Origin of the sequence: Streptomyces catenulae (assembly GCF_000718015.1) — a bacterium.
GTDB lineage: Bacteria > Actinomycetota > Actinomycetes > Streptomycetales > Streptomycetaceae > Streptomyces > Streptomyces catenulae.
Genome location: NZ_JODY01000005.1, coordinates 1 through 112118 on the forward strand (window position 1 = coordinate 1; position 112118 = coordinate 112118).

General features: G+C 73.6%; 103 protein-coding genes and 2 pseudogenes (1 of these 105 running past the window's edge). 46 read left to right on the forward strand and 59 right to left on the reverse strand.

Going from position 1 to position 112118, the window contains the following annotated elements:
• From IF23_RS0107085 to IF23_RS0107110, 6 genes and pseudogenes are all read right to left on the reverse strand, one after another.
• Window positions 1-417 (reverse strand): annotated as a pseudogene (locus tag IF23_RS0107085) (transglycosylase SLT domain-containing protein); the annotation flags it as partial.
• Window positions 418-788: 371 nt separating this feature from the next.
• A complete protein-coding gene (locus IF23_RS0107090; RefSeq protein WP_051739335.1) occupies window positions 789-1520 on the reverse strand; it encodes an HAD family hydrolase in 732 nt (243 codons plus the stop codon).
• Window positions 1521-1597: 77 nt separating this feature from the next.
• Window positions 1598-2500: an alpha/beta fold hydrolase gene (locus tag IF23_RS0107095; RefSeq protein ID WP_030280981.1), complete on the reverse strand. Its 903-nt coding sequence runs from the start codon at window positions 2498-2500 to the stop codon at window positions 1598-1600.
• Between the two features lie 41 nt (window positions 2501-2541).
• The gene (locus tag IF23_RS0107100; RefSeq protein ID WP_030280983.1) at window positions 2542-3780 is read right to left on the reverse strand and encodes a beta-ketoacyl-[acyl-carrier-protein] synthase family protein; all 1239 of its coding nucleotides are present in this window, start codon (window positions 3778-3780) and stop codon (window positions 2542-2544) included.
• Entirely contained in the window at window positions 3777-4010 is a 234-nt protein-coding gene (locus IF23_RS0107105) for an acyl carrier protein (RefSeq protein WP_030280985.1), read from the reverse strand. Before IF23_RS0107105 ends, IF23_RS0107100 begins: the two co-directional genes overlap by 4 nt.
• Window positions 4011-4292: 282 nt before the next feature.
• Complete coding sequence (locus IF23_RS0107110; RefSeq protein WP_030280986.1) at window positions 4293-4772, reverse strand: MarR family winged helix-turn-helix transcriptional regulator; 480 nt, start codon at window positions 4770-4772, stop codon at window positions 4293-4295.
• 119 nt (window positions 4773-4891) lie between these two features.
• On the opposite strand from IF23_RS0107110, the gene IF23_RS0107115 reads away from it, so the two are divergent.
• Complete coding sequence (locus IF23_RS0107115; RefSeq protein WP_030280988.1) at window positions 4892-5302, forward strand: organic hydroperoxide resistance protein; 411 nt, start codon at window positions 4892-4894, stop codon at window positions 5300-5302.
• 44 nt (window positions 5303-5346) lie between these two features.
• On the opposite strand, the gene IF23_RS0107120 is transcribed toward IF23_RS0107115, so the two are convergent.
• A complete protein-coding gene (locus IF23_RS0107120; protein ID WP_037677602.1) occupies window positions 5347-7416 on the reverse strand; it encodes a S9 family peptidase in 2070 nt (689 codons plus the stop codon).
• A gap of 171 nt (window positions 7417-7587) precedes the next feature.
• Here IF23_RS0107120 and IF23_RS0107125 point away from each other — a divergent pair, with 171 nt between their 5' ends.
• The 9 genes from IF23_RS0107125 to IF23_RS0107160 all read left to right on the forward strand — a co-directional run bounded on the left by IF23_RS0107125 (window position 7588) and on the right by IF23_RS0107160 (window position 15635).
• The gene (locus tag IF23_RS0107125) at window positions 7588-8580 is read left to right on the forward strand and encodes a winged helix-turn-helix domain-containing protein (RefSeq protein WP_030281254.1); all 993 of its coding nucleotides are present in this window, start codon (window positions 7588-7590) and stop codon (window positions 8578-8580) included.
• Between the two features lie 188 nt (window positions 8581-8768).
• Window positions 8769-8990, forward strand: a complete 222-nt coding sequence (locus IF23_RS0107130) for a hypothetical protein (protein WP_030280992.1) — start codon at window positions 8769-8771, stop codon at window positions 8988-8990.
• 162 nt (window positions 8991-9152) lie between these two features.
• Window positions 9153-10784 carry an APC family permease gene (locus IF23_RS0107135; RefSeq protein WP_030280993.1) on the forward strand — a complete coding sequence of 544 codons (1632 nt, stop codon included), beginning with the start codon at window positions 9153-9155 and terminating at the stop codon, window positions 10782-10784.
• A gap of 175 nt (window positions 10785-10959) precedes the next feature.
• Entirely contained in the window at window positions 10960-11796 is an 837-nt protein-coding gene (locus IF23_RS0107140) for a PP2C family protein-serine/threonine phosphatase (RefSeq protein ID WP_030280995.1), read from the forward strand.
• Between the two features lie 64 nt (window positions 11797-11860).
• A complete protein-coding gene (locus IF23_RS0107145) occupies window positions 11861-12865 on the forward strand; it encodes an MASE1 domain-containing protein (protein ID WP_051739337.1) in 1005 nt (334 codons plus the stop codon).
• A 511-nt stretch (window positions 12866-13376) separates the two neighbouring features.
• Complete coding sequence (locus IF23_RS31915; protein ID WP_051739339.1) at window positions 13377-13580, forward strand: hypothetical protein; 204 nt, start codon at window positions 13377-13379, stop codon at window positions 13578-13580.
• The gene (locus IF23_RS0107150) at window positions 13577-14146 is read left to right on the forward strand and encodes a sigma-70 family RNA polymerase sigma factor (RefSeq protein ID WP_051739341.1); all 570 of its coding nucleotides are present in this window, start codon (window positions 13577-13579) and stop codon (window positions 14144-14146) included. Before IF23_RS31915 ends, IF23_RS0107150 begins: the two co-directional genes overlap by 4 nt.
• Window positions 14143-14817 (forward strand): hypothetical protein, encoded by a 675-nt coding sequence (locus IF23_RS34590; RefSeq protein ID WP_051739343.1) that lies wholly within the window; start codon window positions 14143-14145, stop codon window positions 14815-14817. The genes IF23_RS0107150 and IF23_RS34590 overlap by 4 nt, the downstream gene beginning before the upstream one ends.
• Before the next feature lie 83 nt (window positions 14818-14900).
• Window positions 14901-15635: a Mut7-C RNAse domain-containing protein gene (locus tag IF23_RS0107160; RefSeq protein ID WP_030281004.1), complete on the forward strand. Its 735-nt coding sequence runs from the start codon at window positions 14901-14903 to the stop codon at window positions 15633-15635.
• Window positions 15636-15691: 56 nt separating this feature from the next.
• Here IF23_RS0107160 and IF23_RS0107165 read toward each other — a convergent pair whose 3' ends face one another.
• From IF23_RS0107165 to IF23_RS0107175, 3 genes are all read right to left on the reverse strand, one after another.
• Window positions 15692-16147 carry a cyclic nucleotide-binding domain-containing protein gene (locus tag IF23_RS0107165; RefSeq protein ID WP_030281006.1) on the reverse strand — a complete coding sequence of 152 codons (456 nt, stop codon included), beginning with the start codon at window positions 16145-16147 and terminating at the stop codon, window positions 15692-15694.
• 173 nt (window positions 16148-16320) lie between these two features.
• Window positions 16321-17514, reverse strand: a complete 1194-nt coding sequence (locus IF23_RS0107170; RefSeq protein WP_030281008.1) for an MFS transporter — start codon at window positions 17512-17514, stop codon at window positions 16321-16323.
• Window positions 17515-17573: 59 nt separating this feature from the next.
• On the reverse strand, window positions 17574-18077 hold the full coding sequence (locus IF23_RS0107175; protein WP_030281009.1) for a hypothetical protein: 504 nt from the start codon (window positions 18075-18077) through the stop codon (window positions 17574-17576).
• A gap of 209 nt (window positions 18078-18286) precedes the next feature.
• Between IF23_RS0107175 and IF23_RS0107180 the strand changes: the two genes are divergently transcribed.
• A complete protein-coding gene (locus IF23_RS0107180; protein WP_245654917.1) occupies window positions 18287-19123 on the forward strand; it encodes an N-acetylmuramoyl-L-alanine amidase in 837 nt (278 codons plus the stop codon).
• Between the two features lie 13 nt (window positions 19124-19136).
• On the opposite strand, the gene IF23_RS0107185 is transcribed toward IF23_RS0107180, so the two are convergent.
• Entirely contained in the window at window positions 19137-20249 is a 1113-nt protein-coding gene (locus IF23_RS0107185; RefSeq protein ID WP_030281013.1) for an LCP family protein, read from the reverse strand.
• An 888-nt stretch (window positions 20250-21137) separates the two neighbouring features.
• On the opposite strand from IF23_RS0107185, the gene IF23_RS0107190 reads away from it, so the two are divergent.
• Together IF23_RS0107190 and IF23_RS0107195 are read left to right on the forward strand one after the other, a co-directional pair.
• Window positions 21138-22541 carry a family 2B encapsulin nanocompartment shell protein gene (locus IF23_RS0107190; RefSeq protein WP_030281014.1) on the forward strand — a complete coding sequence of 468 codons (1404 nt, stop codon included), beginning with the start codon at window positions 21138-21140 and terminating at the stop codon, window positions 22539-22541.
• 42 nt (window positions 22542-22583) lie between these two features.
• Window positions 22584-24833, forward strand: a complete 2250-nt coding sequence (locus IF23_RS0107195; RefSeq protein ID WP_030281016.1) for a family 2 encapsulin nanocompartment cargo protein terpene cyclase — start codon at window positions 22584-22586, stop codon at window positions 24831-24833.
• Here IF23_RS0107195 and IF23_RS0107200 read toward each other — a convergent pair.
• From IF23_RS0107200 to IF23_RS0107220, 5 genes are all read right to left on the reverse strand, one after another.
• On the reverse strand, window positions 24823-24966 hold the full coding sequence (locus IF23_RS0107200; RefSeq protein ID WP_245654918.1) for a hypothetical protein: 144 nt from the start codon (window positions 24964-24966) through the stop codon (window positions 24823-24825). The two genes, IF23_RS0107195 and IF23_RS0107200, sit on opposite strands and share 11 nt — an antisense overlap.
• A 250-nt stretch (window positions 24967-25216) precedes the next feature.
• A complete protein-coding gene (locus tag IF23_RS0107205) occupies window positions 25217-26122 on the reverse strand; it encodes a nitroreductase/quinone reductase family protein (protein ID WP_030281020.1) in 906 nt (301 codons plus the stop codon).
• 459 nt (window positions 26123-26581) lie between these two features.
• A complete protein-coding gene (locus tag IF23_RS0107210) occupies window positions 26582-27460 on the reverse strand; it encodes an SAM-dependent methyltransferase (RefSeq protein ID WP_030281021.1) in 879 nt (292 codons plus the stop codon).
• A 128-nt stretch (window positions 27461-27588) separates the two neighbouring features.
• Window positions 27589-28941 carry a protoporphyrinogen/coproporphyrinogen oxidase gene (locus IF23_RS0107215; RefSeq protein WP_030281022.1) on the reverse strand — a complete coding sequence of 451 codons (1353 nt, stop codon included), beginning with the start codon at window positions 28939-28941 and terminating at the stop codon, window positions 27589-27591.
• On the reverse strand, window positions 28938-29915 hold the full coding sequence (locus IF23_RS0107220) for a UbiA family prenyltransferase (RefSeq protein ID WP_030281024.1): 978 nt from the start codon (window positions 29913-29915) through the stop codon (window positions 28938-28940). The genes IF23_RS0107215 and IF23_RS0107220 overlap by 4 nt, the downstream gene beginning before the upstream one ends.
• 506 nt (window positions 29916-30421) lie before the next feature.
• Between IF23_RS0107220 and IF23_RS0107225 the strand changes: the two genes are divergently transcribed.
• The 7 genes and pseudogenes from IF23_RS0107225 to IF23_RS0107255 all read left to right on the forward strand — a co-directional run.
• Window positions 30422-30952 (forward strand): EF-hand domain-containing protein, encoded by a 531-nt coding sequence (locus IF23_RS0107225; protein WP_030281025.1) that lies wholly within the window; start codon window positions 30422-30424, stop codon window positions 30950-30952.
• An 83-nt stretch (window positions 30953-31035) separates the two neighbouring features.
• Window positions 31036-31470: a hypothetical protein gene (locus IF23_RS33415; RefSeq protein ID WP_051739346.1), complete on the forward strand. Its 435-nt coding sequence runs from the start codon at window positions 31036-31038 to the stop codon at window positions 31468-31470.
• 24 nt (window positions 31471-31494) lie between these two features.
• A complete protein-coding gene (locus IF23_RS0107235; RefSeq protein ID WP_030281028.1) occupies window positions 31495-32025 on the forward strand; it encodes an EF-hand domain-containing protein in 531 nt (176 codons plus the stop codon).
• 92 nt (window positions 32026-32117) lie between these two features.
• A complete protein-coding gene (locus IF23_RS0107240; RefSeq protein WP_037677607.1) occupies window positions 32118-33317 on the forward strand; it encodes a DegT/DnrJ/EryC1/StrS family aminotransferase in 1200 nt (399 codons plus the stop codon).
• A complete protein-coding gene (locus IF23_RS0107245; protein ID WP_030281031.1) occupies window positions 33314-34438 on the forward strand; it encodes a DegT/DnrJ/EryC1/StrS family aminotransferase in 1125 nt (374 codons plus the stop codon). The genes IF23_RS0107240 and IF23_RS0107245 overlap by 4 nt, the downstream gene beginning before the upstream one ends.
• On the forward strand, window positions 34435-35259 hold the full coding sequence (locus tag IF23_RS0107250) for a methyltransferase domain-containing protein (protein ID WP_051739348.1): 825 nt from the start codon (window positions 34435-34437) through the stop codon (window positions 35257-35259). Before IF23_RS0107245 ends, IF23_RS0107250 begins: the two co-directional genes overlap by 4 nt.
• Window positions 35260-35318: 59 nt before the next feature.
• Window positions 35319-36431: pseudogene (locus tag IF23_RS0107255) on the forward strand (AMP-binding protein); the annotation flags it as partial.
• Between the two features lie 413 nt (window positions 36432-36844).
• Here IF23_RS0107255 and IF23_RS32460 read toward each other — a convergent pair.
• Window positions 36845-38104: a nucleotide sugar dehydrogenase gene (locus IF23_RS32460; RefSeq protein WP_078653836.1), complete on the reverse strand. Its 1260-nt coding sequence runs from the start codon at window positions 38102-38104 to the stop codon at window positions 36845-36847.
• 482 nt (window positions 38105-38586) lie between these two features.
• On the opposite strand from IF23_RS32460, the gene IF23_RS34805 reads away from it, so the two are divergent.
• The 7 genes from IF23_RS34805 to IF23_RS0107295 all read left to right on the forward strand — a co-directional run bounded on the left by IF23_RS34805 (window position 38587) and on the right by IF23_RS0107295 (window position 45808).
• Window positions 38587-39663 (forward strand): Gfo/Idh/MocA family oxidoreductase, encoded by a 1077-nt coding sequence (locus tag IF23_RS34805; RefSeq protein ID WP_078653837.1) that lies wholly within the window; start codon window positions 38587-38589, stop codon window positions 39661-39663.
• Window positions 39653-40597: a sugar phosphate isomerase/epimerase family protein gene (locus IF23_RS33420; protein WP_051739350.1), complete on the forward strand. Its 945-nt coding sequence runs from the start codon at window positions 39653-39655 to the stop codon at window positions 40595-40597. The genes IF23_RS34805 and IF23_RS33420 overlap by 11 nt, the downstream gene beginning before the upstream one ends.
• Window positions 40594-41907, forward strand: a complete 1314-nt coding sequence (locus IF23_RS33425) for a M20/M25/M40 family metallo-hydrolase (RefSeq protein ID WP_037677610.1) — start codon at window positions 40594-40596, stop codon at window positions 41905-41907. Before IF23_RS33420 ends, IF23_RS33425 begins: the two co-directional genes overlap by 4 nt.
• Before the next feature lie 33 nt (window positions 41908-41940).
• Window positions 41941-43098 carry an Ldh family oxidoreductase gene (locus IF23_RS0107280; protein WP_030281043.1) on the forward strand — a complete coding sequence of 386 codons (1158 nt, stop codon included), beginning with the start codon at window positions 41941-41943 and terminating at the stop codon, window positions 43096-43098.
• On the forward strand, window positions 43095-44027 hold the full coding sequence (locus IF23_RS0107285; RefSeq protein WP_037677612.1) for a Gfo/Idh/MocA family protein: 933 nt from the start codon (window positions 43095-43097) through the stop codon (window positions 44025-44027). The genes IF23_RS0107280 and IF23_RS0107285 overlap by 4 nt, the downstream gene beginning before the upstream one ends.
• Complete coding sequence (locus tag IF23_RS0107290; RefSeq protein WP_030281046.1) at window positions 44024-44425, forward strand: DUF6917 domain-containing protein; 402 nt, start codon at window positions 44024-44026, stop codon at window positions 44423-44425. The genes IF23_RS0107285 and IF23_RS0107290 overlap by 4 nt, the downstream gene beginning before the upstream one ends.
• A 96-nt stretch (window positions 44426-44521) precedes the next feature.
• Window positions 44522-45808, forward strand: a complete 1287-nt coding sequence (locus IF23_RS0107295; RefSeq protein ID WP_051739352.1) for a lanthionine synthetase LanC family protein — start codon at window positions 44522-44524, stop codon at window positions 45806-45808.
• 18 nt (window positions 45809-45826) lie between these two features.
• On the opposite strand, the gene IF23_RS0107300 is transcribed toward IF23_RS0107295, so the two are convergent.
• Genes IF23_RS0107300 through IF23_RS0107315 form a run of 4 tightly spaced genes read right to left on the reverse strand, consistent with a single transcriptional unit; the run spans window position 45827 to window position 50847 of the window.
• Entirely contained in the window at window positions 45827-46444 is a 618-nt protein-coding gene (locus tag IF23_RS0107300; protein WP_030281049.1) for a sarcosine oxidase subunit gamma, read from the reverse strand.
• Window positions 46437-49316 carry a 2Fe-2S iron-sulfur cluster-binding protein gene (locus tag IF23_RS0107305; RefSeq protein WP_030281051.1) on the reverse strand — a complete coding sequence of 960 codons (2880 nt, stop codon included), beginning with the start codon at window positions 49314-49316 and terminating at the stop codon, window positions 46437-46439. The genes IF23_RS0107300 and IF23_RS0107305 overlap by 8 nt, the downstream gene beginning before the upstream one ends.
• The gene (locus IF23_RS0107310; RefSeq protein WP_030281053.1) at window positions 49313-49618 is read right to left on the reverse strand and encodes a sarcosine oxidase subunit delta; all 306 of its coding nucleotides are present in this window, start codon (window positions 49616-49618) and stop codon (window positions 49313-49315) included. The genes IF23_RS0107305 and IF23_RS0107310 overlap by 4 nt, the downstream gene beginning before the upstream one ends.
• Window positions 49619-49629: 11 nt before the next feature.
• Window positions 49630-50847 carry a sarcosine oxidase subunit beta family protein gene (locus IF23_RS0107315; RefSeq protein WP_030281055.1) on the reverse strand — a complete coding sequence of 406 codons (1218 nt, stop codon included), beginning with the start codon at window positions 50845-50847 and terminating at the stop codon, window positions 49630-49632.
• 194 nt (window positions 50848-51041) lie between these two features.
• Between IF23_RS0107315 and IF23_RS0107320 the strand changes: the two genes are divergently transcribed.
• On the forward strand, window positions 51042-51716 hold the full coding sequence (locus IF23_RS0107320; protein WP_051739354.1) for a GntR family transcriptional regulator: 675 nt from the start codon (window positions 51042-51044) through the stop codon (window positions 51714-51716).
• Window positions 51717-51748: 32 nt separating this feature from the next.
• On the opposite strand, the gene IF23_RS0107325 is transcribed toward IF23_RS0107320, so the two are convergent.
• The 6 genes from IF23_RS0107325 to IF23_RS0107350 form a co-directional block, all read right to left on the reverse strand.
• Complete coding sequence (locus IF23_RS0107325) at window positions 51749-52603, reverse strand: MIP/aquaporin family protein (RefSeq protein WP_030281059.1); 855 nt, start codon at window positions 52601-52603, stop codon at window positions 51749-51751.
• A 275-nt stretch (window positions 52604-52878) separates the two neighbouring features.
• On the reverse strand, window positions 52879-54321 hold the full coding sequence (locus tag IF23_RS31920) for a prealbumin-like fold domain-containing protein (RefSeq protein ID WP_051739356.1): 1443 nt from the start codon (window positions 54319-54321) through the stop codon (window positions 52879-52881).
• 467 nt (window positions 54322-54788) lie between these two features.
• Window positions 54789-55106, reverse strand: a complete 318-nt coding sequence (locus IF23_RS0107335) for a hypothetical protein (protein WP_051739358.1) — start codon at window positions 55104-55106, stop codon at window positions 54789-54791.
• Window positions 55107-55157: 51 nt separating this feature from the next.
• The gene (locus IF23_RS34345; RefSeq protein WP_169749988.1) at window positions 55158-55316 is read right to left on the reverse strand and encodes a hypothetical protein; all 159 of its coding nucleotides are present in this window, start codon (window positions 55314-55316) and stop codon (window positions 55158-55160) included.
• Window positions 55317-55466: 150 nt separating this feature from the next.
• Entirely contained in the window at window positions 55467-58097 is a 2631-nt protein-coding gene (locus IF23_RS0107345; RefSeq protein WP_078653838.1) for an ATP-dependent Clp protease ATP-binding subunit, read from the reverse strand.
• A 168-nt stretch (window positions 58098-58265) separates the two neighbouring features.
• Complete coding sequence (locus tag IF23_RS0107350; protein ID WP_030281066.1) at window positions 58266-59018, reverse strand: uracil-DNA glycosylase; 753 nt, start codon at window positions 59016-59018, stop codon at window positions 58266-58268.
• A 119-nt stretch (window positions 59019-59137) separates the two neighbouring features.
• Between IF23_RS0107350 and IF23_RS0107355 the strand changes: the two genes are divergently transcribed.
• From IF23_RS0107355 to IF23_RS0107365, 3 genes are all read left to right on the forward strand, one after another.
• Window positions 59138-59464, forward strand: a complete 327-nt coding sequence (locus tag IF23_RS0107355; protein WP_030281068.1) for a hypothetical protein — start codon at window positions 59138-59140, stop codon at window positions 59462-59464.
• A gap of 118 nt (window positions 59465-59582) precedes the next feature.
• Window positions 59583-60203, forward strand: coding sequence for an L-threonylcarbamoyladenylate synthase (locus tag IF23_RS0107360; protein WP_030281070.1), 621 nt, complete (start codon window positions 59583-59585; stop codon window positions 60201-60203).
• Between the two features lie 226 nt (window positions 60204-60429).
• The gene (locus IF23_RS0107365; RefSeq protein ID WP_211266128.1) at window positions 60430-61857 is read left to right on the forward strand and encodes an MATE family efflux transporter; all 1428 of its coding nucleotides are present in this window, start codon (window positions 60430-60432) and stop codon (window positions 61855-61857) included.
• Between the two features lie 41 nt (window positions 61858-61898).
• Here IF23_RS0107365 and IF23_RS0107370 read toward each other — a convergent pair whose 3' ends face one another.
• From IF23_RS0107370 to IF23_RS0107470, 21 genes are all read right to left on the reverse strand, one after another.
• Window positions 61899-62555 carry a TetR/AcrR family transcriptional regulator gene (locus IF23_RS0107370; RefSeq protein WP_245654919.1) on the reverse strand — a complete coding sequence of 219 codons (657 nt, stop codon included), beginning with the start codon at window positions 62553-62555 and terminating at the stop codon, window positions 61899-61901.
• A 155-nt stretch (window positions 62556-62710) separates the two neighbouring features.
• Window positions 62711-64468, reverse strand: a complete 1758-nt coding sequence (locus IF23_RS0107375; RefSeq protein WP_078653839.1) for an enoyl-CoA hydratase-related protein — start codon at window positions 64466-64468, stop codon at window positions 62711-62713.
• Window positions 64469-64656: 188 nt separating this feature from the next.
• Window positions 64657-65211 carry a hypothetical protein gene (locus IF23_RS0107380; RefSeq protein WP_030281076.1) on the reverse strand — a complete coding sequence of 185 codons (555 nt, stop codon included), beginning with the start codon at window positions 65209-65211 and terminating at the stop codon, window positions 64657-64659.
• A 288-nt stretch (window positions 65212-65499) separates the two neighbouring features.
• Entirely contained in the window at window positions 65500-66117 is a 618-nt protein-coding gene (locus IF23_RS0107385; RefSeq protein WP_037677615.1) for a cysteine hydrolase family protein, read from the reverse strand.
• A 118-nt stretch (window positions 66118-66235) separates the two neighbouring features.
• Complete coding sequence (locus IF23_RS0107390) at window positions 66236-67636, reverse strand: MFS transporter (protein WP_245654920.1); 1401 nt, start codon at window positions 67634-67636, stop codon at window positions 66236-66238.
• Complete coding sequence (locus IF23_RS0107395; RefSeq protein WP_030281079.1) at window positions 67633-68115, reverse strand: MarR family winged helix-turn-helix transcriptional regulator; 483 nt, start codon at window positions 68113-68115, stop codon at window positions 67633-67635. Before IF23_RS0107395 ends, IF23_RS0107390 begins: the two co-directional genes overlap by 4 nt.
• Window positions 68116-68237: 122 nt before the next feature.
• Entirely contained in the window at window positions 68238-68996 is a 759-nt protein-coding gene (locus tag IF23_RS0107400; RefSeq protein ID WP_030281080.1) for an SDR family NAD(P)-dependent oxidoreductase, read from the reverse strand.
• 60 nt (window positions 68997-69056) lie between these two features.
• A complete protein-coding gene (locus IF23_RS0107405) occupies window positions 69057-69830 on the reverse strand; it encodes an SDR family NAD(P)-dependent oxidoreductase (RefSeq protein ID WP_030281082.1) in 774 nt (257 codons plus the stop codon).
• A 59-nt stretch (window positions 69831-69889) separates the two neighbouring features.
• Window positions 69890-70648, reverse strand: a complete 759-nt coding sequence (locus tag IF23_RS0107410) for an SDR family NAD(P)-dependent oxidoreductase (protein ID WP_030281083.1) — start codon at window positions 70646-70648, stop codon at window positions 69890-69892.
• Window positions 70645-71628 (reverse strand): beta-ketoacyl-ACP synthase III, encoded by a 984-nt coding sequence (locus IF23_RS0107415; protein WP_051739360.1) that lies wholly within the window; start codon window positions 71626-71628, stop codon window positions 70645-70647. Before IF23_RS0107415 ends, IF23_RS0107410 begins: the two co-directional genes overlap by 4 nt.
• 12 nt (window positions 71629-71640) lie before the next feature.
• The gene (locus tag IF23_RS0107420; protein ID WP_051739362.1) at window positions 71641-71895 is read right to left on the reverse strand and encodes an acyl carrier protein; all 255 of its coding nucleotides are present in this window, start codon (window positions 71893-71895) and stop codon (window positions 71641-71643) included.
• A 258-nt stretch (window positions 71896-72153) separates the two neighbouring features.
• Window positions 72154-73116, reverse strand: a complete 963-nt coding sequence (locus IF23_RS0107425) for a zinc-binding dehydrogenase (protein WP_030281087.1) — start codon at window positions 73114-73116, stop codon at window positions 72154-72156.
• 2 nt (window positions 73117-73118) lie between these two features.
• Window positions 73119-74189, reverse strand: coding sequence for a 3-oxoacyl-ACP synthase III family protein (locus IF23_RS0107430; RefSeq protein WP_037677617.1), 1071 nt, complete (start codon window positions 74187-74189; stop codon window positions 73119-73121).
• A gap of 291 nt (window positions 74190-74480) precedes the next feature.
• Window positions 74481-75329: a hypothetical protein gene (locus IF23_RS0107435; RefSeq protein ID WP_030281090.1), complete on the reverse strand. Its 849-nt coding sequence runs from the start codon at window positions 75327-75329 to the stop codon at window positions 74481-74483.
• Window positions 75326-75955: a hypothetical protein gene (locus IF23_RS0107440; RefSeq protein ID WP_030281092.1), complete on the reverse strand. Its 630-nt coding sequence runs from the start codon at window positions 75953-75955 to the stop codon at window positions 75326-75328. The genes IF23_RS0107435 and IF23_RS0107440 overlap by 4 nt, the downstream gene beginning before the upstream one ends.
• A 59-nt stretch (window positions 75956-76014) precedes the next feature.
• Window positions 76015-76803: an AfsA-related hotdog domain-containing protein gene (locus IF23_RS31925; RefSeq protein ID WP_051739364.1), complete on the reverse strand. Its 789-nt coding sequence runs from the start codon at window positions 76801-76803 to the stop codon at window positions 76015-76017.
• A 338-nt stretch (window positions 76804-77141) separates the two neighbouring features.
• Entirely contained in the window at window positions 77142-77915 is a 774-nt protein-coding gene (locus tag IF23_RS32470) for an HAD family hydrolase (protein ID WP_425423810.1), read from the reverse strand.
• A gap of 432 nt (window positions 77916-78347) precedes the next feature.
• Window positions 78348-79343 (reverse strand): acyl-CoA dehydrogenase family protein, encoded by a 996-nt coding sequence (locus tag IF23_RS0107455; protein ID WP_051739366.1) that lies wholly within the window; start codon window positions 79341-79343, stop codon window positions 78348-78350.
• Window positions 79340-80506 carry an acyl-CoA dehydrogenase family protein gene (locus IF23_RS0107460; RefSeq protein WP_030281098.1) on the reverse strand — a complete coding sequence of 389 codons (1167 nt, stop codon included), beginning with the start codon at window positions 80504-80506 and terminating at the stop codon, window positions 79340-79342. Before IF23_RS0107460 ends, IF23_RS0107455 begins: the two co-directional genes overlap by 4 nt.
• 28 nt (window positions 80507-80534) lie before the next feature.
• Complete coding sequence (locus tag IF23_RS0107465; RefSeq protein ID WP_051739369.1) at window positions 80535-81362, reverse strand: enoyl-CoA hydratase/isomerase family protein; 828 nt, start codon at window positions 81360-81362, stop codon at window positions 80535-80537.
• A 43-nt stretch (window positions 81363-81405) separates the two neighbouring features.
• Window positions 81406-82587: a CaiB/BaiF CoA transferase family protein gene (locus tag IF23_RS0107470; RefSeq protein WP_030281101.1), complete on the reverse strand. Its 1182-nt coding sequence runs from the start codon at window positions 82585-82587 to the stop codon at window positions 81406-81408.
• A 121-nt stretch (window positions 82588-82708) separates the two neighbouring features.
• Between IF23_RS0107470 and IF23_RS0107475 the strand changes: the two genes are divergently transcribed.
• Window positions 82709-83629 carry a LysR family transcriptional regulator gene (locus IF23_RS0107475; RefSeq protein ID WP_030281103.1) on the forward strand — a complete coding sequence of 307 codons (921 nt, stop codon included), beginning with the start codon at window positions 82709-82711 and terminating at the stop codon, window positions 83627-83629.
• 2 nt (window positions 83630-83631) lie between these two features.
• Here the strand turns inward: IF23_RS0107475 and IF23_RS0107480 are convergent, their stop codons facing one another.
• Window positions 83632-84621 (reverse strand): LysR substrate-binding domain-containing protein, encoded by a 990-nt coding sequence (locus tag IF23_RS0107480; RefSeq protein WP_078653841.1) that lies wholly within the window; start codon window positions 84619-84621, stop codon window positions 83632-83634.
• Between the two features lie 185 nt (window positions 84622-84806).
• Between IF23_RS0107480 and phnA the strand changes: the two genes are divergently transcribed.
• The 3 genes from phnA (at window position 84807) to IF23_RS0107495 (ending at window position 88785) form a co-directional block, all read left to right on the forward strand.
• On the forward strand, window positions 84807-86087 hold the full coding sequence (gene phnA / locus IF23_RS0107485; protein ID WP_051739371.1) for a phosphonoacetate hydrolase: 1281 nt from the start codon (window positions 84807-84809) through the stop codon (window positions 86085-86087).
• Window positions 86088-86288: 201 nt separating this feature from the next.
• The gene (locus tag IF23_RS0107490; RefSeq protein WP_078653842.1) at window positions 86289-87599 is read left to right on the forward strand and encodes an MFS transporter; all 1311 of its coding nucleotides are present in this window, start codon (window positions 86289-86291) and stop codon (window positions 87597-87599) included.
• Window positions 87600-87645: 46 nt separating this feature from the next.
• The gene (locus IF23_RS0107495; protein WP_030281109.1) at window positions 87646-88785 is read left to right on the forward strand and encodes a TIGR03364 family FAD-dependent oxidoreductase; all 1140 of its coding nucleotides are present in this window, start codon (window positions 87646-87648) and stop codon (window positions 88783-88785) included.
• A 61-nt stretch (window positions 88786-88846) separates the two neighbouring features.
• Here the strand turns inward: IF23_RS0107495 and IF23_RS0107500 are convergent, their stop codons facing one another.
• Window positions 88847-90331, reverse strand: a complete 1485-nt coding sequence (locus tag IF23_RS0107500; protein WP_051739373.1) for an aldehyde dehydrogenase family protein — start codon at window positions 90329-90331, stop codon at window positions 88847-88849.
• Between the two features lie 141 nt (window positions 90332-90472).
• Window positions 90473-92359 (reverse strand): FG-GAP-like repeat-containing protein, encoded by a 1887-nt coding sequence (locus IF23_RS35350; protein WP_281179957.1) that lies wholly within the window; start codon window positions 92357-92359, stop codon window positions 90473-90475.
• Between the two features lie 270 nt (window positions 92360-92629).
• Here IF23_RS35350 and IF23_RS0107510 point away from each other — a divergent pair, with 270 nt between their 5' ends.
• Window positions 92630-93187: a carboxymuconolactone decarboxylase family protein gene (locus IF23_RS0107510; RefSeq protein WP_030281112.1), complete on the forward strand. Its 558-nt coding sequence runs from the start codon at window positions 92630-92632 to the stop codon at window positions 93185-93187.
• Window positions 93184-94050 (forward strand): RNA polymerase sigma-70 factor, encoded by an 867-nt coding sequence (locus IF23_RS0107515; RefSeq protein WP_030281113.1) that lies wholly within the window; start codon window positions 93184-93186, stop codon window positions 94048-94050. The genes IF23_RS0107510 and IF23_RS0107515 overlap by 4 nt, the downstream gene beginning before the upstream one ends.
• Window positions 94051-94059: 9 nt before the next feature.
• Here IF23_RS0107515 and IF23_RS0107520 read toward each other — a convergent pair whose 3' ends face one another.
• Window positions 94060-95577, reverse strand: a complete 1518-nt coding sequence (locus IF23_RS0107520) for a cellulase family glycosylhydrolase (protein ID WP_037677619.1) — start codon at window positions 95575-95577, stop codon at window positions 94060-94062.
• Window positions 95578-95811: 234 nt separating this feature from the next.
• On the opposite strand from IF23_RS0107520, the gene IF23_RS0107525 reads away from it, so the two are divergent.
• Complete coding sequence (locus IF23_RS0107525; RefSeq protein ID WP_030281117.1) at window positions 95812-96246, forward strand: cupin domain-containing protein; 435 nt, start codon at window positions 95812-95814, stop codon at window positions 96244-96246.
• A 73-nt stretch (window positions 96247-96319) separates the two neighbouring features.
• Here IF23_RS0107525 and IF23_RS0107530 read toward each other — a convergent pair whose 3' ends face one another.
• The 3 genes from IF23_RS0107530 to IF23_RS0107540 are packed head-to-tail and all read right to left on the reverse strand — an operon-like array spanning window position 96320 to window position 99644.
• Window positions 96320-97165, reverse strand: coding sequence for an alpha/beta fold hydrolase (locus tag IF23_RS0107530; protein ID WP_030281119.1), 846 nt, complete (start codon window positions 97163-97165; stop codon window positions 96320-96322).
• A complete protein-coding gene (locus tag IF23_RS0107535; RefSeq protein ID WP_030281121.1) occupies window positions 97162-98097 on the reverse strand; it encodes a VOC family protein in 936 nt (311 codons plus the stop codon). The genes IF23_RS0107530 and IF23_RS0107535 overlap by 4 nt, the downstream gene beginning before the upstream one ends.
• A gap of 50 nt (window positions 98098-98147) precedes the next feature.
• On the reverse strand, window positions 98148-99644 hold the full coding sequence (locus tag IF23_RS0107540) for a bifunctional 3-(3-hydroxy-phenyl)propionate/3-hydroxycinnamic acid hydroxylase (protein ID WP_030281124.1): 1497 nt from the start codon (window positions 99642-99644) through the stop codon (window positions 98148-98150).
• Between the two features lie 207 nt (window positions 99645-99851).
• Here IF23_RS0107540 and IF23_RS0107545 point away from each other — a divergent pair, with 207 nt between their 5' ends.
• Window positions 99852-100502 carry a TetR/AcrR family transcriptional regulator gene (locus IF23_RS0107545; RefSeq protein WP_030281126.1) on the forward strand — a complete coding sequence of 217 codons (651 nt, stop codon included), beginning with the start codon at window positions 99852-99854 and terminating at the stop codon, window positions 100500-100502.
• 39 nt (window positions 100503-100541) lie between these two features.
• Here the strand turns inward: IF23_RS0107545 and dmpG are convergent, their stop codons facing one another.
• The 3 genes from dmpG to IF23_RS0107560 are packed head-to-tail and all read right to left on the reverse strand — an operon-like array spanning window position 100542 to window position 103335.
• The gene (gene dmpG, locus IF23_RS0107550) at window positions 100542-101567 is read right to left on the reverse strand and encodes a 4-hydroxy-2-oxovalerate aldolase (protein ID WP_030281129.1); all 1026 of its coding nucleotides are present in this window, start codon (window positions 101565-101567) and stop codon (window positions 100542-100544) included.
• Complete coding sequence (locus IF23_RS0107555) at window positions 101567-102514, reverse strand: acetaldehyde dehydrogenase (acetylating) (RefSeq protein ID WP_030281131.1); 948 nt, start codon at window positions 102512-102514, stop codon at window positions 101567-101569. Before IF23_RS0107555 ends, dmpG begins: the two co-directional genes overlap by 1 nt.
• On the reverse strand, window positions 102511-103335 hold the full coding sequence (locus tag IF23_RS0107560; RefSeq protein WP_030281133.1) for a 2-keto-4-pentenoate hydratase: 825 nt from the start codon (window positions 103333-103335) through the stop codon (window positions 102511-102513). The genes IF23_RS0107555 and IF23_RS0107560 overlap by 4 nt, the downstream gene beginning before the upstream one ends.
• An 80-nt stretch (window positions 103336-103415) precedes the next feature.
• Between IF23_RS0107560 and IF23_RS0107565 the strand changes: the two genes are divergently transcribed.
• Window positions 103416-104195 (forward strand): IclR family transcriptional regulator, encoded by a 780-nt coding sequence (locus tag IF23_RS0107565; RefSeq protein WP_030281135.1) that lies wholly within the window; start codon window positions 103416-103418, stop codon window positions 104193-104195.
• 30 nt (window positions 104196-104225) lie between these two features.
• On the opposite strand, the gene IF23_RS0107570 is transcribed toward IF23_RS0107565, so the two are convergent.
• Entirely contained in the window at window positions 104226-104987 is a 762-nt protein-coding gene (locus IF23_RS0107570; protein WP_030281137.1) for an IclR family transcriptional regulator, read from the reverse strand.
• Window positions 104988-105065: 78 nt separating this feature from the next.
• Here IF23_RS0107570 and IF23_RS0107575 point away from each other — a divergent pair, with 78 nt between their 5' ends.
• The 6 genes from IF23_RS0107575 to IF23_RS0107600 all read left to right on the forward strand — a co-directional run.
• Window positions 105066-106274: a cupin domain-containing protein gene (locus IF23_RS0107575; RefSeq protein ID WP_030281139.1), complete on the forward strand. Its 1209-nt coding sequence runs from the start codon at window positions 105066-105068 to the stop codon at window positions 106272-106274.
• On the forward strand, window positions 106271-107104 hold the full coding sequence (locus tag IF23_RS0107580) for a fumarylacetoacetate hydrolase family protein (protein WP_030281141.1): 834 nt from the start codon (window positions 106271-106273) through the stop codon (window positions 107102-107104). The genes IF23_RS0107575 and IF23_RS0107580 overlap by 4 nt, the downstream gene beginning before the upstream one ends.
• Window positions 107104-107751, forward strand: coding sequence for a maleylpyruvate isomerase family mycothiol-dependent enzyme (locus tag IF23_RS0107585; protein WP_030281143.1), 648 nt, complete (start codon window positions 107104-107106; stop codon window positions 107749-107751). Before IF23_RS0107580 ends, IF23_RS0107585 begins: the two co-directional genes overlap by 1 nt.
• 34 nt (window positions 107752-107785) lie before the next feature.
• Window positions 107786-109021: an FAD-dependent monooxygenase gene (locus tag IF23_RS0107590; protein ID WP_037677666.1), complete on the forward strand. Its 1236-nt coding sequence runs from the start codon at window positions 107786-107788 to the stop codon at window positions 109019-109021.
• A gap of 93 nt (window positions 109022-109114) precedes the next feature.
• A complete protein-coding gene (locus IF23_RS30990; RefSeq protein WP_030281147.1) occupies window positions 109115-110281 on the forward strand; it encodes an MBL fold metallo-hydrolase in 1167 nt (388 codons plus the stop codon).
• 153 nt (window positions 110282-110434) lie between these two features.
• Window positions 110435-112118 carry the 5' portion of a glycoside hydrolase family 5 protein gene (locus tag IF23_RS0107600; RefSeq protein ID WP_030281148.1) on the forward strand. The gene runs 257 nt beyond the window's last position, so only the first 1684 of its 1941 coding nucleotides appear in the window; the start codon lies at window positions 110435-110437; the stop codon falls past the right edge of the window.

Here is a 112118-nt window from a genome sequence, read left to right on the forward strand (position 1 = left end):
GTGCAGGCCCTCGTAGGAGCCGGGTATGCCCTTGTTCTTCATGATGTCGAGCGACTGACGGATCCAGCCGTCCAGGTTGTTCGCATACGACTTCGGGGCCTGGCGCTCGGCGGAGCGGTTGGCGGCCTGCTTGGCGGCGTGGCCCTGCTTCTCGACCGCGGTGACCTTCAGGTGGCCCGCGGCGGACACCGTGGCGGAGTTGGCCTCGGCGCTCTTCGCGGCACCGGTCTGGGGCAGACCGTTGGCGCTCACGGGCTTGACCGCGGCCGGGGCGTGCGCCGAGGCGGTGGGCGCCGCCTGGCTCGGGGCGGCCGTCACGGCCAGGGCGGTGGTGGCACCGGCAGCGGCCAGCACGGCGGTGGCGACCTTCTGGGTGCGGGTGATGCGGGCGTTACGGAGCAGGGCGAAACGGGACATGCGGTGGTGACCTCTTCTCAGGGGCTGGTGCGGGATACGGCCTTCGGCGGCGCGGGGAACCGAGGGTCAGGCCGCGCTCACTCAGCAGGGCGAGGAGCTCACCGGCACGTTCTCGGTGCTTGCTGGATCCATGGTTAGCGCGGCCCCGAATCGGTGGCAATGATGTGACGTACTACCGTCGATAGGGAGATGCCGCTAAATGTCCGGAATCATCCGCGTTTTCCGGTGCCCCTACGGGTTCCCGCGCGACTAAGCGCCCTCGTACGTGACGTACGCCCTGTGCCTGCCCTCACTCCGCGGCGGCCGAAGAACGGGGTGCGGAGCGGCGCCGAAGTGGCCTGCGCCACAGGGGAAGGAGAGGGCGGCGCGGCTCAGACGGCCGGGTCCGGCGCCACCAGGCGCAGCACCGCGTCCAGCCCGCGGACACCGCCCGGCGCCGCACCGCTCGGCAGAACGTAGGAGCGCAGCCCGGCGAGTGCGCCGCCGCCGTCCTTGGCGGGGTGGTCGCCGACCATCAGCGCCTGCGCGGGAGCCAGCCCCAGCAGCGCGCAGGCGTGGCGGAAGAGGGCCGGACCGGGCTTCTCGGTGCGGTGCTCGAAGGAGTGCACCCAGGCCCCGACATGCTCCGCGAGCCCGTGGTGGGCGAAGGTCGGCCGCAGATCCCAGCCCACATCGCTCACCACCCCGACCGCGATCCCGCGCTCCGCCAGCGCCGCGAGGGTCCGCGCGCTGTCCGCGTACGGCAACCAGTGCTCCGGCGTCCGCAGCTGCTCGTACAGCGCCGCCGCGTACGGCGCGAGCGCGGGCACCGACGCGTACCGGGTGGTGAAGGCGTGCCGGTGGGCCCGGGCGGAGGTGTCGCGGGCGTGCTGGGCGGCACGCACCCCGGGGGCGGTCAGCCCCGTGGCCAGCGCGGTCAGCCAGGCGTCCATCGTGGTGTCGTCGACGGCGAAGGGGACGGCCGCCCGGATGCGGTCGGCGTACGGCGCGATCTGGAAGAGCGTCCCGGAGAAGTCGAAGAGCACCCCGGCCACCGGGACCGGCGGCTGCGCCGCCACCGCGCGGATCGGGCCTTCGGGTCCGTACTCCGGGGGAGAAGCCATGGGCTTCTTCCTACCGGGCGCGGGACCGGCGGCGGGCGCGTTCGGCCGAATTTGCCCGCCGCCGGTCCCGCACCGGCTCAGACGTACGCCACCGCGCCGTCCGTCGGCTCGTCGTCGCGGGTGACCGGTGCCAGTGCCGGGGCGGAGGAGAGCGGACGGTCGGTGAAGAAGCGGGCGGCGAGGTCGGCGACGGCCTGCGGGCGCTCCAGGACGACCCAGTGGTCGGCGTCCGGGATCACCAGGAACCGGCTGCCGTCGACGGTGGCGGCGAAGCGCCGCTGCCGGGCCGGAGCGGTCACGGTGTCGTGGGCGCCGCTGAACACCAGGGTCGGCACGCCGCTCAGCCCGCCGGAGAAGTCCGGCCGGTCGGTCACCGCCCGCACCAGCGAGTCGAGCGCATGCGGGGAGGTACGGGCCGCCTGCAGCATCGACCGGCGTACATAGCGGTAGGCCAGCCGCCGCCGGGTCACGTACCGGCCCTCGTCCAGACAGAGCAGACCGTCCGTGGCGAGCGTCGCGAAGCTGTCCACCGCGCCCCGCCGCAGCTCCTCGGCGGCCCGCTCCCAGTGGGCGCACTGCTCGTCGCTGATGTGGGACGGGACCCCGCCGAGCGCCAGCCGTGCGATCCGGGCGGGGAAGCGCCGGGCGCAGCCGAAGGCGAGACCGGCGCCGTAGGAGAAGCCGAAGAGGTTGATCCGCGCCACACCGAGGTCGTCGAGGATGTGCTCGATCGCCCGGCACAGCAGCTCGGTGCTGGGTCCCGGCGGCAGCGGTTCGGCGGTGCCCATACCGGGCAGGTCGGCGGTGATCACATCGGCCACGGGCCGGAGCCGCTCCTCCATCTGCGGCCACCCGAACATGCCCTGCAGGGCACCGCCCAGCACCAGGACGGGTTCGGTGACGCCGTCCGGATGGCGCAGCAGCCGGTACGCGTAGGACACCCCGCCCACCGACAGGGAGCGGATCGTTTCCTCGGACATGACGGTTCCTTCTCGGGGGAGATCCGCGGGGGCGGGGCGCGTCAGGCGCGGGTCAGGACGAGTGCGGCGTTGTGGCCGCCGAAGCCGAGCGACGTCTTCGCCGCCCAGTCGAAGGGCGCGGACCGGGCCGCGCCGCGCACGATCTCCAGGGGGATCCGGGGATCGGGCGTGTCGAGATTGGCGGTCGGCGGGACCAGCTGGGACTCCAGCGCGAGGACGGTGAGCGCGGTCTCGATACCTCCCGCCGCCCCCAGGGTGTGCCCGGTCATCGCCTTGGTGGAGGTGACCAGCGCGTCCTCGCCCAGGACCCGGCGGAGCATCGCCGCCTCGATCCGGTCGTTGACGACGGTGGAGGTGCCGTGCGCGTTGACATGGCCGATGTCGCGCGGGCCGATCCCGGCGTCCGCGAGCGCGGTGCGCAGGGCGCGTTCGATGCCGCGGCCCTCGGGGTCGGGGGCGACCGCGGCGTAGGCGTCGCTGGAGGCGCCGTACCCCGCGATGCGGGCACGGACCGCCGCGCCGCGGGCCCGGGCGTGCTCGGGGCGCTCCAGGACGAGGAGTCCGGCGCCCTCGCCGATGACGAATCCGTCCCGGTCGGCGTCGAACGGGCGGCAGGCGGCCGCCGGGTCGTCGCGGCGGGTGGAGACGGCCTTCATCTGGCAGGCGCTGGCGATCAGCAGCCGGGAGCAGACCGATTCGGCGCCGCCCGCGACGGCGATGTCGCAGGCGCCCGAGCGGAGCAGCTGATGGGCGGTGCCCAGCGCGACGGTGCCCGACGAGCAGGCGGTGGCCACGCCCAGGCTGGGGCCCTGTGCGCCGAGGTCCATCGCGACGCTGCTGGCCGCGCTGTTGACGACGGCGAGCGGGGCGAGCTTGGGGGAGACCCGGCGGGCGCCGCGCTCCAGCAGCGCGGTGTGCTGCTCGTCGTAGAACGGCAGCCCGCCGTGGGCCGAGCCGATGACGACGGCGACGCGGCTGCCGTCCCAGCTCTCCGGGTCGAGACCGGCGTCGGCCATCGCTTCCCGGGCGGCGATCACCGCGAGTTGGGCGAAGCGGTCCATCAGCCGCTGGGTGGCGACGCCCAGCACCTCGGTGGTGTCCAGCTCGTCGACGCCGTAGGTGAAGTCGCAGGGCAGATCGGTGAGTTCGGGGCGGTGGCGGACGCCGACGGGGGTGGTCTCGCCGGTGACGGTGTGCCAGGTGGCCTTGGCCCCGACGCCCGCGGCGGTGATCAGCCCCACGCCCGTCACGGCCGCGGCGAACGGCGTGCGGGCCGTCACGCGGCGACTTTGCCGTCGACGGCCGCCACCAGCGCTCCCACGGTGTCCCGGGAGGTGAGCGCGACCTCGTCGAGATCGACGTCGAGGCGGTCCTCGATGAGCAGCCGCAACTCCTCCAGGGCGAGCGAGTCCATCCGCAGATGCTGTAGCGAGGTCTCGGCGCTGACGTCGACCGGATCGACCCCGAATCGCTGGACCAGCAGGGTGTTGACGACTTCTGCCGCGTTCACGTGGCACTCCTCCGCTTTCGTAGGCGCTGTTGCCCACCGCGTTCTGGCGGGGCTCGCCGGAGGCTCCGGCTGATTCGGCGGCACCCTTTATACGTCTTCGTCCGGAAGACTCCCCAACGCCGTTCGCTCGATGGGGTGAGGGGTGACGCAGGGGGCGCACGCGCGGTGCGCGCCCCTGCCCGCACGGCGCGGAAGGCACTCGCCCCGTCTAACGGCGCGGGGCGACGGGAGGGTACGGGGCGTGGCCGGATCGGGAGGTGTGCGGCGGCCGGGCCGGACGGGTCACGCCTCGTCGAGGGTCCGGGTCACCCGGCTCAACAGGGCGCGCAGCGTGCGCAGTTCCGACAGCTCCAGGCCGGTGGCGGCGAGCATCCGGCGGGGTACCGGCAGCGCCCGCTCGCGCAGCGCGGCGCCCGCGTCGGTGAGGTGGACGCCGACCGACCGCTCGTCCTCCGCGCTGCGCACCCGGCGCACCAGACCCGCCGCCTCCAGGCGCTTGAGGAGCGGGGAGAGGGTGCCGGAGTCGAGGCGCAGCCGCTCGCCGATGGACTTGACGGGGAGCGGGCCGTCCTCCCACAGCACGAGCATCACCAGGTACTGCGGATAGGTCAGCCCGAGGTCCTTGAGGGCGTCCCGGTAGACCGCGCCGAAGGCGCGCGAGGCGGCGTGCAGCGAGAAGCAGACCTGGTGGTCGAGGCGGAGCAGGTCGGCGTCGGCGAGCGGCGAGTCGGGGGAGCCGGAGGGGCTGGGGGAGTCGGCCATGCCCCCAGGTTAGTCGCCGCGGCATTCAATGGCGCGGCAATGAGTTGTGTGCAACTTAGTTGTGTGTCATCGTTCTTTCCGGTGGCCGGGACGCGGCCACCGGAACCGGAGGGACTTCCATGGACGCGCTCTACACCGCCGCCGCCACCGCCAACGGCCGGGACGGCCGCGCCGTCAGCTCCGACGGCCGGCTCGACCTCGCGCTAGCCATGCCGCCCGCGCTCGGCGGCAGCGGCGCGGGCACCAACCCCGAGCAGCTCTTCGCCGCCGGGTACGCCGCCTGCTTCGCCAGCGCGATGGCGCAGGTCGGCCGGGGGCTGAAGATCGACACCGCGGAGGTGTCGGTCACCGCCGAGGTCTCCCTCGGCAAGGACGACACCGGCTTCGGCCTCGCCGTCGTGATGCGCGTCGAGCTGCCGGACGCCCTCGCGGGCGAGCGCGGTCGGGAACTGGTCGAGGCCACCCACCGCTTCTGCCCGTACTCCAAGGCCACCCGCGGCAACATCGACGTCGAGTTGGTCATCGAGTGAGACGCCGGGGCGGGCGGCGCCGACGCCCGCCCCCGCGCGCACCGTCACACCCCGCTGTCCTCCCGCCCCAGGTGCCGCCACAGGAACTCCACCTGATGCCGCAGCAGATTGGTGAAGAGCGCCGGGTCGGTCGGGGTGTGGCCGGTGCCGGGCAGCGGCAGCACCTCGTGCGGGCGTCCGGCGGCCAGCAGCGCGGCGGAGAGCCGCAGGGTGTGGGCGGCGTGGACGTTGCCGTCCGCCAGCCCGTGCATCAGCAGCAGCGGCCGGGTCAGCCCGGACGCCTCCCGCGTCAGGGAGCAGGCGTCGTACCGCTCGGGGTGCGTGTCCGGACGGCCGAGGAACCGCTCCCGCCAGTGGGTGTCGTAGAGGCGCGGGTCGTAGGGGCCCGCGCCCGCGACCGCCGCGTGGAAGAGGTCGGGGCGGCGCACCACCGCCGCCACGGCGAGCATCCCGGAGAACGACCAGCCGCGGACCGCGACCCGGCCCGGATCCAGCTCAGGGAACCGCCCCAGCACCTCCGTCACCGCCGCCGCCTGATCCTCCAGCGCCGCCGAGACGACATCGCCGTGGACCGTGCGCTCCCACTGCGGGGAGCGGCCCGGCGTGCCGCGGCCGTCGGTCACCAGCACCGCGAAGCCCTGCTCGGCGAACCACTGCGAGACGAACATCATCGGCGGCTGCGCGTCGGTCACCCGCTGGAGCGCCGGGCCCGCGTACGGATCGACCAGCACCGGCAGCCGTCCGCCGCCCGGCCGGTGCCACGACGGCAGCAGCAACCGGCTGTGCAGCGCCCGCTCCGTCACCGTCAGCCGCCGCTCGCACAGCGCCAGCACCGGCCGCTCGGCGTACGAGGCCACCGTCAGGTCCGGGCGCCCGGGGCGCGTCACCACCGCCGTGGCGCCGGGCCGGTCCGGCGCCCGGCCGAACCGGACCAGCGTGGGGCCGCCGCGCACCCCGGTGTGCACGCCCGGGCCGGTGGTCAGCGGCCGGGCGCCGCTCTCCGGACGCCAGGACCACAGCGCCTGCCCGACCACGTCCGCGGACGCCGTGAACAGCACCTCCTCGCCGTCGACCCCGAGCACCTCCCGCAACTGGAGCCCCTCGGGGGTGACGGGCGTGCCGCCGACCGTCAGCCGCCGGGTGCCGTCGGCGCCCCCGGTGTCCCGGTGCGCCACCCACGCGCCGGACGCGGTGCGCGCCGGGGTGCCCGGCACCAGCGTCACCCAGCACCGGTCGCGCCGCTCGGCCAGGAGCGTCGGCCGTCCGTCGGCCGGATCGACCGCGTACGTCCGCACCCGCCGCTGGTCCCGGCTCTGCACCGCGGCGAACGGGCCGTGGGCGTCCCAGCCCGCCGCCGTCAGATACGGGAACCGGGCCCGGTCCCAGGCCACTTCGGTACGGGCGCCGCCGTCGGCCGGTACCAGCCACAGCGTCACCCCCGCGTTGGCGGTGCCCGCCGCCGGGTAGCGCACCGTGCGCGGCGGCGTCGCGGGATGCGCCGGATCGGCGAGGTACCAGCGGGCGACGGCGCTCTCGTCGACCCGCGCCACCAGGAGACGGGAGCCGTCCGGCGCCCACCAGTAGCCGCGGGCGCGCCCCATCGAGGCGGTCGCCGCGTACTCGGCCGCGCCGAAGCGGACGTCGGGCCCGTCCGGCGCGGCGATCTCGCGGTCCCCGGTGCCGTCCGCGCCGATCGCCCGCAGCGCGCCGTCCGTGCGGTAGGCGACGCGGCGGCCCGTCGGATCGGGCCGCGGATCGGCCGGGCGCCCGGTGACCGGCAGCGCGCGCACCCGGCCCGTCGCCACCTCCACCGCCCACAGCGCCCCGCCGCACAGACAGGCGGCGAGGGTGCCCGCGGCGTCGGTGGCGTACCCGGTGACGCCGTCGCCGCCCGGGTCGGCGCCGGACGCCGGATCGGCCGGGTCGAGGAGGAGCCGTTCGCGGCCCGAGGCGGTGTCCAGCGCCCACAGGCGGTGCACCGGGGCGTCGCCCGAGGCACTGCGCAGGAACAGGACGGTGGCGCCGTCGGGGGAGACGGTGAACCGGTCGGGGGCGCCCAGCGCGAAGCGGCGGGTGCGCAGGAACTGGTGCGGAAGGCTCTCGGAAGGCGGCATGGCGGACAGGGTGGAGCGCCCCGCCCCCGGCGTCCTACTGTTTCGTCCCGGTACGAAAGGTGCGCGGGCGGGCGCGGTCTCCGGTACGGCGGTGACCTGCGCGGACGGCGGGCCGGGGCGCAGATCGGCACGCGGCCCCGCCCGGGCGGCGGCAAGGGAAGAGGGGCCCGCATGGGGGAGTGGCTGGTCGATGCCGAGGTGTTGGCGCGGAGCCGGTTCGTGCTCTCGCCGCTGATCGAGACGGTCGCCACACTGCGGCTGCTGACCGCGTCCCCGGCCCCCGCCCGGCGCGACGGGCGCCCGTCGCCCGCGGCGGCGTTCCGCGCGCGGCTGACCGCCGATCCGTTCGTCCGCGCCTGGGCGGCGGCCGGGGTAGGGGTGCGCTGGACGCCCGACTTCCTCTCCCGGCCGCCGCGCCACGCCACCCCCACCTTCGCCGGGGAACTGGCCCGGGTCCGCGCCACCCCCGCACCCGAGGCCCGCGCCGATCTCGCCACGGCCTGCGGCGGACGGCTGCCCCGCGCGCTGGACGTCCCGGACCCGGCGGGCCGCGCCGCCGATCTGCTCGACCGGGTGTGGCAGGGCGTCGTCCGCCCCGACTGGCCGCGCCGCAGCCGGGTGCTGGAGGCCGATGTCGTCGGGCGGGTGCACCGGCTGAGCCGCCACGGCTGGGCCGCCGCCGTCGCCGACCTCGGCCCGCGCACCCGCTGGCTCGGCAACGGCCGCCTCCGCGTCAACGGCGCCGACCGCCCCGCCCGCGACCTCACCGGCGCCGACCTCCTCTTCGTCCCCGTCGGCGGGCCGAACGGCTGGGTCGCGTGGGAGCTGCCCGACCGCTACGCGATGATCTACCCGGCGTCCGGCACCGCCCTCACGGACGGACCGGGCCCCGCCGCGCCGCCATCCGCCCCGGACCCGCTCGCCCGCCTCCTCGGCAGCAACCGCGCCGCCCTCCTCACCCTCCTCGACGCGCCCAGGAGCACCAGCCACCTCGCCGCCCTGACCGGGCTGGGGCTGGGCTCCGTCGGCGGCCATCTGAAGGTCCTGCTCGACGCCGGGCTGGTGACCCGCCGCCGGGCCGGGGCCTCGGTCCTCTACCGCCGTACCCCGGCCGCCGAGGCGCTGCTGGGCGCCGGGGGCACGCCGCGCACGGCCGACGGCTGACCGCCCCCGCGGCCCGCGCCGCGTCCTTCCGTACGCCTCGCCCGATCGGTCCGCACGGACGCGACAGCCCCCACCGCCGCTCCTAGTGTCGGCCGTGTGACCGCGCCGACCAGCACCGGAGCCCAGGCCCCGCCGAACCGCCCGTCCCGGGCCGCCCGGCCGGGGCCCCGTACCCGCGGGGCGCGGCCGTGACCGCCCCGCCGGACACACCGCGCGACATCGGCCTGCGCATCGAGGGCGGGGTGGCCGAACCGGAGGAGCTGGCGGCGATCACCGTCCTCCTCTACGCCCGCCTCGCCGTCGCCGTCACCGCCGACGGCACCGACTGGGTGGTGCCCCCGGACGACTCCGAGTTCCACCGGCACCCGCCGCGCTCCGCCTGCTGGTCCGGCTGCTGGTGCTGCGGCTGACCCGCCGCCCCGGAAGAAACGCCGCATCCGCTGACGAACCCGCCGCGCCCGGCATCCCGTTCGCCCGGCACCCGGTGCATTCCGGCCGGTGACCGGCAGAATCCCCACCGGGCCCCGTGAGCGCGGCGCCGTACAGCCGGAAGCGGAGCGGGAGGCCGGAGCGTGGCGGAGCATCAGGTGACGGGCGGGGGGCCGGGGACACCGGCGGCGGTGGCGCAGGAGCGGCGGCTCCGCAAGGACCTGGGGTTCTGGGCCCTGACCGCGATCGGCTTCTCCAACATCGTCGGCTCCGGCTGGCTCTTCGCCGCCCTCTACGCCGCGCAGACCGCGGGACCGGCCTCCCTGCTCTCCTGGCTCGGCGCCGGGCTGCTCTGCGCGCTGGTCGCCCTCGTCATGATCGAACTGGGCGCCTCCCGGCCCGAGGGCGGCGGCACCGTCCGCTGGCCGCTGCACTCCGGCGGCCCGCTCGTCGGCACCCTCGTCGGCTGGTCGGTGCTGCTCTCCGTCGGCGGCACCGCGGCCGAGATCAGCGCCATCATGCAGTACGCCGCGCACTATCTGCCCGACCTCTACAACGGCCGGACGCTCTCCGCCTCCGGCGTCGCGCTCGCCGCCGGGCTCAGCGTGGTGCTGACCGCCCTGAACTGGTTCGCGGTGCGGATGTTCGCCCGGCTCAACAACCTCATCTCGATCTTCAAGATCGTGGTGCCGGTGCTCACCGTGGCCGCCCTCATCGCCTCCGGCTGGCACTCCGGCCGCCTCACCGACCACGGCGGCTTCGCCCCGTACGGCTACGCCGCCTGCCTGACCGCCCTCGCCGGGGGCGGCATCGTCTACTCCGTCAACGGCTTCCAGGCGCCGCTGGACTTCTCCGGCGAGACCCGCAACCCGCGCCGCACCCTGCCCGCCGCCGTCCTCGCCGGGATCGGGCTGGCGGTGCTGATGTACCTCGCGCTCCAGGTGGCGTTCCTCTTCACCGTCCCCGAGTCGCTGCTCGGCGGCGGCTGGCACGGCGTCTCCTTCGAATCGCCCTTCGGTCAGCTCGCCCTCATCCTCAATCTGCACTGGCTCTCCAGCCTGCTCTACGCCGACGCCGTCCTCTCACCCGGCGGCTCCGCGTACGTCGGCGTCGCCCTCGACGCCCGCCACACCTACGCCCTCGCCAAGAACGGCACCCTTCCGCGCTACTTCATGAAGGTCGACGCCCGCTCCGGTGTGCCCCGCCGGGCCCTGGTCGTCAACCTCGCCGTGATCGTCCTCTTCCTCCTGCCGATCGGCGGCTGGCAGCAGATCGTCAGCGTGATGGGCGACATGTACCTGTTGATCTACGCGGCGTCGGCGGTGGCCGCCGCCGTCTTCCGCGCCGACCCCGCCACCACCACCGCCGGGTGGATCCCGGGGCTGCGCTGGCTGACACCGCTGAGCTTCGTGGTGGCGAGCGAGTTCGTGTACTGGTCGGGCTGGGCGGTGCTGCGGCTGGCGCTGCCGATGGTCCTCGGCGGGCTGCTGCTCTTCCTCCTCATGCGGCGCCCCGGCACCACCCCCGCCCCGGGCGAGCCGCCCCGCCGCCCGCTCGCCGCCGAACTGCGCACCGGCGCCTGGCTGGTGTGCTACCTCGCCGCGCTGACCGTCCTCTCGCAGCTCGGCTCCTTCGGCGGCACCGGCTTGCTGCCCGCCCCGTACGACTCCCTCACCGTCGCCGCGCTGGCCCTGGCGCTGTTCTTCTGGGCGGTACGGTCCGGAACCCGGTACCTGAAGGTGGTCCCGGCCCCGGCTCCGGTGGCGGCGGAGTGAGGGCCGGGCCCGGGGGCCGGGCCCACCCCGCTCACCGGGCGGCGTCGCCCGCACCGGCCTATCCTGGCGGAAGCCTGTGCGTCGGCCCGTCCGGTCGGCGACGGCACCAGGAGGCGGCCACCACACGCCGCGCGCGCCTCCCGCGGCGGACACCAACCGCACCACGGAGGCGTCCATGTTCCGGCGGCGTCCCGCGCGGGAGTTGAGCGCCGACGATCTGCTGACGACGCTCGGCCGGCTCACCGCCCAGGCCCGGGCCGGCGCCGAACTCCAACGCGCCCGCGTCGAACTGGCCGAGGCGCTCCAGCGGGAGATGCTCCCCGCCGCCCTGCCCGGCGTCCCCGGCGTCCGGGCCGCCGCCGCGTACGCCCCGGCCCGTAACGGCCTCGACATCGGCGGCGACTGGTACGACGGGTTCCCGCTGCCCGGCGGGCGGCTGGCGTTCTGCATCGGGGACGTCCAGGGCCACGATGTCGAGGCGGCGGCGTTCATGGGGCAGATCCGGATGGGGCTGCGTGCCGTGGCGGGCGGCGGCGCCGACCCGGGCGTGGTCCTCGCCCGCGCCAACGAACTGCTGCTCTCCGTGGACAGCCCGCTCTTCGCCACCTGCACCTTCCTCACCTTCGACCCGGTCGCCTGGGAGGTGGTCGCCGCCCGCGCCGGGCATCCGCCGGGCGTGTGGGCCACCGCCGACGGCCGGTGCGGTATCGCCGAGGAGAACGGCGGCGCGCCGCTGGGCGTGCTGCCCGGCGAGACGTACCCGGTCACGTACTGGCGGCTCGCCCCGCGCGGCGCGTTCGCGCTGCTGACCGACGGCGTGGTCGAGGGGCCGTCGTTCCCGATCGAGGCGGGGCTGGCGGAGGCGGCGAAGCGGGTGCGGGACCGCGCCCCGACCGGCGACCCGGCGGATGTCGCCGCGGCGGTGATGGACGTCGCGGAGTTCACCGGCCACACCGACGACGCCGCGGTCGTCGTCCTCTGCTACGACCGGGCGGACCGCGACAACGGGTGAACGCGGTGCCGCCGTCCGTGGTGGTGGCCGCGCGGGTCCCGGGCCGTTGCCCGATGCTGGGGGGATGCGCACCGGGAAAGTGCCCCCTCTCGCTGCCGACGCCCTGAAGATCCTCGCCCTGGCCGTCGCCTACTTCGCGGGCGCCCGGATCGGTCTGCTGGAGCAGGTGGTGATCGACGGGACGGTGGTCACACCGATGTGGCCGCCCACCGGCATCGCGCTGAGCTGCCTGCTCGTCTTCGGGCTGCGCACCTGGCCGGGCATCCTGCTCGGCACCTTCTTCGTCATCGCGGGCATCGGCCCGGTGGACGCCGGGATCCTCGGCAACCTCGCGGGCAACACCCTCGCCCCGGTCTGCGCCGCGCTGCTGCTGCGCCGGGCCGGGTTCCGTACCGAGCTGGACCGGCTGCGCGACGGGGTGGCGCTGGTGGTGCTCGGCGCGCTGGCCGGGATGCTGGTCAGCGCGACGTTCGGGGCCGGGAACCAGGTGCTGATCGGCCATCTCCCGGCCGCGCAGTTCTGGCCCGCGTGGGCCGCCTGGTGGGCGGGGGACGCGATGGGCGTCCTGATCGTCACCCCGCTGCTGCTGGTGGCCTGGCACGCCCGCCTGCCGCGGGCGATCCGCCCGGCGCGCGCCGTGGAGGCGGCGGCGCTGCTGCTCGCCGCCGTCGGCGTCGCGCTGCTGTGCACCCGCAGCTCGCTGTCGCTGCTGTTCCTGGTCTTCCCGCTGATCGTGTGGGCGGCGGTACGGTTCCAGCTGGTCGGTGCCGCGCCCGTCGCGCTGATCGTCTCCGTGCTGGCCATCGCGGCGGCCAACGACCGGGCGGGCCCGTTCGCCGGGCACAGCTTTCTGCTGGTGATGGTCAACCTTCAGGCCCTGAACGGCGCGGCGGCGCTCACCGCGCTGCTGCTCGCCGCGCTCGTCGCCGAGCAGAACGCCGTCCGGGAGAAGATCGAGGACGCCTGCCGGGAACTGGCCGAGGTCGTCGACCGCCTCGCCCCCGGCGAGGCCGCCCACCGCTGGCCACCGGGCGCCACGGCGCCCCGCAGACGGAAGCGGGAGCGGTGACCGCCCGGGTCGGCCACCCTGCCCGGGGGACGCGTTCCCGGCCGGAAGCTCCGCGCCCGTCGGCGGCGGGCGCACCGCCGGATACCGGACCCCCGACCGCGGCCCGCCGAGCGCCGCGTCACGGGCGGTGCCGGCGGTAGCGGGCGGCCCCGTATTCCGACACCCGCCGGAATCATGCCGCGACGATCAGTGATCTGCCTCACACGGGGTTCGACGGGTAGATGTCCTTGTCATTTGCCCGGCGCGTAGTCAACGGCCGCCCAGCAAACGGTAGTTGAAAGGCCACCCCAGGTCGGCGGGGTGGTGGCCGTCCTTCCTGGTACGGCGGGGGAGCGGGCGCCGGGCGGCGCGGAGGAGACCGCTCCGCGTCACCGGATGATCGCTTTCCGTATTTCCTTCCGCACCGCGTTGCACGTTTGCCCACCCGCTTCGGAAATCTTGCGGAGAGGACAGCGAAACCTCCGGCGCCCGCCCACCACGGCGGGCGCCGGGCCGGAAGGAGGACACAGACGTGACTCTCAACGATGCGCTCGCCCCGCTGGTGCTGCTCACCACGGTGCGTGTCTTCGCCCCGGACCTGCGCCACCTGACGCGGCGTCTGCTGCGGGCGGGCGTCCGGGTGGGCGCGGCGGCACTGGTCGAGGAACGCCCGCCCGCCCCCGCCTGGCAGGCCGGGCACGTATCTGCCGCCCAGGACGAGGAGGTCTCCCCGTGAACTCCGACCTACCGCCGGTGCAGTACACCCTGCCGACGGCCCTGGAAGCCTTCCACGACCTGTACGTCAAGGCGTACCTGAACTACGCCCACACCATGCTCGGCGACAAGGACGCGGCCCAGGCCGTGGTCCGCCGCTGCTTCTCCCACCTCGCCCTCAACTGGGCGCACGTCATCCAGGAGGAGAGCCCCGAGGCGTACGCCTGGGCGCTGCTGAAGGTCCGCGTCGACACCCATCTGCGGCTCACCGGAGCGCCCTCGCGCATGGTGGAGACCGCGGCCTTCCAGCGCGCCGCGCGCGCCACCCTCGAATCGGTCCGCTGCCAGTTCGAGGTGATGGAGACCTCCCTCGGCCTCTACACCGCCATCGCCTCCCTCCCCGAGCGGCAGTACGACGTGATCGTGCTGCTCCACGTCCTCGGCTACCCCTCGGACCGGGTCGCCGACATCATGGGCGTCACCCGCGACACCGTCCGCTCCCACCGGTGCCTCGCCCGGCGCCGGATCGCCAGAAAGCTCGGGCTGCCGCTCACCGCGGCGACCGGTGACGAGAAGGAAGAGGAGTGACCGTGCGGTCCTCGCGCAGCATCCACGAAGTCCTCGACGACGCCACGGTCCCCGACGTCTTCGCCGACTTCGACCTCGCCGCCTCCAAGCGGCACATGGCGTACGACCTCGCCGCCGCCGACGCGGTGCGCCGGGACGCCGCCGCTCTGCGCCCCGCCCCCGGCCGCCGCCCGGCGCTGGTGCTGCGCACGGCCCACGACCGGGCCGGTGCAGATCTGCGCGCCCTGTGCGCGCAGGCGCTGCACCGCGGCGACGCCGCCGAACTCCTCGCCAAACTCGCCAACAGCCGCCGTATCGACCCCGACGGCGCCCTCCACTTCGGCAGCCTCCTGCACCTCGCCGGATGCACCGAAGGCGCCCAGTTCTGGTGGCAGTTCGCCGCCGGGGCGGGCAGCGCCGCGGCCGCGCACTGCCTGCACCTGCTCCATCTCGGCCGCGGCGAACTCCGCGACGCCGAGCACTGGGCGGACCAGGCGGCCGCACTCGCGGGTGGCCCGACCGTCCTCAGCCGTACGGACCCCGCACCGCCCCCCGGCGCCAGACAGCCCCGCGCCGCGCTGCGCGCCGTGATCGGTCTGCTCACCGTCGACGAGGACGACGAGTTCGGCCGCGTACCGCACCCCGACCCCTGCCTCGCCGACCGGCTCGGAGAACTGGCCGACGCGCTCTGAGCCGATCGGCGACCCGGCCGCACCCGCTCCCACCAGGGGAAATTCCCTGGCAGGCGGGGTGCGGCCGGTGCCATGCTGGAGGGGTGAACGGACCCGAGATCTCCCTCAGCTTCGCGCCCGCGCTCCACCTCTTCCTCCCGGCGGGACGCTCCGGCGACCACACCCGCGCGGTCACCGACGGCGCCGCCTCGCTCGGCCATGTCGTCGAATCGCTGGGGGTGCCGCTCACCGAGGTGGGGGAGTTGCAGGTGGACGGCGAGCCGGTCGCCCCGGCGCATGTGCCGCACGCCGGGGAGAGCGTCACGGTGGGTGCCGTCGCCCGCCCGCAGACCGTCCCCGGCGCCCCGCTCCGCTTCCTGCTCGACGTCCACCTCGGCACCCTGGCCCGCCGGATGCGGCTGCTGGGCATCGACGCCGCGTACACCGCGAAGGACCCGGGCGACGCGGCGCTGGCGGCCCGGTCGGCGGCCGAGCGGCGGGTCCTGCTCACCCGCGACCGCGGTCTGCTCCACCGCCGCGAACTGTGGGCCGGTGCCTATGTCTACAGCGACCGCCCCGACGACCAACTCACCGACATCCTCGGCCGGTTCGTGCCCGAGGCCGCGCCCTGGACCCGCTGCACCGCCTGCAACGGCCCGCTCACCGACGCCGGGAAGGACACCGTCGTCGAACGGCTCCACCACGGCACCCGCCGCACCTACGGCATCTTCGCCCGCTGCACGGAGTGCGACCGCGTCTACTGGCGCGGCGCCCACCACGCCCGCCTCCAGGCCCTCGTCGAGCGGGCACAGGGCACCCTCGCGGCCGCCCGGAGCTGAGCCGGACGGCCACGGTCGGCGGGGCGTCTCCCCGGTCCGGGAGGCGTCCCCGGCGGTCAGGTGGTGACCGCGTGCGGGACCGCGTACTGGTCGATCAGCTTCGTCCGGGTCGCCTCCAGCCGGTGCGCCAGGACCTGGGTGATGGTGCTGACCAGCGTCAGCCCCAGCGCCGGATCGGCGTCGCAGAGCGCGCGGACGCTGCGGGCGTCGAACTCATGGGCGCGCACCGGGCTGAACGCCTCGGCGCCGAAGTCCCACTCGTGCGGCGGGAACAGCCAGGACCAGCCCAGCAGATCCCCGGGGCCGAGGGTGGCCACCGTGACCCGGCGGCGGCCCGGGACACGCAGGTCGAGCGTCACCGATCCCGAGCGCAACACCCAGAACCGGTCCGCGCGGCCCCGCTCCTCGAAGATCCGGGTGTCCTGCTCGAACGACACCTCGCGCGCCAGCGTCATCAGCCGGTCACGGTACGCGGTCGGAAGCGCGGTCAGCAGCCGCGTCGCGGTGGTCATCTCCGGTGCCCTCCTCGCCGTAGGCGGGTGCCCGCCCCCGCAGCGGCGCGGGCGTTACGGCCGTTCTCCTTCCATTGGAACCGCGCCGGGCGTCCGCGGCACCCTGGGAGGGAGGGACGACCGCCACGGAGCGGGCCGCCCCGGGGGCGCGGCGGTACCTCCGCGCCCCGCCCTCACCCCTCGCTCGGCGGTCGCCGCAGCACATACACCCCCACCAGCACCGCGACGACGATCACGCACCCGGCGAACGTCAGCCCCGCGCCGCGCAGCCCCAGGGGAAGGGTGAGCGCCCCGACGCCCACCACCGGCAGCGAGATGCCCACGTACGCGGCGAGGAAGAACGCCGAGATGGTGCCGCCCCGGTGGGTGGGCGGAGCCGCCGCGCCCACCGCCGTCAGCCCGGCGCGGAACGCGAGCCCCTGCCCGAACCCGCCGCACAGCGCCCCGGCCACCAGCAGCGGCAGCGACCGCACCGCCAGCGACGCGCCCACCAGCAGCAACCCGGCGACGAGCACCAGGCACCCGCCGGGCAGCGCCCGCCGCACCCCCAGCCGACCGGACAGCGCCTGCCCGGTCGTCGAGCCGAGGAAGACTGTGAAGACCACCGCGCCCGAGACCGCGAGGTTGTGCACGCCCAGCGTCTGGCCGACGAAGCTCGGCGCCACCGCCGTGAACAGCCCCAGCAGCGAGAACCCGGCGAACGCCGCGACCGCCGACGGCACGAACACGCCCCGCACCTCCGGCGGCGGCACCAACCGCCGGGGGCGCGGCGGCGACGGCCGCCCCGGCTCCGCCACCGTCTCCGGCAGCACCCGGATCACCAGCACCGCCGCCACCGCCAGCAACACCAGATGGACCAGGAACGGCAGCTTCAGCGGCCACGGCGCGTACTGCGCCAGCACCCCGGCCAGCAGCGGACCGCAGCCGAGCCCGCCCATGTTCGCCGCCGTCGCCGCGAACCCGGCCCACGCCTCACCGCCGGGCCGCGCCAGCTCCAGCACCGCCGCCGTCGCCGCCCCGCTGAACAGCCCCGCCGCGAACCCGGACAGCACCCGCCCCAGCAACAGCAGCGGCAGCCCACCCTCGTCCACGAAACAGAGCGCGCTCGCCGCCGACAGCCCCAGCGCCACCAGCAGCACCGGCCGCCGCCCCACCTCGTCCGAGACGTTCCCGGCGAGCAGCAGCACCGCGATCACCCCCAGCGCGTACGCCGCGAAGATCACGGTCACCATCAGCTGCGACAGGCCCAGCTCCTGCCGGTAGAGCCCGTACAGCGGGGTCGGCAGGGTGGTGCCCGCCATACCGATGGCGAACACCACGGCCGCCACGAGGGGCCCGGGACGTCGGTCCGTACGTCTGATGATCATGGCGGCCACAGTAGGAGGCCCGCCGGGCACCGTCGACCCTCCGCCCGGCGGGCCCCGCCTCAGTGGGCCAGCTGGTCGTACAGCGCCAGCGGCGTCACATACCCCGGCCACCGCCCGTCGTCGAAGAGATGCACCCCGCCGTCCTGGTAGCACTGGTCGACGAGCTGGGAGCAGATCATGTGGCCCGTCGCCGCCACATAGCGGCGCAGCCCCGGCACCGGCAGCTTCAGCCGGTGCGTGGCGATGGCCAGATAGTCGAGGAAGCTGTACGGCACGCCCTCGTACACCGAGGACGCCGTGCAGATCCGGTCGCGGTCCGCGTCGGTCAGACCGGGCGGGCAGACGTACACCACGTCGGAGCCCGCGTACGAGTCGAGGGAGGCGATCCGCGCCCCGCCAGGTTCGGCCTCGATCAGCCGGTCGCCGGGCAGGACCAGGAACGCGTGCTGGTAGTCGGCGAAGCCGTTGCCGTTCAGCCACTGGCCGAACCGGATCAACCGGCCCACGGTGCCGGATATTTGGGTCAGACCTATGTCGCCGGGTTGCGGACTGGCTTGAATCATCTGCGGCTCCGGGAGACGCGAAGAGGAATGCCACCGGTACCCCCGGCTGATACCCGCCCCCGGCACTGACGGACCGTCATCGAAGGTGACGGAAACGGAAAAAGGGAGTGCGCGGGCGCACCCGAACGGCCCCCGCCCGCTTGCGCACCCCGCCCGCACCCCCATGACCTGCGGATGCGCCCCCGCAAGCGCCGCCCTACGCTCTCGCCATGGCCATCGACCGGCGCACCCTGCTACGGGGCACGGGCCGGGCCGCGGCGCTGGGCGCCGCCGGATCCGCACTCGCGGCCGGCGGCTGCGCGGGCCCGGCCGGCGCCCCCACCGCCCCCACCCGCCCCGGTGCCCGACGCCTCGCCGTCCCGCGACCCCCGATCGTCCCGCGCACCGCCTGGCAGACCGGCGCACAGGCGCCCCGGGACCCGGCCGCGCCGGGCGCCGGAGCCGTCAAGGCGGTCTTCCTCCACCACACGGGCAACGCCAACGACTACACCCGCGCCGACGTCCCCGACCTGATCCGCGCCGTCCACGACGCCCATGTCACGGACCGGCACTGGGACGACATCGGCTACAACTTCCTCGTCGACCGCACCGGCACCCTCTACGAGGGCCGCACCGGAAGCATCGCCGGACCCGAAGTCGGCGCCCACACCGAGGGGTTCAACCTCGACACCGTCGGCATCGCCGCCATCGGACACTTCGGCGACGGCACCGACGTCCCCGCACCGCTGCTGAACGCCGTGGCCCGGCTCGCCGCCTGGAAACTCGGCCTCTACGGCGTCCCGGCCGACGGCCACGCCGTGCTGTACTCCTCGAACGACGGCAGCCGCTTCCCCGCGGGCACCCGCTGCGTCTTCGCCACGATCTCCGGCCACCGGGACGGCTGCCTCACCCACTGCCCCGGCTCCGCCCTCTACGCCCGCCTGCCGCAGATCCGCGCCCGCGCCCTGCGGCTGCAACGCCGCGGCGCCTCGGCCGCCTCCGCCCGCGCCGGGGCGCCGGTCGCCGCCCGCCGGGAGGAGGGCTCCGGCCCGCCCGGACGGCGCTGACACACCGCCCCGCTCAGGACTGCGCCACCACCGGGGAGGCGCCCTTGTCGCCCACCGAGTCGCGTACCGCGGACGCCGGTATCGGCCGGTCGTCCCGGAGCGCCTGCCACACCTTCGCGGACGCCGCGGGCAGCGCCACCACCCGGTCCGGGTTCTGCGGGTCGTAGGTGACCGGCATCGTCACCATCTTCATGTGCTGCGGGCCGATGCCCTTCAGCTCCTGCGCCAGGCCCAGCAGCTTGCCGGTGGAGGCGAGCCGGGTGTCGGCGCGCACGGTCCGCATCGCGGTGTCCGCCAGCGCGTACAGCTTCGCCGGGTTGCTCAGCCCGACATCGTCGATCCGGTGCGTGAGCGCCTTGACGAACGCCTGCTGCAACTGGATCCGCCCCAGGTCGCTGCCGTCCCCGACGCCGTGCCGGGTACGGACCAGGCTCAGCGCCTGCTCACCCTTGAGGGTGTGCTTCCCGGCCGGGAGGTCGAGCTTGCTGTGGACGTCCTTCACCGCCTGCTTGGTGGTGATGTCCACGCCGCCCAACTCGTCGATCATCTTCTTGAAGCCGGTGAAGTCGACCTCCAGATAGTGGTCCATCCGCACCCCGGACAGCGCCTCGACCGTCTTCACCGTGCACCCCGGGCCGCCCACCTGGTACGACTCGTTGAACATCACCTGGTGCGCGGCGGGCGCCGCGCCGCCGCCCGGCTTCGGGCACGCGGGCCGGTCCACCATCGTGTCGCGCGGAATGCTCACCACGCTCGCCGTGCGGTGGTCCTTGTCGACATGCAGCACCATCGTGGTGTCCGACCGGGCGCCGCCGATGTTCTTCCCGTACTCGCCGCCCGTACCGGCCCGCGAGTCGGAGCCCAGCAGCAGGATGTTCATGGCGCCGTCCTCGGAGGCGCCGGGCCGGTCCTTGCCGAGCGCCGCGTCGATGTCGACGCCCTGGAGATTGCCGTTCAGATGCGACCAGAGGTACGCGGTCCCGGCGCCGCCCACGGCCACCACACCCAGCGCGGTCCACGCGGCGATCCGCAGCCCCCTGCGGCGCCGCCGCGGCGGCCGGGGCCCGGCCCCGTCCGCCGGGATGTCCGCCGGATACGGCCCGTTGTTCCCGCTGTCCTGCGGCATCTGCACTCCGTCCTCCGCCCGCCCGGGCACGGCTGCGCCCGGCGTGCGTTGTCGATGGCCCGGGCGTCCGGCCGCGGTCGGCCCGCGCCGCACCGGCCGGGGGCCCGCACGGGCCCGGCGCCCTGGCGTGCGGGGGTGCCGTCCGGCGCTCCGCCCGCCCCGCCGACGCGCTCCGTGCGCGGGTCGGCGGCCCGGGGGACGAACCAGGTCCGCGCCCGGGACCCGACCATCCTGGGCGGACGCCGCCCCACGGGCAACGACGTCCCGTACTACCCCGCCGCGTAGACACCCCGCCCCGCACCCGGGAAACCGCCGCACCCATGAGGCCCACGGCGCCGCCACGTCCACTACCCGGCGTCGTACGTGACGGACGACCTATGGCCGGGGTCACAGCGCCGCCCGGAGCCCCACATCCGTAAACATGGGCGATGCACCTTTTGTCCCCGGCGAGGGAAAGGGGCCCGCACGCCCACACATCACGGCGGAGCCACACACTCCGCCCGCTTCCCGCCGCCTCCAAGACGCGAGAACAAGCCAGAAAGGGAAGGCGCGGGCGCGGCGGGAGACGCCTCGTACTCCCCGGTCGGCGAGAGCGGTAAGGAGACGGCCTCGGGTGAGGGGTGAGAACTCGCCACCCGAGGTGTGTCTCACGTTTCGTGGACGGCGTGTCACTCGTACGGGCGTACCCGGTCGGCGGGGCACCGGAATCGGCTTTTGCCTCCGCGGCACGGCCTTAGTGTGATCAACGGATTCCCCGAGCGGCCCGGCCACCGTCCGCCCGACCGGCCCGGGACCACCACCCCCACCCAACTCCCGCCCTCCGGCGCCGGGTTGCCGCATGCCCGGCGACCGCGCGGACCGGGCGTCCACCACGATGAGGAGCGCCGGATGACGATCCCCGCCGGTACCGACGAAACCCGCGCCGCACAGCAGAGCCTGGGCACCGCCGCCGCGCGGAACCTCGCCAGCACCACCAAGTCCGCCCCCCAGATGCAGGGCATCACCTCCCGCTGGCTGCTGAAGATGCTCCCCTGGGTCGAGACGAAGGGCGGCGCCTACCGCGTCAACCGCCGCCTGACCTACACCGTCGGCGACGGCCGTATCGACTTCGACCAGACCGGCTCCCGCGTCGCCGTCATCCCCCGGGAACTGGGCGAACTCGCCCCGCTGCGCGGCTTCGGCGACACCGGCGTCCTCACCGCCCTCGCCGACCGCTTCGCCCAGCGCGAGGTCACCGCCGGTGAGGTCCTCGCCGAGCAGGGCAACCCCGTCGACCAGGTCTTCCTGCTCGCCCACGGCCGCATCGCCCGCACCGCCGACGGCCGCTACGGACAGGCCGCCGGCCTCGGCGTCCTCGCCGACGGCGACCACTTCGGCGCCCAGGGCCTCACCGACCCCGACGCCGTCTGGGAGTACACCGCCAGGGCCGAGACCGCCGGTACCGTCCTCGTCCTCGCCCGCCGCGACTTCGCCGCCCTCCTGGACACCGCGCCCGCGCTCCGCGGCCACCTGGCGGAGTTCGCCGCCCTGCCGCAGCAGGCCCAGAACAAGCACGGCGAGGCGGAGATCGCCCTCGCCGCCGGACACACCGGCGAGCCCACCCTCCCCACCACCTTCGCCGACTACGAACTCCGGCCCCGCGAGTACGAACTGAGCGTCGCCCAGACCGTGCTGCGCGTCCACACCCGCGTCGCCGACCTCTACAACGAGCCGATGGACCAGACCGAGCACCAGCTCCGGCTCACCATCGAGGCGCTGCGCGAGCGCCAGGAACACGAACTGGTCAACAACCCCGAGTTCGGTCTGCTGCACAACGCCGACTACCGCCAGCGCCTCCAGACCCACTCCGGCCCGCCCACCCCGGACGACCTCGACGAACTGATCAGCCGCCGCCGGGGGACGAAGTTCCTCCTCGCCCACCCCCGCACCATCGCCGCCATCGGCCGCGAGATGAACTCCCGCGGGCTCTACCCCGACCACGTCGACCTCAACGGCCAGCAGGCCCCCGCCTGGCGCGGCGTCCCGATCCTGCCCTGCAACAAGATCCCCGTCACCAAGGAGCGCACCAGCTCGATCCTGGCGCTCCGTACCGGCGAGGACAACCAGGGCGTCGTCGGGCTCCACCAGACCGGACTGCCCGACGAGTACGAGCCCGGGCTCTCCGTCCGCTTCATGGGCATCAACGAGCAGGCGATCATCTCCTACCTGGTCTCCACCTACTACTCCGCCGCCGTACTGGTCCCGGACGCCCTCGGCGTGCTGGAGAACGTCGAGATCGGCCGCCGGGACTGACCGGGCGCCGAGGCGGACACGACGACACGAGGTGAGGCGCAGATGACACAGCCCTTCGTACTTCCGGAGTTCTACGAGCCGTATCCCGCGCGGCTCAACCCGCACCTGGAGGCGGTCCGCGACCACTCCAAGGCGTGGGCCCGCGAGATGGAGATGATCGAAGGGTCGGGCATCTGGGACGAGCGGGACTTCGACGCCCACGACTACGCCCTGCTCTGCGCCTACACCCACCCCGACGCGGCGGCCGCGGAGCTGGCCACCGTCACCGACTGGTACGTCTGGGTCTTCTTCTTCGACGACCACTTCCTGGAGAGCTTCAAACGCGGCCAGGACATGGCGGGTGCCAAGACCTACCTCGACCGGCTGCCCGCCTTCATGCCGGTGGACCCGGCGGGCCCGCCGCCCGAACCGGTCAACGCCGTGGAGAAGGGCCTCGCTGACCTGTGGCGGCGGACCGTCCCGGCGATGTCCCGCGACTGGCGCCGCCGCTTCGCGGAGTACACCCAGCATCTCCTGGAGGAGTCGCTGTGGGAGCTGGCCAACATCAGCACCGGCCACATCGCCAACCCCGTCGAGTACATCGAGATGCGCCGCAAGGTCGGCGGCGCCCCCTGGTCCGCCGGGCTCGTCGAGTACGCGGCGGGCGCCGAGATCCCCGCGGCGGTCGCCGCCACCCGTCCGCTGCGGGTCCTCAAGGACACCTTCTCCGACGCCGTCCACCTGCGGAACGACCTCTTCTCGTACCAGCGGGAGATCGAGGAGGAGGGCGAACTCTCCAACGGCGTCCTGGTCTTCGAAACGTTCCTCGGCTGCACCACCCAGCAGGCCGCCGACGCCGTCAACGACCTCCTCACCTCCCGCCTCCACCAGTTCGAACACACCGCGCTCACCGAGGTGCCCGTCCTCTGCGCCGAACACGGTCTGTCCCCCGCCGCCTGCGCCGACATCGCCGCGTACGTCAAGGGGCTCCAGGACTGGCAGTCCGGCGGCCACGAGTGGCATCTGCGCTCCAGCCGCTACATGAACGCCGCCGCGGACAGGACGCCGCACGCCCTCCCGCCCGTCCTCGGCGGACCCACCGGCCTCGGCACCTCCGCCGCCCGCATCGCCACCTCCCTCGCGGCCACCCTCCCGGCCCGCGTCCGGCGACACACCCATGTGCCGTTCCGCACCGTCGGAAAGGTGCAGCTGCCGGAGGTGTACCTGCCGTACACCACCCGGCTCTCCCCGCATCTGTCCGGCTCCCGGGAACGGATCGTCGGCTGGGCGCGCCGGATGGGCATGCTGGAACAGCCGCCCGAGCTGCCCGGCGGCGGCGCCGCGCCGCCCGTCATCTGGGACGAGCACAAGCTCCGCGCCTTCGACTTCGCCCTCTGCTCCGCCGGTATCCACCCGGATGCCACCCCCGAGGGCCTCGACCTCACCACCGGCTGGCTGACCTGGGGCACCTACGGCGACGACTACTACCCGGTGGTCTTCGGCCGCAGCCGCGACACGGTCGGCGCCCGCGCCTGCACCGACCGGCTGGCCGCCTTCATGCCCGTCGAGTCCGGCGCGCGGCTCCCCGAACCGCGGAACGCGCTGGAGCGCGGACTGGCCGATCTGTGGCGACGCACCGCCGCCCCCATGACGCCCGCCGCCCGCCCCACCTTCCGCCGCACCGTCGAGGACATGACCGGAAGCTGGCTGTGGGAGCTCGACAATCACGGGGCGAACCGCGTCCCGGACCCGGTCGACTACATCGAGATGCGCCGCCGGACCTTCGGCGCCGACCTCACCATGAGCCTCTCCCGGCTCGGCCACGGCCGCACCGTCCCGCCCGAGATCTACCGCACCCGCCCCGTCCAGGCGATGGAGAACGCCGCCGCGGACTACGCGGGACTCCTCAACGACCTGTTCTCGTACCAGAAGGAGATCCAGTTCGAGGGCGAGGTGCACAACGCCGTCCTCGTCGTGGAGAACTTCTTCGACTGCGGAACGCGGCAGGCGCTGGAGATCGTCAACGATCTGATGACCTCCCGGATGCGGGAGTTCGAGCACCTGCTCGCCGTCGAGCTGCCCGCGCTCTTCGACGAGTTCGGGCTCGACGCGGCGGCCCGTGCCACGCTCACCGGCTACGCGGAGGAGCTGAAGCACTGGCTCGCCGGGATACTGATCTGGCACGAGGGCTGCCGCCGCTACGACGAGGCGGAGCTGCGCCGCCCGGTCGCCGCCCACGGCCGACGCCTCGGCGGACCCACGGGGCTGGGCACTGCGGCGACCCGCCTGCGGCCCCCGGGCGTTACGGCGTGAGCGGCGCGGACGCCGGGCGCTCCGAACGGGAGGCGTCCGGCGTCCGGGCAACCGCGGCCGACCAGGCCGCGAGCAGCTGCTCGTACTCGGCCTGCTCCTCGGGCCCCAGTGACCGCCCGGCCCGTGCCGTCATGAACGCCCTTATGGCGGCGTTCACCTCGGTCAGGGACCGGGCGTGAAACGCCCCAGGTGCAGAAGTTGAGCACATGATGTGCATGATATGTGCAGATGCGCCAGCTGCCCAGCGATTTCGCGTCGCCTGCTTGAAGAACCGACGTACCCTCCGCCACCCCCGACCAGTCCACAGCGCCCGGCAATGACCGGAAACCGGCGCCCACCGCACACAGCGGCCCGGGCGCGGCCACCCCTTCCCGCCGGGCCCGTCACCCTCGTCCACCGGGCGCGGGCGGCCACGGCACCTCCGTGAGCAGCGGCACGACCGTCTCCTCCTCGTACGCGAGATGCGCCAGCAACTCCGCCGACATCCGCCGCAGTTCGCCACGGAACCGCTCCGGCTCGGCCACCCCGACCCCGGTCAGCAGCGCCGCCAGCCGCTCCTGGATCCCGGCGATCACCCGGTGCTCCTTGCCCAGCCGCGCGAACACCTCCGCCAGCTCCGGATGGTGGACGGCCATGACCGGGAGGACATGGCCGTCCTCACCGTCGTGGTGGAACCGCAGCGTCTGACAGAACGCCAGGCACCGCTGCCGGATCTGCAACCCGAGACCCGGCACCAGCGCCCCCGGCTGCGCCTCCCGCGCCGCGAAATGCGCCTCGGTCTCCGCCGCCACCTGCCGCAGCTGCCCGCGCAGCCAGGCGTGCACCTCAAGGATCTTGTCGGCCAGCGTGCGGACCTCCCGCGGCCCCGCCCACCCCTCGGGCTCCGCCGTCGCCAGCTCCACCACCGGCAACTCCCGCGCGGTGGCCGCCTGATAAGCGCCGTACCCGGGCGCCACCCGCACCACCTCCCGGAACAGCTCCGCCCGCCGCGCCCCCTCGGCGGGCACCGCCAGCGCCTCGAACGCCCCGGTGCCGACCTCCACGCGGACGACCGGACGGGCGAGCAGATTGTGGTACCAGGCCGGATGGTGCGGCGCACCGAGGTTCGAGGCGACGACCAGGAGCGCACCGCCGTGCCGGACGTAGCCCAGCGGCGTCGTCCGGGGCAGCCCCGAGCGGGCGCCGGTGGTGGTCAACAACAGCAGATCGGCACCCTCGAAGGGGCCACCGACGCGTCCGCCGTGGGCGCGGAACTCCTCGATGACGGAGCGCTGGAAGGACGAGGACATACGGATACGACTCCGGGTGTACGGGCGGCTTCGGCGCCGCGGTGACGGAGACCGGCGACCCGGGGGAAACACGGGACGGACCGGCCGGGGCGCGGCGCGGCGGCACGGGCACGGCCCGCACGGCCGCGTCGCGGCAGGGAAGGAGAACGGCTCGACGCGACGGCCGCACGGGGGCGCCATGGACAACGGCGCCGACCGGCGGCGGAACTACGTCACGGACAGGGCGTGGTGTACATGCTCACGGCAGGCCCCTCACGATCGGGGTGCACGCCCGGTCACCGGCCGGCCCACTGCTCTGTGGCCGGTGCCACGCGCCACCGGGCCTCATTAACGGGCAGACACCCGCCCCCTGTCAACGCGACCGCCCTCGCGCCGACCCCGCCACCACGCCGACCGGCGCCGCCGCACAGGGCGACGACGCCGGTCGGAACGGGCCCGGCCCACCGGCCGGGGCGCGGGTCAGCGCACCCGCTCGCACCCGATCACCAGATAGTCCATGCTGCCCTCGCGGTAGCCCTCCAGGAACGGCTTCTCCACACCGGTCCGCCGCTCCGAGTGGTCCCGCAGCTCCCAGTAGGGGATGGCCTCGGCGGTGTGCCGCCCGACGTGGAACGGCACCAGCCCGTTGGCCGCCATCGCGTCGAAATACGTACCGCGCCGGTGCATCCGGCTCACATAGTGCTCGTCGATCCGGCGGGAGGCGTCCGAGCGGTCCGCGACCGTCTCGTTACGGCACCAGGTGACGCAGACGTACCGGCCACCCGGCCGCAGCAGCCGCGCGAACTCCGCGAAGAGATCGTGCAGATCGACGTACATCGTCGTCTCGTTGCTCACGATGAAGTCGAATGACCCGTCCGTGAACGGCGTCTGGAGCATGTTCGCGAAGTGGAACCGCACCCGGTCGTCCCAGCCGCGCTCCTTGGCGATGCGCTCCGCGAAGGCGATGTGGTGGGCGCAGAAGTTCACGCCGTCCATCCGGCAGCCGAACCGCTCGGCGACCATGAACGAGGTGCCGCCGCGGCCCGATCCGGCGTCCATCCCGCGGGCCCCGGCCGGGATGTCGCCGAGCGCGTCGAGGATCAGCTCCGTCTCGGCGTTCTCCATACGGTGCATCTCCCGCAGGATCAGCGCCTCCCGCCGCTCGGGCGGCGCCGCGAGCACGGCCGGGTCGTAGGCGCCGATGCCGTAGTGGTGGTGGTACAGCCCGTCTTCGGCGCCGAGGAGGAGATTGATGTCGTCGGTGGTCTTGGTGTCCCAGTACCCCTGGAGCTGCTGCTCGTAGGCGTTGCGGACGACCGGGTTGTCTTCGCCGATGTTCTCTTCGACGGTGCTGGTCATGAGGGTCCTTTGCAGGGTGGTGACGAGGGTGTCCGGCGTGGCGGTGCCGTACGGCGGACGGTGAGGTCGCGGCCCGGTGGGGTGCGCCGTCCGCCCGCCCCGGGCCGGAGCGGCGGGCGCACGGCGGGTCAGCGGGAGCGGCCCGGCAGGGACGGCGCCGTGCGCGGCAGCCGCGACAGGACACGCGCCGCCGCCAACTCCGCGGAGCGCACCGCGCCCTCACTGCTGGGGCGGAGCATCAGCCAGTCGCCGGCGTACTCGACGGGCGCGGCGTCGCGGGCGAGGAAGGCGTCGCGGTGCGCCAGCGCCCGCGGGGTGGCCTCCGGGATGCCGTGCGGCCAGCGGTGGACGAACGTACGGAGGGTGGCCGCGCGCAGCTCCGGCAGATAGCGGGCGGCGGCGTCCCCGACCCGGGCCAGGATCTCGCCCTCCGGCGCGTCGACCAGCTCCCGGGCCGCCTCGGGCCCCGCCATCAGCGACACCAGACCCCGGCCCTCCGGGGCCCGGCCGCAGCCCTTGTTGTGCTCCAGCATCAGACCGGACAGATCCGGCTCCGCCGCCGCGGGCAGCAGCACGGCGTACGCCGACTCACCGCCGCGCGGCGCCAGCGGCCGGTCGAGCGTGTAACTGACCTTCAGCCGCGGGACGTAGCCGCAGGCGGCGAGGTACGGCACCGCCGCCTCGGGCGCGTTGACGTGCAGCCGCAGCGCCACCGGGGCGGGGACGCAGAGCAGCACCGCCCGGGCGGTGAGCGTGCCGGTGTCCGTGACGACCCGGGCGTGACCCGCGGCCGTGAGCACCTCGCGGACGGCGCAGCCGGTGGTGACGTCCACCGTGCGCGCCAGATGGCGGGCGAGGGTGTCCATACCGTCGGTGTAGCTGCGCCAGCGGGCGGTGGAGCCGCAGGCCAGCATGTTGGTGACGAAGGGGGCGGCGGCCGAGCGGGCGGTGTCCCAGCCGAAGAAGCAACCGGCGATCGGCTGGAACAGGAAGTCGTGCAGCTCGGGGCGGTAGCCGCGGGCGTACTCCGCCAGCGTCAGGGTGCCCAGCGGGGTGCGCTCGGGCAGATCCGGATCGTAGGCGGCCCGGCGGCGGCCCTCCGTCGCCATGAAACGGGCGAGCGAGGCGCGGCCGCGGAGCGAGAGCCCGCCGCCGCTGAGCAGGGCGCGCGGGGCGCCGACATGGCCGTGCACCCGGCCGTCGCGCCAGGTGGCGACGGGGTGCGGGATCCGCGTCGTCTCCGCCGGGCCCAGCCCCGTACGGCGGATGAGCCGCCAGGTCGCGTCGTATCCGGCGACGGACAGCACCTCGGCGCCGGTGTCCATGACATAGCCGTCCGCCCGGTGGGTGCGCATCCGCCCGCCGACGGAGTCGGCCGCCTCCAGCACGGTGACCGAACGGCCCGCCCGCCGCAGCGTGTCCGCGGCCGCCAGCCCCGATATCCCCGCACCGACGACCACCACGTCGTGGGCGGTGCTCACACCCCACCGCCGGTCGCCGCGGCGAGCAGCACATTGGTGACGACCAGCGCCACGACCGAGACCCGGTGGGTGTACGTGCCGAGCTTGCGGGCCGTCAGGATCCGGCCGCGGACCACGCCCGTCACGAACTGGATGACGCGCAGCGCGACGACCGGGAGCATCGCCAGCGGGAACCACCACGGGGCCTGCCCGGTGAGGGTCGCCGCCGCGATCAGCACGCTCTCCACGGCGGAGACCGCGCCGATGAAGACCTTGTTGCCCCGCTCGGTGGTCAGCACGGCCACCGTCGGACGGCCCACCGCGGCGTCACCGGCCCGGTCGTTGGTGTTGGAGTAGACGCCGAACAGCAGCGGCCCCAGACCGAACAGCGTGCCCTGGACCAGCGCGAAACCGGTGACCTCCCCGGCGAGCAGCCCGTACGGCGCCACCACCAGGCCGAGGCCCAGGGCGACCATGAAGATCTCCTGCCAGCCGTGGTAGCTGAGCTTCACGCCGTAGGAGTACTGCACCGAGGTGACCAGGCAGAGCGCTGCGGTCGCCACCGCCCACCAGGGGGCGTGCGGGGCGACGGCGACGGCCGCGCCCCACAGCAGCACACACCCGGCGGCCGTGGCCCAGCCGAAGCGGATGGCCTCCCGCTCGGTGAGCGTCCCGGCCAGCAGGGGCTTGCGGCGGATCTTGCGCAGCGGTGCGTCGGGGCCGTAGTTGGCCGCGTCGCTGCCGTCGCGCAACCCGGTCACATCGTCGAACGTGGTCATCGCGGCGACGAGGCAGAGCATGCCGAGGCCGAAGAGGGCGAGCACCGCCAGGGTGGTGGAGTCCGCGCGCAGCGGCGCGGCCAGCAGACTCCAGGCGACGGCGAGGCTGAGGTAGTAGTCGAAAATGTCGAGCTTGGCCAGTCTGCAATAGGCAGCGAATTTCCCCGAGGAGACGGGTGGCGCAATCGCTACGGCGCCATGGGAATCGTGGGTCACAGAACTCTCCGTGGTCACGGCAGACCTCGAAATCGGCCTGCCGAATATCAATCGGGAGTGACGGTATGAGACGCCCCGAACCCACTGAGGGGCCAGTTGTGCATGTTCATCAGATCAGGTGATCGTTTTCAAGGCGCGGCTTCGAACGGGCTGCGCTGCCCGGATGGCCGACCGGTGCGTCAGGAGATTCCCTGCCACCAGCTCAGAACGTTTCTCCAACCCATCTGCCCAGGAATGTGCCGGTGGCGGGAATCGGGCGCCGATGTCACTCGTACGGATCGTCCTTGCTCCATCCGGTGCATACGTCGGCCGGGCTGGGACATTCTTGGATTGCACGAAGCGCCGTGAGAGCGGTGGGTTTCCCAGAGGGGTCGTGCATATCCACGACTCCGTTCCTTGCGTCCGTCACGTCTGCGGCGCAAGTGGTCCGCGTCATTCTTCCGCGGCCGCATTTCCGACGTCCTTCGTCGCGCATTTCGCCCGTCATTCATTCCTCAAGGAGTGTCATGTCCAACAAGGACCTGCAGCAGTCACGCCTCCAGCAGCGCTTCGCCCTGTACGACACGGACAACGACGGCCAGATCAGCCGCGCGGACCTGGAGAAGGAGGCGCAGCGCATCGTCGAGGCGTTCGGTGAGCCGACCGACTCGCCCCGCGCCCAGCTGCTGCTGCACGCCTACCCGCTGCTCTTCGACTACCTCAGCGAGAAGGTCGGCGCCGGTGACACGCTGACGAAGGACCAGTTCCTCCAGGTCGCCGAGGAGCAGGTGCTCGCCGACGGCCCCGCCGGGTTCGCGCGCGTCCTGCAGCCCAGCATCCACGCCATGGTGCACCTCGCCGACACCGACGGCGACGGCCAGATCAGCCCGCCCGAGTTCGAGAAGTGGCTGAAGGCGATCAACGCCGAAACCGACGCCGGCGCCGCCTTCCAGGCCGTCGACGCCAACGGCGACGGTCAGCTCTCCGTCCAGGAGATCGTCCACGCGGTCGGCCGCTACCACGCCGGTGAGCTGGACGCCCCGCTGCTCGGCGCCTGACCCTGGTGTTTCCAGCCCGCGGTGCGGTCCGGTCCTTCCGGCCCGCACTGCGCGTGGGCCGGACCGGCCCACGGACGGCACGGATGCGGGCGGCGCTGGTCCTGTCGGCCCTGGCCCAGGGCGTTCCGGGCGGGTGGGCGCTCTTCCTGCCCCACAGCTTCTTCCGGAACTTCCCGCTGCCGGGCCGCCGCTGGGTCGCCGTGTTCGCCCCGTACAACGAGCACCTGGTACGGGACTTCGGCTCGCTCGTGGTGGCGCTGGCGGCGGTGCTGCTCTGCGCCGCCCGCGCGCCGCGGCCGCCCCTCGTCCGGGCCGCCGCACTGGCACAGCTCGTCTTCTCCGTGCCGCACCTTCTTTTCCATCTGCACCATCTGGCGATGTTCTCGCCCGCCGACGTCGTCGCCCAGCTGATCACGCTGGTGCTGCCCGTCGTCGTCGCGCTCTACCTCCTGTGGGCCGCGGCCCGCGGCGGGGGCGGCCCCGGCACCGCCGTACGCGCCCCCGCGACCTACCCATGACCCTCTCTTGAGTAAGGAACCCTCATGACCACCGACATCCAGGCGGAGCGACTCCAGCGCCGGTTCGAGCTGTGGGACCGGGACGGCGACGGCCGGATCGACCGCAGTGACTGGGACGAGGAGGCCCAGCGCATCCTCCGCGCCTTCGACACCGCCCCGTCCTCCGACCGCGGTGCGGCCGTCCTGACCGCCTACCTCGGCATGTGGGACTACCTCGCCGGTCACGCCGGGATCGAGGAGGGCGGCTCGCTCGGCCTCGACCAGTTCCGTGAGCTGGCCGGCCGTCAGCTCCTCGACCGCGGCCCGCAGGGCTTTGACGAGGTGCTGCGCCCCACCATCAGCTCCATCGTCGGGCTCTGCGACACCGACGGCGACGGCCAGGTCGACCCCAAGGAGTTCCGCTCCTGGATCCGTGCGATCGGCAGCCCCGAGGAGACCGCGGAGACCGCCTTCGCGGCCATCGACGCCGACAGCGACGGCAAGCTGACCGTCGAGGAACTCGTCCAGGCCGTGCACAAGTACCACGCGGGTGAGCTCGACGTCGCCCTGCTGTGATCCGCCCCGGGCCCCGCACCCCCGCCGACGGGTGCGGGGCCCGGCCCTTTCCCGTCACCGGCCCGCCCCGCCGGTACCGACCCCGAGGACCCATGGACCACCACACCGCAACCGGCCGCACCGGGGCCCCGCCCCGCCCGGTGCCCTTCTTCACCCACGCCCGCTCCTTCGAGGAGCGCTGGCCCGCCATCCGCGACCGCCTCACCGAGGTGGCCGACGACGGCAAGTTCTCCCACGGCAGCCAAGTGGGCCGCTTCGAGCAGGCGTTGGCCGCCTGGACCGGCGCCCGCTTCGCCGTCGGCGTCAACAGCGGCACCGACGCCCTCGTCCTCGCCCTGCGCGCCATGGGACTGCGCCCCGGCGACGAGGTCGTCGTCCCCGCCTTCAGCTTCATGGCCACCGCCTCCTCCGTCGCCCTCGCCGGTGGAACGCCCGTCTTCGCCGACATCGACCCCGTCGGCTACGGCCTCGACCCCGCCGCCGCGGACGCCGCCGTCACCGCGCGCACCCGGACGCTGATGCCGGTGCACCTCTTCTGCCAGATGGCGGACATGGGGGGCCTGACCCGGGTCGCCGAACGCCACGGCCTGACCGTCCTGGAGGACAGCGCCGAGGCCATCGGGATGCGCTGGGGCGGCGTCCACGCCGGACTCCTGGGCGCCGGAGGGGTGCTCTCCTTCTTCCCCACCAAGACCCTCGGCGCGCTCGGCGACGCCGGTGCCTTCCTCACCGACGACCCGCAACTCGCCGAGACCGTCGCGGCGTTGCGCCACCACGGACGCCACGGCCGCACCCTCGGCCACTTCCCGGGCATCAACCGCCCCACCGACCTCCTCGGCGTCAACAGCAAGATGGACGACCTCCAGGCCGCCGTCCTCCTCGGCAAACTCCCGGCCCTCGCCGAGGACATCCGCCGCCGCGCCGCCCTCGCCGCCGCCTACACCGAACGGCTCCGCGACGTCCCCGGCGTCCTCCGCCTGCCCACCCTCGTGGCGCACGAGATCCCCACCGAGCCGGTCTTCTACGTCTATCTGATCGAGGTGGAGCGCCGCGACGCGCTCGTCGCCCACCTCGCCGAGCACGGCGTCGGCACCGAGACGTACTACCCCGTCCCGCTCCACCTCCAGCCCTGCTTCGCCCACCTCGGGTACCGCCGGGGGCAGTTCCCGCACGCGGAACGGGCCTGCGAACGGACCGTCGCGCTGCCCCTCTACCCGGACCTGGGCACCGACGACGTCGACCGGGTCTGTGACCTCATCCGCCGCTTCGCCACCGGGAGGGCCGCCCGTTGATCCCCTTCTTCCCGCCGGACCTCTTCGAGCAGGACCGCGAGGTCCTCATCGACCTGGTCCACGAGATCGGCACCACGCCCGACCAGAAGTTCATCCTCGGCACCCGCACCGCCGCATTCGAGGACGCCCTGCGCACCCTGTACGGCGCGGGCGACGCCATCGCCTGCTCCAGCGGCACCTCCGCCCTCACCCTCGTCCTGCGGGCCATGGAGATCGGCCCCGGCGACGAGGTCGTCGTCCCCGCCTACGGCTGTGCCCCGCTCGCCAACACCGTCGCCGGGCTCGGCGCCACCCCGGTCTTCGCCGACATCGACCCCTGGACGATGGTGGCCGACCCCCGGGCGATGGACGACGCGGTCACCGCCCGCACCAAGGCGCTGATGCCCGCCCACATGTTCTCCGTGATGGCCGACATGCCGACGCTGCGCAAGATCGCCGACGACCGCGGGGTCCGCCTCGTCGAGGACTCCGCCGTCGCCCAGGGCGGCGTCCTCGACGGCCGTCCCGCGGGCACCTGGGGCGACGCCGGGGTCTTCTCGTTCGTCCAGGTCAAGACGTTCGGCACGGCGGGGGAGGGCGGCGCGGTGCTCACCGCGGACCCGGCGCTCGGCCGCACCGTACGGGCGCTGCGCAACCACGGTCAGGAAGGCCCGCGCTTCGTCCACCAACGCCTGGGCCTCAACAGCCGCTTCGACGAGATCCTCGCCGCCTTCCAGCTCCACCGGCTGCCCGGACTCGCCGCCCGCCTCGAACGCCGGGCCCGGATCGCCGCGTACTACACCGAGCGGTTCACCCCGCTGCGCGACGCCGGGATCCTGCCGCCGCCGCCCGGCCGCAACGGCCGCTGCTACTACGTCTACTCGCTCCTCGCCGACCGGCGCGACGCCCTCCGTGACCACCTCGCCGAGCACGGCGTGGCCTCGCACGTCTACTACCCGCAGGCGCTGCCCCGGCAGCCCGCCTTCGCCCCGTACGCCCCGGCCGGGCGGAGCTGGCCGCACGCCGAGCGCGCCGCGGCCCGGCAACTCGCGCTGCCCGTATACCCACATCTGACGGACGCGCAGGTCGAGCATGTCGCCGACGCCGTCTGTGCCTTCGCCACGGAAGGGGCCCGCCGATGACGCCCACCCACGACCGCTATGTCTTCGCCACCGCCTTCGCCCGCGAGGAGGAACGTCTGGCCCTGGGGGAGGCGCTCTGGGACCCGGGCACCCGGGAGCGGCTCGCCGCCACCGGCGTCGGGCCCGGCTGGTCCTGTCTGGAGATCGGCGCCGGGCGCGGCTCCGTCGCCGCCTGGCTCGCCGACCGGGTCGGCCCGACCGGCGAGGTGGTCGCCGCCGACCTCGACACCGAGCGACTGAAGTGGCTGACCGGCCACGGGGTGACCGTCCACCGCCACGACGTCGTCGCCGACGACCTCCCCGAGGCGCACTTCGACCTCATCCACGCCCGCCTCGTCCTCCAGCACGTCGGTGACCGGCAGCGGGCCGTGGACCGCCTCCACCGCGCCCTCAAGCCCGGCGGCCACCTCGTCCTGGAGGACACCGACACCGCCTCCCTCTTCAGCCACCCCGCCCAGGACGACTTCCTGAGCGACGTCAAACGCGCCGCCTACGACGTGATGTGCGCCTCCGGCTACCACCCGCGCTGCGGACTGCTCGACGTCCAACTCGCCACCGACGCCGGGTTGGTGGACATCGTCGCGGAAGGGCGCTCCGCGGTGGTGCGCGGCGGCGGGGACGCGGCGCGCTGGTTCGCGCTCTGGCTGGAGCACCTGGCACCCGCGATGCTCGCCCGCGGCGCGGTCACCGAGGAACGCCTCGCCCGCGCCCAGGTGGAGCTGACCGACCCCGCCCACTGCTGGCTCTCCCAGGTGATGGTCACCGTCCACGGACGGCGGCCCGCCTCCGATCCCCTCGGAAAGGTGCGTACGGCACCGTGAAACCTCCCGCCCTCGGCACCCTCTTCGACCTGCTGGCCGACCGCGGCAGCCGCACCGCCGTGCATCTGAGCCGCCCCTTCGACCTGGCGCCGGACGGCCCGACGGAGTACGGCATCGAGCAGATCGCCGACCTGGTGCGGCGGACCGCCGCGCGGCTGGCCGCCTCCGGCGTCCGGGCCGGTGACCGGGTGGCCGTCGTCAAACCCAACCACTGGGACACCGTCCTGCTGGCCTGCGCCGCCTCCCGCCTCGGCGCCGTCCCGGCGCTGCTCTCCCCGCGGCTGCGCGGCGACGCCCTGCGCGACCTGCTGCGACGGCTCGACCCGGCGCTGCTGGTGACCTCGGCCAGCACCCTCACCGCCCGCCCCGGCACCGACCTCACCGCACACGCCGCGCGGACCCTCGTCGTCGGCGGCGTCCCGTACGACGGGCCCGCCGCCGGGGAGATCCTGATGCCCGAGGACGTCGACGGGCACGGCGTCCCGCCGGTGGTCTCGCGGGCGATCGACGACACCGTGGTCATCCACCACACCTCCGGGACGACCGGGCTGCCCAAGCTCGTGGAGCACTCGACCCGGACGATCGTCCACCGCCTCGCCCACTTCGAGTGCAACCGGGTGCCGGTGCTCTCCAGCCGCCGCTCCGACACGGTGGCCACCGCCGACCCGTTCACCCACGGCCGGGCGGTGCCCTGGACGATCAGCGTGCTGCACCTGGAGCCGCGCGCGGTCGTCCTCCTTGCCGACCACGACCCGCGGACGGCGGAACAGACCCTGCTGCGCACCCCGCCCACCACGCTGGAGGCGTCCCCGGCCACCTTCGTCACCTGGCGCGATCTGGCGGCCCGCCGCAGCGCCGCGCTCCAGGACGTCCGGCTCTACGTCTCCACCTTCGACGCCGTCCACCCGCCGACCGTCCGCGGTTTCCTGGCGGCCTCCCGGCACCGGCAGCCGCGCTGGCTCCAGGGCTGGGGCCAGACCGAGACCGGGCCGCTGACGTTCCGGATGCTGACCCGTAAGTCCCTGGAGCACACCGGGGAGCGCCACCCCACCACCCGTGACCTGGGGCGGCCGGTGCCCGGACGGACCCGGCTGCGGGTGGTCGACCCGCAGACGCTGCGCCCGGTGGGCCGGGGCCGGCCCGGGCTGGTGCTGGCGCGGACCAAGGCGCGGTGTGTGGGGTACGTCGGCGAGCGGGACCGCTGGGCGGCGAAGGCCGACGGGCGGTGGTGGAACACCGGTGACATCGGGGTGCTCACCCGCTCCGGCAGCCTGATCCTCACCGACCGGGAGGTGGACACCGTCCCCGGCGCGAGCTGTGTGGAGCTGGAGGATGTGATCGAGGACCGGCTCTCGGAGGTCGTCGAATGCACCGTCCTCGGCGTGCCGGGCCCGGAGTTGCTGCCGGTGCTGGTGACCGCGGACGGCACGCTCGATCCGGAGGCGTGGTCCGTGGCGGTACGCGATCTGCCCGCGATGGCGGAGCCGCTGGTCCGGGAGTGGGACGAGGTCCCGCGCACCGAGACCGGCAAGGTGCGCCGTCTGGAACTGCGCCGTCTGGTCCGGCCGCGGGCCGCGTGGTCGGCTCAGAGCGGTTGGGCGGTGGTGCCGCGGAGCCGGTCCCGGGTGTCGAGCAGCAGCGGTGACCAGCCGGGCAGTTCGTCGACCGGGATCACCCGGTGGTCCTGGAGCAGGATGGTCAGATCCGCCGCGGTCGCGGCCCGGTGCAGATCCGGTTCGGCGGGAACGGCCGTGCCGCCGGGGGACCAGCCGTCGGCGAGCGGATCGTGGTACGTCACCCGGGCCCCCGCCTCGTCCAGCAGCCGGGCGAGCGGCGCGGCGGGCGTGGACCGCAGATCGCGGCTGTCGCGCTTGTACGTCACACCGACGAGCAGGACGCGGGAGCCCGCCAACTCCTTGCCGACGCCGGTCAGGAGCTGCCCGGCGCGGCGGACGACATGGGAGGGCATGGCGGAATTGATCCGCTGGGCCAGCTCGACGAGGGGCAGCGGGGAGCCGATCTCGCGTGCCCAGTGCGTCAGATAGGCCGGGTCGACGGGAATGCAGTGGCCGCCCACGCCGGGACCGGGGCGGAATTCCTGGAATCCGAAGGGCTTGCTTCCGGCGCAGTCGATGACATTGGCGACATCGATTCCCCAGGCGCGGGCGGTCACCGCGATTTCGTTGACCAGGGCGATATTCACGCTGCGGTAGACGTTCTCCAGCAATTTGGACAGCTCCGCCTCCCGCGCGGAACGGGCCCGTACCACGCGGTCGCACAAGCGCCGGAAGAAAGCGAGCGCGGCATCCGTACAGGCGGGGGTGTAACCGCCGACCACGCGCGGGGTGTTCCGGACGCCGAAAGTGCCATTTCCGGGGTCGATGCGCTCCGGTGAGAAGGCGAGGGAGAAATCCGGACCGGCGGTGAGACCGGAGGATTCTTCGAGAATCGCGCGGACCGGTCCGTCCGTGGTGCCGGGAAAGGAGGTGGATTCCAGAATGACGAGTGTGCCCGGCTTCAGATGGGTGCCGAGCGCCCGCGCCGCGTCCTTCACATGGGTGAGATCCGGTCCGCCCGCCTCGTCCAGCGGCGTCGGGACGCAGAGGACGGCGACGGCTGCCTCGGCCAGGACGCCGGGGTCGGTGGTGGCGTGGAAACCGGCGGCGCGCATGGCCGTGACCTCGGCTTCCGTGACGTCCGGCAGCGGTGAGCGGCCGGCTTCCAGCGTCGCCGTCACGGCCGGATTCGTGTCCATCCCGGTGACCCGCATTCCCGCGGCGCACGCCTCGCGCGCCAGCGGGAGCCCCGTGTAACCGAGACCGATCACGGCCAGTCTTTCCACCATCTCTCCTCACGCTGCGATTTCCGTACGGATTGCCGTACGATCCCCCGATTTTCGGCTCAACTTTAAATGAGCGGAATCGCTCGAAGGGGGCAGTGGGAGAGGGTTCACCCAGATTGGTGAAAGTGATCGGTCTCGCTCGCGGTCACTCGTGAATCGGCTGACGATGATCGTCGTCCGGCATGAATGATCGCGCTCTGTCGAATGTGATCAATTGTTTTCCCGAGGGGGAGGGAGAACGTGACCGAGAGGTAGCGTGACGGCTCGTCATGGGGTGACAACACGTTTTCCTTTCCGTCGGATGATTCGGCGTCGGATACGTGCCACCCGCCTTCCTGTCGGATGCCCGCACCGTTCGGATCCCGGCGGCAATTCCGCCGGAAAAGCCGACGGCGGGCCGGGCACACCAGGAGAACGGCGCCCGCCGGAAAAGGGAACGGCCCCCGGTCCGGGGCGCCCGGAACACACGAAGGAGGCACACCACCGTGCTGCGCACCCTGCTCATCGGGCTCGGCAGGTCCGGAACGGGGCTCCATCTGCCGGTCCTGCTGCGCGCCCGCGGAGCCGAACCCGGGCTCTTCGCCGCCGGGCCGGTCGTGGGCGTGGACCCGGGCCGGACGCTGGCCGCCGCCCCCGACGGCCTCACCGTCGCCGCCGACCTCCGCGACGCCCGCCGCCTCCTCGACCCGGACACCACCGTCGTCCACCTCTGCACCCCGCCCGCCGTCCGCGACGGCGTGCTGGAGGAGGTCGCGGCCCTCGGCTTCCGCCGCCTCGTCGTGGAGAAACCCCTCGCCGCCGACCGCGCCGCGCTCCACCGGGTGCGCGCCGCCGTCGACCGTCACCGACTGGACGTCACCGTCGTCGCGCCCTGGCTGCACAGCGCGCTGACCGACCGCCTCGCCGCACTGCTCGGCGACGGCTCGCTCGGCGCCGTCCGGCACATCGGCGTCACCCAGCACAAACCCCGCTTCCGCCGCTCCCTGACCGCACCCGGCCACACCAGCGCCTTCGAGGTCGAGGTCCCGCACGCCGTCGGGGTGCTGCTGCGGCTGCTCGGCGACGCCCGTACCGCCGACGCCTCCTGGAGCGACGTCCGGCTCGGCGACGCCGTCGCCCCCCGCCTGGGCACCGCCCGGCTGCGGCTGGCCCACGCCACCGGCGGCCACAGCGAGGTGTACTCCGACCTCACCTCGCCCGTCCGCCGCCGCCGTATCGTCATCGAGACCGACCGCGCCCGTCTGACCGGCGACTACCCGGTCAGCGAGGACGACGACGTCGCCCAACTCCTCATCGAACGCCGCCCCGGCGGCGGCCCCACGACCGTCACCCGGGAACTCCTCCCCGACGACGCCCTCACCCGCTGCCTGGTCCGCGCCTACCGCCACGCCGCGGGCCGCACCGCCGCGGATGACCGGGCGCTCCCCGGCGGGCCGGGCGATCTCGGGCTGCACATCCGCACCGTCGAACTCCTCGACGACGCCCGGCGGCTGGCCGCCACCGTCCCGCCGCTCCACCCCCGTACCACCGACCGGAAAGAGGTGGCCGGTCATGCCGGCTGAGTCCGTGCGACACGCCCCCCACCCGCAGCCGGGCCCGGGCACCGGATGGGCCGCGCCCGGCATCCGCTACGCGGGCATCGGCGACGAGGCGGCAGCCGACGCCGAGGGCCAACTCGCCGCCGTCCACGGCCTCGGCTGGAGCGCCGTCGAACTCCGCTCCGTCGACGGCGTCGCCCTCGCCGACCTCACCCCCGGCGCCTTCGACGCCCTCGCCGCACGCCTCGCCGCCACCCGCACCGATGTCGTCTGCGTCGACTCCCGGATCGCCAACTGGAGCCGCCCGGCCACCGATCCGTTCGCCCAGGACCTCGCCGAACTGCGTACCCTCGCCGCCCGCTGCGCCACCCTCGGCACCCGCCACGTCCGCGTGATGTCCTACCCCGACGGCGGGCTCCCCGAGGACGAGTGGCGCGGCCGGGTCCTCGACCGGATGACCGCCCTCACCCGCCTCGCCGAGGACCACGGTCTCGTCCTGCTGCACGAGAACTGCCACGGCTGGGCCGGGACCCGCGCCGACCGGATGCTCACCCTCCTCGACCGGGTCGACAGCCCCGCGCTACGGCTGCTGTTCGACATCGGCAACGGCGTCCCGCACGGCTACGACGCCCCCGCGCTGCTCGACGCCGTCATCGACCACGTCGCCCACGTCCACGTCAAGGACGCCGCCGCCGGACCGGACGGCGACATCGTCTACACCCTCCCCGGCCACGGCCAGTCCGGCGTCGCCGACTGCCTCACCGCCCTGGCCCGCCGCGGCTGGCAGGGCACCTGGTCGATCGAACCGCACACCCGGCTGCGCCCGCACGACGGCACGGACCACCGCGAGCTGGACGGCATCGCCGCGTTCACCGCGTACGGCCGGGCCCTGGAACGCCTGGTGGAGCGCGAGGTCCGCCCCGCGGCGGTCCCGGCGGAACACGGCGGCCGCCCGTGACCGCGCCCCATCCGGCCCGCCTCGGCCCCGCCGACCGCGAGCTGCTGCTCCGCCTCCTCGACACGCCCACCGCCGGACCGCTGGAGAACGGCGGCGACACCACCGGCGTCCGCCTGTGGGACGCCGGACGCGCCTACGCCGCGGCCGCCGCCCCGCTCGGCCTGGCCACCGTCCGCCACGCCGCCCCCGACCCGGTCGAACTCGACCTGGACGACGTGCCGTTGACGGTCCGCGAGGCCGCCGCCGGGCGCCCCGACTTCCTCGCCTGCCAGCCCTCGCTCGTCCTACGGCTGGGGCCGCGGCTGCCGCGGGCGGACACCGTGATGTTCAACGTCCACCTCGACACCGTCGGCGGCTGGTGGCCCGCCACCTTCGACGGCGCCCGCTTCCACGGCCGCGGCGCCATCGACGCCAAGGGCCCGGCCGTCGCCCTGCTCGCCGGGATCCGCGCGGCGACCGCCCGCGACCCGGCCGTCGGCACCGACGTCGCCGTGCTCGTCCAGGCGGTCGCGGGCGAGGAGGGCGGCGCCATGGGCACCTACGGCACCCGGCCGCTCGTCCGCGAGGGGCTGATCGGCGCCCTCAACCTCTTCTGCGAACCGACCCGGCACCGCTGTCTGCCGCGCGCCACCGCCGCGATGACCGCCTGCATCCAGGTCGACGGCGTCGACGCGGTCGACGACTGCCCGGCCGCCGGACACAACGCCACCGCACTCCTCGGCCACCTCGCCCACCACCTCGCCACCGTGCTGCCCGGCCGGGTGCCCGGCGCGGGCGTCTGCGTCGCCGGACTCCACACCGGCGACCGCCACAACAAGGTCTACGGCTCCGGCCGTCTGCTGCTGAACCTCTCCTACGGCAGCCGCGCCACCGCCCGCGCCGCCGAGGCGGCACTGCACACGGCCGTACGGGAGGGGATCGACGCCTTCCGGGCCTCGGCCGCCGCCGAACCCACCCTCGCCCGCACCGTCGAGGACGCCGCACAGCTCACCTCCGTCCGCTGGCACAAACGCGGACTCCCGGCCCTGGACAGCCGCGCCGGCTGGGCCGACGACCTGCTGACCGGGGACGCCGGACTCACCCGCTGGCCGGACACCGAACCGGCCTTCACCTGCGACGCCATCTGGATGGCCGACCTCCCCGACACCTACGCCGCCGTCCTCGGCCCCGGCGACCTCGGCGCCAACCGCGCCCACGCCGACGGGGAGTTCGCCGACCTCGCCGATCTCGACCGCTACGCCGAGGAGGTCGCCCGTGTCCTGACCGCCTTCGCCGCCCGGCGGCGCGCCCACCCCAGCGCGCCCCGCTGACCGTCCCGCCCGCACCGAGAGGAACCCCACCCGATGCCCCCGACCCCCGCCGCACCGGCCACCGGCCGCGCCCCGGACACCACCGCCGAGGTCCGCGTCCCGTACGGTCCGCTGCTCACCTTCGCCACCGACGTACTGCGCGGCCGCGGACTGCCCGACGGGCGCGCCGCCACCGCCGCCCGGGCCCTCTGCCACGGCGACCTCACCGGCTTCACCACCCACGGCCTGACCAACCTCGCCCGGCTCTACCTCCCGCTCCTCGACTCCGGGCGCTGCGACCCGCACGCCGAACCGGAGACCGTGACCGACACCGGCGCCGCCGTCCTGCTCGACGCGCGCCGCGGACTCGGGCTGTGGGCCGCCGCCGAGGCGATGGACCTCGCCGTCGAGCGGGCCCGCACCCACGGCGTCGGCATGGTGTCGGTCCGCGGCGGCACCCACTTCGGCTGCGCGGGATTCCACGCGCTGCGCGCCGTCGAACACGGCATGATCGGCCTGGCCACCGCCAACTGCGGCCACCAGCGCCTCGTCCCGCCGCCCGGCGGCGCCGCCCCGATGCTCGGCACCAACCCGCTCGCCCTCGCCGCCCCGGCCGGTGACCACCCGCCGTTCACCCTCGACATGAGCACCACCGTGGTCCCCACCGGCCGGATCCGTGCGGCCGCCCGGGCCGGTGAAACGATCCCGCCGGGCTGGCTCGCCGACGCCGACGGCGCGCCCGTCACCGATCCGGCGGCGTACGACCGCGGCGAGGCCCAGCTGCGGTGGCTGGGCGGCGACCCGGAGCACGGCGTCCACAAGGGCTTCGGGCTCGGGCTGTTGGTCGAGGTGTTCTCCGCGCTGGTCTCCGGTTCCGGGGTGGGCCCGCAGCCCGCCGCCGGGACGGTGCCGACCGCCCGGCCCGACGACGACGTCGGCTACTTCCTGCTCGCCGTCGCCCCGGCCACGCTGCGCTCCCCGGCCGATGTCGCCACCGCCGCCACCGGACTCTTCGGCGCCCTGCTGGCCTGCCCGCCGCACGACCCCGGCGACCCCGTCCGCTACCCGGGCTGGCACGAACAGCGCCGCAGCCGCGAACGGACCGCCCACGGCGTCCCGTTGACGCCCGCGCTCCACGACGAACTCCGCGCCGTCGCGGTCGCCGCCGGTCTGGCGTTCCCCGCCGCCGTGCCCGCCGGAGGCGCCGTATGACACCGCTGCGTATCGGCATCATCGGACTCGGTGTCATCTCCCGCTTCTACCTCGCCGCCCTCGACCGTTCCCCGGAGGCGGAGCTCGTCGCGGTCTGTGACCCGGACACCGTCACCCACCGCGGTCTGCCGCCGCACGTCGCCCGCCACACCGACCACCGGCAGCTGCTGGCCACCGCCGACGTGGACGCCGTCGTCGTCAACGTCCCCAACGATCTGCACTTCCCCGTCTGCCGGGATGCGCTCGCCGCCGGGCGTTCCGTCTGTGTGGAGAAGCCGCTCGCCACCGGCGTCGAGGACGCCCGGCGGCTGGTCGCCCTGGCGCGGGAGCACGGCGCGGTGCTCTTCACCTCCTTCCACCGCCGCTACAACGCCGAAGTCCTCGCGCTCCGCGACCGGTTGCCCCGCGAGGTGCCCGTCACCGAGCTGACCGTGCGGTACGAGGAGCTGATCGAGGAGCACGCCGGGCGGGACCGCTGGTATCTCGACCCGGCGCGCTGCGGCGGCGGCTGCCTCGCCGACAACGGGCCCAACGCCCTCGACGTGGCCCGCCTCCTCCTCGGCGACGTCCGTGTCACCGGCGCCGATCTGCGCTTCGACGCCCACGGTGTGGACCGCTCGGCGCGGATCCTGCTGGAGACGCCCGCCGGGACCGCCGTCCGGATCGTGCTGGACTGGTCGTACCCGGGGGAGCGGAAGACCGTCGAGGCGCGGTTCGCGGACGGCCGCACCGATCATGCCGACATGCTCGCCGGGCACCCGGAATTCAAGGGCTCGCTCTGGCACGAGTACGAGGGTGTGCTGCGGGAGTTCACCCGGTCCGTCCGCGCCGGGGTGAGCGGCGGCCCGACGGCGCCGGACGGGCTGGCCACGGCGGAACTCGTCGCCGACGCCTACGCCCGCGGCGCCCGGCAGGAGGCCCGTTCATGAATCCGGCGGAGGACGGCGGCAAGCGGGCGGTGCACGGACGGCTGGTGAAGGTCCTCACGCACCGCCGCGACGACCGCGGGATGACCCTGGAACCGTTCGCCTCCCGCTGTGTGCGGGCGGGCGAGGTCCATGAGCTGGTCACCACCGACCACACCGGGACCGCCGCCGAGGGGCCGGTGGACCGGGTGGGGTTCCTGGGCTTCGTGGAGCTGGAGTGCGGCGGGGTCCTCGACCGCGGCGACACGGTCTGGGCCGACGGCCGCCGCATCGGCACCGTCCTCGGCTTCGACGCCTGCCACTTCCCCAACCACTACAACATCCTGCTCACCGTCCCGGTCCCGCGCACCGGACCGGAGTGGGGCCTCGCCCCGGAGACGGAGATCCGCTTCACCCAGTGACGCGGCGGGCGGTGCGCGGGGCCGACGGGCGTCCCGTGCATCGCCCGCGGCAGCCCTCTGGGCGCGCGCCCGCACCGTCTGCCACAGTGGGGCGCCATGACGGTGACGGAAGCGGCGGACGAGGCCGAGGTGCCGGGGTGGGACGAGGCCGAGGCGGTGGCGGCGGACGCGGTGCGCTGGTTGCTCGGCTGCGCGCGGGAGACCGGGGACCACGCCCTGGCCTGGGCCGCGACGCCTTCCGCGGCAGCGACCGACCCCACCTTCTACTCCGGCACGGCGGGCGTCGTCGCCGCACTCCTGGAGGCCTGGCGGCACTTCGGCGACGACCGGTACGGCGACGCCGCCGTGCGCGCCGCCCGCAGCATCTCCGCCGCGGTCGCGCATGAGGAGAACAGCTCCCTGTACGCCGGACTGACCGGTATGGCGCTGGTCCTGCGGGCGGTCCACGACGCACTCGGTGCCCCGGACGGTGGCGCGGCGCGGGCCCTGGATCTGGTCCGCGCCCGGTTCGACGGCACGGGCTGGGGCGACTGGTGCGATCTGGTGGGCGGCAACGCCGGGATCGCCCTCGGGGCGCTGGCGCTGGGGGAGGAGGAGTTGGCGGTGCTCGCGGTGGAGCCTTTTCTGCGCACGGCGGAGCGGACGGCGGCGGGCGTGCACTGGGAGGCGGAACGGGGCCGGGCCGCCCGGTTCCACCATCTCGCGCACGGCACGCTCGGGATCGTCCACGGGCTGGCCCGCGTCGGCGCCGCCGTCGGGCGGGAGGATCTGGTGGAGCTGGCGCGGGCCGGTGCCGAGGATGTCGTGGCGCGGAACGAGGCCGGTGCGGCCGGTTTCCTCGTCCCGCACTCCGACCCGCAGGACCATCCGGATCTCACCCCGCGTCACAGCTACGGCTGGTGCCACGGACCGTCCGGCGACGCCCAGACCTTCCGGCTGCTCGGTGACGTCCTCGGCGAACCCCGGTGGTACGCGCTCGCCGACCGCTGCTGGTACACCGTGACCCGGTCCGGTCTGCCGCGGCGGCTGCGGCCCGGGTTCTGGGACAACAGCGGGCGGTGCTGCGGTACGGCCGGTGTGCTGGCGTCGGCCACCGACCGCCTCGTCGGGCGGGGCGACCGCCCCGGCTTCGCCCGGCGCCTCGTCGCGGACCTCCTCGCCCGGGCGACCCGTGACCCCGACGGCGCACGCTGGTCCCACCTCGACCACCGGGCCACCCCGGCGCTCCTGGAACCGCGCACCGGCTGGGGACAGGGCAGCGCCGGGATCGTACGGGAGCTGCTCCGCTCTGTGCGGATACGGCGAGGGGGCGACCCCACGTACGCCGTCGCCTGGCCGGACCAGCCACCGCCGGTCCGGGCCGTGCCGGGGGACGTGGGGTAGCCCCGCCTGCGCCGTTCCTCAGTCCACCTCCGGCAGTCCGTACTCGCCCATCGCGTCCGTCAGCCAGTGCGCCAGATGCTCGGCGAACGAGGAGCGGGGCAGCAGGCGGTAGGTGTCGGCGGCGGAGTGCCACAGGATCAGCGGGACCTGGCCGACGGCGGTGGTGACGGCCCGTCCCGGCGGGAAGGCGCGCGGATGGAGGTCCGGTGCGCACCCCTTCTCCAGGACGTCGCGGGCCGCGGGGCCGCGCAGCTCCAGGACGGTGCGCTGCGCGGAGACGTCCACGATCTGGCCCGGGGCGTCGCCCAGCGCCTCGTCCAGGGCGGTGAGCGGTGCCGGTGCGGCGTCCTCGGCGACCAGCAGCCATTCGTCGGGCCCCAGCCAGAGCGCGGTGCCGTGGTCGGTGCGGGCCGTCTCCCCGCACCGGGTGGGCAGCGGCGCGCCCAGCACCTTCGCCAGCCGGGCGCCGACCGGGCCGTCCGGGGCGGCGCGCAACGCGGTCGTCGTGCGGCAGGGGAGCGCGGTCAGGGCCACCGCGCGCGGTCCGGTGACGGTGGCGGCGCGCAGCGCGCCGGAGAGGTGGTCCAGCGGGCCGCGGCGCAGTGCGGCGGGGCCCGGTGCGGTCGGATCAGCCATCACGCCTGGTCCCTTCGGGGTCGTAGAGGACGGGGGAGGAGACGACCACGGGCACCGGGGTGTCGCCGACGACGGCGACGACCTGGTCGCCGATCCGGTCGCGGCCACCGGCGAGCAGCGCCAGTGCGAAGGGGTGGCCGAGCGCCGGGCTGCGGTAGCCCGACGTGATGTGGCCGAGCATCGGCACCGGCCCGTCCTGCGGGGTGAGCGGGGTGCCCCGGTCGACGATCTGGGTGCCCTCCGGCAGCGGGGTGCGGCGGTCGGCGGGGATCAGGGCGACGAGGTGGTGGCGGTCCGGGCGGACGGTGTCGGGGCGGGAGAGCGACCGCTTGCCGATGAAGTCCTTGTGGCGGGAGACCACCCAGTCCATCCCGGCGTCCAGCGGCGTGACGGTGCCGTCGGTGTCCTGGCCGACGATGAGGAACCCCTTCTCGGCGCGGAGCACATGCATCGCCTCGGTGCCGTACGGGGTGATGCCCTCGGGGCGGCCCGCCGCCTCGACCTGGTCCCAGACGGCCTGCCCGTACCAGGCGGACACATTGATCTCGTAGGCGAGTTCGCCGGAGAAGGAGATCCGGCAGATCCGGGCGGGGACGCCGGAGGCGAGAACGGTCTCGCGGACCGCCATGAAGGGGAACGCCTCCCGGCCGATGTCGAGCGCGGGCGCGAGGCGGGCGACGACAGCGCGGGAGCGGGGGCCGACGACGGCGACGGTCGCCCACTGTTCGGTGACGGAGGTGCAGGTGACGTCCAGCTCCGGCCACTCGGTCTGGAGCCACTCCTCCAGCCGGTCGAGGACGGCGGCGGCGTTGCCGGTGGTCGTCGTCATGAAGTACCGGTCGTCGGCGAGGCGGAGGGTGACACCGTCGTCGACGATCATGCCGTCCTCGCCGCACATCACGCCGTAGCGCGCGAGACCGGGCCGGAGCTTCTTGAAGCCGTTGGTGTAGACGCGGTTGAGGAACTCCCCGGCGTCCGCACCACGGATCTCGATCTTGCCGAGTGTGGAGGCGTCCATGAAGGCGACGCCCTCCCGCGCCGCCCGGCACTCCCGCGCCACCGCCGCGTCCATGTCCTCACCGGGCCGCGGATAGAAATGCGGCCGCTTCCACTGCCCGACGTCCTCGAAGACCGCGCCGCGCGCCATATGCCCCTGGTGCAGGGCGGTGCGGCGCACCGGGTCGTACAGCGCGCCGGTCTCCCGCCCGGCCAGCGCGGCGAACGCGACCGGGGTGTACGGCGCCCGGTAGGTGGTGGTGCCCAGCGCCCCCGGCGAGTCCGCGCCCTGGAGCGTGGCGAGGACGCCGAGCGCGTTGACGCCGGAGGTGCGGCCCTGGTCGTGGCCGGTGCCCAGCGTGGTGTACCGCTTGATGTGCTCGGCGCCGCGCATCCCGGTGCCCGCCGCGCGGTGCAGATCGGCGACGGTCACGTCCCGCTGGAGGTCGACGAAGTGGGTGTCCCAGGCGGCCGGGTCGTCGCCGTCGCCGGGGATCAGCCACAGCGGCCGGACGGGCGCCGGGGCCTGCGGCCGGTGCGGCGGCGGGACGGTGGCCGCACATCCCGCGGCGGACGCCGCCAGCGCCCCGGCCCGGGCCCCCTCCGCCAGGCAACCGGCGGTGTCGTACGTGCCGCGCACCGCCCCGGCCAGGTGCTGCCCGTCCACCGCCGCCCCGGGGACGAACGCGGCGAGGTCGGCGTCCCAGCGCAGTGCGCCCCGGCGCTGGCTGTGCAGATGCACCACCGGGCTCCAGCCGCCCGATACGGCCAGCAGATCGCAGGTCAGCGCGGTGCCGGGGCCGGTGGGGCGGCCCGCCGCGTCCAGCGGGCGGACGGTGACCCCGTCGAGCCGGTCGGTCCCCGAGGTGCCGGTCACCGCGCTGCCGGTGAGGACCGGCACCCCGGTACCGTCGTGGAACTCCCGCGCCGTGGCGGTGAGTTCGGGCCGGGAGTCGGCGACCGCGGCGACCGTGCAGCCCGCCGCGACCAGGTCGGCGGCGGTGGCGTACGCGCTGTCGCCGGTGGTCGCGACCACCGCCCGGCGACCGGGCAGCACCCCGTACCGGTGGAGGTAGGCGCGGACCGCGTGGGCGAGCATCACGCCCGGGCGGTCGTTGTCGGCGAAGACCAGCGGACGTTCGTGCGCACCGGTCGCCAGGACCACCTGGCGCGCCCGGATGTGCCACAGCCGCTGCCGGGAGACCCCGGCGGGCGCCGCCGCCCCGAGGTGGTCGGTACGCCGCTGGAGCGCCAGCACATAGTTGCCGTCGTAGGCGCCGAAGGCGCAGGTGCGGGTCAGCACCCGGACCTCCGGCTCCGCGTCCAGCGCCGCGCGGGTGGCGGTGGCCCAGGTCAGGGCGGCCGCCTCCGGGCCGTCGCCGGGTGCGGTGGCGAGCAGGGCGCCGCCGGTGTCCGGGCGGTCCTCGATCAGCAGCACCCGCGCCCCGGCCCGGCCCGCGGCGGCAGCGGCGGCGAGTCCGGCCGGGCCCGCGCCGACGACCAGCACATCGGTGTGCACGTACTTCTTGTCGTACACCGCCGGGTCCGGCGTGGGGTCGAGGCGACCGCGCCCCGTGAGGGTGGTGGCGCGCAGCCCGTCGTACAGCTCGACGGTGGTGGCGGGCAGCATGCTCTCCGCGCAGGGACCCTCGATCCGCAGGAGGGTGCCGGGGTCCTCGACGCCGGCGCCCACGATGCCGCGCGGCCGTCCGCGGTGGAGGGAGGGCGCGGTGGCGGTGGGGCCGTGGGCGAGGAGCGCGGAGGCCACCGTGTCGCCCGGATGACCGGTCAGCTCCCGTCCGTCGAGGGTGAAGCGGAGGGTGGTGGTGCGGTCGATCCGGCCGCCGTGCGGCAGCCGGGCGGGCCGGTCGGTCATCGGGTCTCTCCGTCCGGTCGGGCCACGGCGAGGCCGGGCCGGGGTGCGTCGGGGCGGTAGGTGGCGAGCACCGCGTAGGTGACGGTGTCCCGTACCGCGTGGAACCAGCGGCGGCAGCCGAGACTGTGCACCCACCGCTCGGCGAACGGCCCCGCGGGGTTGTCGCGGAAGAAGAGGTACGCGGCCCACGCCGCGTCGTCGAGCGCCGCCGGGTCGGCGGGCCGCGCCACATGGGCCTGGCCGCCGTGGTGGAACTCGGTCTCGTCGCGCGGCCCGCACCACGGGCAGGTCAGCTGGAGCACGGGGTCTCCTCTCAGTGGGCCACGGCGGCGGCGCCGTGTTCGTCGATGAGGGCGCCGGTGGTGAACCGGTCGAGGGAGAACGGCGCGTTCAGCGGATGCGGCGCACCGGTCGCCAGCGTGTGGGCGAAGGTCCACCCCGCGGCGGGGGTGGCCTTGAAACCGCCGGTGCCCCAGCCGCAGTTGACGAAGAGGTTCTCCAGCGGGGTGGCGCCGATGACGGGGGAGGCGTCGGGGGTGACGTCCACGATCCCGCCCCAGGTGCGCAGCACATGCGCGCGGGCGAAGACCGGGAACAGCTCGACGGCGGCGGCCATCTGCCGCTCGATGATGTGGAACGCGCCGCGCTGCCCGTAGCCGTTGTACCCGTCGACCCCGGCGCCCAGCACCAGTTCGCCCTTGTGCGCCTGGGAGACGTAGACGTGCACATGGTTGGACATCACGACGGTGGGGTGGACCGGCTCGTGGAGTTCGGAGACGAGCGCCTGGAGCGGATGGGACTGGACCGGCAGGCGGAACCCGGCCCGTTCGGCGAGGACGCTGCTGTGCCCGGCGACGGTCAGCCCCACCCGCCCGGCCAGGATCCGGCCGCGGCTGGTCTCCACTCCGGTGACCCGCCCGCCGTCGGTGACGAAGCCGGTCACCTCGCACCCCTGGATCAGATCGATGCCGTACGCGTCCGCGCTGCGGGCCAGCGCCCAGGCGACGTGGTCGTGCTTGGCGATCCCGGCGTGCGGCTGGTAGGTGGCGCCGAGGACGGGGTACCGGCTGCGCGGTGAGGTGTTGAGGATCGGGCAGACCTCGGCGATCCCGTCGGGCTCCAGCCAGTGCGAGTCGACGCCGTTGAGCCGGTTGGCGCCCACCCGGCGGACGGAGTCGCGGACGTCCTGGAGGGTGTGCGCGAGGTTGAGCACACCGCGTTGGCTGAACATCACGTCGTAGTCCAGCTCGGCGGGGAGCGTCTCCCAGAGCTTCAGCGCGTACTCGTAGAGGGCGGTCGTCTCGTCCCAGAGGTAGTTGGACCGGATGATCGTGGTGTTGCGGGCCATGTTGCCGCCGCCCAGCCAGCCCTTCTCCAGGACGGCGACATTCGTGATGCCGTGCACGGACGCGAGGTAGTGCGCGGTGGCCAGCCCGTGCCCGCCGCCGCCGACGATCACGACGTCGTACGAGGAGCGGGGCTCGGGGGTGCGCCACAGGTGCGCGGGGTGTTCCGGAAGGGGGGTGCTCATCCGGCGGTTCCCTTCGATTCGCGGGGCGGGCGGCGGCGCCACAGGGCCGGGCTCCTGCCGTGCCGCGCACCCGCGCTGCCCGATCGGGCCCCTCTGACCTGCGCACCTTCCTGAAATTCAGCTGACGACCAACTGATATATCAGTAGCTTGCGGTAACGTAGGGGACCGATCGGGAGCCAGTCAAGGGGGCCGGATGGAGCAGCACCGGGTGGCGGAGTCACCCCTCGACGCGGGCGAGCCCTCGCTCGCCGAACGCGCCTACCGCGCCCTCCGCGACCGGCTGATCATGCTGGAGATCCGCCCCGGCGCCCCCATCAGCGAGGAGCAGCTCGCCCAGTCCCTCGGCGTCGGCCGCACCCCCGTCCGCGAGGCCCTCAAACGCCTCCAGTACGAGCGGCTGATCGCCGTCTACCCCCGGCGCGGCACCTTCGCCACCGAGGTCAACATCACCGACCTCGCCCATATCTCCGAGGTGCGGCGGGAGTTGGAGCCGATGGCCGCCGGGCAGGCGGCCCGCCGCGCCACCGACGCCCACCGCACCGCGCTCACCGCCCTCATGGACGACCTGGAGGGCGCCCCGGCCGCGCCCCGCACCCCCGGCGCGCTGATGCACCTCGACCTCCGGGCCCACCGCGCGGTCTACGCCGCCACCCGCAACCCGTACCTTGAGGACACCCTGGTCCACTACGACAACCTCGCCACCCGCGTGTGGTGCCTCTTCGTCGACCGGCTGCCGGGGATGGCCGGACACATCGGGGAGCACGGACCGCTGCTGCGCGCGGTGGTCGCCGGTGACGCGGAGAAGGCGGCGGCGCTCGCCGCGGCCCATGTCGAGGGGTTCGAACGCGCCATCCGCGCCGCGCTCTGACCGGCGCCGACCGGCCGCCGCACCCCGCGCGCTCAGGTCTCGTCGGTCGTGGGGATACGGCCGGGCGGCTCCGGTTCGGCGGCGATCCGGCGCAGGAAGTTGCCGATGAGGAACTTGTAGACCGCCCCGCCGAGCAGACCGCCGCAGAGCGGCGCGACGATCGGCACCCAGAAGTAGAAGTTCCCCCACTGGTCCCGCCACGCCCCGCGGTACCCGGTGAGGAAGCTCGCCAGCCGCGGACCGAAGTCACGGGCCGGGTTGATGGCGTACCCGGCGTCCGTGCCGAACGACATCCCGATCGCGACGACCACCAGGCCGATGATGAACGGCGCCAGGTTCGCGCCGGGCGGCGTGTTCAGCAGATCGGTCAGGGCGAAGATCAGGATCAGCAGGACGGCGGTGCCGATGATCTGGTCCCGGAACGCGCCCCACTCGTGGATCCCCGCCGCCGTCGAGCCGTTCCCCGGCAGCGTGGAGAAGATCGTCTGCGTCTTGATGCTGTGCGTCGGGTCGGCCCGCGCGATGACCTCGGTGTAGTTCCACCGCACCAGCAGCGCGGCGCAGAACGCGCCCACCGTCTGGGCCAGCGCGTACGGCACCACCTTCGCCCACGAGAAGCCCTTGAACGCGGCGAGCGCCACCGTCACCGCCGGATTGAGGTGGGCGCCGGTCATCCGCGCCGCCACATACGCGCCGAGCGTGACGCCCAGCCCCCAGGCCCAGGCGATGCTGTCGTGATCCCCGAGCCCGCCCTTGGGGTCGGTCAGCGCGCCACCGGCGTTGACCTGGGCGACCACACCGCAGCCGAAGAGGATGAGCACCATCGTGCCGAGGAACTCCGCGAAGAGTTCATGGGCCAGCTTGGGCGTGCGAGGCGGTGCGCTCATGTCGGCGTCTCCCCGGCGTTCGGCGGTCGCGCCCCGCCGGAGTGGAACGGGACGTCGCACGATCGTCATCAGCCTCCGGCCCCCCGCGCCACCCGGCCCGCCGCCCACCGCCCGGATGATCGCCCGGTCGGGTGACCCGCTGCTCCGTCCGGGCACGGCCGGTCGCGGGGCGGCGGGAGCCCGTCCGGGGCGGGCGTACCCACACGCGGCGGTGGGGCGCGGCCCCGTGGACCACGCCCCACCGCCGGAGGGCTCGTATCAACCGTTCCCGCAGGTCAGCGGCTGTCCGCCGACCGCCGACGACGGGCGTACGCCACCGCTCCGGCGCCCGCCACGACCAGCGTCGCCGCGCCCGCCGCGAGATACGGCGTGCCGTCGGCACCGGTGTGCGCCAGTGACCCGCCGGTGACGCCCGCGGGCGCCGGGTGGTTGGGCGTCGGCTGCTGCGGCGTCGCCGGGGTGGTGGGCACCGACGGGGACGGCGACGGGCTGGGCACCGCGTTGTCCCACACCGTCACGGTCTGCCGCTCCCCGGACACCGCCTCGATCTTCTGCGGCTCCTTGTCGAGCTGGTACCCCTCGGGCGCCTTGGTCTCGACGACCCAGTACGTCCCGGCGGGCAGGTCGACCGCCTCGGAGCGGCCGTCCTTCCCGGTGGTGACGGTGGTGACCACCGCGCCCGGCGCGCCCTTGTCGTCCGCCCGGATCTCGTACGTCGCCGGGGAGGTGACCGCCTCGCCCGTGGCGCGGTCCTTCTTCTCCGTGATGACCACCGCGGGCGGCTGGAAGCGGATCTCGCCGGACGCCTTGAGCGGCTTGCGCTCGGCCACGAAGTACACCAGCCGCTGCATCGGCTTGCCGTGCACGGTGCGGTCGGTGTGCCAGAACGTCGGCGAGTTCACCGACACCTCGGCGCCGAACGCCGCGCCCGTGACCGTACCCGGCTTGTCCGGCGTGAAGCGGAAGACCGCCCGGCCCTGCGGGTCGGTGGTGCCCACCGCGCCGGGCTGCGCCGGGCGCGCGACGTTGGTCAGCTCCGTGGTGTTGACCGCGACGCCCTCGGCGGGCTTCTTGCCCTGGGCGACCTTGACGGTCAGCTCCTTCTCCTGCGGGGTGCGCTCGTAGGGGAAGGTCTTGCCGGACCCCTCGACGCTCAGCGTGTACGGCGCCGAGTCGACCGTCAGGATCTCCTTGCGGAGCCGGTTGAACTGGTCGACGACCGGCGCCGTGTCCACCTTGGCGTCGCCGCCGTAGCCCGCCACCGCGCCCTTCGGCATGCCCTTGTCCAGCCACCGCTGCCAGGGGATCTTCTCGCCGTTGTAGCCGTTCTCGTCGATGCCGTCGTGGGCGGCGAGTGCCCAGGTGACCAGCGCGGCGGCGGCCGAGGCGTTACGGCCCTCGACGGTGTCCGGCAGCTTGCCGTAGCGCGAGGCCAGCTCCGCCAGCCGCGCCTTGGTGTCCTCGGACAGCTGCTTGGGCGCACCGGTGCGGGTGTAGCCGTTGTCCGTGCCGTTCGGGCCGTAGAGCGCCAGGTCCAGGCAGAGGGCGTGACTGCCGTCGTCCAGGATGCGGGTGCCGGTCCACATCGCGGTGTGCTTGCCGGTCCGCAGATGCCAGCCGACCCCTCGGCTGTCGTGTCCCTCCCGGTCGGCGGCGGACGCCGCGGACGCCGGGAGCGCGGCGCCCACCACCCCCACCACCACGGACACCGCGCCCATGGCCGAAAGTCTCTTCATCCGAGCTGTACGCATGAAAGTCGAGCCCCCTCGAAAATCGGGCCACCCGCCGGGCGGCGCGGCCCCTCCCGCCCGCGCGGCCGCAGCACGACCGGCGGCGGCCGACTGGTCCCGGCCCCGCCCGGCTGCGGCGCGGACTGCCACAGAAAAGTACCGCCATCGCGGTCATGTCAAAGGAACTTGGCACAATCAAGCCCATCCCGGCCATGGCGGGCACAATGCCGCAGCCCGCCGCCGTCCGGCCCGGCCACCCCGCCGAGCTGCGGACCTTCGGCCGCGCGGCGCGCCGGGACGGCCCGGACCGGCGCCGCGGTCACCCGCGGGCCGCGGCGCTCTCCGCGAGCGATGGCCAAAACCCGCCCGCGGCACGGGAGTTGCGGCGCGGGCGCCCTTCCGCGGGCGGGCCGCCGGGCCCCGGTCCTGGCGTGGTCGGCGGCGTCCCGCGCCGGTCAGTGCGGCGCGGTGCGGTGGCCGAAGAGGTGGTGGCGGTGGCGCGGCGCACCCGCCGCCGGGCGGTCGTGGTGCTCGATCCGCGCCCGCCGCGAGGAGCGGCCCGCCCCGGCCACCAGCAGCCCGAGGCCGAGCACGGCCACCCCGCCGACGATCACCCCGAAGAGGAAGAGCGCACCCGCGGAGCCCGTCAGGTGGTAGCCGAACACTTTGAACGCCATGAGCAGTTCGTGCCCGGCGCCGACGTTGCCGACCACCGCGGCGACGCCGACGACGATCGCGGCGATCAGAAGGACGAGTCCGAGGATGACGAACATGAGGTGCTCCGATGCTGCGTTCCGCGTGCCTCCCGGGCGCCCAGCCGTCGCCTACCAGTAGTGGCGCCGCGGCTTGCCGACGGCCCGTCGCCGGATCTCGGCGAGGTGCAGGGCGGCGCCGACGACGGACAGACCGGCGCCGACGGCCCACAGCGCCGTGATGCCGGTCACCAGACCGAGCACCAGAAGGGTCAGACCGAGAACGCTCACGACGACCTCCCGGCGCTCGTACCGGGCCGTGCCCCGTGCCTGACAAGTACCCGACCGCAATATCGACAAACGAGGGTGAAGCGGGAGAAATGGGCAAGGTGGCCGGGGCTCACGCGGCGCCCGGCCACCGGCGCTCCGGCCACCGGGCCCTCACCCCGCGGGCGGCGCCCCGGCGCTCCCGTCCGCCGTGGCACCGCCGCCCGGCGCCGCCGCGTCCGGTGCGGCATCCCCGCCCGGGGCCGCCGCGGTGTCCCCGCCCCGTGTGGTGCGGAACGCCGGGTGGTCGTTCTCGATCTCCACCCGGATCCGGTCGCCGGGGGAGAGCGCCCCGTCGAGCACCAGCCGCGACAGCGCGTTGTCGATCTCCCGCTGGATGGTCCGCCGCAGCGGACGCGCCCCGTACTCCGGCCGGTGCCCGCGCCGGGTCAGCCAGTCGACCGCCTCCGGGGAGAACTCGATGGTCATGTCCTGCGCCCGCATCCGGCGGCTCGTCGCGTCCAGCAGCAGCGCGGTGATCTCCCGCAGCTGCGCGTCGGTGAGCTGCCGGAACACGATGATCTCGTCGAGCCGGTTCAGGAACTCCGGCCGGAAGTGGGTGCGCAGCGCCGCCATCGCCCGCTCCCGCGCCCCGTCGCCGCCGTCCCCGCCCGACGGACCGAAACCGAGCGCGCCCCGACCGCCGCTCAGCGCCTCCGACCCCAGATTGCTGGTCATCACGACGACGGTGTTCTTGAAGTCGACGGTCCGGCCCTGCGCGTCGGTCAGATGCCCGTCGTCCAGCACCTGCAGCAGCATGTTGAAGACATCGGGGTGCGCCTTCTCCACCTCGTCCAGCAGCACCAGCGCGTACGGATGGCGGCGCACCGCCTCCGTCAGCTGCCCCGCGTCCTCGTGACCGACGTACCCGGGCGGCGCCCCGACCAGCCGGCTCACCGTGTGCCGCTCCTGGTACTCGCTCATGTCGAGCCGCACCATCCGGTCCTCGCTGCCGAACAGCGCCTCCGCCAGCGCCCGCGCCAGCTCCGTCTTGCCCACGCCCGTCGGCCCCAGGAACAGGAAACTGCCGATCGGCCGCCGCGGATCGGCGAGCCCCGCCCGCGAGCGCAGCACCGCCTCCGCCACCGCGGACACCGCGTCGTCCTGCCCGATCACCCGCGCGTGCAGCCGCTCCTCCAGACCCAGCAGCCGCTCGCGCTCCTCCTCGGTGAGATTGCTGACCGGGATGCCGGTCTGCCGCGAGATGATCTCCGCGATGTCCGCCGCGGTGACCTCCACGATCCGGCCGTCGCCCGGCGCGGGGGAGGTGCCCGCCCCGATCTGCTCGGTGAGCGCCGCGATCCGGTCCCGCAGCTCGGTGGCGCGCTCGTACTGCTCCGCCGCCACCGCCTGGTCCTTGTCCCGCGTCAGCTGCTCGACCTCCCGCTCCATCCCCCGCACCCCCGCCGCCTTGGTGCCCGACCGCAGCCGGACCCGGGCGCCCGCCTGGTCGATCAGATCGATCGCCTTGTCCGGCAGGAACCGGTCGGTGAGATACCGGTCGGACAGCTCCACCGCCGCCAGCAGCGCCTCGTCGGTGTACCGCACCTGGTGGTGCGCCTCGTAACGGTCCTGGAGCCCCCGCAGGATCTCCACCGCGTCCGCCACATCCGGCTCCGGCACCAGCAGCGGCTGGAAGCGGCGGGCCAGCGCGGCGTCCTTCTCGATGTACCGCCGGTACTCCTCCAGCGTGGTGGCGCCGATGACGTGCAGCTCACCGCGGGCCAGCGCCGGTTTGAGCATGTTGCTCGCCTCCAGGCTGCCGCCGTCCGAACCGCTGCCGCCCGCCCCCACCACGGTGTGCAGCTCATCGATGAAGACGATCAACGCATCGGAGTGCGCCCGCACCTCCTCGATGATGGCGTTCAGCCGCTCCTCGAAATCGCCGCGGTAGCGGGTCCCGGCGACCACGCCCGTCATGTCCAGCGACACCACCCGCCGCCCCGCCAGCGTCTCCGGCACGTCGCCGTCGGCCATCCGCTGCGCCAGCCCCTCCACGATCGCGGTCTTACCCACCCCCGCGTCGCCGACCAGCACCGGATTGTTCTTGCCGCGCCGCGACAGCACCTCGACGGTCTGCTCGATCTCCGCCGCGCGCCCGATCACCGGATCGATCCGCCCGGCCCGCGCCATGTCCGTCAGATCGCGGCTGTACTTGTCCAGCGTCGGCGTCTCCGGCCGCGGCGCGGCGCCCGGCTCCGGCGGGGGCGGCGGATGGCCCGGCGACGCGCCCCGCTCGGCGGCGTGCTGCGCCTCGATGCGGAAGACGTTCAGGATCCGCCCCGCCGCCGAGTCCGGATTGGCCGCCAGCGCCTCCAGCACATGCTCCGGCCCGATGTACGAGGCGCCGCTGCCCAGCGCCATGTCGTGCGCGCCCAGCAACGCCCGCTTGACCGCCGGGGTCACCGCCACCCGCGACTGCTGCGGACCGGTCCCCGCGCTGCGGTCGATGTCCGCGGCGAGCGCGTCGGGGTCCGCGCCGGACTGCCGTACCAGGCTGCGGGTGGGCTCCGCGGTCAGCGCGGCCCGCAGCAGATGCTCGGTGCCCAGCTCCGTGCTGCCGTGATCGGCGGCGTAGGTCGCCGCGGAGGTCACCAGATCGCGGGCCCCGGCGCTCATCAGCCGGGCGATGTCCGCCTGCATCGGCACCCGGCTGGAGCCGCCCGAACGGCCGAAGACGCGTCCCAGGAAGTCGCCGAACGGGTCCGGTTCGAAGCCCTCCGGGCCCATGAATCCGTCGCTCATCTGTGTCCGTTCCGCTGTCACGGTGCCGCGACATGCTGCCTGTCGGATCCGTTACCGGCCACCGCGGGCGCGCACACGCCGGACGGCGGCCCCTGCTTCAGGATCAGGGGGACCGGAGCGCTCCGCATGTGGACGGCGCACACCGCGCCCGAGTCGCGCACCGGCCGCTCACCCCGCACCCCGGGCCAGCCGGGCGCCCCGCTCCAGCACCTCGGTGAGCATCGGCGCGGTCAGCCGCCCGGTGAAGGTGTTGCGGCGGCTCGGGTGGTAGCACCCCAGGACGTGCAGCGGGCCCCGGCCGTCCCCGCCGGGCAGCGTCACCAGCCCGCCGTGCCGGAACGCCGGACGGGGCCGCGGCAGCCGCCACCCCGCCGCCGCCAGCACCGGCCACAGCGCCTGCCACCCGAACGCCCCCAGCACCACCACCGCCCGCAGCCCCGGCGCCAGCAGCGCCAGCTCCGCCGCCAGCCACGGACGGCAGGTGTCACGCTCGGCCGGGGTCGGCCGGTTCTCCGGCGGCGCGCAGTGCACCGGCGCCGTGATCCGCACGCCGTACAGCTCCAGCCCGTCCCCGCGGCCCGTCGCCGTCGGTTGCGAGGCGAGCCCCGCGGCGTACAACGCGGCGAACAGGAAGTCCCCGGCGTCGTCCCCGGTGAACATCCGCCCCGTACGGTTCCCGCCGTGCGCCGCCGGAGCCAGCCCCACCACCGCCAGCGGCGCGTCCGCCGGACCGAACCCCGGCACCGGCCGCGCCCAGTACTCCTCGTCGCGGAACGCCGCCCGCCGCACCACCGCGACCTCCTCGCGCCACGCCACCAGCCGCGGACAGGCCCGGCACCCGGTCACCGCCCCGTCCAGCTCCGCCACGCTCGTACAGCGCGCCGCCCGGTACGCCGGGAACCCCGCCTCCGCCTCGTCCATCCCCTCACCGTAGGACCGCCGCCCGCCTCGCGGCGCGCCGTCATCCGGCGTGCACTGGAAGACGGAACCGGGCGCGCGACCCGCCGCCCACCGCACCGCACCACCCGAGGGAGGCCACCATGCCGGCAGGTTCCAGCCGCAAGCGGGAGCGCCAGTACGAGCACATCAAGGAGGGCGCCGAACAGCGCGGGGAGTCCACCCGCCGCGCGAAGGAGATCGCCGCCCGGACCGTCAACAAGGAACGCGCCCGGTCGGGCGAGGCCGCCGCACCCGGCCGGGTCTCGCTGCGCGACCCGAAGTCCGCCCCCGAGCGCGGCGGCGAACGCTCCCACCGCGGCGCCCAGGGCCCCACCAAGGACCAGCTCTACGAGGAGGCCCGGCGGAAGAATGTCGAGGGCCGCTCGGCGATGAACAAGGACGAACTGCGGCGGGCGCTGGGACGGTGAGCGCCACGGCGTTCGCACCGGGGCCCGCCGCGGGGGCGCGAACCGGCCCCGCCACGCCCGCCGGATCCGGCCGGTCGGCGCGCCCCGGTGCCCCGCCGGGAGCACCTACACTCGCCGGATGGCGAAGTATTTCGATGTGCACCCCGACAACCCGCAGCGCCGCACCCTCGGCACCGTCGCCGAGCTGATCCGCTCCGACGGCCTCGTCGCGTACCCGACGGACTCCTGCTTCGCGCTGGGCTGCCGGATCGGCAGCCGGGACGGTGTCGCCAGGATCCGGTCGATCCGTCAGCTCGACGACCGGCACCACTTCACCCTCGTCTGCCGCGACTTCGCGCAGCTGGGCCAGCTCGTCCAGATCGACAACGACGTCTTCCGCGCACTCAAGGCGGCCACCCCCGGCAGCTACACCTTCATCCTCCCGGCCACCCGCGAGGTCCCGCGCCAGCTCCAGCACCCGAAGAAGAAGACGGTCGGCGTCCGCATCCCCGACCACACCGTCGCCCAGGCGCTCCTGGCCGAGTTGGGCGAGCCGATCCTCTCCAGCACCCTGCTGCTGCCCGACGAGGAGGAGCCGCTGACCCAGGGCTGGGAGATCAAGGAGCGCCTCGACCACGTCGTCGACGCGGTCGTCGACTCCGGTGACTGCGGCACCGAACCCACCACCGTCATCGACTTCTCCGGCGGCACCCCGGAGATCGTCCGCCACGGCGCGGGCGACCCGGCCCGCTTCGCATAACCCCACCGGCCACGGCACCGCCCGCGACACCGGGTGCCGGACCGGGCGCGGCCACCCCGCCTTTCCGGCCGTCCCCGCCCGCCGCACCCACCGCTGCCTCTACGCTACGGCGCGTACGACCGCGCCCGGGCCGACCGGCGGGGCGCCCCGCACCCGCACCCCAGGGACGTCCGGCCATGCAGCACACCGCAGTCACCGTGGAGGCACCGCGCCCGGACGCCGCGGCGTGAGGGGGGCGCGGGCCCGGATCGACCCGTCCCTCGTCCGTGAAGTGGTCCAGGTGTCGCTGCCGTTGATGTTCGGCATGGCGGGCAACCTGGTGATGATGCTGGTCGACCGCATCGCGCTGGCCCGCTACTCCGCCGCCACCCTGATGGCCTCGGGGCCCGCCGTCTTCACCGGCATGACGCTCATCATGTGCGTCACCGGCATCGCCGGGATCACCCGCTCCTACGTCGCCCAGGCCCACGGCCGCGGCGACCGCGACGGGGCCGCCGACGAGGGCGCCGCGGGCCTCCTCCTCGCCCTCGGACTGGCCGCGGCGCTGCTGCTCACCACCCCGCTGATCGTCCGTATCCCGCAGCTGAGCGACCGTCCGGCCGCGAGCACCGCGCTGGAATCGGTCTTCCTGGCCTGGTCAGTGCGGTTCGGGGCGGTGATGACGGTCAACGCCGCGCTCGCCTCGTACTTCAACGGCACCCGCCGCACCCGCGTCCCGATGGCCGTCGGTCTCGTCGGACAGGCCGCCGGGGTGGTGCTCGACATCGGCCTGGTCTTCGGCGCCTTCGGCCTGCCCGAACTCGGTATGCGCGGCTCGGGCATCGCCACCTTCCTCGCCGTCACCGTGATGCTCGCCGGGTACCTGGTGTGCCTGCCCCGCGCCTACTTCGCGGCCTTCGCCCGGCTCACGGCGGGCGGCGCCCGGAAGCTGACCGTGCTGCTCGGGCGGCGGCTGCGCAAGGGCGCCCCGGCCGGTGGCTCCGGCGGGCTGGAGGAGCTGGGCCACACCTCCTTCGTCTGGATCACCGGCCTCCTCGGGCCCGTCGCCCTCGCCGCCAACAACGTCGTCCTGTCCCTCAACTACGTGGCGGTCATCCCGCTCGTCGGCCTGGGCATCGGCTGCTCCGTCCTGACCGGCAACGCCGTCGGCGACCACCGCCACGCCCGCGTCCCGGCCCTGCTGCGCGCCACCTTCGCCATCGGCGGGGCATACGTCCTGGTCATCGCCTGCTGCCAGATCTTCCTGCCGACGCTGCTGCTCGCCCCGTTCGGCCTCGACGGCGCCGACGCCGCGACGACCGGCACCGCGGTCGGGGCGGCGCGGGTGGTGTGGATGTACGCGGTGGCGTTCCTCTGCTCGATGGTCGGCGGCGCCGTCCTGGAGAGCTTCGGCCTGACCCGCTTCGTCCTGCTCACCCGGATCGGCGTCGTCTGGGCGCTGAGCGTCCCCAGCATCCTCGCCGTCGCCCTCACCCACCGCGGCGACTCCGGCACCGTGCCGGTGATCTGGGCCGTCTACGCCCTGTACGAAGGGGTGTTGGCGGCCGTCTATCTCCGCCGCATCCGGCGCGCCGTGGCCACCGGCGAGAACCAACTCGTCCGCCCGGCACCCGCACCGGAGCCCGCCGGGGAGGGCGACACCCAGCGCATCTGACGCACCGCCCGGGCGCGGCAGGCCGGACCGTCGCGGGCGGTTCAGGCCACCGGGTCGCCGATGGCGCCGCCGGTCGCCTCCCGGATGGCCTGGGCGTAGCGCCGGGAGACGGCCGCGGTGTCCTCGAACGCCTCGGTGTCGGCGCCGGTGAGGAGGGCGGCACCGGTGTGCTCGTCCAGCACCCGCACCACCGCGGCGGCGGCAGCGGCGTGCCTGCGCACCTCCAGGTCCTCGGCCGGGCGCTCCAGACGACCGGCCACGACCGCCGCCCACTGCCGCTCCAGCTGATCGCAGGCCATCAACCACGCGGTCCGCAGCGCCGGTTCGGTGTCGGCGAGCCGGATCATCTTCCTCCCCAGCAGCTCGTCCGACGGGCCGACGGGCGCCCCCTCGCTCCGGATCCGGGCCAGTTCGGCGCCGAGGTGTTCCTCCAGGGAGCGCTCCGGGGGCCAGCCGCGCAACACGCCGATCAGCGTGCCGGTGCCCTGGAGCACGATCGGTTCGGCACAGCTCTCCTTGCTGCGGAAGTGCCGCCAGATCGTCCGCGTCGACAGGCCGACCGCCTCGGCGATCTGGTCCCCGCTGGTGGCCGCGACGCCCTGCTCCCAGAACAGACGGGCCGCCTCCCGGGAAATCTCCAGCCGCAGCCGCGCCCGCCGCTGCTCGCTCATCCCGCCACCGGCCCGCCTCTCCGTCACCACGGCGCCTCGCCGCCCTTCCCCGTCCACGTCATCGCATGACGCTATGTCACCTGGGCGCGCGCTCCCGCCGCCGGGCCCTGACGATAGCGAGGCGGTCGGCACGTGCTCACAGCGGGCCCGGACAGGTGTTCGCGGACGGGGACGCCGCCCGGCTACCGGCCGCCCCCGGGCGGCGCGCCGGTCTCGGCCACCGGCCGCTCGGACGCGGTCCCGCGCCCGCCGCCCCGGAGCGCGGCGTCCCGCAGCTGCTCCGGGGTGCTCCGCGGGCGCCGCTTGCGGACGAAGTCGCCGCGCAGGGCGTGGTACGGCGCGGCGGGGTCGAAGAAGGTGCGGCGCATCTGCGTCAGCTCCTCCGTGCGGTAGGCGGAGAGCGGTTTGACGGCCTCGTCCCGCTCCCGTACCGCCTTCTTCGCCTCGATGCGCCGCTGGACCGGCGACGAGGTGGCGATCCGCGCGGCGAGGCGGGTGACCTCGGCGTCGAACTCCTGCGGTGCGCAGCGGACGATGCGGTCCACCAGACCGAGGCCGAGCGCCTTGGCCGCCGTCACCGGCAGCGCGCGCCGCATCAGCCGCGCCGCCTGCCCGGGGCCGACCCGGCGGGGGAGCGTGTACGTCCAGTACTCGGAGCCGTACAGCCCCATCAGCCGGTAGTGCGGGTTGAGCAGCGCGCCGCCGCGGCACCAGACCTCGTCCGCCGCCAGCGCCAGCATCGCGCCGCCCGCCGCGGCGTTGCCGCCGAGCGCGGCGACGACCAGCCGGTCGGTGGTGGTCAAGACCGCCTCCACCAGGTCATCCATGGCGGTGATGTTCGCCCACGACTCCGCGGCCGGGTCGGCGGCGGCCTCGATCACATGCAGATGGATGCCGTTGGAGAAGAAGTCCCGGCCGCCGCCGAGCACCAGGACCCGGGTCGGCCGGGAGCAGGCGAAGCGGTACGCGGCGAGCAGCCGCTCGCACCGGTCGGTGCTCATCGCGCCGCCCGGGAAGGAGAACCGCAGGAAGCCGACCGGGCCCTCCTCCCGGTAGCGGATGTCCGTCCAGGTCCGCCGGTCGTCGGGGAGTTGGAGCGGGGCGGGGATCTCCGGCACCGGCGGCAGCCGCCTGCCGAGCGCGAGGGTGGCCGGGAGTTTGAAGGTGGCCGGGCCGCCCGGGAGCCGACGGAGCCGCAGTTCGGGGATCCACACCGCGCCGTCCACCGTCGCCCGGCAGATCGCGCCCGCCCGGGTGGCCAGGATCTCGCCCGGGTGGCCCCGCAGCGTGTCCTCGGCGCACCCGCCGTGCAGATACCATTCCGCGCCCGCGAACGTGTCCAGCACCCCCGGCTGCGAGTCCGCCGTCCGCAGCTTGCGCAGCACGGTGCCGGTCGGGTCCGCCGCCCAGTCGATACGCCGCAGCCCCTGGTCGAAGTAGGGCCGTACGTGTCCGGCACCGTCCTGGCGCCGGGGCCGGTACGTGCCCGAGGCGAACCGCCGGACCGCGAGCAGCACCGCCTGCACGGCGGCGTCGCCGATCTCGCCCCGGTACAGATCGCTCTTGCCGACCGGCGGCAGCGCACAGGGCACGGAGGCCCACACGTCCCCGGCGTCCATCTCCGCATCGGCCTGCAACACCGTCACGCCCCACTCGTGGGCGCCCTCGTGGATCGCCCAGTCCAGCGACGACGGGCCCCGGTCACCCACCGGGCCCGGGTGGACGACGAGACAGGGACAGGCGGACCAGACGTCCCGCGGGATCGCGGTGGTGAGCATCGGCGCGACGACCACCTCCGGCGCGTGCCGCCGCACGGCGTCCCGCAGGAACTCCTCACCCAACGCCAACTCCACCGCCACCGTGTGGCCTTCCTCGCCCAGCTCCGCGAAGACCCGCTGGGTGAGGCTGTTGACCGCGCTCGCGATCAGCAGGATGTGCACCGCTACCTCCCGACCGCCGGACCCGCACCGATACCGGCCCGACTGCGGCGATCATCACCGCCGCGGCCACGGCGGGAGCCGAGCCCCGCCCACCGGGTCACCTGGCCGGACGCCGAGGGGCACCGTGTCGGCGGCGTGCGGGCGCGGCGTGCGGGGCGGCGGCCGTCGGCGCCGGGGGCGGGCGCCGGTCACGGCCGGGAGGAGTGCTCCTCGGCCGGAAGTTCGTTGTCCAGCCAGGCGAGGAAGGAGAGCGCCGAGCCGCCGAAGTGCTCCCGGATCCGCGCCTGGATGGCCCGGAGCGCATGGCCGGGGACGAAGTTCTGTTCCGCGGGCTGCCCGCAGCCGCAGGCGCAGAACCGGGCCCGCAACCGCACCTCCTCGGGCAGTTCGCCGTAGGTGACGCTGTTGCGCGAGTCGTTGTGCAGCGGGTCGGCCTGCTCGGCGTAATGGTCGTAGATCGGGTGCCCGGCGGTCAGGAGCGTGCCCCACAGCGCCTTCTTCCGGCCGCGGTCGGTCCCGTGGACGGTCACATCGGTGATCTCGGCGATGGCCCGCACCCGGCCCTCGCCGACGATGAGGGCGTACCGCTCGCGCCGGACCATCCGCAGGTCCAGACGCCACACCCCGCGACCGGCCTCCCACGCCTCGCGCTCGGTCATCCGGGGGAAGTAGCCGATCGAGTGCCGGTTCAGCGGGTCGCCGGTCACCCGCTCGTAATCACCGATCCTGATCCGGATCGCCATGCGGCGCCTCCACGGTAGTTGGGTGCCCTGCCCGACGGCGCCGTGCCGCGCATGCTCGGACCGGTCCCCGGGCGGGCCGTTCCCGGGCCGGCGGTGGCGAGAGCGATCCCGGTGGAGCGGGTGGCGCGACGGCGTCCGACGGAGGGGCGCCGACCGGGGGCCGTGAGACCCCCGGCCGACGTCACGGGTATCGACCGCGCCCCGCGGCCGGTGGCGGACGCGTACGCCCGTCGCTCGTACGGTGCCGAGCTGCGGGCCGGGCGGCCACGGGCCGGGGACGCGGGCCGGTCACAGTGCCGGGCCGACTCCGTCCGCGGGGCGCGCGATCAGGAGGTCGGCGAAGGACTTGCCGTCCAGGAGGTCGGCCTGCGACGGGAAGACCGACTCCAGCAGCGTGTGGTGGGCGGTGGTGTCGGGGTCGGCGCAGACGTCCGAGAGCACGATCACCCGGTAGTCGCGGTCGGCCGCGTCACGGACGGTGGACAGTATGACGCCCGTGGTGCTGACACCGGCCAGCACCACGGTGTCGATGCCGCGCTCCCGCAGGATGTCATCGAGGTGCGTCGTGCTGAACGCGCCGGTCCGGGTCTTGGTGACGATCTTGTCCTGCGGCCCGGGCTGGACCTCGGGGGCGATGACGGTCTCGGGGGAACCCTCCGCGAAGAGGTGGTGTTCGGCCGCCGGGGCGAAGGTCTTGTTGTTCTCCGAGATGCCCTTGTAGTCCTCCTCGGTGAACGCCACCCGTACATAGACGACCTGGATACCGGCGGCCACGGCCGCCTCCCGGGCCTGCTTGGCCCGCTGCACCAGATCGGAAGGGTCGGAGAGGAGGCCGAGGATGCCCGCCTGCAGATCCATGAGCAGCAGCGCCGTGCGGTGCGGCGTAATGGTGAGGGTGTCAGTCATCGTGGTCGTTCCTTTCGATCACTCTTACGGATGTGCCACAGTCCCGGCGTCGGGCGCGGGCCCGACAGAAACGGCCCGCCGGGCGGAGCCGGGGCGCGGGCGGTGACCCGCACCCGGGTCAACGGGTGTGTGCCGGAAGTCTGTCGAGCACGGTGGCCAGCAACAGCACGGTGGCGAGCCCGGCCAGGGCCAGTCCCAGGACGTGCAGCCCCGCGTCACCGGCGGTGTTGCCGAGCGCCAGGCTCACCAGGCTGGCGGACATGATGGCCCCGAGATTGGTGGAGGTCCGCAGCAGTCCCGAGGCCACCCCGACCTGTTCGGCCGGGGACTGCGCGTAGAGCACGGTCTGATTGCCCACGGAGCCGAGGCCGGTCGTCACGCCGAACGTCAGCGTCACCGCCGCGATCAGGACGAGCGGGGTGTGCGGGCTGAACGTCACCATCGCCAGCGAGCCGACCAGCGCCGCGGCCGCCGCGGCGATCAGCGGGCCGCGGACGAGCTGCCGCCGGGAGAAGGGGATGGTGACCACCGAGGCGAGGAACGACATCGGCAGCAGCAGGAGACTGACGGTGATGGCCGACATCCCCCGGCTCTCCGCCAGCCACTGGGAGAGGCCGTAGAGGATGCAGTACGGCACCAGCAAGGTGGCGCCGACGCGGAGATAGGTCATGCTCAGCGGCCGGTTCCGGGCGAGCATCCGGACGTCGATGAAGGGCAGCCGGGCCCGGCGCTCCCAGAGCACCAGCGCGACCGCCAGGAGGAGCGTCGCGGTCAGCATCAGCCAGTTGGGATGGGCCAGATCGCCGCAGAACAGCAGCATGCAGGTGACCATGGCGGCGAACAGCAGCATGCCCGGCGGGTCCAGCTCGCTGAGCAGCGACGCCGCGGCACGGGTACCGGAACCGGCGTCCGCCGGGACCCAGCAGAGGGTCATCACGATGCCGAGCAGCGCCATCGGTACGTTGACGAGGAAGGTCGCCCGCCAGTCGGCCACCGCCACCAGCGCGCCGCCGATCGGCAGCCCCACGGCCGCGGTCACCAGTCCGGCGGCCGACAGCGCGCCCAGCGTGCCGCCGACCTTCACCTCCGGATGGCGTGCGGCGAACCGCCGCACGATCATCATCGCCGTGGGATAGCCACCGGCCGTACCGATGCCGAGCAGCACCCGCGCCACGGTCAGCGTCGCCAGATTCGGGGCCAGGGTGCCCAGGACGCCGCCCACGCCGACCAGACAGAGCCCGGCGAGGAACACCCGCCGCGGACCGAACCGTTCGGCCAGCCGTCCCATGGTGGGCTGGGCGATGGCGCTGGCGAGGTAGAGCGAGGACACCAGCACCGCGGTCGCCGCGATGGTGACGTGGAGCGACCGGGCGATGGGCACCAACGCGGTCGCGAGAATGGAGCTGTTGATGGGGTTGAGCGCCGAGCCCACCAGCAGCGGCGCGACCAGACGCCACCCCGGGGTGCGGACCGGATCGTCGGTCGCCGCGGTCTTGTCGCGGGTTAACTCACCGCTCACCGCGCACCCCCGTGGACACCCCTGCGCCGCATGCTGACGACGGGGCCGACGGTGCTGTCGACGAGGCGGCCCATCAGCTTCACGGCCGACGCCAGCTGCTCCTGCTCGTCGGGGGAGAGCTCGTCCGCGATCGCCGCACTGAGCCACCGGGCGTGCAGCCCCAGCAGATCGGTCACCAGCTCGCTGCCGCGCTCCGTACCGGAGAGCAGGATGCGGCGGCCGTCGTGCTCGTCGGGGGTGCGCCGTATCAGACCGGCTTCCTCCAGGCCCGTCAGGGTCTGCGCCATCGACTGGGGGCGCATGTACTCCAGGGCGGCCAGTTCGCTGGTGGTGATCGGCCCCTCGCGCACCACGCGGTAGAGCGCCGTCAGTTGGGGACGGGACAGCCCTTCGGCTTCCACGCCCGACTCCGCCCGGATACGGCCGCGCAGCAGGCGCATCGCGAAATCCAGGTCCATGGCCAACGCTGCCAGATCCATCGGTCCGTCATCACCACTTCGCCAAGTGAACAGGTAGCCTGCACAGTATATCTCTTCAGGCTACCTGTCCATTTGTCGACGGTGCGGCGCGCACGGCCTCCGGAGCCGCCGGTGTCACGGGGTCAGAGGGCGGTCCAGCCCCCGTCGATGACATAGCCCGAGCCGTGGACGAACGAGGACTCGTCGCTCGCCAGGAACAGCACGAGGTGGGCGATCTCCTCCGGCTGCGCATGGCGCCCGGCGGGCACGCTCCGGACGGTTTCGAGGATCGCGGCGTCCCCCTGCTCCAGGATCGGCCGCGTCATCGGCGTCTCCACGGCACCGGGCAGGATCGCGTTGGCCCGCACCCCCTGCTTGCCGTAGTCGGCGGCGAGTTGCCGGGTGAACCCGAGCACACCGTGCTTGGACGAGGTGTAGGCGATCCCGCCGCCGCCCGCCACCGTCCCGGAGATCGAGGAGGTGTTGACGACCGTGCCGCCGCCGTCGAGGAGCGCGGGCAGCAGTGCCTTGGTGACCAGGAACATCCCCTTGAGGTTGATGTCCAGGACGCGGTCCCACTGCTCCTCGTCGGTGTCGAGCACCGGCGCGTAGTGGTCGAAGACGCCCGCGTTGTTCACCAGGACGTCCACCTGCCCGAACGCGGCCAGCGCGCGTGCGGCGGCGCGGCCGACCGAGGCGCTGTCGGCGACATCGACCGCGTACGCCGCGGCGCGCGCGCCACGCTCCCGCAGCGCGTCGACCGTGACGGCGGCGTCCCCGGCGTCCAGATCCCAGACAGCGACCGCGGCGCCCTCCGCCGCGAACCGCTCGGCGACGGCCCGGCCGATACCGGAACCGCCGCCGGTGACCACCGCCACCCTTCCTTCGAGGCGACCGACCACGACATCCTCCTTTGTGTCACGACGGGAAGGTGATGAGGAGAGCCCGGAGGGCGCGGCCCGCTACAGCGCGGTGAAGCCGCCGTCGACCGGCAGGGTCACACCGGTGACGTAGGAACTCCGCTCGCTGCACAGCCACGCCGCCGCCTGAGCGGTCTCCTCGGGATCGGCCGTCCGCGGCTGGGGCGTCGTCCGGTGCAACTCCTGCTCGATGCCGGGGTTCTGCGCGTACCACGCCTCCACCAGCTCGCTCCGGGTGGTGCCGGGGGCGATGGCGTTCACCCGGATCCCCTCGCCGCCGTACTCCGCGGCGGCTGCCTTGGTCAGCCCGATCACCGCGTGCTTGGAGGCGACGTACGGGGCCGCCACCGGCGAGGCGACCAGCCCGCCGACGCTGCTGGTGTTGACGATCGCGCCGCCGTTCCCGGCCGCCAGCATCGCCGTGATCTCGGGGCGCAGACAGTTGAAGAGCCCCCGGACGTTGGTGTCCATGACGGGGTCGTACTCCTCGTCCGCCATCAGGTGCAGCGGGGTGCGGCCACAGGCGTACCCCGCGTTGTTGAACGCGGTGTCGAGGCGGCCGAAGCGCTCCACGGTGAAGTCCACGGCGCGCCGCATATCGGCGGAGCGGCTCACGTCCGCCACCACGTACTCCGCCTCCGCGCCGGTCTGCTGTAACTCCTTGACCAGGGCCGCCAGGCGCTCCTCGCGGCGGGCGATCAGGACGACGGCGGAGCCCTCGCGTGCGAAGACCCGCGCCGCGGCAGCGCCGATGCCGCTGCTGGAGCCGGTGATCAGGCTCACCTTGCCGGACAGAATGCCGTCTTTCCCGGGCATGGGGACCGTGCCTTTCTGGGGTGTTGGGGGGCAGTGGGGTGCTCAGGGGCGGTGCTCCGTCACGGGGCCATGCGGAGGGCTCCGTCGAGCCGGATGGTCTCGCCGTTCACCATGGGGTTGGCGACGATGTGCAGCGCCAGTTCCGCGTACTCGGCCGGGTCGCCGAGCCGGGCCGGATGCGGGGTGCGGGAGCCGAGTGCGGCGCGGGCCGTCTCCGGTACGGCCGCGAACATCGGGGTGTCGAAGAGCCCGGGGGCGATGGTGACCACACGGATCTTCAGGGCGGCGAGATCACGGGCGACCGGCAGCGTCAGGCCGACGACGCCGCCCTTGGACGCGGCGTAGGCGGCCTGGCCCGTCATCCCGTCGAAGGCGGAGACGGAGGCGGTGTTGATCACGACGCCGCGCTCACCGTCGACCTCCTCGGCCCCGCTCACGCGCGCGGCGAAGAGCCGGATGACGTTGAACGTGCCGATCAGATTGACCCGGATGACATCGGTGAACTCCGTCAGCGGGAACGCCCCGCGGCTGCCCACGGTCTTGACGGCGTTGCTGACACCGGCGCAGTTCACGACGGTACGTAGGGGACCCAGCTCCTGGGCGGCGTCGAGCGCGGCGCCGACCTCCGTCTCGCTGCTGACATCGGCGGCGACGAAGACGGCGCCGTCGCCGAGCCGTTCGGCGACGGCCCGGCCCTTGTCCCGCGACGGACTCACCAGGACGACACGGGCACCGGCCCGCAGGAACCGTTCCGCGGTGGCCAGCCCGAGACCGGAGGTGCCGCCGGTGATCAGCGCGACCCCGCCCGCGATGTTCACCGCACGCCCCGGCCGGCGGAGAGTTCTCCGTCCGGCCGTACGGCGTCCGGGCTCCGCCAGGTGATGACACCGGCGCCCCAGGAGAGGCCCGCGCCGAAGGCGGCGAGCCCCAACACGGCGCCGGGGTGCAGAAGTTGCTGTTCCCCCGCGTGGGCGAGGGCCAGCGGGATGGAGGCGGAGGAGGTGTTGGCGACCTTGTCGACGTTGAGGAAGACCCGCTCGGCGGGGACGCCGAGCCGCCGCCGGACCGCATGGATGATCCGGGCGTTGGCCTGGTGGGCGACGAAGAGGTCCAGCGCCTCCGCACCCAGACCGGCCCGTTCGAGCACCAGCTCGGTGTGGCCGGCCATCAGATCCACGGCGCTCTCGAAGATCTCCCGCCCGCGCATCCGGAGCAGCTTGTCCTGCTGCACATGGAGCAGATCGATCCGCGTGCCGTCGGAGCCGAGCACGAACGACGGCCGCAGCCCGCCCTCCGCCCTCGACACGACGACCGCGCCCGCACCGTCCCCGAGCAGCACCGCGGTGTTCCGGTCGGTGTGGTCGGTGATCCGGGAGAGCGCCTCGGCGCCGCAGACCAGGACATGGTCGGCGCGTCCCGACTCGATCGCCGCGATCGCGTGGTCCAGCGCGTACAGGAACCCGGAGCAGCCCGCGCTGACGTCGAAGGCGGCGGGCCGGTCGATCCCCAGCCGGGTGGCGATCTCGACGGCCATGCCCGGGCTGATCCGGTCGGCGGTGGAGGTGGCCACGACCACCTGGTGGATGTCGCGTGGGGCGACCCCGGAGTCCGCCAGCGCCCGGCCACAGGCGTCCGTGGCCAGCTCCGCGAGGCTCGCGTCCGCGGCGAGCCGACGGCGTTCCCGGATGCCGGTGCGCTGGACGATCCACTCGTCGGAGGTGTCGAGATGGACGAAGTCGTGGTTGCTCAGGACCCGTTCGGGCAGTGCCGCTCCGGCACCGGCAAGTGTGACGGTCATGGCTTCCCTGTCCTAGAGACCGGCCTTCGCGTAAATGGCGTTCAGCGCCTGCCGCAGGCTCTGGGACTCCTCCAGATCCGCGGCGTGCACCTCGATCCCGAATTCCCTGTTGACCGCCTGACCCAGCTCCGTCACATGGAGCGAGTCCACCCCTAAGTCGTCGAACGAGGCGTCGAGGGTGATCTGGTCCCGTTCGATACCGAGTTTCTCCAGCACATCGAGGACGAATCCTTCGACGGATTCCTTGGTGCGAGAGGGAACTGCCATGAGAAGTCACGCTCCTTGAGGAGGGATTCGATGACCGGTACGGCGTGCGAACGGGAAGCTATACCGGTGAAGAATTGAGCGTCAAGACCTGTCCGAAGCCCATGGCATGGGCATTCACCGCATGCCGAACCACCCGTTCCGGAAAGGAAAAGGAAAAGGGAAGCGCGGTAGGCGCAAAAGGCGTTGGATGGGGGTGTCGCGCACAATGGGCGACGGGTGGGCCGGGCTCCTTTCAGCGGATTCTCCGGGGGCTGTCCCTCACGGGGTGAAGACGACTTTCCCGAAGACCGTTCCGTCGGACATCGCCCGGAAGCCCTCGCGGGCCCAGGAGAGCGGCAGCACCCGGTCGATCACCGGGGCGAGCCGGTTCTGGGTGCAGAAGCGGGCGAGCCGCGCCAACTGGTCGCGGCTGCCGAGGGTGCAGCCGGTGATGGTCAGTTCCCGGAAGAAGACATGGGTCAGCTCCGCGGGCGGCAGCGCCCCGGTGGTCGCGCCGCTGACCACGACGCGACCGCCGTCGCGGACGCTGCGCAGCGAGTGCTCCCAGGTGGCCTCGCCCACCGTCTCCATCACCGCGTCGACCCGGGACGGCAACCGCGCGCCCGGCGGGAAGGCCGCCTCCGCGCCGAGCGCCTCGGCCTGCTTACGGCGCTCCGCGCTGCGGCCGGTCACCCAGACCCGGTACCCGGCGGCCGACCCCAGCACGATCAGGGCGGTCGCGACGCCGCCGCCCGCGCCCTGCACCAGGACGGTGGCGCCGGGCTCCAGCGCCGCCCGGTCGAAGAGCATGCGGTAGGCCGTCAGCCAGGCCCCGGGCAGGCAGGCGGCGTCCTCGAACGACATGCCCGCGGGCTTGGGCACCAGGTTCTCCCGGGGGACGGCCACCCGCTCCGCGAACGTTCCGTCGTACCGCTCACCGAGCACCGACCACCGCGGGGCGGACCCCTCGCCGCCGCGGGTGTCCTCCGTGACGACCGAGTGGACGAGGACGGGGTTGCCCTCCTGGTCCACCCCGGCGGCGTCGGAGCCGAGCACGATCGGGAGGCGTTGGAAGGCCGGGCCGACGCCGCGGAGGGTCCACAGGTCGTGCCGGTTCAGCGCGGCGGCGCGGACCGTCACGGTCGTCCAGCCCGCGGCGGGCACGGGCTCGTCCCGCTCGGCGACCGTCAGGCAGCCGAGCGGGTCCCGGGCGTCGGCCCGTACGGCCGACACGGCGAGCACGCTCAGCCCCGCCCGTCGTGGCGGAAGCAGGCCGAACCCCACAGGAATCCGGCGCCGATCCCGGACATCATGAGGAGGTCGCCGTGCCGGACGCCGCGCGTCATGGTCTCGTGCAGCACGGTGAACATGCTGGCCGCGGCGGTGTTGCCGAACCGGCCGACGGTCGTGGGCGCGCGGTCGGCGGGCACCCCGAGGCTCTGCATCGCCTCGTGGATGATGTTGAGGTTCGCCTGGTGCAGCAGGAAGTACCGCACCTCGTCCAGTTCCACCCCGGCGCGCAGCGCCGTCGTCCGGATGCTGTCCGGCAGCTTCCCGGTGGCCATGTTCCACACGGACTTGCCCAGCATCTTCAGATACTGGCCGCGGCCGTCGGCGGTCTCCTGGCTGGTGGGGCGGCGGGAGCCGCCCGCGGGGATCTCCACGTCGTAGGAGAGTTCGTCGCCGGTGTCCCAGGACAGCAGTCCGAAGCCGGGGGCGCCCGGGCCGAGCAGCACCGCCCCGGCGGCGTCGCCGAGGAAGACGCGGGTGCCGCGGTCCTGCGGGTCCGTGGCGCGCGATCCGGCGTCGGCGCCGATCACCAGGACGCGGGAGTAGGAGTCGTTCTGCAGCAGATGGGCGGCGACGAGCAGGGCGTAGATCCCGCCGGAGCAGGCCGCCTGGGTGAGGTCCAGCGGGATGGCGCGGTGGGCGCCCAGCGCCTGTTTGACCATCAGCGCGGTGGAGGGCAGCGGCTGGTCCGGGGTGAACGTCGTCAGCACGATGGCGTCCAGCTCGGACGGGTCGACGCCGCCACCGGCCAGTGCCTGCCGGGCCGCCGCGACGCTCATGTCCGAGGTGGCCATGCCGGGTTCGAGGAAACGCCGCTCCTTGATGCCGGTACGGGAGGTGATCCAGGCGTCGGAGGTGTCGAGGGTCCGGGTCAGCTCCTCGTTGGTCACCACCCGGGGCGGTACGTAGAGCCCGGTCGAACGGATTCCGACGGGGCGTCTGAGTCCGGCGGCGGCATTGCGCGGCCGGGGGGTGGCTTCTTCCCGGGGTATTTCCCGGGGCGTCGGAATCAGGCCGTGCGGCATGGAGCACTCCGATCAGAAAGGGGGGGCAGGGCGGCGGAAGGCCGTCTTTCCCTGGCGGCAGACAGGGGAATTCCGACGCACATTCCGGTGGCCGCGGCGGTGTACGGGGGATTCGCCGCCGTGCGGGCGTCGGGCGGGGTGGGCCAGGGCCGCGGACCCGCCGCTCCCGTACGGCCGCCGGAATGCCCGGGCCGCCGTACGGGAGCGACAAATCCGCGCCGGGGCGCAGGAGAGGGGGAAGGGAATGCAGAAGGAGGAGGGAATCCCTTTTCGGGGTGTGACCGGCCCCGGTCAGGCGTGGGTGATGAATTCGGTGAAACCGGGGCCGGGCAGCCGCAGTTGGGCGTGGATGTCCGAGCCCAGACCGTGGTGGCCCACGGCGCCGCCGTAATTCATCTGGTAACTCATCCAGAGGACGACGAAGTTGACGATCCGGTTGCCCGCGGTGGGGGAGTCGGGCGCCGGAAAGGGGTCGGGGAGCCGGGCGTGGTAGCTGCCGTTGCCCTCCTCGTCCGCGATGAAGACGTTGGGGACGCCGAACGGGCTGGGGTGCGAGGGGCCGTCCGGGTCGAGATCGCGGCGCCGGATGGCCATCACGGTGTAGAGACTGTTCGGGATGAGCCCCTGGAACTCCCCGCGGAAGTCCGCCGCGGTGTCCTGCTCGACCAGTGTCACGGTCAGGCTGCCGCGCGCCTTGACCCACTGGCCCAGCGTCACCGGCGCGGTCACCTTCGGCCCGTCCTCCGGTTGCAGATCCGGGATGGGCACCTGGTGGAACGGGTAGCTCGGCCGCACCACGCCGAACGGGTCGGGCTGCTGCTCCGGTGCCATCACCGCCGTGTAGTTCGAGCACGGCAGCGGCAGCGGCAGAGTGCAGAGCACCATCTCCTCGTCCGCCGCGGAGAGTTCCGGCGGCAGCTCCCGGATGATCCGGTACGGCGCGTTGGCGCCGAAGGGCGGGAGGACGCTGTCCGCGGCGACGAGCGCGCGGCCCCATCCGGTCGTCACCTCACCGTTGGGCCGGGCCCGGTTGATCCCGCCGATGACCACGAAGTGCCCGTCGGCGTTCATCACCTCGCTCGGCGGATAGAGCGGGCCCTGTGTCGTCATGCTCAGCTCGTACGTCCGGGAGCGCGTCATCGGCGGGCCTCCGTATCGGACACCCGGCGGTAGATCCGGGTGTAGAGCCCCTCGTCGGTGACGAAACGGGGGTGCGCCTGCCGGGCGATCTCCGCGTAGCGCGCCGAGGCGAACGTCGGCAGATACTCCTGCGGCGGGCAGGAGAACCCGGCGACGAACATCACGCCGGGCTCCGTGCTCAGCAGGGAGTGGTAGGCGAGGAACGCCTCGATCCGCTCGGACTTGCGGACCTCGGCGAAGATGGTCCCCTCCCGCCAGGACAGATACTCCTCGTGCACCGGCGGCTTGACCTCGACATGGCGCAGCTGGATGTACGGCGTCTCCGGCAGCTCCCCGGCAGTGGGCTTCGGCGCCCCCACGAACTCCAGCACCTGGCGGCGGACATCGCCCGTGGCCAGCGGCGCCAGCGCGGTACGCAGTTCACCCCAGCGGTCGGCGCGGGCGGCGAGGTCGGCGAGCCCGGTCAGCGGGGTCAGCTCCAGGACGGTCGGGGTCTCCGTGCTCCGGTAGAGCACGCTGCCGCGGTCCCCGGCGGCGCGGTGGTGGTCCTGCCAGACGGCGAGCGCCTCCTGTGCGGTCTCTTGCGCGACGGGCACCTCTGTCACCAGAAGCAGGGGGGATGTCATCGCAGGCGTTCCCTTTCATGGTTTCTCATGGCGATGGATCGCTGGTCACACCGGTCGTTTCACTCGGCGACCGCGAGTTCGGGCGGCGCGGGCAGCCGCTTGAGCGCGTACCGCACGGCCCGTTCGGCACCGCGGCGCTCCTTGCGCGCCATCACCGTGGCGGGCAGCGCCGTCCCCGTCATCCGTACGGAGGCGACGTGCAGGGCCGCCTGCCGGAAGGTGACCTCGATGTCGAAGAGCAGCAGCTCGGGGTCGCTCAGATCCGCCTGGAGCACCTCGCAGTCGAGGGTGGCGTCCAGCGGGAAGAGGAAGTTGCGGAAGCTGGTCTCCAGGCGGGCGAAGACATGGCTGTAGCGGTGTTCCGGCCGGTGGCAGGTGTAGTAGCGCTCGCAGACCGCGACATACATCTGCCGCGCGGCCTCCAGGACGACCATGCCCTGGACATGGCTCGCCTGGTGATCGAGTTGCAGCTCCTGGTCGTTGTGGAGCCGCAGCGAGGAGCGGAAGGCGGTCTCGGAGCGGCGGGTCAGCCCCGCGATGAGGACATTGCTCTCGCGGTGCTTGTGCGTCTCGGTGTGGTTGCCCAGCCGCCCGCGCGGGCTGCGTTCGATCACGGTGCGCCCGGGGGCGTCGCCGCGCCGCAACTCCTCCTCGATCCGGTCCCAGTCGTAGGCGGTGACGCCCTGCCCCTCGGCGAGGAGCAGGGTGCGGTCGCCGTCCGCGTTGCGGTGGGCACCGGCCCGTAATTGGTCGATGAACCGGGAGACGGTAACGGCGGATGTCTGGTCGGCAAAGGCTTCGTAACGGTCGCCGACGATGAAGAGCGGGGTCGTTTCACTTTCTGACATGCGTGAATTCCATTCATCACATGACCGGCAGGCGTCAGCGCCCGTGCGCCGTCGCACGGTGTACGCCACTGAATTCCGGAAGAGGCCGACGGAAGACGCTCCGACGGCACCGACGGGAGAGAATTTCCACCGCAGTCGACGGGATGTCAGGAGCGGGAAAGGGGTGGGCTCCAGGAGGCCGTGCACGAGAGGCACGTGGTGATCGGGCTGCTCTCCCCTTTCCGGAAAGGGGATATTCGCGAGGGGGAAGTGTCGGGGTCCGTGAGGGGGAGTGGGGGTGTCAGGGGGCCGTGAGGGGGAGTGGGGTGTCAGGGGGCCGTGCGGGGGAGCGGGGGGTGTCAGGGGACCGTTCTCCCGGGCTCGTCCCGGCGTCCGCCCGTACTCGGCAGGACGCTCCCGCCGTGGCGTCGCACATGGGCGCAGAGCACCGGGTCGTCGCCGACGGCCACCGGGTGCCCCACCGAGGACAGCATGTCGAGATCGCTGGAGTGGTCCCCGTACGCCCAGCAGTCCGCCGCCGGGAGGCCGTACGCGGCGATCGTCCGGTCGACGGCGACCGCCTTGGCCTTGCCGATCATCGCCGTGCCGATCTCGCCGGTGAACGCGCCGTCCTCGCCGATCAGCGGGTCCGAGCAGAGCGTCAGATCCACCCCGAAGTCCTCGCCGAGCGGCCCCAGACAGGCCGCGAAGCCGCCCGAGACCAGGACGATGCGGTCGCCCGCGGCCCGGTGGCGGGCGAGTGCGCGGACGGTCGCCGTGACGAAGGCGTCCGGCCCCTCGCGGTACTCCGCGTACCACTCCCGTCCGGCGGCCATGAGCTCCGCGGCGGGGACGCCCGCGAAGTGGGTGTAGTAGACGCGGTTGCCCTCCTCGCGGGGCATCCGCGCGGCCATCGCCCGCAGTTCGTCGGCTCGGCGCCGGTACCGCGTGCCGTCGTCGCCGTTCCGCGCCAGCCAGTGACGCAGGAATGCAAACATGCTCTTTGCGGTGATGAGCGTTTCGTCAACATCGAAGAATGCCGCCGACCGCGGACTTCCGCCCGCGGGACGCCGCTTGTGTACGGCATCTCTTGCCGGTCTGCCTTCCGCTGGTAATCCGGACCCGTCACTCACAGCGCCTACCTCCGTCGGGCGATGCAAATCCACCGGGGAGGAAGGAGAAACCCGTGGGGCAGGCATCACCGCAGTGCGATGTCGTGTCTCTTCAGTCTCAGCCCTCACAGGAGGCCACGCAGCTTACCTTTCGGCCAGCTTCAAAAGTCGGGGTGTGCTCGCGGGCGGGCATTACCGGTAAGTCATGGGTGACTTCCAGGGGTGACGGGAAAGGTCCGGGTCGACATTTTCGTATGTCTTCGTACAGGTGAACGTATGTTCCCGGCGGGCTCCGGCGCGGTGCTGTACTGTGCGTCCGCTCATCCGGCGGCGACGGCCAGAAGCCGACGTAGCCGATCACGGGCGGCGGTGGGGCGCCCGTGATCGGCGGGTGACCGGGGCCGGTACGCGAAGGCCCGCGGTCCGTCCGGCGGCGACGCCGGTCAGCGCAGGTCAGCCGCCGGTCACCGAGGGCCAGAGCCGGTCGCCGTCGCCGTCGAGCACGTACCGGCCGATCCGCTGCTGCCAGGACCGTTCGCCGCCGTCCTCGTCGCGCCAGGACCACATGCGGGTGGTGGCCAGGTGGAGCGGGCTGAGTTCGGTGAAGCCGATCGCGCCGTGCAGTTGGTGGGCGATGCGGGTGATCTCGGCGACCGAGGCGGTGGCCTGCGCGGCGGCGATCCACGCCGGGAACTCCGCGGACTCCGGCGTGGCCAGCGCGGACGCGGCCGCCTCGACGGACGCAGCGACCAGGGCCGCCTCCTCGACGAGCTTCGCCTCCTCCTGCTTGACGGCCTGGAAACCGCTCAGCGGACGGCCGAACTGCCGACGGGAGGCGGTGTGCGCGACCGTCAACTCGACACAGCGGCGGGCCGCTCCGGCGATCAGGGCGGCCCGCGCCAGCCCCGAGCGCCAGGCGGCCTCCCGGACCAGCCCGGCCGGAACGCGGCGGACCCGCTCCGCGGGGACGGCCACATCGAGCAGCACGAGAGCGTCGCGGGGCTCGCCCGCCAGATTCGCACCCGGCGTCTGCCGCCACTCGGCGGCTTCGAGGACGAGGAGCACCGGCCCGCCGTGCGGCCCCTCGGTCAGTACGGCCGCGGCGTCGGCGGACCGGGCCCACGGCACCCGGCGCAGCGTGCCACTGACCCGCAGGGCGTCATCGGTGCCCGCCGCCCCCCGCGGCCCGACCCGGCTGCCGGTGTCCACATGGGCGAACCGCACCTCCAGCGGACCGCTCGCCACCGTCAGCGGACCGTCCGGCACGGCGAGCCCCGCCGCGGCCAGCAGCGGGCGGGCGACGAGCAGCGTCTCGGCCAGCGGCCCCGGGGCGCCGCGGTACCCGGCGTCCCGCGCCAGGGCCACCAGGGTGGCCGGGGCCGTGTCGAGCGGCGGCAGGGCGGCGGCGTCCGCGGCGGGGAAATCGGTGGTGGGGGAATCGGTGCTCATCGGGACAGCTCCAGACCTCGGGTGATGATGCCGCGCAGAATCTCGTTGGTGCCACCGCGCAGCGTGTAGCCCGGCGCGTGCAGAATCGCGGTGGCCAGCAGCTCGGGGAAGCTGCCGGGGGTGGCGTCGGAGCGGGCGGCGGTCGGCAGGATCTCGCGGACCTCGTTGACGAGGTCGCCCTCGAAGCGGGTCCCGAGATCCTTCACCAGCGCCGCCTGCACATCGGCCGGGCGACCGGCCGCCGACGCCGCGGCCACCCCCAACGACAGCTGCCGCAGCGACGCCAGACGCGCGGTGAGACGGCCCACCCGGGCCTCCTGCTCGGGGCCGCCCCCACCGGCCCGCCGCACCTCCGCCACCAGGGCGGTCAGCAGCGGCAGCGTGGACAGGAACCGTTCGGGCCCGCCGCGCTCCAGGGCCAGTTCGCCGGTGACCTGCTGCCAGCCCTCGCCGGGGCGCCCGAGCAGCGCGTCGTCGGCGAGTTCGACACCGTCCAGACGGCAGGAGTTGAAGGTGTGCTCGCCGCTGAGCAGCCGGATCGGCTCGACGTGGACCCGCGGATCGCGCAGATCGACGAGGAACTGGCTCAGCCCGGCATGACGGTCCGCCGCATCCTCGGTCCGGGCGAGCACGATCGCATGGTCGTTGACGTGCGCACCGCCCGTCCACATCTTGGTGCCGGTCAACCGCCAGCCGTCGGCGGTCCGCTCCGCCCGCGTCCGGACCGAGGCCAGATCCGAACCGCTCTCCTTCTCGCTCATCCCGATCGAGAAGAAACAGGTACCGGCGGCGATCCGTGGCAGGAAGCGGTTCCGCTGCGCCTCGGTGCCGTGGCGCAGGATCGTCGGCCCGGCCTGCCGGTCGGCGACCCAGTGCGCCGAGACCGGCGCACCGGCGGCCAGCAACTCCTCCAGGACGACATGGCGTTCGAGGGTGCTGCGCCCGCCACCGCCGTACGCCCGCGGCAGCGTCATCCCGACCCAGCCGCGCTGGGCCAGACGGCGGCTGAACTCCGGATCCCAGCCGGTCAGCCAGGAATCGGGCCGCCCGAGGACGGTACCGGCGGCGCGCTCCGCGGCGAGGAAGGCGCGGACCTCCTGACGCAACTGGCCGACGCTCGGCGGGAGATGGACGGCCCTGAAATCGAGGGCGGAGAAGGACATGGGTGCTCCTTGGAGAGAACTGTGGTGGTCAGGCGCCCGTGAAACGCGGGCGGCGGCGCTCCTGGCGGGCCCGGACGCCCTCGCGGAAGTCGCCGGTGGTGGTCGTCACGGCCTGGGCGAGGCCCTCCCAGGCCAGCGCCTGTTCGACGGTGGGCTGCCCCTGGGCCAGACCGCTCCTGGTCAGCCGGACCGCCAGCGGGGCCGCCGCGGCGATCTCGTCGGCCACCTCCAGCGCGGCGTGGAGCACCTGAGCGGCGGGGAGCGCCTCGTGCACCATGCCGAGGGCGGCGGCCCGGGCGCCGCTGATCAGCCGCCCGGTCAGCAGCAACTCCCGGGTCCGCGCCGGGCCGACGGCCTCGGCGAGCAGCGCGGTGGTCGCCATGCCCGGGTGCAGACCGAGGCGGACGAACGGTGCGCCGAGCCTCGCGTCGGCGGCGGCGTACCGCAGATCGCAGGCGAGGGCCAGGGCCAGCCCGGCGCCCACCGCATGGCCGTTGACCGCCGCGACGGTGGGGACGGGCAGGTCGCGGACGGCCAGCCAGGTCCGGTAGAAGTCCGCCAGCCGCTCCCGGGCGTCGGTGAGGCCCCGGCCGTGCCGGTCGGCGAGTTCCGCCAGGTCGGCGCCGGAGCAGAAGGCGGGGCCGGTGCCGGTGACCACGACGGCGCGCAGCGCGTCGTCCCGGCGCAGGGACCGCATGGCGTCCTGCCACCGTGCGGTCAGCCGGGCGCTCATCGGGTTGCGTTTGGCGGGGTTGTCGAAGGTGAGCACCGCGACGCCGTTCGGTCGGCGCTCGATACGCAGCGGCTCCTGCTCGTCGGATGTGCCGTGGGCGTCCGGGGAGGGTTGCTCGTTCACGGGACCTCGATCCGTTCCGTAGGTGGGGGAGAGGGGGCGGCGCTCAGGCGGTCGGCCGGTGGCCGATCTCGGCGAGGACCTCGTCGGTGTGCTCGCCCAGGTGCGGGCAGTGCCGGTGCAGCCCCGCCGGGGTGGCCCCGAAGCGCACGGGCTGGCCGATGAGGCGGTAGCCGCCCTCGGTGGGGTGCTCGGCGTCCCGGAGCAGTCCGCCCTCGACGGCGTAGGCGCTGGTCGCGGCCTCCTCCAGACTCAGCACCGGCGCGGCGGGAATCCCGGCCGCATCGCAGAACTCCTGCCATTCCGCGGAGGTGTGCCGCTCCGTCAACTCGCCGAGCAGGACGTAGAGGTCGTCGGCGTTGCGGGCGCGCGCGGCGTACGAGGCGAAGCGCGGGTCGTCGGCCAGTTCCGGGCGGCCGACGTGGGCGAAGAAGTCCCGCCAGTTGCGGTCGCTGTAGGGGAGGAGGCACATCCAGCCGTCCGCGGTGCGCGAGGCGGTGCGGCGGGAGCTGAGCGCCCGCGGGTAGCCGATCGGCCCTTCGGGCGGGGTGAGGGTCGCCGCCGCGAGGTGCTCGACGAGGGTGAAGGCCAGCATGGTGTCGGCCATCGGCACCTCGATGTGCTGCCCCTGGCCGGTGCGGTCGCGGTGGTGGAGCGCGGCGAGCACCGACTGCACGATCACCAGCCCGCAGATCTTGTCGGCGAGCACCGTGGGGACGTAGTAGGGGACGCCGCTGACCTGCTCGTTCAGCCACACCAGACCGGAGGCCGCCTGGACCACGTCGTCGTAGGCCGGATGGCCGCCGAGGGCGGAATCGCTGCGGAAGCCCTGGGCGTTGAGGTAGACCAGCCCGGGGGCGGTGGCCGCGACGTCCTCGTAGGTCAGGCCGAGGCGGCGCAGCGCCTGCGGGCGGACGTTGGTGAGGAAGACGTCCGCGGTCGCCAGGAGGGCGAGGAGCGCTTCGCGGCCACCGGGGGCCTTGAGGTCGAGAGCGACGCTGCGCTTGTTGCGGTTGAGGTTGAGGGTCATCACCCCCATACCGGGGCTGCGGGTCGGCGGGTAGTGGCGGGTCAGATCACCGTCCGGCGGTTCGACCTTGATGACGTCCGCGCCGAGATCGCCGAGCTGCCGGCCCGCGTACGGGCCCATGATCACTCCGGCCAGTTCGACCACCCGCACCCCGTGCAGCGGGCCGACCCCGCCGTCCGCTTCCCACCCTGTTGCCATGGCACGTCTCCGCTCTCCACCGGGACCGGCTTCGTACGCCGGGCCGTTGACGTCCAGTCAATTCCTCGGCGTCCCATAGCGTCCAATACTTCCTACCGGCACCTTCCATATGCTGTGACCTATGGAATTGACCCAGCGCCTCCTTGAGCAGGTCGTCGTGCTCGCCGAGGAACAGCACTTCGGCCGCGCCGCCGAACGGCTCGCCATCCGGCAGCCACCGCTCAGCCAGGCGATCCAGCGCCTGGAACGCGGCCTCCGGGTCAGCCTCTTCGAACGGCTGCCGCGCGGGGTCCGGCTCACCCCCGCCGGGCGCGCGTTCGCCGAGGACGCCCGGCGACTCCTGGAGGCACAGACGGCGGCCGTGGACCGGGCCCGCCGGATCGCCGCCGGGGACGAGGGCGAACTCCGCCTCGGCTTCATCAGCAGCCTCGGCTACGACTTCCTGCCGCGCCTGCTCCGCCGCACCCACGCCGCACTCCCCGGTCTCCGGCTGCACCTGGGGCAACACCCCTCCGTGGAGCTGATCGACCGGCTCCGCGCCGGGACCCTCGACCTCGCGCTGGTGCGACTCCCCGTCACCGGCACCGAGCAGCTGACCGTCCGGCGGATCGGCGTGGAACGGCTGGTGGTGGCCCTCCCCGAAGACCATCCGCTCACCGCCGCACCCCGCCTCGACCTGCCGGAACTCGCCGGGGAACCGTTCGCGCTACCCAAGCCGGGCGCACTGCCCGGACTCTCCGAACAGATCGCGCTCGCCTGCGCCCAGGCCGGATTCACCCCGCGGCCGGTCGGCCGGGCGGACGACCTGCCGGGGCTGCTCAGCCATGTCGCCGCCGGTCTCTGCCTGGCGCTCGCCCCCGAGCAGGTACGCACCCTGGGCATCCCCGGCGTGGTGCACCGCCCCCTGCACGGCGCGTCCCCCTATCTGGAGACCACGATCGCCGCCGTGCACCGCGCGGACGGCCCCGACGCCGCCGTCCGCCAGGTCCTGGAACTGCTCGACGGCTGCCACCCACCGGGCGGCCCGGCCACGGACGGCTGAGGTCAGCCGCCCACCGGCTGCTCCGCCGCGCTCCCGCCCGCCGCCGGTTGCTCGGCAAGCTCCGGTACGCCGTCGCCGAGCGCCCGCCGGATGCCGTCGGGGGAGCGGAGCAGCTCCACGAAGGCGCGTTCGGCGGGGGAGAGCAGCCGGTCGCGGCGGCGGACCAGCGAGACGGGGCGGGGGCTCGGCTCGGGGCTCACGGGCAGGATCGTCAGGGTGCCGGAGCGCTCCACATCGTCCACCACCGCGTGTTCGGAGATGAGCGCGACACCAAGCCCGGCGCCCACGCACTGCTTGACCGCCTCCGGTCCCCACACGTCGGACCGGGTGACGGACTCCGTGAGACCCCAGGAGTCCAGGACCCGTTCCTGCTCGGCCCGGGTGTGCGAGCCGGGCTCCCGCATCAGGAAGCACTCGCCCGCGAGCAGCCGGGGAGCGAGCGGCCCGCCGCGCGCGGCGAGCGGGTGGCCGCTGCGGGCGACCAGGACGAGGCGCTCCCGCAGCACCGGTTCGACCAGCAGCGGACCCGTCGCGGCCGGTCCCCCGGCCACCACCGCGATCCCGATGTCCCCGCCCTGGAGACGCTCGGCGACGGCCCGGTTGTTGCCGACGAACACATCGCACTGCACCCCCGGATACCGCGCCCGGAACCGGGCCAGCAGCGCCGGGAGCAGATAGGTGCCGACCGTCGTCGAACCGCCCACCAGCAACCGCCCGTGCTCCAGCGACGACACCTGCTGCACCGCGGCCACCGCCTCGTCGGCCAGCAGGAAGACGCGCTTGGCGTACTCCGCGAGCACCTCGCCCTCGGCGGTCGGCCGGGTCCGCGCCCCCGAGCGGTCCACCAGCGTCACCTTCAGCGACTGCTCCAGGCGGCGCACCTGGTTGGAGACCGAGGGCTGGCTCATGTACAGCTCGTGCGCGGCGGCCGAGAACCCCTGGTGCTCCACGACCTTGAGGAAGATCCAGAGACGGTGCAGGTTGAGCTCCATAGGAGCGCGAGCGTAGCCCAGTACCGACCGCCCGGACAGCCCCGCGGAATACCCCGGTCCGCCCCCGTCCGGCTATGGCCGCCATAACGAACTTCGTGGTTCTGCGCCCCCGAACGCCGGTGATACCCATGGAATCGAGGGCGCCCCACGGCTCCCGCACCTACGACCCACAGGGGTGGACGTACATGAATCCTGTCGCCGGCACCACATGGCAGACCTCCGCCGACGGCCGGCTCACCGTCAACGGCCGCGGCTATCCGCGCCCCGGCCGTCCGGTCGTGGTCGTCTGCATCGACGGCAGCGAGGACGCCTACCACGAACGCGCCATCGCGGACGGCCTGATGCCGTTCACGGAGGGCATGCTGGCCCGCGGCAGCGATCTGCGCGGCGCCTGCACGATGCCGTCCTTCACCAACCCCAACAACCTCTCCATCGCCACCGGCGTCCCGCCCGCCGTCCACGGCATCTGCGGCAACTACTTCTACGACGCCGACGCCGACGAAGAAGTCATGATGAACGCGCCCGAACTGCTGCGGGCGCCCACCCTCTTCGCGGCGTTCTCACAGACCGGCGCCAAGGTCGCCGTCATCACCGCCAAGGACAAGCTCCGCCGCCTGCTCGGCAGCGGACTCGCCGAGGGCGGCATCTGCTTCTCCGCCGAGAAGGCCGACCAGGTCACCCTGGACGAGAACGGCATCGAGAAGGTGCTGGAGTCCACCGGCTTCGACCTGCCCTCCGTCTACAGCGCGGAGCTGAGCGAACTGGTGATGGCCGCCGGATGCGACGTCCTCGAACGCGACCGGCCCGACCTGATGTACCTGTCCCTGACCGACTACATCCAGCACAAGCACGCCCCGGGCTCCCCGGTCGCCAACCGCTTCTACGCCATGCTGGACCGCTACTTCGAGCGGCTCGACGCCCTCGGCGCGGTCCTCGTCGTCACCGCCGACCACGGCATGAACGCCAAGTCCGACGCGGACGGCGAGGCGCAGGTCGTCTTCCTCTCCGACTGGTTCGACACCGCGACCGGCGCGGGCACCAGCCGGGTCGTCCTGCCGATCACCGACCCGTACACCGTCCACCACGGCGCGCTCGGCTCGTACGCGACCGTGCATCTGCCGGACGGCGCGGACCGGGAGGCGCTGCGCCACCGGCTCGCCGCGCTCGACGGCGTCGACACGGTCCTCACCCGCGAGGAGGCGTGCGCCCGGTTCGAGCTGCCCGGCGACCGGATCGGCGACCTCGTCGTCATCGCCGAGCGCAACACCGTCCTCGGCACGACCGCCGCCCGGCACGACATCTCCGGCTTCAAGGAGCCGCTGCGCTCGCACGGCGGGCTGACCGAACAGCGGGTGCCGGTCCTGGTCAACCGGCCCGTCGAACTCCCCGCCGGTCACCGGCTGCGCAACTTCGACGCCTACTGGATCGGCTGCCACGCGGCGGCGGGGGAGTCGCTCACCGGCTGAGCGGAGCCCGCCCCCTCTTTTCCGATCAAGGCCAGTCAGCCGCCCCGGCGTGAGCACGGTGACACCGGGGCGGGCCAGTCCCGGCCCCGGCGCGCCGCCGAGGTGCGCGCCGGGGCCGTGCCGTTCCCGGATCCGCGGGCGCCCCCACCCCGACGGCCCACCGGTTCAGCCTCTTCCGCTCCGTCGAGGATGGGAGTACCCATGGCCGACACCGAACCACCCGTCACCACCCGCCAGGCCCAGCGCACCGTCCACCCGCACCTGGTGAGCCCCCGGCTCCGGTGGCAGATCTTCGCCGTCACCTGGATCGCCTACGCGGGCTTCTACTTCGTGCGCCAGGCGTTCTCCGTCGCCAAACTCGGCATCCTGGACGACCCGGTCCTCTCCCACACCCTCTCCGAACGCGTCCTCGGCGTCATCGACGCGGTCTACCTCGCGGCCTACGCCGTCGGGCAGTTCGTCTGGGGCGCCTGGTCCGACCGGTTCGGCCCGCGCGTCGTCGTCCTCACCGGCATGGTCGGCGCGATCGGCGCGGGGCTGCTGATGGGCGCCTCCAGCGCGCTGCTCGTCTTCGGCGGCGCCATGATCGTCCAGGGGCTCGCCCAGTCGGCCGGGTGGGCGCCGCTCTGCAAGAACATGGGCGCGTTCTTCCCGGTCGCCGCCCGCGGCCGGGTGCTCGGCTTCTGGTCCACCAACTACGCGTTCGGCGGGCTGGCCGCGCCCCCGTTCCTCGGCTGGCTGGCGTACTCCGTCTTCGACAGCTGGCACGCCGCGTTCTTCTGCGGCGCCGCGACCCTCGCCGCCGTCCTCGTCCTCTTCGTCCTCTTCCAGCGCGACGCGCCCGCGGCGGACGGGGAGACGGCGCGGCGGGCGCAGGCCACCGCCGAACGGCCCCGGCGCGGCGGCCTCGCCCTCTACCGCAAGACCCTGAGCGACCCCGCCGTCCGCACCCTCGGCGCCGCCTACTTCCTGCTCAAACCGGCCCGTTACGCGATTCTGCTGTGGGGTCCGGTGCTGGTCAGCCAGCGGCTGCCGCAGGTCGACAAGGTCGCCGCGACTGTCATCCCGGTGGCGTTCGGCGCCGCGGGCGTGATCGCGCCGATCGCCGTGGGCTGGGTGTCGGACCGGCTCTTCCAGTCCCGGCGGGTGCCCGCCTGCGTCCTGTCGCTGGCCCTGCTCACCGTCGTCCTCGCGCTGTTCATGCCGCTCACCGCGACCGACAGCGTCGGCGTCATGGTCGCGCTGCTCGCCGTGATCGGACTCGCCGTCTACGCCGCCGACTCGATGATCTCCTGCGTCGCCGCGGTGGACTTCGGCTCCGAGGAGGGCGCGGGCACCGCCGCGGGCCTGGTCAACGGCTGCGGCTCGGTCGGCGCGATCCTCGGCGGACTGCTCCCCGGCTTCCTCCCCGGCTCCGCCCTGTTCCTGCTCTTCTCCGTCGCCGCCGCGCTGGCGGGCGCGGTCATGATCCCGCACTGGAACCGCCGCCCGCGCACGGCCGCCACCCAGTGATCTCCCTTCTCCGTTCGTACGTGTTCCGTCCGAAAGGCAGGCAGACATGAACCGTCAGCACACGGACACCGCCGTCGTCGGCGCCGGCATCGTCGGTCTCGCACACGCCCTCGCCGCCGCCCGCCGCGGCCGCAAGGTCGTCGTCTTCGAACGCGACGACTACGCCGTCGGCGCCTCCATCCGCAACTTCGGGATGATCTGGGCCGTCGGCCAGCAGCGCGGCACGGTGTACGGGCGGGCGCTGCGCAGCCGCGAGATATGGCTGGACATCGCCGCGAAGAGTGGCCTGTGGGCCGCCGGGACCGGCTCGCTGCATCTGGCCCGCCACCCCGACGAGGTCGCCGTCCTGGAGGAGTTCCTCCAGCTCAGCGACGCGGCCCGGGAGCAGGGTGCCCGGCTGCTCACCGCCGACGAGGCCGCCGACCGCTCCGGCTTCGTCCGCCGGGACGGGCTGCACGCCGCGATGTGGAGCCCCACCGAGGTCAACGTCGACCCACGCCGCGCCATCCCCGCCGTCGCCGAGTACCTGGCGGCCGAGTACGGCGTCGAATTCCGCTTCGGCACCCATGTCCGCGACATCGCGATGCCGACCGTCGCCACCACCGCGGGCGACTGGGACTGCGACCAGGTCTTCGTCTGTTCCGGCAACGACTTCGCCTCGCTCTACCCGGAGGTCTTCGCCGCCAGCGGTCTGACCCGCTGCAAGCTCCAGATGATGCGCACCGCCCCGCTCGCCGACGGCCGCGCGCTCGGCCCGATGCTCTGCGGCGGCCTCACCCTGCTCCACTACGCGGCCTTCGACGGCTGCCCCTCGCGGACCGCACTGGCCGAACGGATGGGCACGGAACGGCCGTTCCACCGGACGAACGGCATCCACGTCCTCGTCTCGCAGACCGCCGACGGACGCCTCACCCTCGGCGACTCGCATGTCTACGGGCCCACCCTCGGGCCGTTCGCGGACGGTGCGGTGGACGACGCCGTCCTGGAGTACCTGGACACCTTCGCCGCGCTGCCGCCGGAGGCGGAGGTCACCGAACGCTGGGTCGGCTTCTACCCCTCGCTGCGCGACGGCCGTACCGAACTGGTCGTCGACCCCGAGCCCGGTGTCACCGTCGTCAACGGCGTCGGCGGCGCCGGGATGACGCTCTCCTTCGGCCTGGCCGAAGAGGTCCTCGCCACCCGCTGACCGCCCCGCCCGCGCCGAAGGGCCGGTACCTCCCGGGAGGCACCGGCCCTTCGGCGCGGGATCAGTACGCGATACAGGCCGAGTGCCACGCCGTGTAGAAGTCGAAGACCTCCGGCGAGCACTCCGGCGGGCCGTACTGGCTGGCCTTGTCGCCGACGTGCGGCAGATGCGCGTACGCGCCCACCCCCGGCCGGTTGACGTGCAGCATCCCGGCCTCGAAGCGGTCCATCGCCTCGAACGCCCGGCTCTGCGAGGCGGTGAACACGGTCCCGGACATCCCGTATTTCACCGAGTTGGCGATCCGCAGCGCATCGTCGAAGTCCTCGGCGTCCACCACCGCGAGCACCGGCCCGAACACCTCCTCCTGCGCCAGCTCCGCATCCCACGGCACATCCCGGATCACGGTCGGCTGCACATAGCAGCCGTCCGGCAGATCCGCCCGCTCCGCCCGGCCACCGCCGCACACCACCTTCCCGCCGTCGCGCTGCGCCCCCGCGATCGCCGCGAGCGCCGCGTCCCGGCGGACGGTGTCCACGACCGGGCACAGCTCGGACGCCGGGTCGAAGCCGGGACCGACCCGCAGCCGCCCGACCCGGGCGACGAGCCGCGCCAGGAACTCCTCCCGCACCCGGACGTCCACCACCGCCCGGCTGGTCGCCGAACACCGCTGTCCGGCCTGGCCGAACGCGCCGTGCACGACCGCGTCCACCGCCTTGTCGAGGTCGGCGTCGTCACACACGACGACCGCGTTCTTACCGCCCAGTTCGAGCTGGGTACGGAGCAGCCGGTGCGCCCCGCCGGTGTGGATCGCGGTGCCGATCGGCAGCGAACCGGTGAAACTGATGCCCGCCACCGCCGGGTTGGCGACCAGCGCCTCACCGGCCGCCGCATCGCCCTGTACGAGGTTGAGCACCCCGTCCGGCAGCCCGGCCTGCTGGAAGACGTCCACCAGCAACGCCGAGGTGAGCGGCGTCAGCGGGGACGGCTTCAGCACCGCGGTGCACCCGGCGAGCAGCGCCGGGGCGACCTTCCACATCGGGATCGCCAGCGGGAAGTTCCACGGCGAGATCAGCCCGACCACGCCGATCGGCCGCCGGAAGGTGTACGCGAAGGTCCGCGGCTCCTCCGCCGGGGCGGTGACCCCACCGAGCAGCCGCGCCTGCCCCGCCGTGAACTCCAGCACCGCCCGGGCGCGCCGGACCTCGCCGACCGCCTCCTTCAGCAGCTTGCCCTGCTCGCGTGTGATCGCCCGGGCCAGCTCCTGCGTACGCTCCTCCAGGAGGTGCAGCGCCCTCGTCAGGAAGGCCGCGCGCTCGACCGGACCGATGCCGCTCCAGTGGCCGAGCGCCCGCCGGGCCTCCTCGACGGCGAGGTCCACATCGGCGCCGCCCGATTCCGCGAACTCTCCCAGGACGTCGGAGAAGTCGGCCGGGTTCACATCGGCGCGGCGCTGTCCCGACTGCGCCGCGACCCACCGCCCGCCGATGTGGTTCCCCGTCAGATGCCCCGCCACCTCGAACCGTGTGTCTCCCGGTGCCACAGCCATTCCCTGCTCCTTCGCAGCCGGTGGGATCGTCCCCGCCACCCTCACCCGGCGAACGGCACGTGAACAACGGGCGATCTGCCAATACCAGGTATAGGGCGCGGTTATGCGGCGGCCTCGCGGAGGCGCGGGCGGTGCGCGCGCTCAGGCGTGGTACGTGGCGAAGTCCTTCTCCTGCGCCGTGTTCAGCTCGACATGGACGCCGCCCTTCTTGTCGACGTACACCAGATCGGCCTTGTGGTCCCCGTTGATGTCGACGAACTGGATCCGCTCCCCAGGGGCGCCGGTGTCCTTCATGAACCGGCCCATGTCGAAGGGGCGTTGCCCCGCCTTGTAGCCCCGGTTGAGCCAGGCACGCGCCCCGCCCCCGGGAGTGATGAGGATCTGGTCGGCGTAGCCGTCCCCGTTGATGTCGGCGAAGGTCAACGGGTGCGGGCTCCGGAGCGGCCAGCCGATCTGCTGGGGCGGCGACCAGTCCAGGAACGTCCGTCCGTCCTCGGTCCGGAAGCCGCGGTTCCACCAGACCCGGACCGTGCCGTCCTCGTCCACCAGCAGGTAGTCGGCCTTCTTGTCCCCGTTGAGATCGGCGAACTGGACCTTCGTGGTCTTCTCGATGTCCAGCGTGTCTCCGGTGGATCCTTCCGTGAAGACGTCGGCGACGGCGTCGCTCCGCTTCATGCACATCTTCGCGCCGTCGGGAGCGTCCTTGACCACCCAGGTGCGGACGCTCACCCCGCCGGTCCGGTCGATCACCAGACAGTCCGGCCAGGTGTCACCGTCGATGTCACCGAACCGCAGGGCGTCCCCGTCCGCTCCGGGATCCGGGGCGTACGAATTGCGCCCCTTCTCGCCGTACCGCAGATCCTTGCCCCGGAGTCCGCCGTTCCACCAGAACGCGAACGTCTGGTCCTTGCGGACCGTCACGTAATCCGCCTTGCCGTCCTGGTTGAGGTCGACCAGCCAGAACGCGGTCGTGGCCGGGAACCTCTGGGGCGGGGTGAGGCCGTACTTCTCCGGCTTCGCGTCCGGGGCGCTCGCCCCGGTCCGCTCGGCGGCGGGCGTCCGGTCGTCCGGCGGGTCGACGGGGTCGGGTGAGCTGAGACCGCTGGGCGCGACGGCGCCGGAGGTGTGGGCGGTGCTCTTCCATGGCAGAGGGGCGAAGAGCAGGACCGGCACGGCGACCGCCACCGCGGCGACCGCGGCGACCGTGACCGTCCGGCGCCGCCGCTTCCGGTCGGGCGCCGCCCCGCCGGACGGCGGCAGGTCCGGGGGAGTCCACGGCGGCGGGACCGGGCGCGGCGCCCCGGGGTCGGAGCCGGACGGGGCGTGCGGCGTGGCGAGGAGGAGGCGGCGCACCGCGGTGAAGGTCCGGTGCCGGGGGGAATCGGCCTTCAGGATGCTGGAGTGGTCGCCCGGCAGCGCGGAGCTGTCGGGGAAGACCGACTGCGCCGAGGCGCGGGACACCACCCCGTCGCTCTCGCCGGCGTACACCGTCACCGGGATGGGACAGGTCCGATCGGTGACCTCGGCGGCTTTCACGACATCGTTGAGAACCGTCCGCAGCGTCGCGCCGACCTGATCGCTGAGCGGACGCAGATCCTTCTCCTGCGGATGGCGGCGGCCCAGCGCCCGCCGACGCAGCGACAGCAGCAACTCGGAACCGTTGCTCGGGCAGGCGATCATCACCAGCCGCTGGATCCGCGCCAGTTCCGTGCCTCTGCCGTCCTGGAGCATCCGGGCCAGATAACGCTGGGCGACCAGCCCTCCCTGACTGTGGGTGAGCAATACCAGGTGGTCGAATGCACCGGCTTCGGTGGCCAGAAATTCCTTCAGACTGTCGGCCACGGTGTCGAGCGACGGAAATACCCGCAACGGATGGAGCGGCAGCAATCCGGTGGCATATTCGAAAGCCAGCGGCTCGACGAAACCGAGATCCCGATCCGCGGTGATCAACCTGCGCAACGGCTCCCACACCTGCGGACCGGACATGATTCCGTGGACCATCACCAGGCCCAGTCGGCTGTCCCCCACGACGCCAACCCCTTCGGCTCAGAGAAATGAGAAGCCTTACCCTAATCCGCTTCTTCACCCGCCCTGAGCGACGAACTGTCGTACGGCACAAGGGAGTTGGTCCGAAAATCGACTCGCGTACGGCGGCCGACGACGCCGCAGAGTTGACGCCGGAGGCCGCGAGCCGCGAACGGGCCGGGGCGCGAACAGAGAAAGACGGATTCCATGTCACACCCGGGCGGGCCACCCGGTCTTCTCCCATGAGAAGGATTCACCCCTAGGAGGAGACCGATGGCCCGCATTTCCCTCGACCCGCCGCGCACCCTGCTGTACCGGATCGGCGCCTGGTACTCCCGGCGCCGCTTCGGCGCGGTCCTCGAACCGGCGCGTGCGCTGGCCCACCACCGCAAGGTGATGCTGACCGACATGCGGTTCGAGATGTCCGTCGCTCGATGGAACAAGCTCGACCCCCGGCTGAAGCTGCTCGCCGTGATGGCCGGTGCGCATCTCATCGGCTGCTCCTGGTGCACCGACTTCGGCTACTGGGAGGCGCACCGCCACGGCATGCCGCGCGAGAAGCTGCACGCCGTACCGGACTGGCGCCACCACCGCGAGGCGTTCACCGCGCTGGAGCAGGACGTCCTGGAGTACGCCGAGGCGATGACCGAGACACGGCCGACCGTCACCGATGAGCTGGCGGCGCGGCTGATCGGGCGGCTCGGCGAGCCCGCGTTCGTCGAACTCACCGCGATCATCGCCGTGGAGAATCTGCGCTCCCGGATGAACAGCGCCTTCGGCCTCACCGGCCAGGGCTTCTCGGACCGGTGCGAGGTACCGTCCCCGGCGTGAGCGCGTTGGAACTCTTCGAGGAACACCGGCCGGTGCTGTTCGGCCTCGCCTACCGGATGCTGAGCAGCGCCGCCGACGCCGAGGACATCGTCCAGGACACCTGGCTCAGATGGAGCACCGTCGACACCGCTTCGGTCGCCCACCCCCGTGCGTACCTCTGCCGGATCGTCACCCACCTCGCGATCAACCGTGCACAGTCGGCCGCCGTCCGCCGCGAGTCGTACGTGGGCCCGTGGCTGCCGGAACCGCTGGTGACCGCGCCGGACTCCAGCGCCGAGGTCGAGCGGGCGGAAGCGGTCTCGTTGGCGATGCTGGTGGTGCTGGAGACGCTGTCGCCGCTGGAGCGGGCGGTGTTCGTCCTCAAGGAGGTGTTCGGCTTCCAGCACCCCGAGATCGCCGGGATGCTGGACCGCTCCGAGGCGTCGGTGCGGCAGGTCGCCAGCCGGGCCCGCCGCCATGTGCGCGACCGGCGGCCCCGCTACGACGCGCCCGCCGCCGTCCGGCGCCGGGCCACCGACGAGTTCCTGGCCGCCTGCGTCGGCGGGGACCTCAACCGGGTGCTGGCGATGCTCGCCCCGGAGGTGACCGCCTGGACCGACGGCGGCGGGAAGATCCGCGCCGCGCTGCGCCCGATCACCGGCGCCGACAAGGTCGCCCGCTGGCTCCTCGGCATCCTCGCCACCCCGATACCGGACGCCCGCGTCCACGACGTCCTGGTCAACGGCGAGCCCGGCACACTCCTCACCTCGGGCGCCCGCCCGGACTCGGTGGCCTGCTGCGACTTCCACGAGGACGGCACCGTCAGCGCCATCCGGCTGATCCGCAACCCGGACAAGCTCACCCGCGTCCGGTACGCGGGCTGACCCGGCCCGCTACCGCGCGGCCGGGCGGGCGGTCGCCGTGACCCGCACCGTGGCTCCCGGAGCGGCCGCCGGGAGCCGCAGCCGGGCACCGCCGGGTCCGCTGTGGACCACCACCGCCGGGCCCGCGCCGGTCACCGCGACCCGCGCCCCGCCGGGGAAGGCGGTCGCGGGGAGGGAGAGCAGCGTCCAGGCGCGCCGGGTGGTGCGGTCGGCGGTCAGGGTGAGGGTGTACGTCCGGGTGGACGGGGCGTACGACTCGCTGCCCGGAACGCCCGCCACCGCGGGCGCGTACGGGGCGAAGGCGGGCCGCTTGCCGGGGGCGGGGCGGCCGTCGGCGTCGTAGGCGCAGTAGCCGCCGCCGTCCCGGGCGCGGCAGTCGTACCACAGGGCCCAGCCCGCGGCGAAGCGGTCCATCGAGGCCACCTGACGCCGGAACAGTTCCGCGTTGCCGGGGGTGACGGCCTGCGGCGGGCCCCATTCGCCGACCAGGACCGGCAGCCGGTGGGCGGCGGGGTAGGCGCCGACGGCGGCCTCGTACCTCTCGACGAAGCGGCTCGTGGGGTCCCAGTCGGCCCCCGCTTCGACGGCCGTGTCGTAGTAGTGCGGGGCGAACCCGAGGCGGTCCGCGCCCGGCCGGGGGTCGGTGAAGCCGGGCAGGCGGGTGGGCACGCCCTCGCCGACCAGGACGGTGGGCTCGACGAAGAGCCAGGCGTCGGGGTCGGCGGTGCGGACGGCGCCGATCAGCCGCCGGTACATCGCCGCCAGCCGTCCGCGCTCCAGGGTGGCGGAGGCGCGGATCCGGGCGGCGGGGTCGGTCGGGTCGCCGGGGACCGGTCCGAAGGGCTCGTTGAACAGGTCGTAGCCGAGCAGGGAGCGGTGGCCGCGGAGCGCGGTCGCGACCTCGGCGTAGGCGGCTGCCTGGGCGGCGCGGAGGTCGCGGTCGTCGTAGAGATGGGTGAAGGCTGCCTGGACGGCGGGCTGGAAGTACTCCGCGAACCAGTCGTCCGGATCGGGCTCGAAGGGCAGCCCGTCGGTGCGGGTGGCCCAGGCGGGGATGCCGTGGTGGCCGAAGGCCGGGCCGTAGACGTCCTGGTGCCAGTCGACGAGGACCAGCACCCCGTACCGGTCGGCCCAGCCCATGATCTGCCGGAGGGAGGAGAGATAGGTGGTGTCGTAGTGGCCGCGGCGCGGTTCGACCCGCTCCCACTGGATGGTCAGCCGTAGCAGGTTGAAGCCGTCGTCCGCCAGCCGGGCGAGGTCCTTCTCGGTGACCTTCTCGTTCTTGCCGAGGTTGAGGCCGCGCAGCCGCAGGGCCCGGCCGTGCCGGTCGGTGAGGTACGTCCGGCCGTCGGGGGTGGTGACGGTGCCGGTGGGGAGGGGCCGGTCGGCGGCGGGTGTGCCGTGGACGGCCGCCGCACCGGATCCGTCGGGGGCCCGTGCGGCGGCGGCCGGGCCCGCCGTGGGGAGGACGGCGCAGAGCAGGGCGAGGCCGAGGCCGAGGATCGCGGCGGTGCGGCGCGGATGCATAACAGCCCCCAGGCGGCAGCGAATTGACGGTAGGTCAGGTGTGCGATGGCCGTAACCTACCCTTCGGCGCCGTCGCCTGCCATCGGTAGCCGCCTTCGCCGGTGGTGCGGGGCGGCGGCGCCCCCGGCTCCCGTGGTGGGTGCCGGGCGCGCGACACGAACCGGTTCCCGCCCCTTCACTCCGGGCCGGGGCCGGGCTACCGTTCAGCAACCGATATCCCCTGAAGGGGCTTTTATGCGGAATCTGTCACGTCTGGCCACGGTCGGCGCCGTGCTGGTCGCCCTCTCGCTCTCCGTCGGCCCGGCCCAGGCCACCCCGGGCGGCCCCGGGATCACCGTCAAGGACATCGCCCGGACCACCGTCGGCGACTGGGACTACATCCTGCGCGAGATCACCATCCCGCCGGGCCAGGGCACCGGATGGCACTACCACGACGGCACCGTCTACGGCCATGTCAAACAGGGCACGCTGAGCCACTTCGACGCCACCTGCGCCTCGGACGGCGTGTACCCGAAGGGCAGCAAGATCACCGAACCGGCGGGCGCCGACCATGTGCACATCGGTGAGAACCGCGGCACCACCGATGTCGTTCTGGAGGTCCTGTACGTACTGCCGCACGGGGCTCCCTACGCACAGGACGTCCCCAACCCGGGGTGCGACTTCGGGTGAGCGCCGGGCGGATCCGGCCGCGCCGCCGTCCGCGCAGGGCACCGTGCGGACGGCGGCGGCGACCGGCGCCGGGTCAGTTGTGCGCGATGAAGTCGGTGACCAGCCGGTTGAACTCATCGGCGTGCTCGATCATGGCCCAGTGGCCGCAGTGGTTGAGCAGCACCAACCGGCTGTGCGGGATGTTCGCCAGCAGATAGAGCGAGCTCTCGTACGGGACCACGCGGTCGTCGCGCCCGTGGATGAGCAGCGTCGGCACCTGGATACCGGGGAGCAGATCGGGGTCGACCCACTTCGGCAGCGGGGCGCCCTCGGGGAGTCCGTCGACGTAGTTGCGCAGATGCTCCGGGCGGGCGAGCGCGGCGTCCGAACGGGCCTGGCACAGCTCGGGGGTGGCGAACCGCTCGGTGTCGTAGACCATGATCTCGACCAGGCGGCGCATGTTCTCCGGACCGGCATCGCGGTACGCCTCGATGAGGACCTTCAGGCCCTCGGAGGGGCCGCCGCCGGGGCCGAAGAGCGTCGCCATCCGGCCGACCGGCGGCCCCATGGTGACCAGGTGCGAGATCCGGTCGGGGTGTTCGGTGGCGAGCCGCAGGGAGGTCTGGCCGCCCATCGAGTTGCCGATGAACGCGGCCTTCTCCAGGCCCAGGGCGTCCAGGAAGGCGATCGCCGTCTCGACGTGGTCGAGCTGCTCGACGGTCGCGGCGTCCGACTGGCCCCAGCCGGGCATGTCGACGGCGTACACATGGAAGTGCTCGGCCAGCGCCTCGATGTTGCCGGAGAAGTTGCTCCAGCCGGTGGCGCCGGGACCGCTGCCGTGCAGCAGGACGACGGGGTGTCCGGCCCCCGCCTCGTAGTAGCGCAAGTTCCAGCCGCCCGCCTGGACGGTGCGGGCGATGCTCTGGGGGTCGAGGGTCATCGGTGGTTCTCTCCAAGGGGGTCGGGGGCGGCGGCGAGCAGTTCGGCGACGGCGCCCGGGGAACGGTGGCCCCAGCTGTGCAGCTTGTCGAGCGTCCGCACCTCCCACGTCGCGTCGTCGATGATCAGCCCGCCCCAGCCGTACTCGATGCTGAAGCCCGAGGGCGTGAAGACGTAGAAGCTGAACATGTGGTCGTTGGGGTGCATGCCGAGCGTCATCTCGAAGGGCTGCCCGGCGTCCATGCAGCGGTCGTAGGCGGCGCCGACGTCGCGGATGTCGGTGACCTCGACCATGAAGTGGTGGACGGCCTTCGGGGACGGCATGTCGCCGAAGGCGACGGTGTGGTGGCGGCCGTTGCAGTGCAGGAAGATCAGGTCGGCGACGATCCCCGGGGACAGCTCCTCGACGATGATGTCGCTGATCCGGAAGCCGAGCAGGTCCATGTAGAAGGCCAGATACTCCTCGCGGGAGACCCCGTGTGCCAGCAGGACCTGGTGGCCCGCGCCGCCCGCGCCGGTCACGAAGGAGCCGAGCAGCTTCGCGGAGGCGAACGGGGTGGCGGCGTCGGCCAGCCCGGTGACCAACTCCAGGCGGTTGCCCAGGGGATCGGTGGTGAGGAAGATCCGGTCCACCCTGCGGGCGGTGGCCAGTGCGGCGTCGCCCTCGGTGACCTCGATCCCGGCCGCGCGGACCTTCCGCACCAGGGCGTCGAGCGCCTCCGCGTCCGCGACCTCGTAGCCGCTGGCCACCAGATCGTCGGCCGGGCCCTCGGTGAGGATCCAGCGGTGGGCCTTCTCATCGGTGCGCAGCGTCAGACCGTCCCGGGTCCGCTCGCCGAGCTGCATACCGAGCAGTTCGACGCCGAAGTGTTCCCAGTCGGCGATGCTGCTGACTTCGTAGACGACGTAGCCGAGTTCTGTCACCCCGGTCATATGGCTGCTCCTTGTCGTTCCTGCCCTTGCGGTCGGCGTGGCGGTGTGTGTCATGCGGGGACGGCCAGGCCGCTGGTGTCGGCCGCGGCGACGAACTTGTCGGGGCGTACCGCGACGGCGCGGACGCCGAAGCCGCGCAGCCACGGCAGCAGGACCTCGTCGAGGTCCACGAGCTCGTCGGGCCCCTGGGTGCGGGCCGACTTCGGGCGCACCGCGAGGTAGCGGGCGCCGAGCGCGTCCCAGGCCGCCTTCTCCTCGGGGGTGAGCAGGGCGGCGGGGTCGGTGTCGTCGCCGAGCAGGGCGAAGCCGCTGCCCAGCAGGGTGTCGAGACGGGACGTCCGGCCCGCGGTGTTGCCGACGACCGGCTGCGGCACCATCCGGCCGACGATGCTGTGCCCGTCCACCGGGCCGCGCAGCCAGCCGTCGCGGAGCAGCGGATCGGCGTTGAGCGGCGGCTCGACGCCGGTGACCTCCTGCTTGATGACCTGGCCGAGGGCCACCGCGAGTTCGGTGTAGAACGTGGCGCTCGGGCGGCGCTCGGTCTCGTAGGTGTCGAGCCAGCTCGCGGGCAGTTCGCCCTTGAGGACGCGGGCGAGCTTCCAGCCCAGGTCGTGGGCGTCGCGGATACCGGTCTGCATTCCGGCGCCCGCCCACGGCGGCATCAGATGGGCGGCGTCCCCGGCGAGGAAGACCCGGCCGCTGCGCCAGGTGTCGGCCATCCGGACGTGGTGCTTGTAGAAGGCGTGCTGGTGGATCTCGACGTCGTCCGGGGTGACGCCGAGGGCTTCGAGCAGCGGCCACACCTCGGCGCTCGTCGGGTAGTCGGCCGGGGTCTCGTGGGGGAGGAGCGGGATCTCCCAGCGGTGGTTGCCGGCCGAGAGCGGGATGTCGACGACCGGGCGTTCCCGGTCGGACCAGAAGGTCAGCGTGTCGCGGTCGGGCCACCAGCGCTTGACCCGGCAGTCGATGACCACCCAGGTGACATCGCCGGTGTCGCCGAGGAGGCGGCAGCCGACCCGGCCGCGGGTGGTGCTGCTGCCGCCGTCGGCGCAGATCGCGTACCGGGCGCGGACGGTGCCGCGCTCGCCCGTCGCGGTGTCCTCGGTGGTGACCGTGACCCCGTCGGCGTCCTGGGTGAGCTCGGTGACCTCCGCGCCGTAGCGGACGGTGAGACGGTCGCCGTACTCCTGCGCCGCGGCGCGCAGTTCCGCCTCCATGGTCGGCTGGTAGATGTTGAAGGCGCGGGCGCTGCAGCCCAGCTCCGACCGCGGGCGGTCGACGCGCATGAGCTGGGTGCCGTCGTAGGTGATCCAGCGCAGCGCGCGCTGGGGTTCGATCTTCTTCTCGACCCGTTCGTCGATGCCGAGGTCCTGGAAGATCCGCATCGTCCAGTCGTCGACCGTCACGGCCCGGGCCCGGGGATAGAGGTCCTTGTCCCGCTCCAGGGCCATGGCGGAGACGCCGTTCCTGGCGAGGGTGAGAGCGGCGATCACTCCGGTCGGGCCGTACCCGACGAGGGCGACATCCGCGTCGTAGCTGTGGGTCATGCGATGACTCCGTCATACCGTCCGCAGCACTGCGGAAGTGTTGGATCGATCGGTCCATTAGTTGCGAGGCTAACAGCGCGCTTCGGCGGTGTGTCAAGGGTTGGTACGCGGAATGACGGGAGGATTCCGGAGGCCGAAAACAGTTGCCGCGCACAGCACTTCGGGCTGCCCCCGGCACGTGCGGGGACAGCCCGTAAACTTCGGCGAATGCAGAATTCCGCGCGGCAGGCGCACTCCGTGAACCGACGCGGCCGACGGTCACGGCAGGAGATCCTCGACGCGACCGCCCGCGTGATGGCCGCCCGCGGGTACGCGGGCACCTCGATGTCGGCGCTGGCCAAGGAGTCGGGCCTACCGAAAAGCGCCTTCTACCACCACTTCGACTCCAAGGCGGGCCTCCTCTCCGCCGTCATGGAACGCGGCGCGCACGAGTACTTCGACGCCATGCGGGAGGCGCACCGCGAGCCCCCGGAGGGCGGTACGCCCCGCGAGCGCCTCGGCTGGTACCTCCGACGGTCCGGGGAGGTGCTGGAGCACCGGGAGGACTTCCTGCGGCTGCTGCTGGTCCTGGTGATGAGCCATGAGGCGGCCGAGGCACCGGAGGCGCTGCGGACCGTGATCACCATCCGCGACGAGGGACGCGCCTACATGCGCCACATGATCCGCTCGGCGTTCCTCGGCGAGGGCGAGGCCGTCGCGGACCGGGTCGCGGACGCGCTGGCCCACTTCGGCATGGCCGGGTTCGACGGCGCCTTCGTCTCCCTCCAGTCGGCGGACGGCAAGCCGATAGGGGAGTACATGAGCGAACTCACCGACTCCGTGGCAGCGCTCGGCGAGGCGCTGGCCCGGACCCCCTGACCACCGGCCGGGCCCGGACCCGGCCGGTGGCGCGCCACGTCAGGCGGGCTGCGCCGCGCCCCCGTCCGCGAGGGTGAGCGCGATGTCGACGATCATGTCCTCCTGGCCGCCCACCAGACGCCGCCGCCCGCACTCCATGAGGATGTCGCGGACGTCCACGCCGTACCGCGCCGAGGCCGCCTCGGCGTGGCGGAGGAACGACGAGTAGACACCGGCGTACCCGAGGGTGAGCGTCTCGCGGTCGACGCGCACCGGGCGGTCCTGGAGCGGCCGGACGAGGTCGTCGGCGGCGTCCTGGAGCCGGAACAGATCGCAGCCGTGGGTGAACTCCGACAGATTGGCGACCGCGATGAACGCCTCGATCGGGCAGTTGCCGGCGCCCGCGCCGTGCCCGGCCAGCGAGGCGTCCACCCGCCGGACGCCGTGCTCGACGGCGACGACCGAGTTGGCGACCGACAGCGACAGATTCTCGTGGGCGTGGATGCCGATCTCGGTCCCGGCGTCCAGCACGTCCCGGTAGGCGCGCACCCGGGCGACCACGTCGGGCATGGTGAGCCGCCCGCCGGAGTCGGTGACGTAGACGCAGTGCGCGCCGTAGGACTCCATCAGCTTCGCCTGCCGGGCCAGCTCCTCGGGCGGCGCCATGTGGGAGAGCATCAGGAACCCGGAGACGTCCATGCCGAGTTCGCGCGCCGCGGCGATGTGCTGCGCGGAGATGTCGGCCTCGGTGCAGTGGGTGGCGACCCGGACCGAGCGGACCCCCAGGTCGTGGGCGCGCTTCAGCTCGTGCACGGTGCCGACGCCGGGCAGCAGCAGCGTGGTGAGGCGGGCGCGTTCCAGGACCGAGGCGGCGGCCTCGAGCCACTCCCAGTCGGTGTGCGAGCCGGGCCCGTAGGTGACCGACCCACCGGCGAGACCGTCGCCGTGCGCGACCTCGATCGCGTCCACACCCGCCGCGTCGAGCGCGGTGACGATGCTCTTGACGTCGTCCGGGGTGATCCGGTGGCGTACGGCGTGCATACCGTCGCGGAGGGTGACGTCCTGCACGAAGATCGGGGTGCCCATCAGCGGCCTGCCTTCCCTGCGGCGATGCGCTCCGCGACCCGGAGCGCCGCGGAGGTCATGATGTCGAGGTTCCCGGCGTAGGCCGGGAGGTAGTGCGCGGCGCCCTCGACCTCCAGGAAGACCGACACCTGGTGGGTGGGCCGGTCGCCGCTCCCGTCGGCCAGCAAGGTGCCGACCGGCTGGTTCCCGGGGAGTTCGGTGATCTGCACCCGCTGCTTGAGGCGGTAGCCGGGGACGTACGCGGCGACCTCGGCGGCCATCTTCTCGACCGACCGCCGGATCTCCTCCTGAACGGCCGGATCCGGGGCCGTGACCAGGCAGAAGACCGTGTCCCGCATCATCAGCGGCGGCTCGGCGGGGTTGAGGACGATGATCGCCTTGCCCCGGCGCGCACCGCCGACCCGCTCGATGGCGGCCGAGGTGGTCTCGGTGAACTCGTCGATGTTGGCGCGGGTGCCGGGGCCCGCCGACTTCGAGGCGATCGACGCGACGATCTCCGCGTACGCCACCGGCACGACCCGGCTCACCGCCGCGACGACCGGGATGGTGGCCTGGCCGCCGCAGGTCACCATGTTGAGGTCGGGCGCGTCGAGGTGGTCGTCGAGGTTGACGGCGGGGACGACGTAGGGCCCGATGGCGGCCGGGGTGAGGTCGATCAGACGCTTGCCCAGCGGGAGGAGCTTCGCGGCGTTCGCCTCGTGCGCCTTGGCGGAGGTCGCATCGAAGACGATCTCGATCTCGTCGGAGCCGGGCAGCGCGAGCAGCCCGTCGACGCCCTCGTGGGTGACCGGTACGCCGAGCCGGGCGGCGCGGGCCAGCCCGTCGGAGGCGGGGTCGATCCCGACCATCGCGGCGGCCTCCAGGTGCTCCGCGCCGCGCAGCGTCTTGATCAGCAGATCGGTGCCGATGTTGCCCGACCCGATGATCGCCACCTTCGTCCTGCTCATGACGGTTCTCCCTCGCCGAAGTGGACCGTGACGCCGCTGAAGCCGGTCAGCCGGGCGGTGACGGTGTCGCCGGGGGACACCGCGTACATCGGGCCGAGCGCCCCGGACAGCACGACCTGGCCCGCGCGGAGCGGTTCGCCCAGTTCACGGGCGGTACGGGCGAGCCAGCGGAGGGCCTCGACCGGGTCGCCCAGGCAGGCGGCGCCGGTGCCGGTGGAGACCTCGGTGCCGTTCACGCTCATCGTCATCACCGCATCCACCGGCTCCGCCTCGTCGAGGGTGCGGCGGTCCGCCCCGAGGACGTAGGCGCCGGAGGAGGCGTTGTCGGCCACCGTGTCGCCGAGGCTGATGTCCCAGCCGTCGATCCGGCTGCCGCAGATCTCCAGCGCGGCGACGCCGTGGCCGATCGCCTCGCGGACCTGCGCGGTGTCGAGGGGGCCGTCGGCCAGATCGGCGCGGAGCACGAACGCGATCTCCGCCTCCACCCGGGGCTGGAGCACCCGCCCGGCGGGGACCGTGCCGCCGTCCGGATGGGCCATGTCGGCGAAGAGGACGCCGAAGTCGGGCCGGTCGACGCCGAGCTGCCGCTGCACGGACTCGGAGGTCAGACCGATCTTCCGGCCGGTGATCCGGGCGCCCCGGGCCAGCCGCCGGGCGGTCAGTTCGGCCTGTACGGCGTACGCGGCGGCCAGGTCGTCCCGGCCGATCAGATCGCGTACCGGCGCACAGGGCACACCGGAGGCGGCGGCGCCGGCGAGCCGCGCCGCCGCGGCGGCGATGTCGGAGGTGCTCGCGGAGGCGAGCGGTGGATTCGCAGTCACGGCATCACCTTGGATCCGGTCGCCCGGCGCGGACCAGCATTTCGTCTCGCTCAGCGATACGCGCCGCCTAGGCTGGACGCATGACGCAAGCCCCCCGCCCGGAAGCCGCCGGACTCGACACCGTGCTCGGCAAGGCGGTCACCATCCTGCGGGCGTTCCGGCCCGACGACCGGGCCGTGCCGCTCGCCGAACTCGTCCGGCGTACGGGCCTGCACAAGGCCACCGTCCACCGGCTGGCCGCCGCCCTGGTCGCCAACCGGCTGCTCGACCGGGTCGACGGCGGCTACCGCCCCAGCGGCGGTCTCTTCGAACTCGGCATGCTCGCCTCGCCCGAGCGCAGCCTGCTGGAGGTGGCGGTGCCGTTCCTCCAGGACCTGTACGAACGCACCCACGAGACCGTCCACCTCGGCGTCCGCGAGGGGCACGACATCGTCTACGTCGCCAAGATCGGCGGCCACCGCCAGGTCAGGGCCCCTTCGCGGACCGGCGGCCGGATGCCGCTGCACTGCACCGCCATCGGCAAGGCGCTGCTCGCCCACACCGACGACGCGCTGCGGCAGGAGGTGCTGACCGGTCCCCTGGAGCGGCGCACCCCGCACACCCTCGTCGCGCCGGGCGCCCTCCGCCGCCAGCTGCGGGAGATCACCGAGACCGGCGTCGCCTTCGAGCGCGAGGAGTCCACCGTCGGGATCCAGTGCGTGGCCGCGCCGGTGCTGGGCGGCGACAACGCGGCGGTCGCCGCGATCAGCGTGGCCGGACCCACCGGCCGCTTCCGGCCCGAGCGCTACGTCACCCAGGTACGGGCCGCGGCCGCCGGGCTGGGCAGCATGCTGAACCGGCGCGGCCCGCGGGACCGGTGAACCGGCCCGCGGACCGCGCCGGACGCCCCCTCACACCGCGTCGGTGATCCGCTCCGCCGCCGCGGTCAGCGCGGCGGTGAGCGGCTTGAGCATCCGGGGCGTGTAGCGGACGCTGGGCATCGCCACCGACAGCGCCGCGATCGTGGCACCGGCCCGGTCCTTGACCGCGCAGCCCACCGCCACCACACCCCGCTCGGTGCGCTCCATGTTGAGCGCGACCCCGCTGCGCCGCACCGCCCACAGCTCCCGCCGCAGCTCCGCCAGGTCCGGGGGCTCCTCGCCCGGGGCCCGCCGGTCGTCCGCGTAGAGCGCCGCGATCTCCTCGTCGGTCAGCGCCGCCAGTTCGATCAGCCCGCCGGTGGCCAGATGGGCGGGGAAGACCGTGCCCTCGCGGCTGCCCACCCGCAGCGTCCGGGTGCACTCGGCGGAGGCGATGATCCGGACGGTCCGCCCGGAGCGGATGCCGAGGTTCACCGTCTCGTCGAACCGGTCGGCCAGCGCGCGCATCGGCCCGACGGCCGCCGCGCGGAGCGCACCGAGGTCCGAGCGGGCCCGCTCGGCGAGCGCGAGGACGGGGCCCACCCGGTAGGTGCGGTCCTCGTCCTGCACCGCGAAATCGCGGAACACCAGCGTGGTGAGGAGCCGGTGGGCCGTGGAGCGCGCGACCCCGAGACGTTCGGCGGCCGCGGAGACGGTGACCGCCCCGTCGACCTGGAGGATCTGAGCCAGCCGGAGCGCGTGATCGACGCTGCTCGGCGCATACGCGGGAGGGGTTTTCATCGGCTTCGCCATGGACCGATCCTGACATGAAATGTTCCGCGGAGCAGAATCCTCTGTTCTGAATCCGCGAACCGGGTCGATATTCGGGCCATGTCTGACGCGAAGCCCGACCCCAGGACCGCGGCGCGGCCCGATACGGACCTCCCGCCGTCACCGGTCCGCCTCACCGCGACGGACCGGCCCGGCCAGCCCCCCGTCACCCCCGAACTGACCGCGCTCTACCGCGGCTTCGAACAGGAGCTGCTCGTCCCGCTGTGGACCGAGATCGGCGACCTGATGCCCGAGCACCCGCACCCCGCGGCCCGGGCCCACCGCTGGCGGTGGAGCAGACTGCTGGAGCTGGCCGGACGGGCCGGTGATCTGGTCCCGGTCGGCCGCGGCGGGGAACGCCGGGCGATCGCCCTGGCCAACCCGGGGCTGGGCGGACGCCCCTTCGCCACCCCCACGCTCTGGGCCGCGATCCAGTACCTGATGCCGGGGGAGGACGCACCCGAACACCGGCACTCACAGCACGCGTTCCGCTTCGTCGTCGAGGGCGAGGGCGTCTGGACGGTCGTCGAACGCGACCCGGTCCCGATGCGCCGCGGCGACTTCCTGCCCCAGCCCGGGATGCACCGGCACGCCCACCACAACGCGGCCGCGGCACCGATGGCCTGGCTCGACGGGCTCGACATCCCGTTCCAGTACGCCATCGACGCGCAGTTCTTCGACTTCGGCCGGGACACCCTCAGCGACGCCGAGCGCACCACTCCGGACCGCTCCCGCTCCCAACGGCTGTGGGGCCACCCCGGGCTGGCCCCCGTCTCGCAGCTCGGGCCCCACGCGGGCACCCCGCTGCTCTGCTACCGCTGGGCCGACACCGACGCCGCCCTCACCGCCCAACTGGAGCTGGAGCGCGCGGGCCGGGCGGGCACGGTCGAGCCCGGGCACGCCCTGGTCCGCTACACCGACCCGGCCGGTGGCGGGGACGTCCTGCCCACCCTCCGGGCGCAGTTCCACCGGATCACGCCGGGCACCGAAACCGCCCCGTACCGCGAGACCGGCTCCTCGGTCTACCAGGTCTTCGACGGCTCCGGGCGCATCACCGTCGGCGACCGGAGCTGGTCGGTGACGCGCGGGGACCTGTTCACCGTGCCGTCCTGGCAGCCGCTGTCGGTCCGCTCGGAGGCATCCGCCTCGGACTCCGACTCCGGGGCGCTCGACCTCTTCCAGTTCAGCGACGCCCCCATCCTCACCAAGCTCGACCTGTTCCGCAGCCGCACCGAGAGCGGCCCGAAGGACGAAAAGGACCCCCGATGAAGCTCGCCACCATCCGCCTGGCCGACCGACGCACCGCCGCCGTCCGCGCCGACGGTGACCACCTCGTCGAACTGGGACGGCCCGACGTCGGCGCGGTCCTGGCCGCCCCGGACGGCCTCGCCGCCGCCGCGACCGCGGACGGCCCCCGCCACCCGCTCGCCGGAGCCGACTTCGCCCCCGTCGTCCCGCACCCCGGCAAGGTCGTGTGCGTCGGCCTGAACTACCGCAACCACATCCAGGAGATGGGCCGCGACCTGCCGGAACACCCCACCCTCTTCTCGAAGTTCGCCGACACCCTGATCGGCGACGGCGACGCCATCCGCCGCCCCGCCGAGACCGAGCAATTCGACTGGGAGGCCGAACTCGCCCTCGTCATCGGCCGGGAGGTGCGCCGCGCCGACGAGGACACGGCGGCCGCCGCCATCGCGGGCTTCACCGTCCTCAACGACATCACCTGCCGCGACTGGCAGTTCCGCACCCGCGAATGGCTCCAGGGCAAGAACTGGGACTCCTCCACACCGGTCGGCCCCTTCCTGGTGACCGCCGACGAGACCGGCGTCCGCCCCGCCCTCGACATCCGCTGCGAGGTCGACGGCCGACTCATGCAGTCCGACAACACCGGCGACCTCCTCTTCGACCCGGTGGAACTGGTCCGCTACGTCTCGACCATGGTGCGGCTGCGCCCCGGCGACCTCATCGCGACCGGCACCCCCGGCGGCGTCGGCCACGCCCGCACACCGGCCGTCTTCCTCAAGGGCGGCGAGACCGTCGTCACCGAGATCCGGGGCATCGGCCGCCTGGAGAACCGCGTCGTGGCGGAGGGCGCGTGATGGGACACGACCGCACCGCCGCGCTCGCCTGGGCCGACCGGGGAACCGCGCTCTGCGCCACGGCGCTCGCCGGACTCTCCGAGGAGGAGTACGCATCCCCCTCGGCCCTGCCCGGCTGGACCCGTAAGCACCTGGTGGCCCATCTGGCGGCCAACGCCGAGGCGCTCGGCAACCTGGTCCGCTGGGCGCACACCGGCGAGCCGACCCCGATGTACGCCTCGCCCGAGGCACGGGCGGAGGGCATCGCCCAGGGCCCGCGGCTCAGCGGCGCCGAGCTGACCCGGTGGTTCACGGACTCGGCGGCGCAACTGGCCGCCGCGATGGCCGCCCTGTCCGAGTCCGCGTGGCGGGCCGAGGTGGTCACCGCGCAGGGCCGCACCGTACCGGCCGAGGAGACCCCGTATCTGCGCGCCCGGGAGGTCCTGGTCCACGCCGTCGACCTCGCCACCGGGCTCACCTTCGCCGATCTGCCCGCGGACTTCCTGCGGGAGCTGGAGGCCGACATCCGCGCCCGGCGCGGCCCCGGCGCGGTGCCGGAGGTGGCGGGCGCGCGGGCCGATGTCGTCGCCTACCTCGCCGGACGCTCCCCGTCCGGGCCGGTCACCGCCGACGGCGGGCCCCCGGCCGACCTGCCCCCGTGGCTGTGAAGACGCTGCAACGACAAGGACCGAACCCATGGACGTGATCATCATCGGGGGAGGCATCGGCGGCCTCTCCGGCGCGCTCGCCCTCGCCCGCCAGGGCCTGGCCGTGCGGGTGTACGAGCAGGCGCCCGCCTTCGGCGAGGTCGGCGCGGGCCTGCAACTCGCCCCCAACTGCACCCGCATCCTCGACCACTACGGGCTGCTCGACGAGGCCCGGGCCCGCGGTGTGCTGCCGCAGAACATCGTCATGAAGGACGCGGTCAGCGCCGAGGAGCTGACCCGCCTCGACCTGAGCGACCTCCAGGACCGCTACGGCTACCCGTACCTGGTGATCCACCGCAGCGACCTGCACGCCATCCTGCTGGCCGCCTGCGCACGCGCGGGCGTCGACCTCGTCACCGACGCCCCCTGCACGGCGTACGAGAACACGGACACCGGGGCCCGCGTGCGGTTCGGCGACGGCCGTACCGACGAGGCGGAGCTGGTCGTCGCCGCGGACGGGCTGCACTCCGTGGCGCGCGCCGCACTGATCGACGACGAGCCGGTGAACTCCGCCTACGTCGCCTACCGCGCGGCCGTCCCGTTCGAGACGGTCGCCGGGAACGACATCCACGGCAAGGACGTCGTCGTCCACGTCGGTCCGCGCTGCCACCTCGTGCAGTACCCGCTGCGCGGCGGCGAGATGTTCAACCAGGTCGCCGTCTTCGAATCGCCCAAGGCCCTGGCCGGTGAGGCGGACTGGGGCACCCCGGACGAACTGGACGCCGCCTTCGCGGAGACCTGCGCCCCGGTCCGGCAGGGCCTGGAGCTGATGTGGCGCGACCGCTGGTGGCGGATGTACGACCGGGAGCCGATCACGACCTGGGTGTCCGGCCGGATCGCGCTGCTCGGCGACGCGGCGCACCCCCCGCTCCAGTACATGGCCCAGGGCGCGATCATGGCGATCGAGGACGGCTGGGTGCTCGGCGAACACGTCGCCGCGCAGCACGCCCGCCGCACCGCGCACGGCTCCGGCGTCGACTGGGAGAAGGCACTCGCCGCCTACGAGGCGGTACGGCCCGAGCACTGCCGCCGGGTCGTCGAGACCGCCCGCACCTGGGGCGAACTCTGGCACCTCGAAGGCGACCGGAGGCTGCGGCGCAACGCCGTCCTGCGCGACCGCGACATCCACGACTACGCGTTCATCGACTGGATCTACGGTCCGACGGCCCTGACCCCCGAGGAGGAGCCGGAGATGTTCCGGCCGATCCCGCTGGACTCGGTGGCCCTCTGAGCGGTCCGCTCGCGCACCACCACGCCCGGCGGCGGCCGGTCCGTTCCGCCGCCGGGCGTGCCCGGCACCGTCCGACGACGAAGGGAACGTGTCATGTGCGGTTCACCCCAAGGCCCCGGAACGCCCCCGGACCGGCCCGCCCCGGGCGCGGCACGGCCCGGCCGCCGACAGCTGCTGGCGGCCGGTGGCGCCGGACTGGCGCTCGGCCTGGCGGGCGAGGTCCGCACCCCACCGGCCGCCTCCGCCGCCCCGGCCACGCCGCCCGCCGCGCCCGGCAACCGGCCCGCCCGGCTGGAACTCGTCCTGCTGGGCACCCGGGCCGGACCGCCCCCGGTGCCCGACCGCGCCGGGATCTCCACCGCCCTGATCGTGGACGGGCACATCTACCTGGTGGACTGCGGCCGCGCCTCGGTCAGCCAGTTCGCCCGCGCGGGGCTGACGTACGACGCCGTCCGCGCGATCTTCCTGACCCATCTGCACATCGACCACACCGCCGACTACTACCACTACTTCGTCCTCGGCGGCTGCGACGACGCCCGCGGACCGCTGGGCTCCCGGGGCCCGGTCGACGTGTACGGGCCGGGCCCCGCGGGCGGGCTGCCACCCGTCTTCGGCTCCGGCTCCGCCGCGGTGATCTCCCCGTCCGACCCCACCCCGGGCACCCGCGCGATGACCGAGTACTGCCACCGCGCCCACGCCTACTCCAGCAACCTCTTCCGCCGCGACTCCGGCCAACCGGACGTCACCACCCTCATGGACGTCCATGAGATCCAGCTCCCGGCCTCCTGCCCGGCCGACCACACCCGCACGGCACCGGCGATGCGCCCGTTCACGGTGATGAGCGACGACCGGGTGCACGTCACCGCCGTCCTGGTGCCGCACGGACCGGTCTTCCCCTCGTTCGCCTTCCGCTTCGACACCGCCTACGGTTCGGTCACCTTCTCCGGCGACACCACCTACACCGACAACCTCGTCGACCTCGCCCAGGAGACCGACCTGCTGATCCACGAGGCGGTCAACGTCCGCGGCTCGTCCCTGCCGCCCGCCCTCCACGACCACCTGCTCCAGTCCCATGTCGAGGTGCAGCAGGTCGGACGGATCGCGCAGCGCGCGGGCGCCCGGAAACTGGTCCTCAGCCACCTCGCCGACTTCACCCGCCCCCGGCTGGACCCCCACCGGTGGCAGTCCTGGGCCCGCGACGGCTACCGCGGACCCGTCGTGGTGGGGGAGGACCTGCAACGCATCGTGCTGCGCCGCTGACGGTGCCGGGGCGCCCCGGGGCGGCGGCGGAAAGGTCCGGTCCAGGTGGTGCGGCCGACCGGACCGGCGTGTACGGTGAGGCGCCAACTGCCGCTCCGGCAACGGGTGGTGGGACGCCCCTCGCCGTGCTCCGCACCCCCACCGGAGGGCTCCATGCGCACCGCCCGCTCCGCCGTACAGGGCATACCGGCGCTCCTCGTCGCCGTCGTCCTGCTGCTCGTGGCCGTCCCCGGAGCCGTCGCCGCGCCGGGCACCGCGCCCGCCCCGGCTCCCGCCGCGGCGCCGGGCCACGCCCTCGCGGCTTCGTGGACCGGCCCGCTCAGCACCCGGGGCCGGTACATCGTCGACGCCGACGGCAACCGCTTCAAGCTCAGGTCCGGCAACTGGGCGGGCGCCCAGGGCACGTACACGGGCAGCGGCGACGCCGACGACGTGGCCAACCACCAGGCGCACCAGAAGTCGAACAACATCCCGCTCGGCCTGGACCGCGCCCCGCTCGCCCGGATCCTCGCCGACTTCCACCGCCTCGGCATCAACAGCGTCCGGCTGCCCTTCGCCAACGCCCTGGTGCACGACAGGACCCCGGTGCCGGACGCCGCGGTCGCCGCCAACCCGCAGCTCAAGGGGGAGACCCCGCTGGAGGTCTTCGACGCCGTCATCGCGGCGCTGACCGCCGACGGCTTCGCGGTGATCCTCAACAACCACACCACCGGCTACCGCTTCTGCTGCGGTCTGGACGGCAACGAGCGCTGGAACAGCGGACAGTCGACCGCGCAGTGGATCGACGACTGGGTGTTCATGGCCGAGCGCTACCGGGACAACAAGCGCGTGGTCGGCGCCGACCTGCGCAACGAGGTACGCCGCGACACCTGGGACGACGCCAACTGGGGCATGGGCGACGACCACGACGAGTACACCGCCTTCGAACAGGCCGGCAACAGGATCCTGCAGACCGACCCCGACCTGCTGATCGTCATGGAGGGCATCAACTGGCAGGGCATCCCCGCCAACGGCCTCCCGCACCAGCGCCCGGACCTCAAGCCGGTCCGCACCCTCTCCCACACCCTCATCGACTCCGGCAAGCTCGTCTACTCGGTGCACTTCTACGGCTACACCGGCCCGGCCAACAGCGGTGCGGGCAGCGGCCCGGGCTCCACCGACGACCCGCGCTACCAGGACTTCACCCCCGAGAAGCTCGCCGAGGTCGTACGCGACGAGGGGCTGTTCGTCACCGAGGAGGGCACGCACTTCACCGCGCCGGTCTGGGTCAGCGAGTTCGGCGCCGGTGGCCGCGGCTCCACCGACGCGAAGGAGAAAGCCTGGTTCGCCAACTTCACCGACATCCTGGTGAAGAACGACACCGACTTCGCCCAGTGGCCGCTGGTGGGCTGGAGCGACGACCAGGGCACCCCCAACGACAACTGGGCGCTCCTCTCGTACGACGCCGCCGGTCGGCGGACCGGTGTCGAGGACGGCGGCGACTGGCGGGCCACCGACTGGAACAAGCTGGTCAACGCCCCGTCCAGGAGCGGCCCCGTCGCCCCCGTCGACCACTGGAACATCGTCTACCTCGACCACGGCGACTGGAACCTCTCCCGCACCATGCTCGCCGGGGCCGACTGGAGCCCGGGCAACGCCAAGGGCAACTGCCCCGACACCGAGCGGCTGATCGGACTCGGCCACGGCCACGGCCGCGGTCTGTGCACCGACGCCGCCGAACCGCGCAAGGCGGCGGGCGACTGGCAGCGGGTCGACGACGAGCGCTACGTACAGCAGGGCGACTGGGCCGTCGGCTACGACAAGCGCCAGTGCCCGGTCGACAGCTTCGCCGTCGGCT

What these genes read in the sequence shown, in the direction of transcription:
- IF23_RS0107170 (WP_030281008.1), bottom strand. Translation starts at nt 17,514, where the DNA reads ATGATCATCAGACGTACGGACCGACGTCCCGGGCCCCTCGTGGCGGCC.
- IF23_RS0107500 (WP_051739373.1), bottom strand. Translation starts at nt 90,331, where the DNA reads ATGGCTGTGGCACCGGGAGACACACGGTTCGAGGTGGCGGGGCATCTG.
- IF23_RS0107480 (WP_078653841.1), bottom strand. Translation starts at nt 84,621, where the DNA reads ATGGAGCTCAACCTGCACCGTCTCTGGATCTTCCTCAAGGTCGTGGAG.
- IF23_RS0107205 (WP_030281020.1), bottom strand. Translation starts at nt 26,122, where the DNA reads ATGTCCTCGTCCTTCCAGCGCTCCGTCATCGAGGAGTTCCGCGCCCAC.
- IF23_RS0107140 (WP_030280995.1), top strand. Translation starts at nt 10,960, where the DNA reads ATGTTCCGGCGGCGTCCCGCGCGGGAGTTGAGCGCCGACGATCTGCTG.
- IF23_RS0107470 (WP_030281101.1), bottom strand. Translation starts at nt 82,587, where the DNA reads ATGGCAACAGGGTGGGAAGCGGACGGCGGGGTCGGCCCGCTGCACGGG.
- IF23_RS0107570 (WP_030281137.1), bottom strand. Translation starts at nt 104,987, where the DNA reads ATGGCGAAGCCGATGAAAACCCCTCCCGCGTATGCGCCGAGCAGCGTC.
- IF23_RS0107090 (WP_051739335.1), bottom strand. Translation starts at nt 1,520, where the DNA reads ATGGCTTCTCCCCCGGAGTACGGACCCGAAGGCCCGATCCGCGCGGTG.
- IF23_RS0107545 (WP_030281126.1), top strand. Translation starts at nt 99,852, where the DNA reads ATGCAGAATTCCGCGCGGCAGGCGCACTCCGTGAACCGACGCGGCCGA.
- IF23_RS33420 (WP_051739350.1), top strand. Translation starts at nt 39,653, where the DNA reads ATGCCGGCTGAGTCCGTGCGACACGCCCCCCACCCGCAGCCGGGCCCG.
- IF23_RS0107525 (WP_030281117.1), top strand. Translation starts at nt 95,812, where the DNA reads ATGCGGAATCTGTCACGTCTGGCCACGGTCGGCGCCGTGCTGGTCGCC.
- IF23_RS31925 (WP_051739364.1), bottom strand. Translation starts at nt 76,803, where the DNA reads ATGTCAGAAAGTGAAACGACCCCGCTCTTCATCGTCGGCGACCGTTAC.
- IF23_RS0107165 (WP_030281006.1), bottom strand. Translation starts at nt 16,147, where the DNA reads ATGACCACCGCGACGCGGCTGCTGACCGCGCTTCCGACCGCGTACCGT.
- IF23_RS0107145 (WP_051739337.1), top strand. Translation starts at nt 11,861, where the DNA reads ATGCGCACCGGGAAAGTGCCCCCTCTCGCTGCCGACGCCCTGAAGATC.
- IF23_RS0107320 (WP_051739354.1), top strand. Translation starts at nt 51,042, where the DNA reads ATGGAGCAGCACCGGGTGGCGGAGTCACCCCTCGACGCGGGCGAGCCC.
- IF23_RS0107225 (WP_030281025.1), top strand. Translation starts at nt 30,422, where the DNA reads ATGTCCAACAAGGACCTGCAGCAGTCACGCCTCCAGCAGCGCTTCGCC.
- IF23_RS0107325 (WP_030281059.1), bottom strand. Translation starts at nt 52,603, where the DNA reads ATGAGCGCACCGCCTCGCACGCCCAAGCTGGCCCATGAACTCTTCGCG.
- IF23_RS0107210 (WP_030281021.1), bottom strand. Translation starts at nt 27,460, where the DNA reads ATGACCAGCACCGTCGAAGAGAACATCGGCGAAGACAACCCGGTCGTC.
- IF23_RS0107315 (WP_030281055.1), bottom strand. Translation starts at nt 50,847, where the DNA reads ATGAGCACCCCCCTTCCGGAACACCCCGCGCACCTGTGGCGCACCCCC.
- IF23_RS0107190 (WP_030281014.1), top strand. Translation starts at nt 21,138, where the DNA reads ATGACGATCCCCGCCGGTACCGACGAAACCCGCGCCGCACAGCAGAGC.
- IF23_RS0107405 (WP_030281082.1), bottom strand. Translation starts at nt 69,830, where the DNA reads ATGCCCGGGAAAGACGGCATTCTGTCCGGCAAGGTGAGCCTGATCACC.
- IF23_RS0107110 (WP_030280986.1), bottom strand. Translation starts at nt 4,772, where the DNA reads ATGGCCGACTCCCCCAGCCCCTCCGGCTCCCCCGACTCGCCGCTCGCC.
- IF23_RS0107180 (WP_245654917.1), top strand. Translation starts at nt 18,287, where the DNA reads ATGGCCATCGACCGGCGCACCCTGCTACGGGGCACGGGCCGGGCCGCG.
- IF23_RS0107385 (WP_037677615.1), bottom strand. Translation starts at nt 66,117, where the DNA reads ATGACTGACACCCTCACCATTACGCCGCACCGCACGGCGCTGCTGCTC.
- IF23_RS0107295 (WP_051739352.1), top strand. Translation starts at nt 44,522, where the DNA reads ATGACGGTGACGGAAGCGGCGGACGAGGCCGAGGTGCCGGGGTGGGAC.
- IF23_RS0107300 (WP_030281049.1), bottom strand. Translation starts at nt 46,444, where the DNA reads ATGGCTGATCCGACCGCACCGGGCCCCGCCGCACTGCGCCGCGGCCCG.
- IF23_RS32460 (WP_078653836.1), bottom strand. Translation starts at nt 38,104, where the DNA reads ATGGTGGAAAGACTGGCCGTGATCGGTCTCGGTTACACGGGGCTCCCG.
- IF23_RS0107115 (WP_030280988.1), top strand. Translation starts at nt 4,892, where the DNA reads ATGGACGCGCTCTACACCGCCGCCGCCACCGCCAACGGCCGGGACGGC.
- IF23_RS0107395 (WP_030281079.1), bottom strand. Translation starts at nt 68,115, where the DNA reads ATGGATCTGGCAGCGTTGGCCATGGACCTGGATTTCGCGATGCGCCTG.
- IF23_RS0107460 (WP_030281098.1), bottom strand. Translation starts at nt 80,506, where the DNA reads ATGTCCTTCTCCGCCCTCGATTTCAGGGCCGTCCATCTCCCGCCGAGC.
- IF23_RS0107195 (WP_030281016.1), top strand. Translation starts at nt 22,584, where the DNA reads ATGACACAGCCCTTCGTACTTCCGGAGTTCTACGAGCCGTATCCCGCG.
- IF23_RS0107540 (WP_030281124.1), bottom strand. Translation starts at nt 99,644, where the DNA reads ATGACCCACAGCTACGACGCGGATGTCGCCCTCGTCGGGTACGGCCCG.
- IF23_RS0107335 (WP_051739358.1), bottom strand. Translation starts at nt 55,106, where the DNA reads ATGTTCGTCATCCTCGGACTCGTCCTTCTGATCGCCGCGATCGTCGTC.
- IF23_RS0107235 (WP_030281028.1), top strand. Translation starts at nt 31,495, where the DNA reads ATGACCACCGACATCCAGGCGGAGCGACTCCAGCGCCGGTTCGAGCTG.
- IF23_RS0107280 (WP_030281043.1), top strand. Translation starts at nt 41,941, where the DNA reads ATGCCCCCGACCCCCGCCGCACCGGCCACCGGCCGCGCCCCGGACACC.
- IF23_RS0107125 (WP_030281254.1), top strand. Translation starts at nt 7,588, where the DNA reads ATGGGGGAGTGGCTGGTCGATGCCGAGGTGTTGGCGCGGAGCCGGTTC.
- IF23_RS0107555 (WP_030281131.1), bottom strand. Translation starts at nt 102,514, where the DNA reads ATGAGCAGGACGAAGGTGGCGATCATCGGGTCGGGCAACATCGGCACC.
- IF23_RS0107430 (WP_037677617.1), bottom strand. Translation starts at nt 74,189, where the DNA reads ATGCCGCACGGCCTGATTCCGACGCCCCGGGAAATACCCCGGGAAGAA.
- IF23_RS0107345 (WP_078653838.1), bottom strand. Translation starts at nt 58,097, where the DNA reads ATGAGCGACGGATTCATGGGCCCGGAGGGCTTCGAACCGGACCCGTTC.
- IF23_RS0107530 (WP_030281119.1), bottom strand. Translation starts at nt 97,165, where the DNA reads ATGACCCTCGACCCCCAGAGCATCGCCCGCACCGTCCAGGCGGGCGGC.
- IF23_RS0107520 (WP_037677619.1), bottom strand. Translation starts at nt 95,577, where the DNA reads ATGCATCCGCGCCGCACCGCCGCGATCCTCGGCCTCGGCCTCGCCCTG.
- IF23_RS0107360 (WP_030281070.1), top strand. Translation starts at nt 59,583, where the DNA reads ATGGCGAAGTATTTCGATGTGCACCCCGACAACCCGCAGCGCCGCACC.
- IF23_RS0107095 (WP_030280981.1), bottom strand. Translation starts at nt 2,500, where the DNA reads ATGTCCGAGGAAACGATCCGCTCCCTGTCGGTGGGCGGGGTGTCCTAC.
- IF23_RS0107475 (WP_030281103.1), top strand. Translation starts at nt 82,709, where the DNA reads ATGGAATTGACCCAGCGCCTCCTTGAGCAGGTCGTCGTGCTCGCCGAG.
- IF23_RS0107535 (WP_030281121.1), bottom strand. Translation starts at nt 98,097, where the DNA reads ATGACCGGGGTGACAGAACTCGGCTACGTCGTCTACGAAGTCAGCAGC.
- IF23_RS0107355 (WP_030281068.1), top strand. Translation starts at nt 59,138, where the DNA reads ATGCCGGCAGGTTCCAGCCGCAAGCGGGAGCGCCAGTACGAGCACATC.
- IF23_RS0107455 (WP_051739366.1), bottom strand. Translation starts at nt 79,343, where the DNA reads ATGAGCACCGATTCCCCCACCACCGATTTCCCCGCCGCGGACGCCGCC.
- dmpG (WP_030281129.1), bottom strand. Translation starts at nt 101,567, where the DNA reads ATGGGCACCCCGATCTTCGTGCAGGACGTCACCCTCCGCGACGGTATG.
- IF23_RS0107420 (WP_051739362.1), bottom strand. Translation starts at nt 71,895, where the DNA reads ATGGCAGTTCCCTCTCGCACCAAGGAATCCGTCGAAGGATTCGTCCTC.
- IF23_RS0107200 (WP_245654918.1), bottom strand. Translation starts at nt 24,966, where the DNA reads ATGACGGCACGGGCCGGGCGGTCACTGGGGCCCGAGGAGCAGGCCGAG.
- IF23_RS0107240 (WP_037677607.1), top strand. Translation starts at nt 32,118, where the DNA reads ATGGACCACCACACCGCAACCGGCCGCACCGGGGCCCCGCCCCGCCCG.
- IF23_RS0107585 (WP_030281143.1), top strand. Translation starts at nt 107,104, where the DNA reads ATGGGACACGACCGCACCGCCGCGCTCGCCTGGGCCGACCGGGGAACC.
- IF23_RS0107350 (WP_030281066.1), bottom strand. Translation starts at nt 59,018, where the DNA reads ATGGACGAGGCGGAGGCGGGGTTCCCGGCGTACCGGGCGGCGCGCTGT.
- IF23_RS0107510 (WP_030281112.1), top strand. Translation starts at nt 92,630, where the DNA reads ATGGCCCGCATTTCCCTCGACCCGCCGCGCACCCTGCTGTACCGGATC.
- IF23_RS0107290 (WP_030281046.1), top strand. Translation starts at nt 44,024, where the DNA reads ATGAATCCGGCGGAGGACGGCGGCAAGCGGGCGGTGCACGGACGGCTG.
- IF23_RS0107580 (WP_030281141.1), top strand. Translation starts at nt 106,271, where the DNA reads ATGAAGCTCGCCACCATCCGCCTGGCCGACCGACGCACCGCCGCCGTC.
- IF23_RS30990 (WP_030281147.1), top strand. Translation starts at nt 109,115, where the DNA reads ATGTGCGGTTCACCCCAAGGCCCCGGAACGCCCCCGGACCGGCCCGCC.
- IF23_RS0107285 (WP_037677612.1), top strand. Translation starts at nt 43,095, where the DNA reads ATGACACCGCTGCGTATCGGCATCATCGGACTCGGTGTCATCTCCCGC.
- IF23_RS0107175 (WP_030281009.1), bottom strand. Translation starts at nt 18,077, where the DNA reads ATGATTCAAGCCAGTCCGCAACCCGGCGACATAGGTCTGACCCAAATA.
- IF23_RS0107575 (WP_030281139.1), top strand. Translation starts at nt 105,066, where the DNA reads ATGTCTGACGCGAAGCCCGACCCCAGGACCGCGGCGCGGCCCGATACG.
- phnA (WP_051739371.1), top strand. Translation starts at nt 84,807, where the DNA reads ATGAATCCTGTCGCCGGCACCACATGGCAGACCTCCGCCGACGGCCGG.
- IF23_RS0107490 (WP_078653842.1), top strand. Translation starts at nt 86,289, where the DNA reads ATGGCCGACACCGAACCACCCGTCACCACCCGCCAGGCCCAGCGCACC.
- IF23_RS0107565 (WP_030281135.1), top strand. Translation starts at nt 103,416, where the DNA reads ATGACGCAAGCCCCCCGCCCGGAAGCCGCCGGACTCGACACCGTGCTC.
- IF23_RS0107380 (WP_030281076.1), bottom strand. Translation starts at nt 65,211, where the DNA reads ATGGCGATCCGGATCAGGATCGGTGATTACGAGCGGGTGACCGGCGAC.
- IF23_RS0107250 (WP_051739348.1), top strand. Translation starts at nt 34,435, where the DNA reads ATGACGCCCACCCACGACCGCTATGTCTTCGCCACCGCCTTCGCCCGC.
- IF23_RS31920 (WP_051739356.1), bottom strand. Translation starts at nt 54,321, where the DNA reads ATGGGCGCGGTGTCCGTGGTGGTGGGGGTGGTGGGCGCCGCGCTCCCG.
- IF23_RS0107415 (WP_051739360.1), bottom strand. Translation starts at nt 71,628, where the DNA reads ATGACCGTCACACTTGCCGGTGCCGGAGCGGCACTGCCCGAACGGGTC.
- IF23_RS0107120 (WP_037677602.1), bottom strand. Translation starts at nt 7,416, where the DNA reads ATGCCGCCTTCCGAGAGCCTTCCGCACCAGTTCCTGCGCACCCGCCGC.
- IF23_RS0107495 (WP_030281109.1), top strand. Translation starts at nt 87,646, where the DNA reads ATGAACCGTCAGCACACGGACACCGCCGTCGTCGGCGCCGGCATCGTC.
- IF23_RS0107435 (WP_030281090.1), bottom strand. Translation starts at nt 75,329, where the DNA reads ATGACGCGCTCCCGGACGTACGAGCTGAGCATGACGACACAGGGCCCG.
- IF23_RS0107440 (WP_030281092.1), bottom strand. Translation starts at nt 75,955, where the DNA reads ATGACATCCCCCCTGCTTCTGGTGACAGAGGTGCCCGTCGCGCAAGAG.
- IF23_RS0107305 (WP_030281051.1), bottom strand. Translation starts at nt 49,316, where the DNA reads ATGACCGACCGGCCCGCCCGGCTGCCGCACGGCGGCCGGATCGACCGC.
- IF23_RS33415 (WP_051739346.1), top strand. Translation starts at nt 31,036, where the DNA reads ATGCGGGCGGCGCTGGTCCTGTCGGCCCTGGCCCAGGGCGTTCCGGGC.
- IF23_RS0107185 (WP_030281013.1), bottom strand. Translation starts at nt 20,249, where the DNA reads ATGCCGCAGGACAGCGGGAACAACGGGCCGTATCCGGCGGACATCCCG.